Raw genomic sequence first — 112745 nt, forward strand, 5'->3', positions numbered from 1 at the left:
TCCCAGTCCACCCTCTCCCCCCGGACCAAGCGGGACATCGCGGGGCTCGAACACGTCGAGAAGATCGATTCGTTCGACGGCGGGGCGGTGAAGGTGTCCGGGGTCGGCCTCAACCTGCTCGCGGTCGATCCCGCCCGCTTCCGGTCCTGGGCGCCCAGGGCGGTGGCCGCCCAGCAGGGAGTCTGGAACGCGCTGCTGCGGGGCGAGTTCGTCGCCGACAGCACGGCGGCGCGCCGCCTCGGGCTCGTCCTCGGCTCGTACTACCAGGTGGACGGCGGGCCCCGGCTGCGCGTCGCCGCCTCGGCCCCGTTCGGGCTGCCCGGGGTGGACGGCCTGGTGGGGGAGGAGACGGGGCGCCGGCTGGGACTGCTGCCCGGGGTGGCGCTGCTGGTGCACGGCCCGGAGAAGGCGGCGGGCGCGCTCGGCACCGGGGTGCGCAAGCTGCTGGGTCCGGGGGCGCAGGTGGTCGCGGTGGGTGCGCGCCGTACGGCGGGCGCCACCGGAAGCGCCACCGGGACCACCGGGAACGCCGCCGGCTCCCCGTCGCGGCCCCGGGCGGCCGGCCGGGCGACGGTCGGGCGGCCCGGTACCTACCTGGAGCTGTACCGCAGGTCGGCCGAGGTCTGTCCGGGCCTGTCGTGGACGGTGCTGGCCGCGATCGGCCAGGTGGAGAGCTCGCACGGGCGTAACAACGGCCCGTCCTCGGCGGGCGCGCAGGGACCGATGCAGTTCATGCCGGCGACGTGGAAGGCCTACGGGGTGGACGGCGACGGCGACGGCGTCGCCGACATCTGGAGTCCCTACGACGCCGTCCCCTCGGCGGCCAACTACCTGTGCGCCAACGGCGCGGGCCAGGGCGGCAAGAAGCTGGAGAAGGCCGTCTGGTTCTACAACCACTCGTGGTCGTACGTCAGGAAGGTCCTGTCGACGGCCGAGGCCTACGCCCGCGCCTATCCGTGAGGGGCCTCGGCCCCGGACGACTCCCGCGCCCGGGATCCGCAGGAGCCGCTGTCCTGGGATCCCCGGGCTTCTATCCCTGGGATCCCCGGGCTTCCTGGAACCCGTGGGAGCCGTTCGGACCCGGGCGGCGCGGCGGCGCCGGGCAGCAGGTCAGGCCGCAGGCCACCGGCTCCGGCTCGGCCAGCAGCTCGCCGACCATCGCGACGAACCGCGGGTGCGTGCCCGCCGTGGCGGCCCTGGTCAGCGGGAGGCCGAGCCTGGCCGCCAGGTCCTTGGCCTCCACGTCGAGGTCGTAGACCACCTCCATGTGGTCGGAGACGAAGCCGATCGGCACCAGGACCACCGCCGGGACGCCCTGCCCGGAGAGTTCCTCGAGGTGGTCGCAGACGTCGGGCTCCAGCCACGGGACGTGCGGCGCGCCGCTGCGGCTCTGCCAGACCAGGTCCCACTCCCGGTCGCCGCCCAGCCCGGCAACGACCAGCTCGGCCGTCCTGTTCAGCTGGGCCTCGTAGAGCCCGCCGCCGGGCCCGGCCGTCCTGGCCATGGAGGTCGGGATGCTGTGCGCGGTGAAGACCAGCCGCGCGGCGTCCCGGTGCTCGGCGGGCAGCCGGTCCAGGGCCTGGCGGGTGTGGTCCACCATGGCCGCGACGAAGCCCGGGTGGTCGTGGTAGTGCCGCAGCTTGACGATCTCCGGGGCGCCCTCCACGGCGGCCCTGGCCAGCGCGATGTCATCGATGTACTGGCGGCAGGAGGAGTAGGAGCCGTAGGCGGCGGTGACGAAGGCCGCCGCTCTGCGCACCCCGTCGGCGGCCATCCGCCGCAGTGTGTCCTCCAGGTAAGGGTGCCAGTTGCGGTTGCCCCAGTAGATCGGCAGATCGACGGTCGGCTCGACGGCCGCGATCAGGTCGCGGCACTGCCGGTTGATCGGGCTCACCCCGCCGAAGCGCTGGTAGTGGGCCTCCACCTCCAGCAGGCGCTCTCTCGGCACCCCCCGGCCCCGCACCACGTTCTCCAGAAACGGCATCACGTCGTCCGGCTTCTCCGGGCCTCCGAACGAGACCACGAGAAGCGCGTCGTAAGTCCCCATGTGCTCATCCAACCGCATGGCGGGACGTGTTCGGATCCGGGTGCCCGAGGGTGAGGGGAAGGGGCGCCGCGCGGAGATGTAGTCGTGTCAGCCAGTAGAGGTAGGTTCGGTAACGTGACCTCTTTTTCTGACATGCGTGACTATGTCGGTGTACCCCGTCTGACCTCCGTGCGCCTCTCCCCTGACGGGCGCCGTCTGGTGGGCGTGGTGCAGGCACTCAATCCGGACGGCAAGTCCTACGGAACGGCTCTGTGGGAGATCCCCCTCGACGGGCGCAGGCCGTACCGGCTCACCAGATCCCTCAAGGGTGAGGCGGGGGCCGAGTTCACCGCCGAGGGTGACGTCCTGTTCGGCTCGCGCCGGCCCGATCCGACGGTGAAGGACCCCGGCGACGAGGTGGCCGCGCTCTGGCTGCTGCCCGCCGCCGGCGGTGAGGCCCGGCAGGTCGCCGCCCGGCCCGGTGGGATCGACGGCTTCGCGACCGGCGGGCCGACCGTCGTCTTCGCCTCCGACGTGCTCCCCGGTGACGAGTCGACCGAGGCCGAACGGCGCAAGGCCCGCAAGGACGCCGGGATCAGCGCGATCCTGCACGAGGGCTACCCGGTGCGCTACTGGGACCACGACCTGGGACCCGGTGAGCCCCGGCTGTTCGCCGGGGTGGTGGGCGAGGACCGGCTGACCGACGTCAGGGACCTCACGCCGGAGCCGGGCAAGGCGCTTGTCAACGCGGCCTACGAGGTCACCCCCGACGGGTCCGCGGCCATCGCCACCTGGGCGGTCACGCTGCCGGGCGGAGAGCTCCGCTCCGATCTGGTCCTCATCGACATCGCGGACGACGGGGCCCGCCGGGTGCTGGCCACCCGGGACGGTCACGACTTCGAGGGGCCTCTGGCGGTCTCGCCCGACGGGCGCCGGGTCGCCTGCGTGCGCAGCAACCACGCCGACACCGGGACGATCCCGGAGACCACGCTCTGGATCATCGACCTGGCCACGGGCGAGGGGCGCGCCGCGGGCGGGGAGCTCTGGCCGTCGGAGATCGAATGGGCCCCCGACTCGGCCTCGCTCTACGTGGTCGCCGACCACCGGGGCCGCCGCCCGGTCTTCCACGTCCCGGCCGACGGCGCCGAGCCGGTACGGCTCACCTCCGACGACGCCGCCTACTCCGCGCTCAACGTCGCCCCCGACGGCACCCTGTACGCGCTGCGCAGCAGCGTGGACCGGGCGGCCGCTCCGGTCAGGATCGTCCTGGAGGACACGGCGGGCGCAGGGGGTACGGCCGGCGTCGTCGAGGAGCTCGCCTCCCCGGTTCCCGAGCTGGAACCGCCCGGCACGCTCACCGAGATCACCGCGACCGCCGACGACGGCGCGGAGATCCGCGGCTGGCTGGTGCTGCCCGAGGGGGCGTGCGCCGACGCCCCCGCGCCGCTGCTGCTGTGGGTCCACGGTGGGCCGCTGAGCAGCTGGAACGACTGGTCGTGGCGGTGGAACCCGTGGATCATGGCGGCGCACGGCTACGCCGTCCTGCTGCCCGACCCGTGCCTGTCCACCGGCTACGGGCCGGAGATGATCCGGCGCGGCTGGGCGAACTGGGGCCCGCGCACCCACGCGGACCTGATGACGATCACGGACGCGGCCCTGGAGGTGCCCGGGATCGACCCGGGCCGGACCGCCGCGATGGGGGGATCCTTCGGCGGGTACATGGCCAACTGGATCGCCGGGCACACCGACCGGTTCAAGGCGATCGTCACCCACGCCTCGTTGTGGAACCTCGACCAGTTCGCCGGGACCACCGACGCGTCCATGTACTGGCGGCGGGAGTTCGGCGAGCCGGGCGGCGAGCTGTACGACACGCTCTCCCCGCACCGGTCGCTGGAGAAGATCACTACGCCGATGCTGGTCATCCACGGGGACAAGGACTACCGGGTGCCGATCGGCGAGGGCCTGCGTCTCTGGTGGGACCTGCAGCGCTCCGGCGTGGAGTCGAAGTTCCTGTACTTCCCCGACGAGAACCACTGGGTGCTCAAGCCGGGCAACGCCGTCGTCTGGTACGAGACCGTCCTGGCCTTCCTGGCGCAGCACGTCCTGGGCCAGGAGTGGAAGCGGCCGGAGTCGCTGTCCTGAACGCCGCCCCGAACCCCGCGCGCCGGCGAGACCGGTCACACGGGACGATGGGGCCGTGAAACAGGTGAGAGACGGGGAGCGGCTATGAGCACTGGTTATCTGGAACTGGCCGAGCGGATCGCCCGCGAGGCCGGGGAGATGCTCCTGGCCAAGCGGCCCGCCCGGCCGGAGGTGCTGGCCACCAAGTCCAGCCCCACCGACGTGGTGACCGCGCTGGATCGGGCCGCGGAGGAGCTGATCCGGGCCAGGATCAGGGAGGCCAGGCCGGATGACGCGATCCTCGGTGAGGAGGGCGGAACCACCGGTGACGGCCGTGTGCGCTGGATCGTCGATCCCATCGACGGGACGGTCAACTTCCTGTACGGCCTGCCGGAGTGGTCGGTCAGCATCGCGGTCGAGGTCGACGGCGAGGTCGTCGCGGGCGTGGTCAACGTGGTGCCCCGCGGCGAGGTCTTCACGGCCGCCAAGGGTGAGGGCGCGTGGCTGGCCGGCGAGCGGCTGCGCTGCAACACCGGCGTGCCGCTGGAGCGGGCGCTGATCGCCACCGGTTTCGGCTACGAGCCCGGACGGCGGGCGGTGCAGGGGGAGGTGCTCGCGCACGTGGTGGCGCGCGTGCGCGACATCCGCCGGGGCGGCTCGGCGGCCTCGGACCTGTGCGCGGTCGCGGCCGGGCGGGTGGACGGGTACTACGAGCGCGGCCCGCAGGCCTGGGACTACGCGGCCGGAGGGCTCGTCGCGGCGGAGGCGGGGGCCAGGGTCGGCGGGCTGCACGGCAAGCCGGCCAACCCGGGGCTGACGCTCTGCGCGGCGCCGGGCCTGTTCGAGGAGTTGCACGACCTGCTGGCTCCGCTGAATCCCGAGCGCGACGCCTGACCGGCGGGTGACCTGACCGGCGACTGTCCTGACGGGCGGGTGCCCTGACCGGTGACAGTCCTGACGGCGGGGACACGGAAGGGCCCCTCGCTCCTCCCGGGAGGAGCGAGGGGCCCTTCGCGTTACGTCCCGTCAGCGCTGGAGCGGGACGCCGTTGTCGGTCGCGAGACGGCGGAGGTCCTCGATCTCGGCGGTGAGGGTGTCGGCGAGGTAGTCGTCGCCGGTGGACCTGGCCTCCTGGAGGTTCCTGTAGGCCTGGTCGAGGCGGTGTTCGATCGTGGTCGTGAACTCGCCCATCTCACCTTCTCTCTCTGGGGCTTACTCATGGCGGCCGAAGGGTGTTCTGAAAAGGGACTGGGAGCGTCTGTACCCACCCCGTGGCTCGCCCTAAACCTGCCTGTGTCATACATCACCGTGGGTGTGCTTATCGTGGCAGTGGCCTTACCGCAGGCTTACGCCGGGTGGGGTGACAATGGGGAACCGTTCCGGTGACTGTCCGGGACCGCAGGGGAGGTATCAGAGGCCATGCGGGTGCTTGTGGTCGAGGATGAGCGGGTGCTCGCGGACGCGATCGCGACGGGGCTCCGGCGGGAGGCCATGGCCGTGGACGTCGCCTACGACGGCGCGGGCGCGCTGGAGCGGACCGGCTACATCGACTACGACGTGATCGTCCTGGACCGCGACCTGCCCAAGGTCCACGGGGACGAGGTCTGCCGCCGCCTGGTGGCCGGGCGGACGGCCTCCCGGATCCTGATGCTGACCGCCTCGGGCGACGTCGACGACAAGGTCGAGGGCCTGGGGCTGGGCGCCGACGACTACCTCGCCAAGCCCTTCGTGTTCATCGAGCTCGTCGCGCGGGTCAGGGCGCTCGGCCGGCGTTCGGCCCCGGCGCTCCCGCCGGTGCTGGAGCGCTCGGGGGTCCGCCTGGACCCGGGCAAGCGGCTGGTGACCCGGAACGGTGAGGAGATCACGCTCACCAAGAAGGAGTTCGCGGTCCTGGAGGAGCTGATGCGCGCCGAGGGCGCGGTCGTCAGCCAGGAGGACCTGCTGGACAAGGCCTGGGACGAGAACATCGACCCGTTCACCAACGTGGTGCGGGTGACCATGATGACGCTGAGGAAGAAACTGGGCGAGCCGCCGGTGATCGAGACGGTGCCCGGGGTCGGATACAAGCTGTGAGCGCACCCGAGGAACGACCCGCCCCCGTCCCGCCCGGGGAGCGCCCCGCGTTCGCCCCGCCGGACGAGCGGCGGCACACGGCGCCGACCCACCCCATGATCAGTCCGCACTCGGAGCGGCGGGAGGAGCTCGGCTCGCATCCGGACGCGGGTGAGGGCCCGTACGAGGCCGGGAACACCGGCGGTACGGCCGCGCGGCCCCCGCGCCCCGCACCGTCCGCGACCTCCGCGCAACCCCCGCCGCCGAGCGGCTCGCCGGTGTGGGACGGGCCGCCCCCGGCGGGCGCTCTTCCGCTGCGGCCGTCCCTTCTCGACCAGGTGAGGCAGGTCACCGACCGGCTCAGCATCCGCTGGCGGCTCACGCTCACCTACGCGGCCCTGTTCTTCATGGCGGGCGCGCTGCTGCTGTTCGTGATGTACGTGATGGTCGCCTGGGCGGTCGACGAGGCGTGGCCGACGTTCCCGTTCGACCTGCGGGACGCGCCCGCCGGGTACGTCCAGGAGATCGAGGCGGCCTGGCAGTATCACCAGCAGGCGGCCATCCAGAAGGCGCGCAGCTCCATGCTCAAGCGTTCCCTGCTGGCCTTGGTCGGTGTCGGCATCCTTGCGATCATCATCGGCTACGTCGTCGCCGACCGCGCGCTCAAACCGGTCCAGAAGATGACCGCCACCGCGCGCAAGCTCTCCGACTCGACCCTCGCCCACGAGCGGATCGACCTCAAGGGCCCCGACGACGAGCTCAAGGAACTGGCCGACACCTTCGACGCCATGCTCACCAGGCTCGACACCGCCTTCGACACACAACGCAGGTTCGTGGCCAACGCCTCGCACGAGCTGCGCACCCCGCTGACGATCAACCGGACGGTCCTGGAGATCGCGCTGGGCGACCCCGAGGCGTCGGAGGACCTCAAGACACTGGGCCGCACCCTCCTGGAGGTCAACGCCCGCAACGAGCGGCTCATCGAGGGACTGCTCCTGCTCGCCCGGAGCGAGCGTGCGCTGAGCGTGCGCAAGCCCGTGGACGTCAAGGACGTGGCCGAGACCGCCGTCGAGCAGCTCGCGCCGCGCGCCGAGGAGGCCGGGGTCACGGTCACCGCCGACATCCGCAGCGCCGAGACCGTGGGCGACCCGGTGCTGCTGGAGCGCTGCGTCTCCAACCTCGTCGAGAACGCGATCAAGTACAACCTTCCCGAATCAGGGCGTGTCTGGGTGCGGGCGGGAATGGTGGAGGGCGCCTTGATTGTTCAGGTGGCCAACACGGGACCGCACGTGCCCGCGTACGAGGTGAGCAGCCTGTTCGAACCGTTCCGCCGGCTCAACGCCGACCGGGTCGACTCGGCCAAGGGGGCGGGTCTCGGGCTCTCCATCGTCCGCGCGGTCGTGCGCGCTCACGGTGGCAACGTGACCGCGCTCCCCCGGGAGGGGGGCGGTCTCGTGGTGACCGTGAGACTCCAGCAACGTTGATCCGGCGGGGAGCGTCTCGTTCAGGTCGTACATGTGGTTGGATGTGCCGTCGAACACGGTGGTGCATGTCGCCAGGGCTGTGTGTTTCGCCATATTTGGCTAACCATGCCCGAGCGCGGCGGGTCCCTCACGTGTCGGGAGGTTCGGTGACCATTCCGGCGGGGTACCGAAGCAGGAATCTCTCTGCCGGATCGGGCACAAGACGGGCCTCTCGTACGTTGACACACGCGCGAGCGAGCGCAGACAGATAGATGAGGGGGATGGAGCAGACCGATGGCTACCGATTACGACAGCCCACGCAAGACTGACGACGACCTCAGCGAGGACAGTCTTCAGGAACTGCAGGCGCGCCGTACCGACAAGTCCTCGGGCAGCATCGACATCGACGAGACCGACCTCGCCGAGTCGCTGGAGCTGCCGGGCGCGGACCTGTCGAACGAGGAGCTCTCGCTCCGGGTGATTCCTCGCCAGGCCGACGAGTTCACCTGCGCGCGTTGCTTCCTGGTGCATCACCGCAGCCAGCTCGCCGTCGAGAAGAACGGCCAGCAGATCTGCCGGGAGTGCGCGGCCTGACGACCGTTCCGACGGCCTGTCCGATGTGTGTCCTTCCACCGACGGGTAGGGCCGGAGGACAGCCTTGAGGAGGTTCCGCGACATGACGTCAGAGAACAGGCAGACCGGTGCCACGCCGGACGACTCCCCGGCCGCGGGGTCGGCCGGCGTCCCGGAGGGCACCCCGGCCGCTATCTCGGGTGACGCCTCGGACGGCGACCCCACCCCGGTGACGGGTCGTGAGGCCGCCGCCCAGGAGGTGACTCCCCGGACGGCCGCCCAGGAGACGACCTCCGGCCCCGCCGCCCGGGAGACGGCCCCCGAGACCGCCGGTCCGGGAGACGGGGACGAAGTCGCCGAGCTCGTCGGGAGGCTCGCCGAGCCCGGCGAGATGGACGGCGCCGAGCGGCGACGGCTGCTCGGCCGCCTGACGAAGGCGCTGGCCGCCGGGGCGAAGAAGGCCAAGGAGTCCGGGACGGGCAGGGGACGCTGGCTCGCCGACGTCTTCATGGCCGTGGCGCCCCGCATCCCGGTCCGGGATCTGGCGACCCTCTCCGCCCACCACCACGGGCTCACCGGCGAGGCGCTGGCCGACGACCTCGCCCGCACCGCGGCCAAGGCCACCATGACGGTCGGCGCGATCGGCGGAGCCCTCGCGGCGGCCGAGTTCGCCGCCCCGCCCCTGCTGCTGTCGGCCCCCGCCCAGCTGGTCGCCGAGACCCTCGTCGTCTCCGCGATCGAGGTCAAGCTCATCGCCGAGCTCCACGAGGTGTACGGAGTGGAGGTCCCCGGGACCGGCGCCCAGCGTGCCATCGCCTTCGTGACCGCCTGGTCCAAGCAGCGCGGGGTGGATCCCGCGGCCCCCGGATCGGTCACCGTCGCGCTCGGCACCGCCGCCAAGACCGCCCTGCGCAACCGCCTCATGCGCACCCTCGGGCGGCACCTCACCACGCTCGGCCCGTTCCTGACCGGAGCCGTGGCCGGTGGCACGCTCAACCGCGCGGCCACCAGGAAACTCGCCGACGTCGTCCGGGACGATCTCCGGCAGCAACGTTCCCTCCCCCCTGCTACCGCCGGAAAGTCATAAAAACGGCTTAATGGGGTAGTTGATTGGATAAGTCAACTATTGGAGGGTTTTGTGCCGGGCACCAGCTCGTTCCTGATCGTCGCCAACCGTCTGCCCGTCGACCGGGTCGGGGAGGACATGTGGCGGCGCAGCCCCGGCGGCCTGGTCACCGCTATCGCTCCCGTCCTGCAGCGCCGCGAGGGCGCCTGGATCGGCTGGCACGGCGCCCCCGACGAGCGCCTCGACCCCTTCGAGCACGACGGCATGCACCTCATCCCCGTGCCGCTGTCGGAGCAGGAGGTCGAGCTCTACTACGAAGGCTTCTCCAACGCCACGCTCTGGCCGCTCTACCACGACGTCGTCGCCACGCCCGTCTACTCGCGCGCCCTGTGGGACGCCTACCGCCTGGTCAACGAGCGTTTCGCCCGCGCCGCCGCCGAGGCCGCCGCGCCGGACGCGGTCGTGTGGGTGCAGGATTACCAGCTGCAGCTGGTCCCCGCGATGCTGCGCAGGCTCCGACCCGACGTGCGCATCGGTTTCTTCCTGCACATCCCGTTCCCGCCCGGCGAGCTGTTCCAGCAGCTGCCCTGGCGCCGGGAGCTGCTGGAGGGACTGCTCGGCGCGGACCTCGTCGGCTTCCAGCGTCCCGGCGGGGCGGCCAACTTCATCCGCCTGTGCCGCAAGACGCTCGGCCTCCAGTACCAGAAACACGAGATCTACGTCGAGGACCGGGTGGTGCGGGCCGAGGCGTTCCCCATCTCGGTGGACTTCGGAGAGCTCGACGTCCTGGTCCGCGAGCCGCACATCGTCGCCAGGGCGCAGGAGATCCGCCGGGACCTGGGCAACCCCGAGCACGTGCTGCTCGGCGTGGACCGGCTCGACTACACCAAGGGCATCGGTCAGCGCCTGAAGGCGTTCGGGGAACTGCTCGCCGACGGCTCGATCAAGCCGGGGGAGGCGGTCTTCGTGCAGATCGCCACGCCCAGCCGGGAGCGGGTCGAGGAGTACATCCGGCTGCGCGACTCCATCGAGCTGCAGGTCGGCCGGATCAACGGAGAGCAGGGCGAGCTGGGCCAGCAGCCGGTGCAGTACCTGCACCAGTCCTACGACCGCGACGAGCTGGCCGCCCTCTACCTCGCGGCGGACGTGATGGTGGTGACCCCGCTGCGCGACGGGATGAACCTGGTGGCCAAGGAGTACATCTCCTGCCGTCACGACCTGCGCGGAGCGCTGGTGCTCAGCGAGTTCGCCGGGGCGGCCGAGGAGCTGAAGCAGGCGTTCATGGTCAACCCCTACGACGTCGACGGCCTCAAGCGCACGATGCTGACCGCGATGCGGGCCACCCCGCACGACCTGTCCCGCCGGATGCGCTCGCTGCGCCGCCGGGTCGCCACCTACGACGTGGACCGCTGGGCGCAGGACTTCCTCGCCGCACTGGAGGCCTGACCATCGGACGGTAACGGCCCGCCGCACCGGTTCCGCGCGGCGGGCCGTTACCGTCACCGACCATCGCAGACGTGCTGTCACAGGCCGTCACAGCCGCCGGGAGGGTCGTCAGGAGGCGATCTCCCTGGCCGCCTCCTTCATGGCCCTCCAGGCGTCGTAGCGCTTCCTGGCGGTGCGGGTCATCACGATCTGCGCCACCTGCATGCCCACGCCCATCACCACGGCGTAGGCGATCGCCTCGCCGAGACCGATCTCCAGCGAGTCGTGGTCCGCCGGGGGCTTCTTGCCGGTCGCCTTCTCCCAGGCGAACCCCAGGATCTTCTTGACCGCCCAGGCCGTGACGAGTCCCACCAGGCCACCGATGGCCTTCCAGGCCATGTCCTGCTTCTCCTTCTCGGAAGCCACGGGTGTTCCTCCCTCGATGATTCCCCTCGGGTAACGAACACTAGTCTGCTTCAGCGGTGGATCATGCGAAGCCATACCATTGGGTGGCATGACGAATCAGCGACCGCGCCATGCGCCCATGCCCGAGAAACCGACTCTCGACGGCCTGGAGACCGTATGGGTAGGCCGCTGGGAGGCCGAGGGCGTCTACCGGTTCGACCGCTCGCGCACGCGGGAGGAGATCTACTCGATCGACACCCCGCCGCCGACCGTCTCCGGGTCCCTCCACGTCGGCCACGTCTTCTCCTACACGCACACCGACACGATCGCCCGCTTCCAGCGGATGCGCGGCCGCGAGGTCTTCTACCCCATGGGCTGGGACGACAACGGCCTGCCCACCGAGCGCCGGGTGCAGAACCACTTCGGCGTGCGCTGCGACCCCTCCGTCCCCTACGACCCCTCGTTCCGGCCTCCCGACAAGCCGGGCAGACAGCAGATCCCCATCTCCCGGCGGAACTTCATCGAGCTGTGCGAGCGGCTCACGGTCGAGGACGAGAAGGCGTTCGAGGAGCTGTGGCGGCGGCTGGGCCTGTCGGTCGACTGGACCATGACCTACGCCACGATCGACGGCGGGGCGCGGGCCGCCTCCCAGCGGGCGTTCCTGCGCAACCTCGCGCGGGGCGAGGCGTACCTCGCCGAGGCGCCCACGCTCTGGGACGTCACCTTCCGCACCGCCGTCGCCCAGGCCGAGCTGGAGGACCGCGAGTGGCCGGGGGCGTTCCACCGGATCGCCTTCACCCGGTCCGAGGGGGAGCGGCTCTGGATCGAGACGACCCGTCCCGAGCTGCTGCCCGCGTGCGTGGCGCTGGTCGCCCACCCCGACGACGAACGCTACCGGCCGCTGTTCGGCACCACGGCCCGCACGCCGCTGTTCGGCGTCGAGGTCCCGATCCTGGCCCACCACCTGGCCGAGCCGGACAAGGGGTCCGGCATCGCGATGGTCTGCACCTTCGGCGACCTCACCGACGTCGTCTGGTGGCGCGAGCTCGACCTGCCCACCCGGGCGGTGGTCGGCTGGGACGGGCGGATCCTGGCCGAGCCCCCGGCCGGCGTGCCCGCGGAGACGTACGGCGAGCTGGCCGGCAGGACCGTCCACGGCGCCCGCGAGCGGGTCGTGGAGCTGCTGCGCGCGTCCGGGGAGATGCCGGGCGAGCCGGAGCCGGTCAAGCGGGCGGTGAAGTTCTACGAGAAGGGCGACAGGCCCCTGGAGATCGTCACCACCCGCCAGTGGTACATCCGCAACGGCGGGCGCGACCGGGCCCTGCGCGAGGCGCTGCTCGGCCGGGGCGCGGAGCTGACGTGGTACCCGCCGCACATGAAGGTCCGCTACGACAACTGGGTGGAGGGCCTGGCGGGCGACTGGCTGATCTCCCGGCAGCGCTTCTTCGGCGTGCCCATCCCGGTGTGGTACCCGCTGGACGCCGGCGGCGAGCCCGACCGCTCCGCGCCGATCCTGCCCGACGAGTCGGCGCTGCCGATCGACCCGTCCAGCGACGTGCCGCCCGGCTACACCGAGGAGCAGCGCGGCAAGCCGGAGGGGTTCGCCGGCGACCCGGACATCATGGACACGTGGGCGACCTCCTCGCTGACGCCGCAGATCGTCGGCGGCTGGGAACGGGACGAGGACCTGTTCCGGCGGGTGTTCCCGATGGACCTGCGCCCGCAGGCCCATGAGATCATCCGTACCTGGTTGTTCTCCACCGTGGTCCGGGCCCACCTGGAGCAGGGCACGCTGCCCTGGCGCAACGCGGCCATCTCGGGGTGGATCCTCGACCCGGACCGCAAGAAGATGTCCAAGTCCAAGGGCAACGTCGTCACGCCGATGGCCCTGCTGGAGGAGTACGGCTCCGACGCGGTCCGCTACTGGGCGGCCAGCGGTCGTCCGGGCACCGACACGGCCTTCGACACCGGCCAGATCAAGATCGGTCGCCGTCTGGCGATCAAGATCCTGAACGCCTCGAAGTTCGTCCTCGGTCTCGGCGCCCCTCAGGAACCCGCCCCCGGGGACGTCCTCGACCGGCCGGAGACGCCCGCCGAGGTCACCGAGCCGCTCGACCTGTCGATGCTGGCCCGGCTGGCGGAGGTGGTCGGGGAGGCCACCGAGGCGTTCGAGGCCTACGACTACACCCGGGCGCTGGAGCGGACCGAGCGGTTCTTCTGGGAGTTCTGCGACGACTACCTGGAGCTGGTCAAGGCCAGGGCGTACGGTGACGCCGGAGACTCCGGCGGCGTGGGCGCCCGCTCGGCCCGCGCCGCGCTGCGCGAGGCGCTGGACGTGATGCTCCGGCTGTTCGCCCCGTTCCTGCCGTTCGTCACCGAGGAGGTCTGGTCCTGGTGGCGCGAGGGCTCGGTGCACCGGGCGGCCTGGCCCGCGCCGGACGGCCGGGGCGGCGATCCGGAGCTGCTGCCCGCCGTGGCGGAGGTCCTCGGCCGGGTCCGCAGGGCGAAGTCCGACGCCAGGCTGTCGATGCGCGCCGAGGTCTCCCGGCTGACGGTCACCGGCGCCGGGGCCGACCTCGTCCGGCGCGCGCAGGACGATCTGTGCGGTGCCGGGGCGGTCGAGGAGTTCGTCCTGGAGCCCGGTGAGGACGACCTCAGCGTGGAGGTCGTCCTCACCTGAGCCCGCCGCCGGGTGCCTGCCGGCGATCCGTGAACGGCAATCTGGCCTTCCCGCCCAGGTTGCCGCCGTGCCGCGCGCCGTACGATCGGGAGGTAGCCGGCGAGGAGAGGACGGAACATGCCCCCAGGATGCGGCAACTGTGACTGCTATCTGGAGGACCGGGTGATCACCCGGCCGCCGGAAGAGCGCTGATCCGGGTCTGGCGACGAGGGGATCGGCCCGGGCGGCCGGTCCCCTCCGCCGTCCGGGTCCTTTTCTCCGTCCGGGTCCCTTTCGCCGTTTCGGCACTCCGGCGCACCTTCGTCGTCCCGGTACTCCGGCCCCCTGTTTTCCTCGTGCGGGGAGGATAACCGTGCGCGTTTCCGGCCGGGGCGTGACAGTCTGGAGCGCGTGATCTCGGATGGGAAGCGTCTGACGCAGCTGGTGCCACGCACTCTGCTCCGCCTGGCCGTGTGGAGCCTGTGTCTGATCATCACCGGCTGGGCCGTGTCCTACGTCGCGCAGGGCGTGGCCGCGCTGCGGATCGTGGCGCTGCCGGTGGCCATCGCGTTCCTGTTCACCGCCCTGCTGTTCCCGATCACCCGCAGGCTCCGGGCGGCGGGCATACGGCCGATCTACGCGACGTGGATCACCATGCTGATCGCCTTCGCGGTGCTGGGCGGCACCGGGTGGATCATCGGGGTGCGGGCCAACGACGAGTTCCCCCGGCTGGTCAGCCAGGTTCAGGAGACCGCCAGGGAGGTGCAGACCTGGCTCCAGGACGGCCCGCTGCACCTGCAGCCCACCCAGATCAACCAGTGGATCGACGACCTCGCCGCGCAGATCACCCAGCAGCAGACCGTTCTCACCGGCGCCACCGTGGCGCTGGAGGTGCTCGCCTCGATCGTGCTGCTGCTGTTCGTCACGTTCTTCCTGCTCAAGGACGGCGACCGGATCTGGGCCTGGTTCCTCAAGGCGTTCGGTTCCGCCACGCCCCGGGTGGACCGGGCCGGCCGGGCCGCCTGGGTGACGCTCTCGCACTACGTGCAGGGAACCGTGGCGGTGGCGGCGGTGCACGGTGTGATCATGGGCATCGTGCTCGCCGGGATGGGCGTGCCGCTCTGGGCGCCCCTCGCGGTGCTGATCTTCCTGGCGAGCTTCATCCCCATCGTCGGCATCTTCTTCGCCGGGGGAGTCGCCACGCTGGTCACCCTCGGCGCCCAGGGGCCGATCTACGCCCTGATCTTCATCGGCGTCCTGGTGGTCGAGCAGCAGCTGGAGAACCACGTGCTGCAACCGCTGATCGTCGGCCGGGCACTGAGCTTCCACCCCCTGGCGATCATCCTGGTGCTGGCGGTGGGCGGCATCGTGGGCGGCATCGCCGGGGCGGCGGTGGCGGTCCCGGTCGCGGCGGTCATCTACCGGGCGGTGCCCGAGCTCCTGCGCGACCCGCCGGTCGCCCTCCCACCGGGAACGCAACCCCTGCCGGCCGGAGACTCCGGGGCGCCACCGCTGACGCCCGTGCCGCCGACGGACCTCGTGCCGCAGGCGGATCCCGCGGAGTCCGGAAGGCCCACGAGGCCCACGAGGCCCGGGGAGGCCCCGGAACGCGCGGATCCCGCGGAGCTCGCGGAGCTCGCGGAGCTCGGCGCGCCGAGCTCCGCCGCTCCGGCGGCCCCGGGCGCCTCCGGCCCGGTGGAGGCGGCTCCGGCCACGCCGCCCGGGACCCCCGAACCCCGGTGAGTGAAGAATCGTCCCAGCACAGCCGGTAACGTTCTGCCCCGTGACCCGTTCCACCATCACCACGCCGCCACCCGGGGCGACGCTCCCGGAGCCGCTTCCCGGCGCACCCGCACCCGGCACCGCGCTCGGCTCGCACTACAGCCGCTGCTTCGGTTGCGGGGAGAAACACCCCACCGGCCTGCATCTGTCCGCCGTCACCCCCGACGGGGTCTCGGTGACCGCCGAGTTCGTCGTGGGGGAGGCGCACCAGGGCGCGCCGGGCCTGGCGCACGGCGGTGTGCTGGCCGCGGCGATGGACGAGGTCATCGGCATGTCCGTCTGGCTGTTCCAGCGTCCCTACGTCACCGGGCGGCTGGAGACCGACTACCTGGCGCCGGTCCCGGTGGGCGTCACCCTGTACCTCCGCGCCTGGTGCACCGGGATGTCCGGCCGGAAGGCATATCTTGAAGCGGAGGGGCGGATCGGCTCCCCGGACGGCCCGGTCGCCGTGCGGGCCGCCGCGCTCTTCATCGAGGTCGGCATGGAGCACTTCACCGAGCACGGTGACGCCCGGGCCATCGCCGAGGAACACCACGAGTACGAGGTGAATCCGTGACGCGCAACGTCGAGGTGCTGATCCACCGGCTCGACGCCGGGCTGCCGGTGCCGTCCTACGCGCACCCGGGGGACGCGGGCGCCGACCTGTACGCCGCGGCGGACGTCGAACTGCTCCCCGGGGAGCGGGCGATCGTGGGCACCGGGGTGGCGATCGCCCTGCCGGACGGGTACGCCGCCTTCGTCCACCCCCGGTCCGGTCTGGCCGCCAGACACGGTGTGACGATGGTCAACGCGCCCGGCACCGTCGACGCGGGATACCGGGGGGAGATCAAGGTGACCCTGATCAACACCGACACCAAGGAGGCCGTACGGCTGCGCAGGGGCGACCGCATCGCGCAGCTCGTCATCCAGAAGGTGGAGAAGGCGGCGTTCTACGAGGTGGACCGGTTGCCCGGGTCGGCGCGCGGCGCCGGCGGATTCGGGTCCACCGGTCGCTGAGCGGGCCGCCCGCGCCGGTCGGCGGCAACGGGGCCGTCGAGCGGTCAGTAATCGTCAAGGAGCGTGAGGAAGATGTTCGGACGTCGCCGCAAGGAGAACCGGCGCGCGGAGAGTCCCGACCCCGCGGAGGAGGCCGAGCAGGTCCCGGCGCGTGAGTCCGGCCCGTGGGATGCCGACGAGCCGCACTCCGCGCGTGAGCGGGTCGATCTCGGCGGGCTGCGCCTGCCGGTCGATCCCGGCTTCGAGATCCAGCTCACCGTGGAAGGCGACCGCATCTCGGGTGCGGTCATCCTCTCGCAGGAGAGCGCCCTGCAGGTGCAGGCGCTCGCCGCGCCCAAGCGGAACGGCATCTGGGACGAGGTCCGTGCCGAGGTGGCCGGGGCGGTGAAGAACGCCGGCGGCACGTGCGAGGAGCGGCAGGGCCCGTTCGGCGCCGAGCTGGACGCGCGGATCCCGGGTGAGGACGGAACCCCCCAGCCGATCCGCTACCTGGGGATCGACGGGCCGCGCTGGCTCCTGCGGGCGGCGATCAGCGGGCGCGCCGCCCTGGACGCCGAGGTGGCCGCGACGCTGGAGAACGTCATCCGCGACATCGTGGTGGTCCGCGGCGACGGGCCGATGGCGCCGCACGAGCCGATCGAGCTCCGGCTGCCCGCCGAGGCGCGGCAGGCGATGGGACAGCAGGAGCCGGGCCGGCCCGACCTCAAGCCCTTCGAGCGCGGTCCGGAGATAGCCGAGACCCGCTGACGTGTCGGATCGCGTACGCTGATTCGACACGTTCGCAAAGGAGAGGTCGTGAGTTCGCAGGAACCGCATAGAAAGCGCGGATTGCGGGGCTTCTTTCAGCGGCTGGCGACGAGCCAGGCCGAGCTGGAGGCCGACGAACTGCAGCAGAACCTCGATCGGCACGGTGCCACGCCCATCGCCTCGTGCGGTGGGCGTCGCCGCTTCTGCGTCACCGGTACACTGCGGACGGTGACCCTGCGACCCCGGGGCGGTGCCCCGGCGCTCGAGGCGGAGCTCTACGACGGCTCCGACGTGATCGACCTGATCTGGCTGGGCCGCCGGAGGATCGCCGGCATCGAGCCGGGCCGGATGGTGCTGGCCGAAGGGCTGGTCAGCCTTCAGGACGGTCGCAAGGTGATGTTCAATCCACGGTACGAGCTGCGCCCGGCGAACGGGACGTGAGCGATCGATGGGCCCGGAACCGGCGAGCTGGAAGACGATGAACGAGAAGACGACCATCTCCGAGCAGGCGGCCGCGCACGACACGGTGGAGGCCGCGATCCGGTCGCAGCTCGCCAAGGCGTTCGGCGGGATCCGCGGCGTCATCGAGGCGGCCGTGCCCACGGCCGCCTTCACCGTGATGTGGATCGTCACGGCTCAGCTCCAGCTCTCGCTGATCGTCAGCGCCTCGGCGGCGGTGCTGCTGCTGGTGGTCAGGCTGGTGCAGCGCTCGACGCCGCAGTACGTCCTCAACAGCCTGATCGGCATCGGCATCGGCTGGTTCTTCGCCACCCGCACCGGTGAGGCCAAGGACGTCTACCTGCCCGGCATCCTCTACAACGCGGGTTACTCCGTGGTGATGCTGATCTCGGTCGTCACCCGCTGGCCGGTGGTCGGCTTCCTGATCGGCTCGGTCACCGGCGACCCCACCGCCTGGCGCGACGACCCGGCCGTGGTGAGGCTCTGCTCCAAGCTCACCTGGCTGCTGATGATCCCGTGCGTGGTCCGGGTGGCGGTGCAGGCCCCCGTCTACCTGATCGGCGGGAACGACGCCGTGGCCGAGCTGGGCATCCTGAAGATCGTCATGGGCTGGCCGCTGCAGATCGCCGCCCTCGGCGCCATGATCTGGCTGCTGACCCGGGGCCGCACCCCGGTCCAGCCCGCCTCCTGACTGACCACTCCGTTCCCCGGCGCCGCCGTACGGTGAGCGGCGCCGGAAGCGTCCGCGGCCGTTACCTCGGGTGGGGGGAGAGGAGCTGGGCCAGCTCGTCCTCGACCTCCTGGCTGGCCACGAACATCAGCTCGTCGCCGGCCTCCAGCGGGTCGTCGGCGGTGGGGACCAGCACCCGGCCCTCGCGCAGGATCGCGACCAGGGCGGTGTCGGTCGGCCACGGCACCGAGCCGGCGCGCTGGCCGACCACCGGGGCGTTCTCCGGGAGGGTGAGCTCGACCAGGTTGGCCTGGCCCTGGCGGAAGGTCATCAGCCGGACCAGATCGCCGACGCTCACCGCCTCCTCGACCAGCGCGCTCAGCAGGCGCGGGGTCGAGACGGCGACGTCCACCCCCCACGACTCGTTGAACAGCCACTCGTTCTTGGGGTGGTTGATCCGGGCGACCACGCGCGGCACGCCGTACTCCGTCTTGGCCAGCAGCGAGACCACGAGGTTGACCTTGTCGTCGCCGCTGGCCGCCACGACCACCTGGCAGTCGGTCAGGCCGGCCTCGTCCAGCGAGGAGATCTCACAGGCGTCGGCGAGCAGCCACTCCGCCCGGGGCACCGAATCGATCTTGATGGCCTTGGGGTCGATGTCGATCAGCAGGACCTCGTGGCCGTTCTCCAGGAGCTCTGCGGCGATGGACCGGCCGACCGCTCCCGCGCCCGCGATGGTGACACGCATCAGTGCTCCTCCTCCGGGGCGCCGGACAGCACCTTGTTGATGCGGTCCATCTCGCTCGCCGCGGCCATGACGTGCAGGATGTCGCCCTCCTGCACCATGGAGTCGTTGCGGGGCAGCAGGGTCTCGCCCATCCGGTTGACGAAGGCCAGCCGGGTGCCCGCCGCCTCCTCCAGCTCCCTGGTCCTGGTGCCGATCCAGCCGGGGTGGTAGGCCACCTCGGCCAGCACGACCGTCCCGGTCGGGTCGCGCCAGAGCGGTTCGGCGCCCTCGGGCAGCACCCGCCGCAGGATCTGGTCGGCGGTCCAGCGGACCGTGGCCACCGTGGGGATGCCCAGGCGCTGGTAGACCTCCGCTCGCCGGGAGTCGTAGATGCGGGCCACGACGTTGTCGACGCCGAACGTCTCGCGGGCGACCCGGGCGGAGATGATGTTGGAGTTGTCGCCGCTGCTCACCGCCACGTAGGCGCCGGCGGACTCGATCCCCGCCTCCTCCAGGACGTCGCGGTCGAAGCCGACCCCGGTCACCCGGCGGCCCCGGAACCCGGCGCGCAGGCGCCGGAACGCCTGCGGATCCCGATCGATGATCGCGACCGAGTGGCCGCCGTCCTCCAGGATGTGCGCCAGGGTCGAACCCACCCGGCCACACCCCATGATCACGATATGCATGCTCCCCCGCCGGTCGAGTCGAGGCGGATCTCGTCTTCCCGATGTGCTTACTGGTCTTCCCGATGTGCTTGCTGACGCCGCTCCCGCGGATCTCCACCCTGTCACGGGCGGGCCTCCGCCGGTCACGGCACTAGCCAGTATGGCGCTGTTCTGGAGCGTCGGGTCAGTGGGGCAGGGGGTGGGCCGCTAGCATCGGCAGACGTGCCGAAAGCCACGGACCTTACCAAACGCCTGTTCATCGGGCGTGCGTTGCGCAGTACGCAGCTGCACGAGCAGCTGCTTCCCAAGCGCATCGCGTTGCCCGTGTTCGCCAGCGACGCGCTCTCCTCCGTGGCCTACGCCCCGCAGGAGATCCTCGTCATCCTCTCGCTGGCCGGGCTCTCGTTCTACAACTTCAGTCCATGGGTCGCGGCCGCCGTCGTCGTGGTGATGCTCACGGTCGTCGCGTCCTACCGGCAGAACGTGCACGCCTACCCCAGCGGGGGCGGCGACTACGAGGTCGCCAACGTCAACCTGGGCCGCAACGCCGGCCTCACGGTGGCCAGCGCGCTCATGGTGGACTACGTGCTCACCGTCGCCGTCTCCGTGGCCAACGGCGTCGACTACGTCGGCGCCACGATCCCGTTCGTCGCCGAGCACAAGCCGCTGGTCGCGATCGCCATCGTCGGCGTGCTGACACTGGTGAACCTGCGGGGCATCCGCGAGTCCGGGGTGGCCTTCGCCGTCCCCGTCTACGCCTTCATGGCCGCGGTCCTCGGCCTCATCGTCTGCGGGTTCTTCCGGCTCTACGTCCTGGGCCACGAGCTGCGCGCGCCCACCGCCGGCTACGAGATCATCGCCGAGCAGACCAACCTGACCTCCTTCGCCGCGGCCTTCCTGGTCCTGCGCGCCTTCTCCTCCGGTTGCGCCGCGCTGACCGGCGTCGAGGCCATCAGCAACGGCGTGCCCGCCTTCCGCAAGCCCAGGAGCAAGAACGCCGCCAAGACGCTGCTGATGATGGGCCTGATCGCGGTGACGATGTTCAGCGGCATCATCACCCTGGGCCTGGCCTCGGGCGTCAAGCTCGCCGAGCCCGCGTACGCGGCCCGCGACGTGCTCATCGACGGCCATCCCGCCGGGGTCGACTACCACCAGCAGCCGATCATCGCGCAGGTCGCCGAGGCGGTCTTCGGCAGCGGGTCGGTCCTGTTCTACGCCGTCGCCGCCATCACCGCGCTGATCCTGTTCCTGGCCGCCAACACGGCCTACAACGGCTTCCCGGTACTCGGCTCGATCCTCGCCCAGGACCGCTACCTCCCCCGCCAGCTGCACACCCGGGGCGACCGGCTGGCCTTCTCCAACGGCATCGTCATCCTGGCGGCCGGGGCCGCCCTGCTGGTGTGGGGCTTCCAGGCCGACGTCAGCCGCCTGCTCAACCTCTACATCGTCGGCGTGTTCGTGTCCTTCACGCTGAGCCAGATCGGCATGGTCCGGCACTGGACCCGGCACCTGAGGACCGAGACCGACCTAGGGGTCCGGCTGCGGATGCAGCGCTCGCGGGTCATCAACTTCTTCGGCGGTGTGATGACCGGCCTGGTGCTTCTGGTCGTGCTGGTCACCAAGTTCACCCACGGCGCGTGGATCGTCTGCGTGGCCATGCCGCTGCTGTTCCTGATGATGAAGGGCATCCACCGCCACTACGAGAACGTCTCCCGCGAGCTCTCGGCGGACGACCCCCAGGGGGACGAGTCGATGTTGCCGGCCCGCAACCACGCCGTCGTCCTGGTCTCCAAGATTCACAAGCCGACCCTGCGCGCCCTGGCCTACGCCCGCGCGACCCGGCCCTCCACCCTGGAGGCGGTCACCGTGGGCGTGGAGGGCGAGGAGGCCCGGGCGCTGCAGGAGGAGTGGGAACGGCGGGGCATCCCGGTGCCGCTGAAGACGCTCGACTCCCCCTACCGGGAGATCACCCGTCCCATCCTGGAGTACGTCAAGTCGCTGCGCCGCCGCTCGCCGCGCGACGTGGTGAGCGTCTACATCCCCGAGTACGTCGTCGGACGCTGGTGGGAGCACATCCTGCACAACCAGAGCGCGCTGCGCCTGAAGGGCCGCCTGCTGTTCCAGCCCGGCGTGATGGTGATCAGCGTGCCCTGGCAGCTGCACTCCTCCGACCGCCTGAAGAGCCGCCCCGAGCCCTTCGCCCCCGGCGCGGCCCGCCGTCCCCGGCACGAGACGGCCAGGCGCGAGACGGCTCGGCATGAGACGGCCCGGGACGGCGACGGCAAGGCATAACCTTTCTAGACGGCTCTGCGGCAGCAGGGAGGCTCGCACAGGCGACACGACGACACGACGGGACGACGGGGACGATGGCGATTGAACTGACGGTGGGACCGGTCGCGCACGGCGGCTGGTGCGTCGCCCGCCACGAGGGCCGGGTGGTGTTCGTCCGGCACGCCCTCCCCGGTGAGCGCGTCCTCGCCGAGGTCACCGAGGAGACCACGCGTTTCCTGCGGGCCGACGCGGTGGAGATCGTCGAGGCGTCCCCCGACCGGGTCGTCCCGCCCTGCCCCTTCGCCGGTCCCGGCCGCTGTGGCGGCTGCGACTGGCAGCACGCCTCCCTGGAGGCGCAGCGGCGGCTGAAGACCGAGGTGGTCGCCGAGCAGCTGCGGCGCCTGGGCGGGATCGAGTGGAAGGGACAGGTCGAGGAGGTCCCCGGCGCCCCCGACGGCCTGGGCTGGCGCACCCGCGTGCAGTTCGCCGTGGAGCGGGACGGCGCGCTGGGCCTGCGCCGCCACCGCTCCCACGACATCGAGCCGGTGGACGCCTGCCTGATCGCCCACCCCGAGGTGGAGAACGTCGGCGCGGAGATCATGAACTGGCGCGGCGCCTCCTCCGTCGAGGTCATCGCCTCCTCCACCGGGGACCAGGCCGTCGTGGTCTCCCCCAAGCCCCGCCGTACGGTGGCCATCCCCGACCTCGACGACAGCGTGGCCGTCTTCGTGAACGAGGGACGTGGCCGCACCCGCACGGTGCACGGCCACCACCACGTCACCGAGCGCGTCGGCGGCCGGGACTTCCGCGTCACCGGGAGCGGCTTCTGGCAGATCCACCCCGGTGCCGCCGCCACCCTGCTGGAGGCGGCCATGGAGTTCGCCGATCCGAAGCCGGGGGAGTGGGCCCTGGACCTCTACTGCGGCGTCGGCCTGTTCGCCGCGGCCCTGGCGGAGGCGGTCGGTCCCGAGGGCGCCGTGTTCGGCGTGGAGTCCGAGCCCGCCGCCGTCCGCGACGCCGAACGCAACCTGCGCGACTTGCCCCAGGCCCGGATCGCCCGGGGTTTCGTGGAGGACGCACTCGACCGCTACGGAGTCGAACGCGCGGACCTGGTCGTCGTCGACCCGCCCCGCACGGGCCTCGGCCGCGAGGTCGTGGACCGGGTCGCCGGGCTGGAGGCGTCCCGCATCGTCTACGTCTCCTGCGATCCCGCCACCCTGGCCCGCGACCTGTCCTGGTTCGCCGAGCGCCGTTACCGGCTGGCCGGGCTGCGGGCCTTCGACGCCTTCCCGATGACCCACCACGTGGAGTCCGTGGCCCTGCTGGTCAGCGAGTCGATCTAGGCTCTGACCCGGAGCCGCGCAGCACATCACCCCGGGGGACCCCCGGGTGGTCCTCCTCCGGTTCCGCGCACGGGATGCGCACGACGGTGGAAGCGTCCCGGAAGGCCGCGGGAGAGTCCTGTCACAGCGGGGGTGAGCTCAGCAGGCGCAGCACGTCGAGTGACGGGGTGGCGCCCCGTGTGGAGAGCCAGGCCAGGTCGTGACGGGTGGCGAAGTCCACGAGTTTGCGGGCGTCGGCGGGGGACAGATCGCCGGGGCTGACCAGGACGGGGGTGAGGGCGACCAGGCCCGAGGCGGTGGGCGCACCCAGGGCCTCGGCGACCTGCGGCTCGGCGGCCCGGACCGCCGCGGCGACGGGGCGCAGGCGGCTCTGGCCGGCGTGGGCGGGCCGGATCGGGACGAGGAGGTTGACGGCGGAGATCCGGACCCCGGCCTCCCGGGTGGTCCGCACCATCATCTGGTCACGCGGGGACAGGCCCGTCCCGGTCGCGGGGAGGGTGAAGCTCACCGTGAGGGGGCGCCCGGCGCCCCGGAACTCCCGCTGCAACGCCGTGATCGCCTCGGCGCGCCGCACGATGGCCGCGTGGTCGGCCGAGTCCTGGACCTCGAAGTCGACATGGGTCGCGCCGTGGACGCTCACCGCCTGGCGGTAGGCGGAGGCGAGGGAGCCCGGCGAGGCGCAGGCGGAGGCGAGCTCCCTGCCCATCGGGCCGCCGAAGACCAGCCCGGCCTCGCCGCCCATCGCGCGCAGGAGGTCCAGCCGGGCCGTGACCGGGACGGTGCCCGGGTCCTGGACACCGCCCCACCCGGGGGTGCAGCCGTTCCGGCCGGCGGTGAGATGGCCGAGGACGAACCAGCGGGCGTCCCCGGGCCGGACGGTCCGGGGCAGGTCGAAGAGCGGCTCGCGGACCGCGTCGACGAACGTCACGAAGCCGGACGGTCCACCGGGAGCCGGGGAGAGCGGGGACGCCGGGGAGTCGGAGGCGGCGCCCGGCGGGCTCACCGGAACGCCGGAGCCGGAGGCGGACCGGGCCTCGGCCGCGGGTTCGCCGGAGACGACGGACCTGCGCCCGGCCGGGGAGCCGCCGCCGGACGCGGGCTCTGCGCCCCCGGAGTGCGCGGCCTGGGCGGGCGTGGCCCACTCGTCGGTCTCGGTCGGCAACATCCAGACCGCGGCACCGGTCACCGCGGCCAGGGCGACCGAGGCGAGCGCGGTGAAGGAGCGGGGGAGAGTGCCCGGCTCGCGGGCATGGCGAGCGGCGGGACGGTCTGTCGCCAGGGGCATGTGCCTCCACCTTCTCGACGACACCGGCTTCTTGGACGACCTTTGGGACGACACCGGACGATCGCTTAAGGTGCTCGTTCAATTACCCAGAGCACCGGGAGTTCGAACGTTAGCAAGCGGTCGCGCCGCGCCGTGAGCTTTCTGCGGATGGCGTCCGGAGTGCCCGGATAATAGGGGCCATGAAGTTGAGGATCTTCACCGAGCCGCAGCAGGGCGGCACCTACGACGAGCTGCTGGCGGTCGCGCGGACCTCGGAGCGGCTGGGGTTCGACGCCTTCTTCCGTTCCGACCACTACATGCGGATCGGGCCGGGCGACCACGGCTCCGGATCGACCGACGCCTGGCTGACTCTCGCGGGCCTGGCCCGGGAGACCTCCACGATCAGGCTCGGCACGCTGGTCACCCCGGCGACCTTCCGGCTGCCCGGGGTGCTGGCCATCAGCGTGGCCCAGGTGGACCAGATGAGCGGCGGCCGGGTCGAGCTGGGCCTGGGCACCGGCTGGTTCGATGCCGAGCACACGGCGTACGGGGTGCCGTTCCCGCCGGTCAGCGAGCGTTTCTCCCGGTTCGAGGAGCAGCTGGAGATCCTCACCGGCCTCTGGACCACTCCCGTGGGCAAGACCTTCTCCTTCGAGGGCTCCCACTACCGGCTCGCCGACTCCCCCGCCCTGCCCAAGCCCGTGCAGAGCCCCCGGCCGCCGATCATCATCGGCGGGTTCGGGGCGCGGCGGACGCCGAGGCTGGCCGCCCGCTTCGCCGACGAGTACAACCTGCCGTTCCGCACCCTTGAGGACACGGCCGTCGGCTTCGACCGGGTCCGGGAGGCGTGCGAGGCGCAGGGCCGGTCCTCGATCGTGTTCTCGGTCGCGCAGACCGTCTGCGTCGGCTCCGACGACGCCGAACTCGCGCGCCGGGCCGGGGCCATCGGGCAGGATGTGGCCGACCTGCGGGCCGGAGGGCTGGCGGGCACACCCGCCGAGGTGGTCGAGAAGATCGGGAAGTTCGCCGAGCTGGGCGCCGAGCGGGTCTACCTGCAGGTGATGGACCTGGGCGATCTGGACCACCTGGAGCTCATCGCCGCCGAGGTCCTGCCGCACGTGTAGCGCGATCGCATGATCACACTCGGGATAATCGCTGGTCGGGCGGGTCCGGCTAAGTCATACTTTCCCGGGTGTTGCTCACCATCTCCACGACCGCAAGGCCCGCCACCGACCTCGGATTCCTGCTGCACAAGCATCCGGACCGGGTCCAGGAGTTCGGCCAGTCATACGGCGTGGCCCGAGTCTTCTACCCGGAGGCGAGCGAGGAGCGCTGCACGGCGGCGCTCATGCTCGACGTCGACCCGGTCCGGCTGGTGCGTTCACGCGGTCGTTCCACATCCGACTACGCCCTGGGGCAGTACGTCAACGACCGGCCCTACGCCGCCTCGTCGCTGCTGGCCGGGGCGCTGGCGGACGTCTTCCGCACGGCCCGCGCGGGCCGCTGCAACGCCCGCCCGGAGCTGGCGGCCGGGCCGATCCCTCTGGAGGTCACGCTTCCCGCGCTGCCCTGCCGGGGCGGACCTGAGCTGGCGCACCGGCTGTTCGAGCCGCTGGGCTGGGAGGCCGACGCGCGGGCCGTACCGCTGGACGAGGGGTTCCCCGAGTGGGGGGACTCCCGTTACGTACGGCTGGCGCTGCGCGGCGAGGTCCGGCTGGCCGACGCGCTCAACCAGCTCTACGTGCTGCTGCCCGTCCTGGACGACGCCAAGCACTACTGGATCGCCCCCGACGAGGTGGACAAGCTCATCCGCGCGGGGGAGTCGTGGCTGGCCGCGCACCCCGAGAGGAGCCTGATCACCCGCCGCTACCTCGGCCGTCGCTGGGCTCTGGCCCGCGCGGCCTTCGCCCGTCTCGCCGAGCTCGGCGACGACGTGGAGGAGGCCCTGGAGCCGCCCATCGAGGAGGAGCCGGCCGTTTCTCCGGAGGAGTTCCCCGAGCCGCTCCCGGAAGAGGCCCCCGCCGACCTGCCTCCCGTCCTCGGCCCCGGCCTCGGAACCCCCACCGCCCCGGCCGGGGGTGATGGTTCTGCGGCGCCGGGGGAGACGTTTTCCGCGCCCGAGGCGGAGGGCGGGACCGAGGCCGGGGCCGAGGGGGCCGGGCGGCGGCCGCTGAACGTGACGCGGCGGGAGGCGGTGGTCGGCGTGCTCCGGGAGCTGGGCGCGCGCACGGTCATCGACCTGGGCTGCGGGACCGGTCAGCTGGTCGGGGCGCTGCTGGCGGACTCCGCCTTCACCAGGGTCGCGGGGACGGACGTGTCGGCGCAGGCGCTGACCGTCGCCGCCAGGAAGCTCAGGCTCGACCGCATGCCCGAGCGGCAGCGGGAACGGCTGGAGCTGTTCCAGGGCGCGCTGACCTACGCCGACGACCGGTTCGCCGGATACGACGCGGCCGTGCTCATGGAGGTCGTCGAGCACGTCGACCCCCCGCGCCTGCCGGCGCTGGAGCGGGTGGTCTTCGGCACGGCCCGTCCCCGGCACGCCGTCGTGACCACGCCCAACGCGGAGTACAACGTGCGCTACGAGTTCCTGACGGGCATGCGCCACCCCGACCACCGCTTCGAGTGGACCCGGGCCGAGTTCGCGGCCTGGGCGGCGAAGGTGTGCGGGGAGTACCGCTACACCGTCGCCTTCCGCCCGGTCGGGGACGACGACCCCGAGGTGGGCCCGCCCACGCAGATGGCCGTCTTCACGCTGGAGGGAGCGGAATGACCGAGATCGCGGTTCCGGCGATGTCGCTGGTCGTGCTCGTCGGGGTGTCCGGGAGCGGGAAGTCGACCTTCGCGCGCAAGCACTTCGCGCCGACCCAGGTCATCTCCTCGGACTTCTGCCGCGGCCTGGTCGCCGACGACGAGAACGACCAGGCGGCCACGTCGGACGCCTTCGACGTGCTCCACTACATCGTGCGCACCCGGCTCAAGCGGGGCCTGCTCACGGTCGTGGACGCCACCAACGTCCAGTGGGAGGCGCGCAGGCAGCTGATCGACCTCGGCAAGTCCCAGGACGTGCTGGTCGACGCGATCGTCCTCGACGTCCCCGAGGAGGTCGCGGTCGAGCGCAACGAGACGCGGCCCGACCGGGACTTCGGGGCGCACGTGGTACGGCGCCAGCGCAAGGAGCTGAAGCGCTCCCTGGGGAAGATCTCCCGGGACGGCTTCCGCCGGGTCCACGTACTGCGCGGCGTGGAGGAGATCGAGGCCGCCACGGTCGTCACCGAGAAGGCATGGACCGACCGGCGCGAGCTGACCGGGCCGTTCGACATCATCGGCGACGTGCACGGCTGCCGTGCCGAGCTGGAGACGCTCCTGCGCGAGCTGGGCTGGGAGATCGAGCCCGGCGGCACCGGCGCGTCCCACCCGGAGGGCCGCACGGCGGTGTTCGTCGGCGACCTCGTGGACCGCGGGCCGGACACGCCGGGCGTGCTCCGGCTGGTCATGGGCATGGCCGCGGCCGGGACCGCGCTGTGCGTGTCGGGCAACCACGAGCAGAAGCTCGCCCGCGCGCTCAACGGACGCAAGGTGCGCGTCGCCCACGGCCTGCAGGAGTCGCTGGACCAGCTCGCCGCCGAGCCCGAGGAGTTCCGCAGCGCCGCGCTGGCGTTCATGGACGGCCTGATCAGCCACTACCAGCTCGACGGAGGCCGGCTCGTGGTCGCGCACGCCGGGCTGAAGGAGGCCTACCACGGCCGCGCCTCCGGCCGGGTGCGCTCCTTCGCGCTGTACGGCGACACCACCGGCGAGACCGACGAGTACGGCCTGCCGGTCCGCTACCCCTGGGCACGTGAGTACCGGGGCCGGGCGATGGTCGTCTACGGGCACACGCCGGTCCCCGAGGCCGAGTGGATCAACAACACGATCTGCCTCGACACCGGCGTGGTGTTCGGCGGGAAGCTGACCGCGCTGCGCTACCCGAGCCGGGAGATCGTCTCGGTGCCCGCGCAGCGGGTCTGGTACGAGCCGGCCAGGCCGCTGTCCGCGCCCGGCTACCGCGACCCCGGCATGTTGTCCATCACCGACGTCCAGGGCACCAAGCACATCGAGGTGCGCCACGGCGGCGGCCGGATCAAGGTCAGGGAGGAGAACGCCGCCGCCGCGCTGGAGATCATGAGCCGGTTCGCGGTGGACCCGCGCTGGCTGGTCTACCTGCCGCCGACCATGGCCCCGCCGGAGACCTCCCGGCTGGACGGCTACCTGGAGCACCCGGCCGAGGCGTTCGACGAGTTCGCGGCGGCCGGGGTGGGCCGGGTGGTGTGCGAGGAGAAGCACATGGGCTCGCGGGCGGTGGCCGTACTGGCCAGGGACCCCGAGGCCGCGCAGGCGCGGTTCGGGGTCGGGGACGGGAGCACGGGCGCGGTCTACACCCGCACCGGGCGGCCGTTCTTCGACGACCCGGCGGTCGCCGGCGGGCTCGTCGACCGGCTCCGGCGGGCGTGCGCGCCGCTCATGGACGAGCTGGGCACGGACTGGCTGGTGCTGGACTGCGAGCTGCTGCCCTGGTCGGCCAAGGCGGAGGGGCTGATCCGCAGCCAGTACGCGTCGGTGGGCGCCGCGGCCCGCACCGCCCTGCCGGAGGCCCTCGCGGTGCTGGAAGCGGCGGCCGGGCGTGGCCTGGATGTGGGCGGTCTGCTGGACCACACCCGACGCCGTCTGGACAACGCTGCCCGGTTCCGGGACGCCTATGCGCGTTACTGCTGGCCGGTCTCCGGCCTGGACGGCCTGCGGGTGGCGCCGTTCCAGATCCTCGCGTGCGAGGGCCGGGCGACCGCGGCGACCGAGCCGCACCCCTGGCACCTGGACCTGCTGGCCCGCCTGGACGACCCGCTGATCGCGCCCACCCGGCACGTCTACGTCGACCTGGACTCGGAGGAGTCGAGGCGGGCGGCGACCGCCTGGTGGGAGGAGCTGACGGCCGGGGGCGGGGAGGGCATGGTGGTCAAGCCGGTCACCGTGCCCGCCGAGCCCGAGGTGACGCCGGGCCGTACCGGAGAGGCCGGACCGGACGGTGAGCCCGAGGGCGGGACGGGGTCGCCCCGGGCGAAGGCGCGCGTGGACCGGGTGCAGCCCGGCGTCAAGGTGCGCGGGCGGGAGTACCTGCGGATCATCTACGGCCCCGACTACACCGAGAGCCTCGACGTCCTGCGCAACCGCTTCCTCGGCCGCAAGCGCTCCCTGGCCCTGCGCGAGCACGCGCTCGGGCTGGAGGCGCTGTCCCGGCTGGCCGAGGGGGAGCCGCTCTGGCGGGTGCACGAGCCGGTCTTCGCCGTCCTGGCCCTGGAGTCGGAGCCGGTGGACCCCCGGCTCTGAGCGTGCGGGCCCGCACGGACATCCCACGTCCGTGCGGGCCGCCGTACCGGGGACGGTCCGGTACGGCCGACCGTGGCGTTGTGGAGGACACGTTCCCCCGGTACGGCCCCGGGCCGCACTCCGCCGGTTGATTTGCGGCTTTTGACGGCAATGTGAAGGATGCGGCGATGATCACCCCCAGCCGCTTCCGGCGTCGTTCCTTCGCCCTCTTCCTCGCCGCCGGGCGGGTGCTCGGCACGTACGTTCCGGGGATGGGATGGGCGCTCACCGCGATCACTCTGCTCAGCCACCGCCAGGCGGTCACGCCCGATCGCCTGCTGGGCCGGACGGGGGCCACGCTGTTCGTGATCGCGGGTCTGGCTGAGGCCGTCGAGGGGCCGCTGAGGTCGCTCGCCGAGGTGCTCGCCGAAGGGGTGAGCCCGCTCCCGGTCCTGGTGCTGGGCACGGCGGGCGCGCTCGCCGCCGCCGTGCCGCTGGTACGGGTCCGTGCCCGGGCGGGAACGGAGGAGCCGACGGCGGTGGTCCGGGATGCGTGAAATCCGTCCGTGAGGGGAGGGAAGCGTTCATGCCTCCGACGAGAGCCGAGCTTGAGGCGGCCAAGGACCTGACCATCGAGGACGTCCTGGGACCCGGACTGGACGTGCTGTTCTGCGGGATCAACCCGGGCCTGTACTCCGCCGCCACCGGGCACCACTTCGCCCGGCCGGGCAACCGCTTCTGGCCCGCCCTGCACCGTTCGGGGTTCACGCCCCGCCTGCTGTCCCCCGCGGAGCAGGACCTGCTGCCCTCCTTCGGACTGGGCATCACCAACGTGGTGCCCCGTGCCACGGCGCAGGCCGCCGAGCTGTCCGACGAGGAGTTCCGGGAGGGCGGGGTACGGCTGGCGCGGCTGGTCGCCGAGGTCCGGCCCCGGATCCTGGCGGTGGCGGGGGTGACGGCCTACCGGACGGCGTTCGGGCGGCCCAAGGCGGCCGTCGGGCCCCAGGAGGACCGGGTCGGGGAGACGGCGGTCTGGGTCCTGCCCAACCCCAGCGGGCTGAACGCCCACTGGACGCTGGACCGGATCGCCGGGGAGCTGCGGCGGCTCCGGGAGTCCCTGGGACGGCCACCGCTTCCCTGATCCGTTGCGGCGCGTCCCGGCCCGTTCCCCGGTACGGCTCACCGGCGCCGCGCCGTACCGGGGACCCGGCGGACGACGCGGCTTCTAGGAAGCGCCGGGACGGCTGGGCCGGCGGGCGTGGCTCCGGTGGTGGACCACCCGCAGCAGCATCATCGCCAGCCAGGCGAGGAAGAGGAACTTCAGCACCCCGAAGCCGGCGACGGCCACCCCGACGACCAGCAGCACCAGCAGCAACGGAGCGGCGGGCGGCGGTCCGCCCCCGCGGGCCGCCGGGTGCCGGCACCAGGCGCCGTGCCGCTCCGCGTGCCGGGCGGAATCCGGGCCGGAGGGCGGGCCGTACAGATCGGGGAGGTTCTCCTGCGTCCGGGCCAGGTCGCCCCCGGTGCGGGCGGACAGGGCCAGGCCGAGGCGCTCGTCGAGCTCCTCGTAGGTCAGGCGGCCTTGGGCGTAGTGCTCGCGCAGCACCGCCATCGCCGCTTCGCGCTCCGCGTCTCCGACGCGGAGGTCGTCCCGGGGGATCATGCATGCTCCTCGTCATCGTGGAATCGGTACTCACGGAACCGGTACTCACGGAACCGGTACTCGCGGAGCCGGTACGGAACACCCTCGGCGGGCCCGCCTCGGGGGCGGGCCCGCCGTCCTCTACTCGTCGGCGGGGTCGCCTTCGGCGAGGATCTGGTAGAGCTTGCGGCGCGTCTCGATCAGCTGCTGCCGCGCCTGCCGGATCTGCGCCTCGCTGCCGGTCTGCAGGATCTGCAGCATGGCGAACCCGGACTGGCGGGCCAGGTCCATCAGCTCCCAGGTGCCCTCGTCGACGTCGGGCGTCATCTCCTCCCAGGGCGCGCGCACCTCGGCGGAGTGCTCGGCGACGTAGGTCCGGCCCGCCTCGGTGAGCCGGAAGGTCTTGCGGCCGTCGCTCTCCTCGGACAGGACCAGGCCCTCGTCGGTGAGCTGCTGCAGCGCCGGGTAGACCGCGCCGGGGCTGGGCTTCCATCCGCCCTGACTCCGTTCGGCGATCTCCTGGATGATCTGGTAGCCGTTGCGCGGCTCCTCGGAGAGCAGCGCCAGGATGGCGGCGCGGACGTCGCCCCGCTTGGCCTTGCGGCCCCGGCCGAACGGGGGCCGCCCGCCCCAGGGGCCGCCGCGGCCCGGCCCGCCCGGGCCGTGCCCCCAGTCCCAGGGGAAGCCGCCCCACGGGGGGCCGCCGCGGTGACCGCGGTGACCCCGGTGACGGTGATCGTGCGGTCCGCCCTCGTGCGGGCCGGGCGGGCCCTGATGTCCATGGGCCCCCGCGTGGTGCCGGCCCGCGCTCATGGCACGCCATGCCTCCCGGGCGGCGCGCTTCATCTCCCGGCGGATCTCGCGCGGGTCCGCGTCCGACCACCGGCCGCCCATCGCGTGTGTGTACGTCATGTCGTTCTCCAATGCTCATCGCGATCGCCGTTCGATCGTTCTCGACTCTTCAAAGATATATCGAGAGCGTTCTTATGACAACCCCCATACGTGGAGCGTGCCTTCCTCGGGAAAGTCGCTTACCGTAACATTGCGGTCGCGCAGGGATGATGCAGAGGCTGTTCGGCCGAAGAAGTGAGATAGATCACTCAATTCTCGCCGGATTTCGGAACAACCACCGAGACCTACACGTTACAAAGGACATAGACGGGATTCGTTCCGCGCCGGAAGGGCTGGGGGGTGCTTTCGGCACGGAACGGTCCCGTCTGTCGTTTCTCCGGCCAGAGCTCCTTGTTGCAGGGAAATTTCCCTTACCGGATGGCCGTCGCGGGAAATCTCCACGGGCCGATGGTGCGAGCGGGCCGCGACGCATCGCCGCCCGGCGGCTCTCCGGGGGACGTGAAGGCGGCCGACCGGTAACCCGCCGGTGCTCCACCGGTGACTCATCGGTGATCCCCGGTCTCGTGCCGGACGCCCGTCGCCGGGGGCCGTGCCGTACGGCGGGGACGCCCGGCAGGACGCGTGGACGGGGCGGCAGGACGCGATCCATCGTGTGGCGCGGCAGGATGGGGCCATCCTCTCCGGGGCGGCTTTGCCGTACAGTCGATCATGTGATCGTGATGGTGGTGGTTGAGCGTTGATGGGGCACACGCACGCGCTGACGGGGGCGATCGCCTGGCTCGGGGTGGCGCCGACACTGGCCGCGCTGCCGCTGCTGACCGAGTCCTCCCGGCTGGTCGAGACCGGGATCATGGTGAACGCGCTGAACCCGGCCGAGTTCGTCGCGGGCGCGCTGATCTGCGCCGGGGCCGCGATGCTGCCGGACCTGGACCACCCCAGCGCGACGATCGCGCAGACCTTCGGCCCGATCACCTGGGCGCTGAGCAAGGCGGTCAACTGGCTGGCCGGCGGGCACCGGCACGCCACGCACTCGCTGCTGTTCGCGGTCGGGGCCGGGTTCGGCGCCCACTATCTGGCCACCACGGTCCCGATCGGCCGGGACATCCTGGTCGTGCTGCTGATCGGCCTGGCCCTGCGGGCGATCGGCATCGGGATCCCGGGCAAGAAGTTCGCCTCGGCGATGGTGAACATCGCCATGACGGCCGGGCTGTACGCGGTGTTCCGCTCCGACAACGTCGGCTACGCCTGGCTGGGGCTGGCCGTCGCGATCGGGTGCCTGGTGCACGTGGTGGGGGACTGCTGCACCGAGAAGGGCTGCCCGGTCCTGTGGCCGATGAGGCAGCGCTGGCTGCTGCCGTGGAAGATCGGCATCAAGACGGGCCGCGCCTTCGAGCAGAAGTTTCTCGCGCCGGTACTTTCCGTCGCCGTTCTGGGCCTGTTGTACTGGCGCCTCGCTCCGATCTGAGCATACTCATGAGTAACTTGATGTCGAGATATCGGCGGGATATCTTGATATCGAGACAACCGCTGCAACCTGCGAGGGGTCACCGGTTAGGCATGCCTAACTGACGTGGGCACTCTCACGGTGCGGCAGGATTCAGTTGCGCCCCTGGACGAGGCGCGCAGACGACATGGTGATGAGGGAGGCGAATCGTGTCCGCGAACAGCTTCGGCAGCCGTGACACGCTCCGCGTCGGTGACGCGGCTTACGAGATCTACCGGCTGGATGCCGTCGAGGGGTCGGGGCGCCTCCCGTACAGCCTGAAGATCCTGCTGGAGAACCTGCTCCGCACCGAGGACGGCGCGAACATCACGGCCGACCACATCCGGGCGCTGGGCCAGTGGGACCCGTCCGCGGCCCCGAGCGTGGAGATCCAGTTCACCCCGGCCCGCGTGATCATGCAGGACTTCACCGGCGTCCCCTGCGTCGTGGACCTGGCCACCATGCGTGAGGCCGTCCGCGACCTCGGGGGCGACCCCGCCAGGATCAACCCGCTCGCTCCGGCCGAGATGGTCATCGACCACTCCGTCATCGTCGACTTCTTCGGCGGCCCGGACTCCTTCCAGCGCAACGTCGAGCGGGAGTACGAGCGCAACCGCGAGCGCTACCAGTTCCTGCGCTGGGGCCAGACCGCCTTCGACGAGTTCAAGGTCGTGCCGCCGGGCACCGGCATCGTGCACCAGGTGAACATCGAGCACCTCGCCCGCGTGGTCATGATCCGCGACGGCAAGGCGTACCCGGACACCTGCGTCGGCACCGACTCCCACACCACGATGGAGAACGGCATCGGCGTGCTGGGCTGGGGCGTCGGCGGCATCGAGGCCGAGGCCGCGATGCTCGGCCAGCCGATCTCCATGCTGATCCCGCGGGTGGTCGGCTTCAAGCTGACCGGCAAGCTGCCCGCCGGGGCCACCGCCACCGACCTGGTGCTCACCATCACCGAGATGCTGCGCAAGCACGGCGTCGTCGGCAAGTTCGTCGAGTTCTACGGCGAGGGCGTCTCCAGCGTGCCGCTGGCCAACCGCGCCACCATCGGCAACATGAGCCCCGAGTTCGGCTCGACCTGCGCGATCTTCCCGATCGACGGCGAGACCATCGCCTACCTGAAGCTCACCGGCCGCTCCGACGAGCAGGTCGCCCTGGTCGAGGCCTACGCCAAGGCCCAGGGTCTCTGGCTCGACCCGTCGGCCGAGGAGCCGGTCTTCTCCGAGTACATCGAGCTGGACCTGGGCACCGTGGTCCCGTCGATCGCCGGCCCCAAGCGCCCGCAGGACCGCATCGCCCTGTCGGACGCCAAGCGGGCGTGGCGCGCCGCGGTCAAGGACTACGCCCCGAGCATCCAGGGCCCGGCCGACGAGGCGTCCGCCGAGTCGTTCCCCGCCTCGGACTCCCCGGCGATCGCCCACGACGGCAACGGCGACAAGCCGCACGCGGCCGACCTGGCCGGCACCCGCCCGCACAAGCGCGTCCCGGTCACGCTGGCCGACGGCACCAGCTTCGAGATCGACCACGGCGTGGTGACCATCGCGGCCATCACCAGTTGCACCAACACCTCCAACCCGTACGTCATGATGGGCGCCGCCCTGCTGGCCAAGAAGGCGGTGGAGAAGGGCCTGACCCGCAAGCCGTGGGTCAAGACCTCCCTCGCCCCCGGTTCCCAGGTCGTCACCGGCTATTTCGAGCGCTCGGGGCTCCAGCCGTACCTCGACAAGATCGGGTTCAACCTGGTCGGCTACGGCTGCACCACCTGCATCGGCAACTCCGGCCCGCTGGACGAGGAGATCTCCGCCGCGATCCAGGAGAACGACCTCGCGGTCACCGCGGTGCTGTCCGGCAACCGCAACTTCGAGGGCCGGATCAACCCCGACGTGAAGATGAACTACCTGGCCTCGCCGCCGCTGGTGGTCGCCTACGCGCTCGCGGGCACCATGGACATCGACCTGGACAGCGAACCGCTCGGCGAGGGCGCCGACGGCCCGGTCTACCTGCGTGACATCTGGCCGTCGCCGGAGGAGGTCTCCGAGGTCGTCAACGGCTCGATCGACCAGGAGATGTTCCTGCGCGACTACGCCGACGTGTTCAAGGGCGACGAGACCTGGCAGTCTCTGCCGGTCCCGACCGGCGACACCTTCGAGTGGGACCCGGCCTCGACCTACGTGCGCAAGGCCCCCTACTTCGACGGCATGCCCGCCCAGCCGGAGCCGGTCAAGGACATCTCCGGCGCCCGGGTGCTGGCCAAGCTCGGCGACTCGGTCACCACCGACCACATCTCCCCGGCCGGCTCCATCAAGCCGGGCACCCCGGCGGCCGAGTACCTGCGCGAGAACGGGGTCGAGGTCAAGGACTTCAACTCCTACGGCTCGCGCCGCGGCAACCACGAGGTGATGATCCGCGGCACCTTCGCCAACATCCGGCTGAAGAACCTGCTCCTCGACGGTGTGGAGGGCGGCTACACCCGCGACTTCACCCAGGAGGGCGGCCCGCAGAGCTTCATCTACGACGCCTCGGCCAACTACCAGGCCGCGGGCATCCCGCTGGTCGTCCTGGCCGGCAAGGAGTACGGCTCCGGCTCCTCGCGCGACTGGGCGGCCAAGGGCACCGCGCTGCTCGGCGTCCGCGCCGTCATCGCCGAGTCCTACGAGCGCATCCACCGCTCCAACCTGATCGGCATGGGCGTGCTGCCGCTGCAGTTCCCGGAGGGCGAGACCGCGTCCTCGCTGGGCCTGACCGGCGAGGAGACCTTCGACATCACCGGTGTCGAGGAGCTCAACAAGGGCGGCATCCCGCGCACCGTGACGGTCAAGGCGGGTGACAAGGAGTTCCAGGCGGTCGTGCGCATCGACACCCCCGGTGAGGCGGACTACTACCGCCACGGCGGCATCATGCAGTACGTCCTGCGCTCCCTGCTCGCCAGGTAGCGGGCGACCGGGCGGGGCCGCGCGGCCCCGCCCGCATCCGGAGGAGGACCTCGGGCGGCCGCCCGGCGGGGAAACGCCCCCGCCGGGCGGCCGTCGTCGCTCCGGCGTTCCGTCGTCGTTCCGCCGTCGTTCCGGGCCCCTCCGGAGTCGTTCCGGGCCCCTCCGGAGCCGCTCCGGAGGCCGGGTCTACGGTCACACGTATGAGTGACGAGCTGCTGACATTGGGGCTGGCGGGAACGGCGGTACTGGCGGGGGCGATCGTCCAGGGGGCGGTCGGGTTCGGGCTGGGGCTGGTGGCGGCTCCGGTGATCACGATGCTGGCGCCCTCCGTCATGCCCGGCGCGATCCAGATGGTGAACGTCACCCTGCCCCTGTTCACCCTCCTGGCGGAGTGGCGCAGGGTGGACTGGAGAGGGCTCGGCTTCGCGGTGCTGGGCCGGCTGCCGGGCAGCCTCGTGGGCGGGCTGGTGGTCGTCTACGTCTCCACCCGGGCCCTGGGCGTCCTGGTGGGCGTGATGGTGCTGGTCGCGGTGGCCGTCACCGTGCGGGCGGCGGCCGTGCCGCGCAATCCCGCGACCCTGACCGGGGCGGGCTTCATCTCGGGGATCACCGGCACCGCGACCGGGATCGGCGGGCCGCCGATCGCCCTGGTCTACCAGAACGCCAAGGGGCCGCAGATCCGCGCCACCCTGGCGATGTTCTTCTTCCTCAGCGCCGCGCAGTCGCTGGTGATCCTCGCCGTCCTGGGACGGCTGCCGATGCGGTCGGTGACCTTCGGGGCGGCGCTCATCCCCTTCCTGATCGTGGGCTTCCTGGCCTCCGGGCCTCTGCGCCGCTATCTGGACGGCGGGCGGGTGAGGGCGGGGATCCTCACGGTGGCCGCGCTCTCGGCCCTGGGACTGATCGCGCAGAGCGCCCTGGGTTAAGGCTGCGTTTCTGGATTGTTACCGGCCACAACAAATTTTGCTCATTCGAGGGCTAGCGTTCCTGGCCAACGGGGAATACGTTGCCGCAAACAACATTCAACGGCACGGTGCACCGCAACCCGGAGCAGCCGTACCGCTGACTCGGCATGCCGCACCTCAGACCCCCCACTTCACGAAGTTCTCGAAGAAAGGACCCGTGCACCATGCGCAAGGGGATCCTCAGCCTGACCGCCGCCGCAGCGGCCATGACCCTCGGTCTCGCCGCCTGCGGAAGCGATGGCGGCGACACCGGCGCCCAGGCCACCCCGGCCCCCGGCGAGAGCAAGCCCGCCGCCGCCGGAAAGATCGGCGTCATCCTGCCGGACAGCAAGTCCTCCGCCCGCTGGGAGACCGCCGACCGCAAGTACCTGGAGGAGGCGTTCAAGGCCGCGGGCGTGGCCTACGACATCCAGAACGCACAGGGTGACAAGACCCAGTTCCAGACCATCGCCGACCAGATGATCACCAATGGGGCCACCGTCCTGATGATCGTCAACCTGGACAGCGGCACCGGCAAGGCCGTTCTCGACAAGGCCAAGGCGCAGGGCGTGGCCACCATCGACTACGACCGCCTGACCCTGGGCGGCGGCGCCGCCTACTACGTGAGCTTCGACAACACCAAGGTCGGCACCCTGCAGGGTGAGGGCCTGGTCAAGTGCCTCACGGACAAGAAGGCCGACAAGCCGATCGTGGCCTACCTCAACGGCTCGCCGACCGACAACAACGCCACGCTGTTCAGGAACGGCTACGACAGCGTGCTCAAGCCCAAGTTCGACTCGGGCGAGTACGTCAAGGGCCCGGAGCAGTCGGTGGAGAACTGGGACAACACGAAGGCCGGAACGACCTTCGAGCAGATGCTGACCGAGAAGCCGGACATCGCCGGCGTGCTGGCCGCCAACGACGGTCTCGGCAACGCCGCCATCACCGTGCTGAAGAAGAACAAGCTCAACGGCAAGGTCCCGGTCACCGGCCAGGACGCCACCGTGCAGGGCCTGCAGAACATCCTCGCCGGCGACCAGTGCATGACGGTCTACAAGGCGATCAAGAAGGAGGCCGAGGCGGCCTCCGCGCTCGCGATCGGGCTGGCCAAGGGCGAGAAGCCCGCGGCGACCGGCACGGTCAAGGACACCGAGAGCGGTCAGGACGTGCCCGCCGTCCTGCTCGACCCGCAGGCCATCTACTTCGAGAACGTCAAGGACGTCGTCGCCGACGGCTTCGTGACCAAGGAAGAGCTGTGCACCGGCGACTTCGCCGCCAAGTGCACCGAGGCCGGAATCCAGTAACGCGCCGTGAGGGTACGGCCGGCCGCTGCGGCGCCGGCCGTACCCTCCCCGCATCCGAGGAGCAGCTATGACCCCCGTACTGGAACTCCGCGGGATCGACAAGAGCTTCGGTCCCGTCCAGGTCCTGCATGACGTCGCCCTGACCGTCCGCGCCGGAGAGGTGACCGCCCTGGTCGGCGACAACGGCGCCGGCAAGTCGACCCTCGTCAAGTGCGTCGGCGGCATCCACCCGATCGACTCCGGCGAGTACCTCTTCGAGGGCAAGCCCGTCCAGGTCCACAGCCCGCGTGACGCGGCGGCGCTGGGCATCGAGATCGTCTACCAGGATCTCGCGCTCTGCGACAACCTCGACATCGTCCAGAACATGTTCCTCGGACGAGAGAACAAACGGGGCATCGTCCTCGACGAGGACACGATGGAGGAGATGGCGGCCAGGACCCTGGCCAGCCTGTCGGTCAAGACCGTCAAGTCCATCCGCCAGCACGTCTCCAGCCTCTCCGGCGGTCAGCGGCAGACCGTCGCCATCGCCAAGGCCGTGCTCTGGAACAGCAAGGTCGTCATCCTCGACGAGCCGACCGCGGCGCTCGGCGTCGCCCAGACCGCCCAGGTGCTGGAACTGGTCCGCCGCCTGGCCGACCAGGGCCTCGCCGTGGTCCTCATCTCGCACAACATGAACGACGTGTTCGCCGTGTCCGATCGGATCGCCGCGCTCTACCTCGGCCGGATGGCGGCCCAGGTGAAGACCTCCGACGTCACGCACTCGCAGGTCGTCGAACTGATCACCTCCGGCCGGAGCGGGGACCTCGGCCTGACCAACGGAGTTCCGGCATGACCGCCACCATCGAGCAGAAGCCCGAGGCCCCCTCGATCACTTCCAACGTCCGCGGCTACGCCGAGCGGGTCCGGGGCGGCGACATGGGCGCGCTGCCCGCGGTGCTCGGCCTGATCGTGCTCTGCACGGTCTTCGCGATCATGCGTCCCTCCTTCTTCACCGCGGTCAACTTCGCCAACCTGTTCACCCAGGGCGCGGCGGTCACCGTGATCGCCATGGGCCTGGTGTTCGTGCTCCTCCTCGGAGAGATCGACCTGTCGGCGGGCTTCGCCAGCGGCGTCTGCGCGGCGGTGCTCGCGATCCTGCTCGCCGAGCAGGGCCAGCCGTGGTACGTGGCGGTGCTCGCCGCGATCGCCACCGGTACGGTGATCGGCACGGTCCTCGGCGTCCTCGTGGCCAAGCTCGGCATCCCGTCCTTCGTGGTGACGCTGGCGGCCTTCCTCGGCTTCCAGGGCCTGGTCCTGGTGCTGGTCGAGGGCGGCACGAACATCTCCGTCCGGGACGAGACGATCCTGGCGATCTCCAACAACAACCTCTCGCCCGTGCTGAGCTGGGGGCTGCTGGCCGCCGGCGTCGGAGGCTACGCCGCGATCCAGCTGCTGCGGGCACGCAAGCGGACCAAGCGCGGCCTGATCGCCGACCCGATGTCGCTGATCGCGATCCGGGTGGGTGCGCTGGCCGTGCTCGGCGGGCTCGCCGTCTACGCCCTCAACCTGGAGCGCAGCCGCAACGCCGCGCTGGTCTCGCTCAAGGGCGTGCCGGCCGTCGTGCCGATCATCATCGTGCTCCTGGTGATCTGGACGTTCGTGCTGCGCCGCACGGCCTTCGGCCGCCACCTGTACGCGGTCGGCGGCAACGCCGAGGCCGCGCGCCGGGCGGGCATCAACGTGGACCGGATGAAGATCAGCGCCTTCGTGATCTGCTCCTCGATGGCCGCCATCGGCGGCATCATCGCGGCCTCCCGCGCCAGTTCGGTCGACCCGAACACCGGCGGCAGCAACGTGCTGCTCTACGCCGTGGGCGCGGCCGTGATCGGCGGGACCAGCCTCTTCGGAGGCAAGGGCCGGGTGCTGGACGCGGTCCTGGGCGGCGCGGTGGTCGCGGTCATCGAGAACGGCATGGGCCTGATGGGCTACGGATCGGACATCAAGTTCATCGTCACCGGCTCGGTGCTGCTGCTGGCGGCGAGCGTGGACGCGCTGTCCCGTAAGCGGGCCGCCGCCACTGGGCTAAGGTGACCGGTGATCCTAACCCCCTGAAGGAACACCACGTGATGCGGGCCGGCCCCTCCCAAGAGGAGATCAGGCGCCACAACCTCGGCGCGCTGCTCCGCCATGTCCATCTGAGCGGGCCCACCTCGCGAGCGGAGCTCACCAACCGGATGGGGCTCAACCGCAGCACCATCATGGCGCTCACCGCCGACCTCACCGCCGCGGGCCTGGTCAGGGAGGAGCTCCCGCGGGAGACCCGCCGGGCCGGGCGCCCCTCCCTGGTGGTCCGCCCGGAGTCGGCCCGGGTCTACGTGTTCGCCTTCGACGTGGGGGTCGACCGGCTGGTCGCCGCCCGCGTCGGCCTGGGCGGCACGATCCTCGACCGGCGTGAGACGGTACGGCGGCGCGGCCCCTTCTCCCTGGAGGAGGTGGTCGGCCCGCTGGCCGCCTTCGCCCGGCAGATGCACCGCAAGACCCGGCCCGACACGGTCTGCGTCGGGGTCGCCGCGGCCTTCTCCGGAGGAGTCGACCGGGGTGACGGCGTCGTGCGCTTCGGGCCGAACATGGGCTCGGTGGACGTGCCGTTCGGCGAGGAGATGGGGCGCCGGCTCGGCCTCGGGCTGCCCGTGGCGGTCGGCAACGACGCCAACCTCGGGGCGCTGGCCGAGCACACCCGGGGCGTGGGCGTCGGCTGCCGGGATCTGATCTACCTCCACGGCGACGTGGGCATCGGCGGCGGTGTGATCGTCAACGGCACCCTGCTCGGCGGACACCGCGGCTTCGGCGGCGAGGTCGGGCACATGGTCGTCAACCCCAGGGGCCGTCCCTGCGGCTGCGGCTCACTCGGCTGCCTGGAGGCGGAGGTGGGGGAGCGCGCCCTGCTGGAGGCCGCCGGGCGTTTCGGGGCGTTCGCCCTCCAGCCCTGGGACGGGGCGCAGCTCCGGGACAGTGCTCCGTCCCGGGACGCCCTGCCCCGGGAGGCGCCGTCTCAGGAGTCCTTGTCCCGGGAGTCCTTGTCCCGGGAGTCCTTGTCCCGGGAGGCCCTGTCCCGGGATGGCGCGCCGTCCACGGGCGCCGTTCCGCCGGGCGACGCCGTCCCGTCCCGTGACGGTTCTCCGGTCCCGGCCGACTCGTCGTCCCCGGCCGGTTCCCCGCTCGCGGCCGAGGTCCTGCCCTCAACCGTCTCCCACGCGCTGATCGGCCGGGACGCCGTCCGCGCCGTGGTCGACGCCGCCGACCGCGGCGACGTCGTCGCCCAGGCGGCGCTCAGCCGGGTCGGAGACTGGCTCGGTCTCGGGGTCGCCAACCTCGTCAACATCTTCAATCCCGAGATGGTCATCTTCGGAGGGATGCTGCGCGAGGTCTATCTCGGTGCCGCCGCCCAGGTCCGCAGCCGTCTCGCGACTGACGCGCTCCCCCCGGCCAGGGAGCATCTGCGCCTGCGCACCTCGGCCCTCGGCGATGACGCCACTCTCGTCGGCGCCGCCGAACTCGCCTTCACGAAGGTCCTCGCCGACCCCCTCGAAGTCCTCGCCCGCGCGGGCTCCTGAACGGCGGAGCGAGCGGCGGAGAGGCCGCCGGCTCTCTCGGGCGGAGAGCGCCGACGGCCGTCCACGCTATTTGATCAGGCTCGCGACCATGTTCCGCAGTTCGATGTGACCGGCCTTGAGCTCGGCGATGTCGCCCTCGGCCCGCCCCATCGAGCGCTCCAGGTTCCCGACGGACCGCTTGACCGAGGTGATCTCCTCCCGGAGCTCGGCGTGCCCGGCACGCATCTCGGCACGGAGCTCTTCCTGGCCTGCGCGGAGTTCTTCGGTGGTGGCGCGGAGCTCTTCCTGGCCCCTGCGGAGCTCTTCCTGGCCCTTGCGAAGGTCAAGGGTGGTGGCGCGGAGCTCCTCCTGGCCCTTGCGGAGCTCTTCGGTGGTGGCGCGGAGTTCCTGCTGGCCTGCGCGGAGTTCTTCGGTGGTGGCGCGGAGCTCTTCCTGGCCCCTGCGGAGCTCTTCCTGGCCCTTGCGAAGGTCAAGGGTGGTGGCGCGGAGCTCCTCCTGGCCCTTGCGGAGCTCTTCGGTCGTGGCCTGCAGGTCGCTCGTTATCGTCCGCAGATCGCCGAGGACGGCCAGGGTCGCCGTGGTGAGCGCTCGCTGTTCTGTCATGTCCGCACGCAGCCCCATGAAGTCGCCCTCTACGCCTCGGACCCGGTATTCGATCTGGGTGCTCAACTGCCTGTTCTCCTCACCATTGAACTACAGGGGGACGCCGGACCTGGAAGGGGTGGTGGGAGGGCCAGGCGGCAAGTGAAGGTTACGCACGGTTCTGCATGATCGCTATGCGTGATTCGGGGTGGGGTGATAAATGCCATACCGGATGGGAGAAACGGCCACCCGCCGCGCGGCAGGAGCTGCGACGGGTGTCTCCGGGCGGGCCTGCGGGTCAGGAGACCTTGGACCTGGCGGCGGTCCAGGTGTTGCAGGAGGCGGGAGACCCGGAGGCGAATCCGCGCTGCATCCAGAGCGCCTGGCTGCGTCCCAGGCCGTGGTCGTTCGTCGGCCACGCCTTGTGGCCGTTCTCGGCGGTCCACTCGATCATGGCGTTCCAGTGCTCCCGCGTGACCTTCAGATCGGTGGCGGCTCCGCGCAGGAAGGCCGAGGCCAGGCAGTCGGCCTGGAGTTCGAGGCGGCGGGAGAACGCGAGCCTGCCCGGGGACGTGGCCCGCCAGGTGGCCTGGGCGTAGTAGGGCAGGATCCCGGCGAGATGCTGGACGTGGTGCGCGTACTCGTGGGCCATGAACTGCGCGTGGTTCGGCCCGTAGGGGTTCTTCAGGACCTTGCGGGTCACGCCGATGTACATCGTGCGGTCGGTGGAGCAGTAGTAGCCGCCCGCGCCGGCGGGCCAGCGGCCGCAGGGGCTGCCCACCCGGGAGGTGACGAAGCGCAGCTTCGGCGGGGAGAAGGGCAGCCCCGCCCGGCGGAACTGGATCGTCCACGCCCGCCCGAGGCAACGGTTGACGCGGCTCATGAAGCTCCGGTAGGAGCTCGCGCTGCCCGCGCGGATCGTCCCGGCCGGGCACCGGAGCACGGGCATCGCACCGGTGCGGTAGAGCGGGTTGTCCGTCGCGGCCGCTCTGCCCTGGACCACCGACTGTCCCGGCTGCGCCTGCGCCGTCCCGACGGGGACCACGGCGCTCGCCCCCGCCTTGCCCCCGTCTGCCGCCGGGGAGAAGGCTACAGAAACGGAGAGAAGTGACGACAGTAGACCAGAGGGAAGCGCGTTCATGATGTGCAAAGGTTATGGCAAGTGTGTACAAATCGTGAGGGTTCCCCTTCCGTGGAAGGCAGTGCGCAGGGAGCGAACTAGACTCGCTTTGACGATGGCTGGACAGAGGGGATGATTCCGTGAGCGAGCGGACCGCACGGCCGGGCGATCTTCTGGAGTCGGTCAAGGGACCACGGGACCTCAAACTGCTGCGAGCGGACGAGCTGCCCCTCCTGGCGGCCGAGATCAGGGATCTGCTCATCGCCTCCACCGCCCGCACCGGTGGGCATCTCGGTCCCAACCTGGGCGTGGTCGAGCTGACCATCGCCCTGCACCGCGTCTTCGACTCGCCGCGTGATCGCATCCTGTGGGACACGGGTCACCAGGCCTACGTCCACAAGATGCTCACCGGGCGTGCGGGGATGTTCGACACCCTCCGCCAGGAAGGCGGTCTGTCGGGTTATCCGAGCCAGGCCGAGTCCGAGCACGACATCATCGAGAACTCCCACGCCTCCACCGCGCTGTCGTACGCCGACGGCCTGGCCAAGGCCTACAAGCTGCGCGGCGAGGCCGACCGCTCGGTGGTCGCGGTGATCGGCGACGGGGCCCTCACCGGTGGCATGGCCTGGGAGGCGCTGAACAACATCGCCGGGCACAAGGACCTGCCGCTGATCATCGTGGTCAACGACAACGGCCGCTCCTACTCGCCGACCATCGGCGGCCTGGCCAACCACCTGGCCTCGCTGCGCACCAGCCGGCGCTACGAGGACGTGCTCGACTTCGTCAAGGACAACCTGACGAGGGTGCCCGTGGTCGGCGCCCCGGTCTACGACGCGCTGCACGGCGTCAAGAAGGGCATCAAGGACGTCCTCGCGCCGCAGGTCATGTTCGAGGACCTCGGCCTGAAGTACATCGGGCTGGTCGACGGCCACGACGAGCAGGCCGTGGAGTCCGCCCTGCGCCAGGCGCGCGACTTCCGCCGCCCGGTCATAGTGCACGTGCTCACCAAGAAGGGCTTCGGCTACTCGCCCGCCGAGAACCACGGGGAGGACTGCTTCCACTCGCCCGGCGTCTTCGACCCGGCGACCGGCGAGGAGAAGCCCAAGCCGCACGGCTGGACCAACGTGTTCAGCCAGGAGATCGTACGGCTCGGCGCCGAGCGGCCGGACATCGTCGCGATCACCGCCGCGATGCTCGGCCCGACCGGCTTGATCCCGTTCTCGGAGGCGTTCCCCGACCGCCTCTACGACGTCGGCATCGCCGAGCAGCACGCCCTGACCAGCGCGGCGGGCCTGGCGCTGGGCGGTCTCCACCCGGTCGTGGCGGTCTACGCGACCTTCCTCAACCGGGCGTTCGACCAGCTGCTGATGGACGTCGCGCTGCACCGGCTGCCGGTCACGGTCGTGCTCGACCGGGCGGGCGTCACCGGGGACGACGGCGCGAGCCACAACGGCATGTGGGACCTGTCGATCCTGCAGGTCGTGCCGGGTCTGGGCATCGCGGTCCCGCGTGACGAGCCGCGCCTGCGCGAGTTGCTCGCCGAGGCCGTGGCGGTCGACGACGGCCCCACCGTCGTGCGCTTCCCCAAGGGCCCGGTCGGCCCCGAGATCGAGGCCGTCGGCAAGCTCGGCGAGATGGACGTGTTGCGCGCCGGCGACCCCGACGTGCTGCTCGTCTCCGTCGGCCCGATGGCCGGGCTGTGCCTGGAGGCCGCCGGTCTGCTCGACGCCCAGGGCATCTCCGCCACCGTGGTGGACCCGCGCTGGGTCAAGCCGCTGGACGAGGCGTTGGTGGGGGCCGCCCGCGTGCACAAGCTGGTCGTGGTGGTCGAGGACAACGGCCGGGTCGGCGGCGTCGGCGACGCGGTGGCCCGCATGCTGCGCGACGCCGACGTGGACGTCCCGGTCCGCACCTACGGCATCCCGCAGCGCTTCCTGGATCACGCCAAGCGGGCGAAGATCCTCGGCGACATCGGCCTGACCGCCCAGGACATCGCCCGCGAGATCACCGAGGCCGTCGCGAAGCGCTCTCCGGTGCTGGAGAACCACCCGGCCCGCTGATCCCGACGGAACCGGATCCGCCGGGCCCGCCGGGGGCGCCGCCGGTACCGGGCTCACCGCGATCAGCGGACTCACCGGGCGTGCCGGATCCGCCGGCGGCGTCGGGAGCCCCGGAGGCGACCGACGCCGCCCGCGCCGTCCTGGCCACGCGGGCCCGGCGGCCGATGACGGCCAGGCCGGCGACCAGCAGCGCGGCGCACGCGGCCAGGGGAACCGTCAGGTGCTGGTTCTCCCGCATGAACTCCGCCGCCAGGGAGCCCAGCGTCAGGTAGGTCGTGACCCAGACCGCCCCGCCCGCCAGCGCCCAGCGGATGAAGCTCCGGTACGGCATGCCGAGCGTCCCGGCGAGGATCGGGATCAGCGAGTTCACCACCGGCAGGAAGTGGGCGGCGGCCAGGGCGGGACCACCGCCGTCACCCGTGGCGATCCGCTCGGCGCGAGCCCAGCGATGCTCGCCGACCCAGCGACCGGCCCTGCTGTGGCGGACCCGCGAGCCGTACCGATGGCCCAGCAGCCAGCCGCCGCTGGATCCGAGGCAGCAGCCGAGCGTTCCGGCCGCCGCGACCAGCGCGATCTCGGCCGGGCTCGTCAGGGCGGTGCCGGCCACGATGATCGACGCGTCCGCGGGGACCACCAGCCCGGTCAGCAGGGTGTTGTCCAGCGTCAGTACGGCCATCAGCACCCCGCCCACCAGATAGGGGTCCAGTTGGGCCAGTATGTCCAGGATCATGTCTTCATCCTCCCCGCCGGGGCCGACCGTGAGATCCGGACTTTCCCTTAGAGGAACCCTTAAATCTGGCCGCCGTACGGAGTTCCGGCCGCCGTACGACCGGGCGGGACTCAGCGGTTGAGGGAGATCGCGTTCTTGGCCCGCCCGGCCGGGCTCGTCGGCCAGGATGCAGGCGCCCACCAGGGACAGGCTGGTGTTCTGCCCGGACATCGGCGAGGGGCGGGCTGTCCTGAGGGCCCTCCGGCCGGGCCTGCATGAACCGCCGATCAGGGGGAAGCACCCGGGAATCCACCGGAGCGGGGAGGCGCCATGAACATGTTCCGTGTGAAATCGGTCGAGCAGTCGATCACCGACACCGAGGCGCCCGAACATCGGCTGAAGAAGGACCTCACGGCCCTCGACCTGACCGTCTTCGGCATCGGCGTCATCGTGGGTACCGGGATCTTCGTGCTCACCGGCCGCGTCGCCAGGGAGGCGGCCGGACCGGCGGTCGCCCTGTCCTTCGTCGTCGCCGCGATCGTGTGCGCGCTGGCGGCCCTCTGCTACGCCGAGTTCGCCTCCACCGTGCCGGTGGCCGGTTCGGCCTACACCTTCTCCTTCGCCACGATGGGCGAGTTCCCCGCCTGGATCATCGGCTGGGACCTGATCCTGGAGATGATGCTCGGCGCCGCGGTCGTCGCGGTCGGCTGGTCGGGCTACCTGACCTCGCTGCTGTCGTCCCTCGGCATCCCCCTCCCGGCCACGCTGGCCGGGGAGGATCCGGTCTTCAACCTGCCTGCCGCCGTCATCGTGCTGGGCCTGACCGCGGTACTGATCGCCGGGATCAAACTCTCGTCGCGGCTCAACCTGGCCGTGGTCGCGATCAAAGTGACGGTGATCCTGCTGGTCATCGTGGCGGGGCTGTTCTTCGTCAAGGGCGAGAACTACACCCCGTTCATCCCGCCGGCCAAGCCGACACCCGCCGTCGAGGGGCTGTCCGCACCGCTGATCCAGGTGCTGTTCGGCATCACCCCGGTGGCCTTCGGCGTCGTCGGGATCTTCAGCGCCGCCGCCATCGTGTTCTTCGCCTACATCGGGTTCGACGTGGTCGCCACCGCCGCGGAGGAGACGCGGCGGCCGCAGCGGGACCTGCCGATCGGCATCATCGCCTCCCTCGTCGTCTGCGCGGTCCTGTACGTGGCGGTCTCCCTGGTCGTCGTCGGCATGCAGCCGTACAGCCGGCTCAGCGAGGCCGCGCCGCTCGCCGACGCGTTCACGGCGGTCGGCCAGACCTGGGCCGCGACGCTGATCAGCATCGGCGCGCTGGCGGGCCTGACCACGGTCGTGATGATCCTGATGCTGGGACAGTCGCGGGTGATGTTCGCGATGTGCCGGGACGGGCTGCTCCCGCGCGGGCTGGCCAGGGTGCACCCGAGGTACGGCACGCCGTACCGGATCACGATCATGCTCGGCGCGCTGGTCGCGGTCCTGGCCGGGCTGGTCCCGCTCGCCGAGATCGCCGAACTGGTGAACATCGGCACGCTCTTCGCGTTCGTCGTCGTCTCGATCGCGGTGGTCGTCCTCCGCCGCACCCGTCCCGACCTGCCGCGTTCCTTCCGTACCCCGCTGGTTCCGGTGGTGCCGATCCTGTCGGTGCTGGCCTGCATCTACCTGATGCTCAACCTGCCGGTGGAGACCTGGATCCGGTTCGTGGCGTGGATGCTCCTCGGCGTCGTCATCTACATCGGGTACGGCTACCGCCACAGCCGCCTGGCCCGGCAGCCGCTGAAGATGAGGTGACGCGCGCCGATCGACGCGTGATCGGGGCGGGACCCCCGACGGATGGCGGATGATCTCAGGGGGCGGCGGCCGTGACGATGGTGATATGGACCTCGAACTCGATGCGTTCGTCCCGTTGATCCCACGGCCCGGCTGCGACGACGCGGTCACCGGGCGCGAGAACCCCGCCGAGCCGTCCGATGCCGCGACCCGCCCGATGGAAGGTCGCCGCAGGAAGGCCGCTCCGGCATGACTGTCACCCCCTTTGATCTCTTCGCGCGCTCCGTCCACCTGCACCGAGGCGGAGAGATCTCCCGCCGGGAGGAGACGGCGGACGCCGGCCGGGACGGCTGGCGGCTGACGGTCCTCCACGCGAAGACCGGCGACGACGTCCACGCCGACCACTGGGAGGTCCACCCCGAGGCCGAGAAGATCGTGTCCTGCCTCATCGGGAAGATACGTCTCCACCTCCGTCCGGAGCGGCCGGGGGAGGCCGAGGAGGAGATCAGGCTGACGGCCGGAACCGCCGCCGTCGTCCCGCGCGGGCGATGGCACCGGATCGAGCCGGACATCCCCAGCAACATCATGACCGTCACCCGGCCGTGCGGCAGCCGGCTGGAGAAGCTCCGTCCCGCCTGTCCGCGAGTTCCCTGAACTGCTGATACAGAAGTAAACAAGTGTGATGAAAGGTGTATTCAAGAAAACGGCAAGGGGGACCTTTTACCGTATTTCTCGTAAGCGGGTCACCGAGTCGGAGACCCGGAGAAACACATCAGAGCCGTCGATGACGGCTAAAAGGGGAAACCAGTATGTCGAAGATCAGCATCGATGACATCCCGTTCGAGGGCGCGGAGCTCACCGAGGCCGAGCTGGGCGAGGTCGCCGGTGGCCGGATGAGTGTGTCCTGGAAGATCGGCGGCAAGCCGGCCGAGTGGGTCATCAGCTGACCTCGTACTGACACCACGGGGTGATATGCGGCGGAGCGGATCCTCCCGCTCCGCCGCTTCCTTTGCGACGGGAACGAGCATGATCCTGATACTGAGCGACCGGCGGGACGACGCGGTCGCGCTGGTCCTGCCGAAGCTGGAGCGCCGCGGAGCCCGGGTGACCTGGTGGGACCCGGGAGAGTTCCCCGCCCGCAGCAGGCTCACGGCCGCCTTCGCCGACGGCGGCCACCGGATCGTGCTCGACACCGGCGCCGAGCGGCTGGACCTGGCGGAGGTGCGGGCGGTGTGGCGGCGGCGGCCGAACGCGCCCTGCCCGGCGGAGACCGTGACCGACCCCTCCCATCGGCGCCACGCGGTCTGGCAGGCGGAGTTCCTGCTCGACGGAGCGTGGGAGCTCGCCCCCGCGCGCTGGCTGCCCTCACGCAGGGAGGCCGAGCGCCGGGCGCACAACAAGATCATTCACATGGCGCGGGCGGCGGCGCTCGGATTCCGGGTGCCGGAGACCGTCTACACCAACGACCCCGCCGAGCTGGTGCCCGCCTACGAGCGCGCGGGTGGCGGCCTGATCGCCAAGCAGATCAACTCCGACGAGTTCACCCTGGACGGCGCCGATCACCGCGCGTACACCACCGTCCTGAACCGCCGCCACCTCACCTCGCGCCACCGCGTCCAGCACGAGCCGGTCATCCTCCAGCCCTACGTCCCCAAGGCCGTGGAGCTGCGCGTGATCGTGGTGGGCGAACGGGTCTTCGCCGCCGAGATCGACACCCGGGCCTCGCGCACGGCCAGGGACGACTGGCGGCACTACGACGACGACCGGGTGCGCTACGCCGCGCACGATCTCCCGGACGGGCTGGAACGCGCGTGCGTGGAGCTGACCGCCTCGCTGGGCCTGACGTACGGCGCCATCGATCTCATCCTCACCCCGGACGGGGAGTACACCTTCCTGGAGATCAATCCCAACGGAGCCTGGGGTTTCGTGGAACAACGCGCGGGACTGCCCGTCAGCGACGCGATCGCCGACTGGCTCGTGGCGGCGGACCGTACAGCGGGCGACACAGCGGACCACACAGCGGGCAACGCGGCGGACCACACAGCGGACGGAAAGACAGATCATGAGTGACTTCGGAACCGCACTCGAATCCGGGGTACGGCTGCTGCGCGGCCTGCCCCGGCGGCGGGCGCACGTGGCCGAGGCCAGGCGGGCGGCCGCCGCGTGGGCGGCCGATCACCCCGGTCTCCACGCCCAGCTCGTCGTCGACGAGCGGCCCGGTACCCCGGTGGTCGACTTCGACCTCCTGCTCTCCGACCCCGAGGGCGGCACCGTCGCCCTCACCGCGCAGGCCGACGACGGCGTGCCCTGGCTGATCGACCACTCCACGCACTGGGCGGCCGGACAGCTGGTCACCGTGGACGAGGTGCACCTGTCGGTGGCGCAGGCCCTGACCATGATCCGCTCGCTGTCGCGCCGCGACACGACGCCGCACGACGAGATCGTCGACCAGTGCCTGATCCTCAACGAGATCGCGGGCGACGACGGGCCGATCCCCGGCGAGGAGCTCCAGGCCGCCGCGGACGACTTCCGCAGGGGGCGGGGCCTGCACGACCGGGCGAGCACGCTGGCCTGGCTCGCCGAGATGGGCATGACCCCCGCGCAGTTCGAGGAGTACATCGGCGGCATCGCCCGCCGCCGGAGCTTCCGCCGCCGCAAGGAGGCCGAGCTCGGCCCGGCCCGGCTGGCCGCCCGTCCCGGCGACTTCGACCGGGTCCGCGCCGTCTGGATCACCGGGCCGGAACGGGCCGTCGCCGCCGGCGCCGCCACGCTGGCGGCGGTCCACGGCGAGGGGACCGCCGCCCTCGCGGAGCTGGACGGCGAGGCCGAGACGGTGATCGCCGAACGCTTCGCCGCCGACCTGCCGGAACCGCTGTGTGAGGCCGCGCCGGGAGCCGTCGCCGGACCCGTGGCCCACGGCGGGAGCTTCCTGGCCGGGGTGGTCCTGGACCGTACGGCCGCGCGTGAGGACGAGCGCACGCTGGCCGCCGCCGGGCGGGTGGCGTTCACCGAGTGGCTGGCCGAGCGCCGCAGCCGGGCCGCGGTCGAATGGCACTGGTCGTGAGCCGCGGTATCTTCCGGGAGGAATCGCTCCGCCGTCACCAGGCCGGGGCGCGGCGGGACCGTACCCGGCTGACGGTCCGTACCGGAACGTTGGTCGCACTGTGGGCGGTGGTCGCCCTGCTGGTCGCGGCGGGAGTCGTCTTCGTCGCGGCGCTGCACGCGCGGATCGGGGGCGCGGCGTGAAACGCGTTCCCGTCGTGCTCCAGAACACCGCCACCGAGTGCGGGGCGGCGTGCCTGGCGATGGTCCTGTCCCACCACGGCCACCGCGCCTCCCTGCAGGAGATCACCGACCGGCTGCAGATCGGCAGGGACGGTCTCAGCGCGAAGGCGCTGCTGGAGGGCGCCCGGGAGTGCGGGCTGAAGGCGCGCGCCTTCTCCCTGAGCCCCGCCGACCTCGCCCGCGTGCCGATGCCCGCGGTGGTCCACTGGGAGTTCAACCACTTCGTGGTGGTCGAGCGCTGGTCCCCGGACCGCGTCGACATCGTCGATCCCGCCCGGGGCCGCCGCCGGCTCACGGCCGAGGAGTTCGACGAGGGCTTCACCGGCGTGCTGCTCGCCTTCGAGCCCGGACCCGGTTTCCAGCCGGGGCGCTCCAGCGCCGGTACGGCCTGGCGCCGCCAGTTCCTGCGCACGCTGCTGGTGCGCAGGAAGGGCCTGCTCGCCCAGGTGGTGCTGGCCTCGCTCCTGCTCCAGCTGCTCGGCCTGGCGCTGCCGCTGTTCTCCGAGGCGCTGGTGGACCGGGTGCTGCCGGGGGGCGACGGCGGGCTGCTGGCCATGATCGGCCTGGGGCTGGTCCTGGCGGCGGTGACCCAGTTCGCGGTCGGTTGTCTCCGCTCGGTCCTGCTGGTCTCCGTCCGCGCGGGCGCCGACGCCGAGCTGACCGGGGGAGTGGTCTCCCACCTGGTGGCGCTGCCGTACCGCTACTTCACCCAGCGCGGCAAGGGCGACCTGGTCGCGCGCGCCGGGAGCGTGGCGGTCCTGCGGGAGATGCTCACCGGGCAGGTGCTGTCGGCGCTGCTCGACGGGCCGCTCGCGCTGGGTTACCTGATCCTGGTGTTCGCCTGGGATCCCGTCGTGGGCGCCTGCCTGCTCGGGTTCGCGGCGCTGCAGGTTCTGCTGCTCCTGGTCACCGCCCGCCGGGTCGGCAGGCTCACCCAGGAGGAGCTCAGCGCCTTCTCCGCCACCCAGAGCCAGCTCGTCCAGGCCATCGGCGGCATCGAGACGCTGAAGGCGTCGGGAGCCGAGCACCGCGCGGTCGAGCAGTGGTCCAAGCACTTCACCGACCAGCTGAACGCCGACGTCCGGGGCGGCCTCACCCAGGGCCTGCTGGACGCCGCGCTCGGCGCCCTGCGCCTGTTCGCCCCGCTCGCGCTGCTGTGGGTCGGGGCGTGGCGGGTGCTCGACGGGGAGCTGACCCTGGGCGCCCTGCTGGCCCTGAACGCCCTGGCCATCGCCGCGCTCACGCCCATCGCCGCGCTGATGACCAGCCTGCAGGGACTCCAGCAGGCCGGGGCGCACTTCGACCGGCTCTCCGACATCCTCGCCTCCGAGCCCGAGCCCGCCGCCGGCATCGAGGTGGTCAGGCTGCGCGGCTCGATCGAGCTGCACGGCGCCGGCTTCCGGCACGACCCCCGCGGGCCGTGGACGCTGCGCGGCATCTCCGTGAAGATCCGCGCGGGGCAGAAGGTCGCCCTGGTCGGCCCGTCAGGGGCGGGCAAGAGCACGCTCGCCCGGCTCCTGCTGGCCCTGTACACCCCCACCGAGGGGCAGATCAGCTACGACGGCGTGCCGCTGCCGCAGCTCAACCTCCGCTCCCTGCGCCACCAGTTCGGCGTGGTCAACCAGGACCCCTCGCTGTTCACCGGCTCGATCCGGGAGAACATCGCGCTCAACGACCCCGACGCCCCGCTGGAGCGGATCATCGAGGCGGCCGAGCTGGCCTGCCTGCACGAGGAGATCTGCGCGATGCCCATGGGGTACGAGACCATGCTCGTGGAGGGCGGGGGCCTGTCCGGAGGACAGCGGCAGCGGCTCGCGCTCGCCCGCGCGCTCCTGGCCCGCCCGAAGATCCTGCTGCTCGACGAGGCCACCAGCCACCTCGACAGCACCACCGAGGCGCGGATCGAGTCCAACCTCGGCTGGCTCACCCAGACGCGCATCGTGATCGCCCACCGGCTGAGCACCGTCAAGGACGCCGACCTCATCCTCGTGGTCGACGAGGGGCGGATCGTGGAGCGGGGCACCCACGAGGGGCTGATCGCCCGGGGCGGCCGGTACGCGAAGCTGGTGGCGGCGCAGACCTCCGACCCGGTCTCCGCCGGGAACTGATCGGCGCCGTCGAGGGCGCCAACCGTGGTCGGAGAGTCCGCCGTGGTCGGAGAGTCCGCCGCCGGCGGGCGCGGTCAGGAACGCTCCGGCTCGTAGTGCATCCCGGTGATCCCGCACTCGAACGGGTGCGTGCCGACGAGGCGGAACCGCTTGTAGGCGCCGGCGCCGGGGAACACCGGCAGCCCGGTGCCGATCGCGGTCGGATTGACGAACAGGTGGAGCTCGTCGATCAGGTCCGCGGCGATCAGGCTGGAGACGAGCGTGCTGCCCCCGTAGACGATGATGTCCCCGCCCGGCTGGGCCTTGAGCCGGTTCACGACCTCGGTCAGGTCGCCGCCGGCGACGGTGGCGTTCTCCCAGGGCGACTCGGTGAGGCTGTTGGAGATCACGACCTTGGGCGTGTTGTTCATCCAGTCGATGGACTCCTGGGACTCGCCCTCGGGCCCGGACGCCCAGGTCGGGATGAACCCCTCGGCGAGCTTGCGGCCCAGGACGATGCAGTCGACCGACTTCGAGAGCGCGTCGATGTAGGTCTCGAGGTCGGGGGTCCACGGGAACTTCATCCAGTCCATCTCGCTGTTCGGACCGGCCATGTAGCCGTCGACGGTGGTCTGGACCTGGAGCTTGAGCTTGCGCATGGGGATGACGTCCTTCCGTTCCGCTTCCGCGGTGCTCTCTTTCGATGACTCCACAATGGCGGAGGGCCCTTACGATCTTCTTCTGATGATCTTAAGGGTGTCCGCCGCCGGCCCGTAAGAACCGGGCCGAGGACCCTCCGCCCGGACGCTCCGACGCCTGCGCCCCTGCCCGGGAGGGGCAGGGGCGCAGGCGTCGTGGGTGTTCCGCGGTGTTCCGCGGTGCTGTGAGGCGCTGTGAGGCGCTGTGAGGTGCTACGCGGGGACGGAGGCCACTCCCGGCTCCAGGAAACGCGGCCGGGCGATGCCGGCGCGGTCCAGGTACGGCGTGATGCCGCCCAGGTGGAACGGCCAGCCCGCACCCAGGATCATGCACAGGTCGATGTCCTGGGCCGCGGCGACCACGCCCTCCTCCAGCATGATCCGGATCTCCTGCTCCAGGGCCCGCAGCACGCGCTCGCGCACCTGCTCGGCCGTGGACGGGGAGGTCCCGCCGGAGAAGATCGCCACCGCCTCGGGGTCGAGGGAGAAGTCCGCGCCGTAGACGCCGGGCTTGCCCGCCGCGACCAGCTCGGCCATGTTCTCCGAGACGCCGAAGCGGTCGGGGAAGGCGGCGTGCAGCGTCTCGGAGACGTGCAGGCCGACGGCCGGGCCGACCAGCTGGAGCAGCGCGAACGGGGTCATCGGCAGGCCCAGGTCGTCGAGCGCGTGGTCGGCGACCTCCAGCGGGGTGCCCTCGTCCACGGCGGTGATGACCTCGCCCATGAAGCGGGTCAGCAGCCGGTTGACGACGAACGCCGGGGCGTCCTTCACCAGCACGCTGGACTTCTTCAGCGACTTGCCGACCGCGAACGCGGTGGCCAGCGTGGCGTCGTCCGTGGCGTGGCCACGGATGATCTCCAGCAGCGGCATGACCGCGACCGGGTTGAAGAAGTGGAAGCCCACCAGGCGCTCGGGGTGCCTCAGCTCCGAGCCCATCTCGGTGAGGGAGAGGGAGGAGGTGTTGGTCGCCAGCACGCAGGTCTCCGAGACCACGGCCTCGACCTCGGCGAACACCTTCTGCTTGACCTTCATGTCCTCGAAGACGGCCTCGATGACGAAGTCGGCGTCGGCGAAGGCGTCCTTGGTCAGCGAGCCGGTCACCAGGGCCTTGAGCCGGTTGGCCTGGTCACCGGAGATGCGGCCCTTGCCGTGCAGCTTGTCGACCTCGGCGTGGACGTAGGCGACGCCCTTGTCCAGGCGTGTCTGGTCCAGGTCGGTCAGGACGACGGGGACCTCCAGGCGGCGGGCGAACAGCAGCGCCATCTGCGAGGCCATCAGGCCCGCGCCGACGACGCCCACCTTGGTGACCTTGCGGGCCAGCGACTTGTCCGGCGCTCCGGCGGGCCGCTTGGCCCGGCGCTGCACCAGGTCGAAGGAGTAGAGCCCGGCGCGCAGTTCGTCGCCCATGAGGAGGTCGGCCAGGGCCTGGTCCTCGGCGTCGAATCCCTCGTCGCGGGAGGCGGTGCGGGCCAGTTCGACCAGCTCCAGCGCCCGGTAGGGGGCCGGGTTGGCGCCGCGCAGCTTCATGTCGAGCAGGAAGCGGGCGTCGGCGATCGTCTTGGACCAGTCGCCGGCGGTGTGGTCGGTACGGGAGACCGTCACCTCACCGCGCAGCACCTGGGCGGCCCAGCGCAGCGACTCCTCCAGGAAGTCGGCGCCCTCGAACATCGCGTCGGCGATGCCGAGCTTGAACGCGTCCCGCCCCTTGATCATGCGGTTCTGCGCGAGCGGGTTCTCGATGATCAGCTTGAGCGCGCTCTCCAGGCCGATGAGGCGCGGCAGCAGCTGGGTTCCGCCCCAGCCCGGGACCAGGCCGAGGAAGCACTCGGGCAGGGCCACCGCGGGCACGCCGGAGGAGATGGTCCGGTAGGTGCAGTGCAGGGCGACCTCCAGGCCGCCGCCCATCGCCGCGCCGTTGACGAACGCGAACGACGGCACGGACAGCTCGCCGAGGCGGCGGAACACGTCGTGGCCCAGCTTGCCGATGGCCAGCGCCTGCTCGCGCTCGGAGACCAGGGCGGCGCCCTTGAGGTCGGCGCCGACCGCGAAGATGAACGGCTTGCCGACGACGCCCACCGCGGCCAGGTCGGTCCGGCCCGCGACGGCGTCGATGGCCTCGTTCAGCGAGGTCAGGCCACCGGGGCCGAAGGTGGACGGCTTGGTGTGGTCGAAGCCGTTGTCCAGCGTGATCAGGGCCATGGTGCCCGCGCCGTACGGCAGCTCGACGTCGCGGACGATCGCCTTGGTGACGACCTCGTCAGCGAAGAGTTCCTTGATGCTCATGCCTTACCTCCTCGCCTGGCGGCTCGTCGGGGCATTCGCCGAGTCCCCGCGCTCATTGGTTCGCTCGCTGCGCTCGCTCACTTCGCACCTTCCCAGGCGAGGTTCTCCCAGATGACCGTTCCGCCCATGCCCATGCCGACGCACATCGTGGTGATGCCGTAGCGGACGTCGGGGCGCTCGCCGAACTCGCGGGCGAGCTGGGTCATCAGCCGCACGCCCGAGGAGGCGAGCGGGTGGCCGAAGGCGATCGCGCCGCCGTACGGGTTCACCCGGGAGTCGTCGTCGGCGATGCCGAAGTGCTCCAGGAAGGCCAGGACCTGGACGGCGAACGCCTCGTTGATCTCGAACAGGCCGATGTCGTCGATGGAGAGCCCGGCCAGGCGCAGCGCGCGCTCGGTGGACGGGATCGGGCCGACGCCCATGACCTCGGGGTCCACGCCCGCGAAGGCGTAGGAGACCAGGCGCATCTTCGGCGCGAGGCCCAGCTCCTCGGCGACGTCGGCGGCGGCCACGATGCAGCCGGTCGCGCCGTCGTTGATGCCGGAGGCGTTGCCCGCGGTGACCCGGCCGTGCGGCCGGAACGGGGTCTTCAGCGTGCCCAGGCCGTCCAGCGTGGTGCCGGGGCGGGGGGCCTCGTCGGCGGTGGCCAGGCCCCAGCCCTTCTCGGCGGAGCGCACGGCGACCGGGACCAGGTCGGGCTGGATCCTGCCGTCGGCGTAGGCCTTGGCGACCTTCTCCTGGGAGGCGAGGGCGAAGGCGTCCGCGCGCTCCTTGGTGATGGTCGGGTAGCGGTCGTGCAGGTTCTCCGCGGTCATGCCCATGACCAGGGCGGAGCCGTCCACGATCTGCTCGGCCACGAACCGCGGGTTGGGGTCGACGCCCTCGCCCATCGGGTGGCGGCCCATGTGCTCGACGCCGCCGGCGATGGCCACGTCGTAGGCGCCGAAGGCGATGCCGCCCGCGACGGAGGTCACCGCGGTCATGGCGCCGGCGCACATGCGGTCGATGGCGTAACCGGGGACGCTCTTGGGCAGTCCGGCCAGGACGGCGGCGGAGCGGCCGATGGTCAGCCCCTGGTCGCCGATCTGGGTCGTGGCCGCGATGGCCACCTCGTCGACGCGCTCCGGCGGCAGGTTCGGATTACGCCGAATCAGCTCGCGGATGACGCGGATCACCAGGTCGTCGGCGCGCGTCTCGGCGTACAGGCCCTTGGGGCCCGACTTGCCGAAGGGCGTGCGCACTCCGTCGACGAATACGACGTCACGAGACGAAGGCACGGGGTTCGCTCCTCGTTGCTGGGTAGCTTCCGCACACATGCTACTGGTCAGTAACAACACTCGGTGCGAGTGGGCTGTTCCCGGCCGGAGCGGGTCCCCCGGTGCGCCTCGCCGGTTGTGCCGCGGAGTTGCGCCGGGGGGAGGTCGCGACGAAGATCGCGTGCGAGGGGAGTCGCCGTCTGGCAGACTTGGCAATCGCTTTCCTGGAGGTCGCCGTGGTCACCCTTGAGGACGTCGCCAAGCACGCGGGCGTCTCGCTCGCCACCGCGTCGCGGGTGCTCAACGGCAGCACCCGCCAGGTGGGCGCGTCCCTGCGGGCGCGGGTCGAGCTGGCCGCCGCGCAGCTCGGCTACCGGACGAACGTGGCGGCGCAGACTCTGGCGCGCGGAGCCGCCAACGTGGTCGGGCTGGTGGTCCACGACCTGGTCGACCCCTACTTCGCCGCGCTCGCCGACGGGGCGATGCGGGTGGCCGAGAGCCGCGGGCTGATGGTCATGGTCGGCACCACGCACCGCGACACCGAGCGGGAGATCGCCTACGTCTCGACCCTGAACGCCCAGCGGGTGCGCGCCGTGCTCCTCGCCGGGTCGCGGACCGCCGACCTGCGCGCGACACGCAGGCTCCGTGAGGAGCTCGACCGCTACCGGGAGGGCGGCGGCCGGGTCGCGTGCGTCGGACAGGACCTGCTCGGCGCCGACACGGTGGCGCCCGGCAACCGGGAGGGCGCCGCCGCGCTGGCCGCCGCGCTGGCCGGGCTGGGGCACCGGCGCTTCGCCGTACTGGCCGGGCCCACCGGGCTGATCACCGCCCGCGACCGGACGGCCGGGTTCGCCGAGGCGCTCGCCGGACTCGGCCTGCCCGCGCCGCACGTCGTGCACGGGTCCTTCGACCGGGACGGCGGCTACGCGGCGGTCGGCGAGGCGGTGAAGGCGGGCGCCACCTGCGTGTTCGCGGTCAACGACGTGATGGCGGTGGGCGCGCTCGCGGCCCTGCGCGACCGGGGGATCCGGGTGCCGGACGACGTCTCGGTCGCCGGGTTCGACGACATCGCCACGCTGCGGGACCTGGTCCCCGCCCTGTCCACCGTACGGCTCCCGCTGGCCCACATGGGCGCCCGCGCGCTGGAGCTGGCCCTCGACCCCGCCGACGAGGCGAGGGTCGAGAAGATCCCCGGCGAGGTCGTCCTCCGGGAGAGCACGCGCCGCCTGGGATGAGACCCGGGTCCGTCCGCCCCGGGCCGTTGGCGATCGGTTCCGCGCGGGTCCCGGGCCCGGGGGCGAGAATCGAACCATGCGCTTCGAGGTGCTGGGCCCCGTCCGGCTGGCAGGCGAGGACGGCGAGCCCGTCGAGGTTCCCGGGCGGGGACTGCGCGCGCTGCTGGTCGCGCTCCTGACCGAGCCCGGCGCGACGGTCTCCGTGGAACGTCTGATCGACGTCCTGTACGGCGAGCGCCCCCCGCCCGGCGCCCAGCGCTCCCTGCACTCCCAGATCTCCCGGCTCCGCAGGCTCGGCGTCGCGGTCGAGCTGCTCCCGTCCGGCTACCGGATCGCGGCCCGGCCCGAGGACGTCGACGCGCACCGGTTCGAGCGGCTGGCGCGGGAGGGACGGCGCGCGCTGGCCGCGGGTGAGCACCGCAGGGCGCTCGCCCTCCTGCAGGAGGCACTGGGGCTGTGGCGCGGGCCGGCGCCCGAGCCGCTGGCCGGGCGCCTGGAGGAGCTGCGGCTCGGCGCCATGGAGGACCGGTTCGAGGCGGGCGGCGGCTCGGTCGCCGAGATGCGGGAGCTGCTGGCCGGGCACCCGCTCCGGGAACGGCTGTGCGGGCTGCTCATGCGGGCCCTGCGGGCGGAGGGGCGGCAGGCCGAGGCGCTGGCCGTCTTCGAGGAGACCCGGCGTGTGCTCGCCGAGGAACTGGGCGCCGACCCCTCACCCGGCCTGGCCGGGACGCACCTGGAGATCCTGCGCGGGACCGGACCGGCCGGGGAGCCGGCCGGGGAGCCGGCCGGGGAGCCGGTCAGGCGCGGCGTCCGGGCCCAGCTCACCAGTTTCGTGGGGCGGCGGGAGGACGTCCTGCGCATCCGCGGGCTGCTACGGGAGCGGCGGCTGGTCACCCTCACCGGCCCCGGAGGGGTGGGCAAGACCCGGCTCGCGGCCGAGACGGCCGCCGGGCTCGACGGAGAGGTGTGCTTCGCCGAGCTGGCCCACCTGGGCGACGGCCGCGACCTGCCGCGGATGCTGCTCGGGGAGCTCGGCGTCCGGGAGACCGCGCTCCGCGTGACTTACGCCCCCGAGCCGGAGGAGCGGCTGGTCGCCGCGCTGACCGGCCGTGACCTGGTGCTGGTCCTGGACAACTGCGAGCACATCGTGGAGGACACCGCCCGCCTGGCCGACCGGCTGCTCACGGCCTGTCCCGGGGTGCGGGTGCTGGCGACCGGCCGCGAACCGCTCGGGATCACCGGAGAGCTGCTGTTCCCCGTGCACCCGCTCGCGGAGGACCTCGCCCTGCGTCTGCTGCGGGACCGGGCGGCGGCCGTACGGCCCGACTTCGACGCCGGAAGCACCGCAAGCCCCGGGGAGGCCGGACGTTCCGGGGGATCCGGACGCTCTGGGCGCTTCGGGAACGGAGGGGACTCGGGGAACGCCGGAGCCTCGGGGGAGGAGGCCCTGCTGCGGATCTGCCGGGCTCTGGACGGGCTGCCCCTGGCGATCGAGCTGGCCGCGGCCCGGCTCCGCTCGATGGACGCCGCGGAGGTCGCCGACCGGCTGGACGACCGGTTCCGGCTGTTCACCGGCGGCAGCCGTACGGCGCTGCCCAGGCACCGCACGCTCCGCGCGGTCGTGGCGTGGAGCTGGGACCTGCTGGAGGAGCCGGAGCGGGTGTTCGCGCGGCGGTTCGCGGTGTTCGCCCGCGACGCCACGCTGGAGGCGGCCGAACAGGTCTGCGGGGGCGGCGCGGATCGCCTGGGCGGCCGGGACGCCCTCGACCTGCTGGCCGCGCTCGTGGACAAGTCACTGATCGAGGTCGCCGGAGGCCGCTACCGGATGCTGGAGACGATCCGGGCCTTCTGCGCCGAGCGCCTGGCCGAGTCCGGCGAGGAGGAACGGGTCCGCGCGGCCCACGCCGGGTACCTCACCGCGCTCGCCGAGCGGGCCGCCCCGGAGCTGCACGGCCGGGACCAGCTCGTCTGGCTGCGGAGGCTGGAGGCCGAGGAGGACGAGATCCGTGCCGCGCTCCATCGGGCCACCGAGGCCGGGCGGGGCGGCCGGGCGCTGCGGCTGCTCGCCCCGCTGTGGTGGTACTGGATGTTGCGCGGCATGCGGATGGAGGGCCGGGCGTTCGCGGAGAGGGTCCTCGCCGTGGTCGGCCGGACGCCGCCGCCCGGCTTGGAGGAGGAGTACGTCATGTGCGTGCTCTCCGTGGCGATCGTGAACACCTCGGACCGGAGCATGATCGATCAGGCGGAGCGGCTCGCCCGGGCCCTGCCGTCCCGGCCCCGGCATCCGATGCTGCTCGTGATCAGCTCGCTCGTCACCATCGCCCGGGGGACGTACGGGGTGGCCGGTCAGGACGTCCTGCGGGCCACCACCAGCTCCGATCCGTGGACCCGTGCGATGGCCCAGCTGATCCTCGGGTTCGTCCGGCTGAGCTCCGGCCGGGTGGCGGAGGCCGAGGAGGAGTTCGCCCGCTCTCTGGAGGGGTTCACCGGCCGGGGCGACCGGTGGGGCATGGCCCAGGCGCTGCTGTCGATCTCCGAGCCGCAGGGCTGGCGGGGCGAGCACCGCGAGGCCGTGGCGACCGTCGAGCGGGCCATGGACCTGATCGAGGAGCTCGGCTCGCCCGAGGACCGGGCCCTGCTGCTGTGCAGCCGGGCCGCCGAACGGCTGCGCACCGGTGACGCCGGGGCCGTCGCGGACGCCGCGGCCGACTGCGCGGAGGCCGCCGCGATCGCCCGCGGGCTCGACATCCCCGAGGTCTGGGTCGCGGTCCGGCTCGGCCTGGCGGGCGTGGCCCGCCGGAACGGCCGGACGGAGGAGGCCGGCGAGCTCTACGAGCTGGCCCTGGCGGGGTGCGAGCCGCACTGGGGCGGGGTGGAGCAGGCGCGGGCGCGGGCCCTGGCCGGCCTCGGGCGGGTCGCGGAGAGCCGGGGCGACCTCGGGGCCTCGCTGCGGTACCGCCGGGAGGCGTTCCGCGTCGCCGCCGGCGCCGGGGACCGGCCGTCCGCGGCGGCGGCCGTCGAGGGGCTGGCGAGCTGGGCGCTGGCCTGCGGGGACGCGGAGCGGTCGGCGTTCCTGCTGGGGGCGGCGTGCGCGCTGCGCGGGCTGGCGGTCTGTGACGTCGAGGTGCGGGAGACGGGCGGTCGCGCGCGGGCCGTACTGGGTGATCGCGGATACCGTGCGGCCTACGACGAGGGCGCGGGGATGGCCGGTGACGCGGCGCTCACCGCGGTGACCCGGTGGTTGTCAGCGCCGGGTCGGCTCGCGGTGAGCGCCCTCGCGCACCGTGGAGGGCATGACACAGAATCCTGAGATCTCTGGCCTGCCCGAAGTGCCGCTCAGGCGGACCTGCCCGTTCGACCCGCCCCCCGGCCTGGCCGAGCTGCGCGCCACCAGCCCGGTCACCCGGCGCGTCATGCCGCTCGACGGCACCGAGCTCTGGCTGGTCACCAACCATGACCTGGTCCGCCGGATGCTCGCCGACCCCCGGTGGAGCTCCTCGCTGGACGGCGGCCTCAGCCCGGAGCAGCCCCTGCACGTGGCGGAGCCGGAGCCCGGGATGTTCATCAGCATGGACGCCCCGGAGCACGGCCGCTACCGGCGCATGCTCACCGCCCACTTCACCGTCCAGCGGATGAACCGGCTCCGCCCCCGGATCGAGCAGATCGTCGCCGAGCGGCTGGACGCGATGGAGCGCCTGCCCCGCCCGGTGGACCTGGTCGCCGAGTTCGCGCTGCCGGTGCCGTCCCTGGTCATCTGCGAGCTGCTCGGTATGCCGTACGAGGACCGGGCCGAGTTCCAGGAGGCCGCCCGCGTGATCGTCGCCACGGGTGCCTCGCCCGAGGAGGCCGACGCCGCCGTGGGCCGGCTCGCCGCCCATCTGGGGAAGCTGATCGCCGCCAAGCGGGCCGAGCCGGATGACGCGCTGATCAGCGGGCTCATCCGCGAGGGGACCCTCACCGACGGGGAACTGGTCCAGATCTCGATGCTGCTGCTGGTCGCCGGGCACGAGACGACGGCCAACATGCTCGGTCTCGGGACGCTGCTGCTGTTCCACCACCCCGACCAGCTCGCCCTGGTCCGGGAGGGAGCCCCGGGCGCCGCCGACGAGCTGCTGCGGTACCTGTCGATCGTCGACCTGGTGATGTTCCGCGGGGCGAAGGAGGACCTCACACTGGGCGGACAGGAGATCAGGGCGGGGGAGTTCGCCCTGGCCTCGCTCTCGGCGGCCAACCGCGACCCGGCGCTCTGCGAGGACCCCGACAGGCTCGACGTCACCCGTCCCAAGACCGCGCACGTCGCGCTGGGTTACGGCCCGCACCAGTGCCTGGGGCAGAACCTCGCCAGGCTGGAGTTGGAGATCGCCCTGCAGGCGCTGCTGCGGCGCTTTCCCGGGCTGCGGGCGGCCGTACCGCTGGAGGAGGTCCCGGTCCGGGAGAACGCGGCCATCCACGGCCTGCACAGTCTCCCGGTGACCTGGTGAGCGCCACGGGCGGCACCAGCGGCGTCGGCAGCGCCGACCGCACCGGCGACACCGTCGCCGCCGTGAGCGTCACGGTGAACCGGGAGAGCTGCTGCGGCGCCGGTCAGTGCGTGCTGGCCGCGCCCGAGGTCTTCGCGCAGAGCGAGGAGGACGGGCTCGTGGTCCTGCTGGACCCGAGCCCGCCCGCGGAGCTGCGCGACGCCGTGCGCAGGGCGGCGTCGCACTGCCCGACCCGGAGCGTCAGCGCGCGATGAGCTCGCCGAACCGCGCCTTGATCCGGGCCAGGACCTCGTCGGGGTCGGCGGCCCACACGTCGGCGTTGAAGATCTCCACCTCGATGTCCCCGGTGTAGCCCGCGGCGGTCACGGCCTCGGTCAGGGACGTGAAGTCGATCACGCCGTCGCCCATCACGCCCCGGCCGAGCAGCGCGTTGGCCGGGATCGGGTGGAGGAAGTCGCACACCTGGTAGGAGGCGATCCGGTGGCCGGCCCGGGCGATCTGCGCCAGGACGTTCGGGTCCCACCACACGTGGAAGGTGTCCACGACCACCCCGACCTGCTCGGAGGGGTGCGGCTCCGCCAGGTCGAGCGCCTGCTCCAGAGTGGACAGCACCGCCCGGTCCGCGCAGTACATCGGGTGGAGCGGCTCCAGCGCCAGCCGCACGCCGCGCTCGCCCGCGTACGGGGCCAGCACGGCCAGCGCCTCGGCGACCCGTTCCCGGGCCCCGGCCAGGTCCCGGTCGATCCCCCGCTCGCCGCTGCCCAGCGGCTCGTCCGGCACCACGCCGGGCAGCCCGCCGACCACCATGACGAGGCAGCCGGCCTCCAGCGCGGCCGCCTCGTCGATCGCCCTGCGGTTGTCGTCGAGCGACTCCGCGCTGCCGGAGGTGAGGAAGCCGCCCCGGCAGAGGGACGAGACCCGCAGCCCGGCGTCCCGCACCAGTTTCGCGGTCTCCTCCAGGCCCTGCCGGGCGACGTCCTGCCGCCACAGGCCGATGGCCTCGACGCCGTGCCGCACGCACCCGTCGACGGCCTCGGCCACCGACCACCGCTTCGTGGTCCACTGGTTCAGCGAGAACCGGCGCGCGCTCACCGCGCTCGCCGCGCTCACAGGCCGTTCACCGCCAGCAGCGACCGCATCCGGTGGACGGCCAGCTCGGGGTCGGACAGCAGGCCGGCGGCGTCCGCCAGGCGGAACACCTCGGCCAGGTGCGGCAGGGACCGGCTCGCCTGCGCGCCGTTGACCATGGCGAAGGCGTCCTGGTGGCCGTTGAGCCAGGCCAGGAAGACGATGCCGGTCTTGTAGTTGTACGTCGGCGTCTCGAAGATCTTCCGCGAGAGCGGGACCGTCGGCGCCATGATCTCCTCGTAGCGGGCGAGGTCCCCGGCGTCGAGCGCGGCCAGGGCCGCCGCGGCGGCGGGGGCGATCGCGTCGAAGATGCCCAGCAGCGCGTGGCTGCCCGAGGCGATCAGCGACGGGTAGTTGAAGTCGTCGCCGGTGTAGAGCTTGACCCCCTCGGGCAGCGCCGCGCGCAGCCCGATCTCGTGGTCGGCGTCCAGCAGCGAGACCTTGACCCCGTCCACCGTCGGCGCGTGCTCGCGGATCAGCTCCAGGAACGACGCGGTGGCCTCGGCCACGTCCCGCGAGCCCCAGTAGCCCGCCAGCTGCGGGTCGAACATCTCACCCAGCCAGTGCAGGATCACCGGCCGGTCGACCGCGGACAGCAGCTTGCCGTAGACCGTGTGGTAGTCCTCCGGGCCGCGGGCGATCCGGGCGAGCTGGCGGCTGGCCATGACGATGACCCCGGCGCCCGCCTGCCGCACGGTCTCGATCTGCTCGGTGTAGGCGGCCACGACCTCGTCGAGGGTCCCGGCGTCCGGCGCGTGGTCGGTGCCCGCGCCGCAGGCCACCAGCGTGGCCGGGTCGCCGAACTCCGCGGCCTCGGCCGCGCTGCGGCGGATCAGCTCGCTCGTCGCCGCCCAGTCCAGGCCCATGTTGCGCTGGGCGGTGTCCATGGCGTCGGCCACGCGCAGGCCGTGCCACCACAGGTGGCGGCGGAAGCGCAGGGTCGCCTCCCAGTCGACGGCCGCGGGGGAGCCGGGGGTGTTGTCACCGAGCGGGTCGGCGACGACGTGCGCGGCGGCGTAGACGATCCGGCTCCGCGGCGGACCGGTGGGCCGCTCCCACGCCACCGGCTCGCGCAGCGTGTACTCCCCGCCGGGGAGCGCGATCCGGGTCACGGCTCCACCGCCAGGCGGCGGCCCTCGGCGGAGGAGCGCAGGCCGAGCTCGGCCAGGCGCACGCCGCGCGCGCCGGAGGCGAAGTCGTGCGGGAACGGGGCGTCCTCCAGGACGTGCCGGACGAACATCTCCCACTGGATCTTGAAGCCGTTGTCGAACTCGGAGTTGTCGGGCACCTCCTGCCAGTCGTCGCGGAAGCGCGCGGTGACCGGCAGGTCCGGGTTCCAGACGGGCTTGGGCGTGGCGGCGCGGTGCTGGAAGCGGCAGTTGCGCAGGCCCGCGACGGCGCTGCCGTGCGTCCCGTCCACCTGGAACTCCACCAGCTCGTCCCGGTTCACCCGGACGCTCCAGGAGGAGTTGATCTGCGCGATGATCCCGCCCTCCAGCTCGAAGACGCCGTAGGCGGCGTCGTCGGCGGTGGCCGTGTAGGTCTCGCCCTGCTCGTCGACCCGCTCGGGGATGTGGGTGACGGCCTGGGCGTAGACCGAGGTGACGCGGCCGAACAGGTTCTCCAGCACGTAGGCCCAGTGCGGGAACATGTCGAGCACGATGCCGCCGCCGTCCTCGGCGCGGTAGTTCCACGACGGGCGCTGGGCGGCCTGCCAGTCGCCCTCGAAGACCCAGTAGCCGAATTCGCCGCGCACCGACAGGATCCGGCCGAAGAAGCCGCCGTCGATCAGGCGCTTGAGCTTGAGCAGGCCGGGGAGGAACAGCTTGTCCTGCACGACACCGTTCTTGACGCCCTTCGCGGCGGCGGCCTCCGCCAGGGCCAGCGCGTCCTCGACGGTCTCGGCGGTCGGCTTCTCCGCGTAGATGTGCTTGCCCGCCTCGATCGCCTTCAGCACGGCCTTCACCCGGGCCTGGGTGACCTGGGCGTCGAAGTAGATCAGGTTGTCGTCGTCGGCCAGGGCCGCGTCGAGGTCGGTGGTCCAGTCGGCGATGCCGTGGTCGGCGGCGAGCCTGCCCAGCTTCGCGGCGCTCCGGCCCACGAGCACCGGCCGGAGCAGGACCCGCTCGCCGTCGGACAGGGCAACGCCGCCCTGCTCGTTGATGGCCAGGACCGACCGGACCAGGTGCTGGCGGTAGCCCATACGGCCGGTGACGCCGTTCATCACGACGCCGATGCTTCGGGGGGACATCAGTCGGAGCCTCCTTTGGAAAGCGCTTTCCCCGCTACCGTACGGCAGGCGCGACGACCAGGCAAGCGCCTGTCCCGAGGGTGGTTGTGGAACGGGCCACGTCTGCGGAGGCGACCCCGCGCCGGGGTCGTGTGGAGTGGGGTCGTAGGGAACGGAGAGATGTCCGTATCGTGAGTGCGTATACGGTTCAACCCGACGAAGGGCTGGACCCCGCCGCCGCACCGCGGAGAGAAACGTGCCGATCTTCATCGTCCGCCTGCTGGCCCGGGTCGGGCTGCTGGGAACGTGGTGGACGCCCGTCGCCGTACTCGGCCTCGTCTACCTGACGAGCTGGCCGCTGATGACGCTCGCCGAGCCGCCGGGAAGCCCGCTCGTCCAGCCGGCCAACTACTGGTGGTACTTCGTGGTCACCGCGGCGACCGTCGGCTACGGCGACTTCTCCCCGGAGACGGCGGCGGGCCACGTCGTCGGCGCGTACGTCATCGTCGGCGGCATCGCGGCGCTGACGACGGTCTTCACCAAGCTGGCGGCGGTACTGGAGCGATCGAAGGGGCGGCGGATGCAGGGTTCCGTCACAGTCGGGGCCTCGGGCCACATCGTGCTGCTCGGATACACGCCGGGCCGGACCGAGCGCATCGTGGACGAGCTGATCGCCGACGATCCGTGCGAGATCGTCCTGTGCGGGTGGGAGGACGTCCCGTCCCATCCCATGCCCGACCGCGAGGTCGCGTTCGTGCGCGGCGACCTGACCTCGGAGGAGACGCTGCGCCGGGCGGGCGTGCAGCGGGCGCACAGCGTGCTCGTCGACGCCCGCGACGACAACGAGGCGCTCGCGGTCGCGCTGACCGCCGACCACGTCGCCGAAGGCGCCCACCTGGTCGTCGCGCTGCGTGACCTCGGCCGCGCCCAGCACCTGCGCTACGTCGACGAGGCCGTGCGCTGCGTCCAGTGGCACAACCCCCACATGATCACCGAGGAGCTGAAGGACCCCGGGATCACCGAGATCTACACCGAGCTGATGACCCACGGCGGCGCCGGCACCTACTCGGCGCACCTGCCCGGGGCGCTGGGCCCGGTTCCGGTCGAGCGCTGCCAGATCGCGCTCGGCCGGGCGTACGGCGCCACCGTGCTGGCCGCCCGGGCGGACGGCGACCTGCTGGTCAACCCGGACTGGCGGGCCGTCCTCCCGCCGGGGGCCCTGCTCTACTACGTCAGCTCGCGCCGCCTCACCCCCGAGGAGATCACCAAGGCCCTGGGCGCGGCGGACTGACCGGCCGCGGGTCCGGCCGGTCCCGGGGGCGCTCCCGCGGCCGGGACCGGAGGGACCGCCGATGACGTCTCAGGCGGTCTCCGGCGCGGGTCGCGCGTCCGCCCGCCAGGAGTCGAGCCCGGCCTCAGACAGCACGGTGTCGAAGGCGAGCTCGGCGGCCCCGCGAAGGCTGCCGTCCTGCGGGAACGCGGCACGGATCAGCGGGGGCGGGTCGTGGCGGCGGAAACGCATGAGCCCTGACCGGTAGGCGGCGCGGACGGAGTCCCCGGCGAGGTCGAACACCGCCGCGGCGAGGCCGGAGAGCGTCACGATCCTCGGGTCCAGCGCGTTGACGAGGCCGCCGATGCCGCGTCCGAGGTTCTGCGCCACCCGGTCGACCGCGGCCCGGGCCGCGGGGTCGCCCGCCCCGGCCCGCCGCAGTACGGCGTCGGCGGTGCTGCGCGGGGCGGCGGGGGGCGGGTCGCCGAGGATGCGGGCCAGCGCCCGCCCGTCGACCTCCAGGTCCCAGCATCCGCGCGCGCCGCACGGGCAGGGGCGGTCCGGGTCGCCGAAGGGCAGGTGCCCGAACTCGCCGCCCGCCCCGGTGCTGCCGACGGTGGCGCGCCCGTGGTCGAGCACCACCCCGCCGATCCCCACCTCGATGGCGATGTGGAGGGCCACGTCGGCCCCGGTCGCGGCGCCCCGGCGGGCCTCGGCGACACCGGCCATCGTGGCGTCGTTGCCGATCACGACGGGGAGCGGGGCGATCCGCAGCCGCGCCGCGACGTCGACGTCCCGCCAGCCGAGAGTGGCCGACTCCACCAGGCGCCCTCCGCTGACCGTGCCCGTCACGGAGACCCCGAGCGCCCGCAGACGGGTCCCGAAGGCCGCCCGGGTCTCGTGGAGGGCCTCGGAGATGCGTGCCAGGACCTCCTCGGGGCGCTGGCCGCGGTGCCGTTCCCGCCGGGGCTCCTCCAGTTCGCCGCCCAGGTGGGCCACCGCGAGCCGCCAGGTCTCGTAGGAGACGTCCACCGCCGCCACCACCGGTCCCCGGTCGTGGCGGCGCACCGCGCGGGTGGGGCGCCCGCGCGCTCCGGTCGGTTCGGCGGCGGTCTCCTCGACCAGTCCGAGTGCCCGCAGCCGGGCGACGATCTCCGTCGCGGAGCCCCGGCTCAGGCCGAGGTCGCGGGCGAGCTCGGCGCGGGTCGTCTCCGGGTGGAGGTGGACGTGCCGGAGCACGTCGAGCATTCCCCGTACATGCAGGGCGCGTGCCCGCCCGACTTCACCGGCGCTCATGGAGGGATTGTGCCAACTTTCCCGCCGGGATTATGCTCGTGCAGCGAGCATAATGAAGGAGAAGTCATGGTGACCGCTGTCGGCCTGCTGGCCGGGGTTCTGACCACCACGTGCTGGTGGCCGCAGCTCCACCGGTCCTGGCGCACCCGCTCGACCGACGACCTGTCCTGGTCCTACCTGGTGATGCTGGCCCTCGGCGTGGGCCTGTGGGTGGTGTACGGCATCGCGATGGGGGACCCGGCGGTGACGATCGCCAACACGGTCACGTTCGCGGCCCTGGCGGTACTGATCGGGATCAAGGTGCGGAGCATCCGAGGGGTGAAGGGGTGACGGGTGTGCCGACACGAGAGGAAGGGGCGGCGAACATGCTGGGAGAGGGCGAGGGAAACGTGCCGGTGCAGGGTGAGGGAGTCGTGCTGACGCGGGGCGGGGGAGCGGCGGGCGTGCTGGAGGGCGTGCGCGCCGTCCTCCTCGACATGGACGGCACCCTGGTCGACTCGGACGCCGCGGTCGAGCGCTCCTGGCGGACCTGGGCCGTGCGGTACGGCCTGTCCGAGGACGCCGTGGTCGCCGCCGTCCACGGCTATCCCGCCCCCGCCTCGATCCGCCGCCTGCTCCCGCGACTCTCCGGAGAGGAGCTCGAGGAGGCCGCGCAGGTCCTCCTCGACCTGGAGTGCGCCGACCTCGACGGCGTCGTGGCCGCCCGGGGCGCCGGGGAACTCCTCGCCGTCCTGGCCGAGCGCGCCATCCCGTGGGCGGTCGTCACCGGCTCCGGCGCCGGGCTCGCCAAGGCCCGGCTCGCCGCCGCCGGCATCACCCCGCCGCTCCTGGTGTCCCTGGACGAGGTCGCGGTCGGCAAGCCCGACCCCGAGGGTTACCTCATGGCGGCGGCGGAACTCGGCGTCGCCCCCGCGGCCTGCCTGGCCGTCGAGGACTCCGATCCCGGGATCGCCGCGGGCCGGGCCGCGGGCATGCCGGTCGCCGCCCTGCGCGGGCTGAGCGGCGATCTTCCGATCGCCCACCTGGGAGAACTCGCCGCCCACCTGAACGCCCTCGACCCTCACAACCCGGCGCCGGCCGGCCGCCACTCATGACCGCATCTCTGTCCCGACGAGAGATTGAACAAACTGTTTAAATCAAAACGTTGACAACGGATCGTCTGATGCGTCATCGTCGGGGGCATGGCTTCCATTCCGCAGTCCTCCGGCGACCCCTTCACCGCGCCCGATCCCGGCCGGACCCGGGCCGAGAGGGAGGCCGAGGCCCTGTTCCGGATCGCCGGTCGGCACGCGGCCACCACGCAGCAGCGCCAGCGCCAGATGCATCCGGATGTTCCCGGCGCGCACGAGGCCGTGCGGATCGTCTCCTTCCTGCTCTCGGGTGCGGCCACGATCCAGGACGGTGAACCGCAGGTGGACCGGGCCGACCTGGTGGCCGCGCTCACCCTGCTCCCGCGGGTCCGCGCCGAGTTCGACGACGTGGAGGCCGGTCTGCTGGAGATGGCCCGGGGGCGCGGCATGACCTGGCAGGAGATCGCCTTCGGTCTCGGCCTGGGCAGCCCGCAGGCCGCCCGCCAGCGTTACGAACGGCTCATCGGAAGGGGGGGCGGAACCGGTGGACACGGGCGAGGGAATCCGGTAGAGATACCGGGTCCTTGCGGATCTTGATGGGAATGGTCCTTGCCCAACCGTTCTGCGCTTCTCTGGTGGATCGTCGCGATCCTGCTGGCCGCGCTGCCCCACGTGATGATCAACTCGGCCGTTCCCCATGTCGGGATCTGCGCTTTCCCGGGAGGTGAGGCGTCGTTCACGGGCCCGGCCCCGGCGATCATGGGTCTGGTGTTCTTCGCGCTCGCCGCACTGCTCCCCCTGCTCCTGATCGGCCTGGCGGCCGCCGCGCGGCGGCCGGGACCGCACCGGCACACGGTCCCGGCCGGAGTCGGAGCCGGTACGGCCTGCGCGACGGCGGTCGCCTACGGCTACTCCTCGGCGCTGGTGATCGCCGACTGCCCGGCGGATTCGCTGAGCACGGGAGCCGTGATGCTCTTCTACGGGTGCGTCGGAGGGTGCGTGGCGCTCGCGGACCGGGCCGGGCGCCCGGACGCGCTCGGCGGTGCTTTGCAGGAGCCGCCTGCGGAGTGGTCGCGCAGGCGCGCGCTGCCGGCGGCGGCGGTGGTCGCGGCCGCGCTGCCGTCCCTGGTCAACGTCGCGACGGGCGGGGTCGCCTGGATCGACGTCGGGGCGCTGCCCGCGCCGTACCGGGGGTTCCTCACCGGGACCGGTCTGGAAGCCGCCGGCATCACCGCCGACCGGCTGATCGGCCTCGGTCTGATGGCCGTGGTGGTGGCCGCCGCCGTGGGCGGGGGCCGCCGGGCCCGGCGCGCCGCCGTCTCCGTTCTGGTCACGGTCTCGGTGATCGGCGTCCTCTTCACGGAACCGCTCCTGGGAGCCATGGCCCCGGATGTCGAACAGCCCCCCGTGTCGGCGGACGCCCTGCGCCTCCAGGAGGAGTTCTCCATGGGATTCCTGGAGGGCAGCATCCGGCTGATGCCGTCCATGGGCGCGGCCGTCTCCCCGGCCTGGTTCAGCCTCGCGTACGGCATCGCCGCGGTCCTGGTGCTCCTGCACGCCCGCCGGGCCCCGGACCGGCCGCCGCGGTCCGGCACCCGTCCGGGACGGGGCGCCGGACGGTCGTGGAAGCCGGCGTGGAAGCCGGCTACGCGGCGGTCGTGAGACGGCCCTCGCGCAGGGACAGACGGGTCCCGGTGAAGCCGCTGCGGAACCTGCGGTCGTGCGAGACCACCACCAGCGCCCCTCGGTACTCCGCCAGCGCCTCCTCCAGATCCTCCACCAGCGCGAGGGACAGGTGGTTGGTGGGCTCGTCCAGGATCAGCAGGTCCGCCGGGCGGACCACCAGCCGGGCCAGCTCCAGCCGCCGCCGCTGGCCGACCGAGAGCGCCGCCTCGGGGCGGGCCAGGTCCTCCCGTGTGAACAGGCCCAGGGAGAGCAGCCGGTCGGCGTGCTCCTCGGGCGCGCCCGGCAGTCCCTCGGCGAAGGCGCCGAGCACCGTGCGCCGGGAGCAGGCGGCGGGCAGCTCCTGGCGGAGGTAGCCGATCCGCCGGGGCCGGTGGACCTCTCCCTGCTCCGGGACGAGCTCGCCGGCCAGGACCCGGAGCAGGGTCGTCTTGCCGGCGCCGTTCGGCCCGGTCACCAGCATGCGCTCCCCGGGGGCGAGGCTCAGGCTCTCGACGTGCAGCCGGTCTCCGACCCGGACGCCGTCCATCGCGGCGACGGGACCGGTGCCGGGCCCCCGGGAGAGTTCGCCGGCCGCCCCGCGGCCGGCGGAGGCGTCGGTCGTGCCGATCGCGGCGGTGAACCGGAGCGGGTCCGGCGGGCGCGGGACCGGGTTGTCCGTCAGGCGGCGCAGGCGCTCGCGGGCGTTGCGGACCTGACCGGACAGGCCCGCCTCGTGGGAGCGGCGATGCCCGGCGGTCCTGGGCCGGTCGTCGGAGCGGACGCTGGCGGCCAGTCTCCGCGCCCCCGTCTCCGCCAGCTCCGTCTGCCTGGCGATCTCGGCGAGCCAGTCCTGATACTCCTGTTCCCTGCGCCGCCGGGCGGACGCCTTGGCGGTCAGGTAACCGTCCCAGCCGTCGCCGTAGCGGGTGACCGTACGGAGATCGACATCGAGGATCGCGGTGGCGGTCCGTTCCAGGAAGGCCCGGTCGTGGGTGACGGTGACGACGACGCCCCGGTGGGCCCGGAGCCGGTCCTCCAGCCAGGACACCGACTGCTCGTCGAGGTGGTTGGTGGGCTCGTCGAGCAGGAGCAGCTCCGGCTCGGCGGCCAGGACGCACGCCAGCGCGAGCCGGGACTGCTCGCCGCCCGACAGGGTGCCGAGCGCGCGCTCCCGGCCGATGCGCGCCAGGCCGAGGGCGTGCATGGCCGCCTCGACCCGCGCGTCGGCCTCGTAGCCGCCGCGCGCCTCGTAGGCGGTGAGCAGGTCACCGTAGGCGGCGAGCTCGTCGGCGGAGGCGTCGCCGAGGGACGCCTCCGCCTCGCGCAGACGGCGCTCCAGGTCGCGCAGGTCGTGCAGCGCGTGGTCGACGACGTCCTGCACCGTGCTGTGCGGGGGCAGGGCGAGGGTCTGGCCCAGGTGCCCCACGCCGCCGGGGGCGGTGACGACGAGCTCCCCTCCGTCGGGAGCGTCCTGTCCGGCGATGAGCCGGAGCAGGGTGGACTTGCCCGCGCCGTTCTCCCCGATCACGCCGACCCGTTCGCCGGGACGGACGGTGAACGAGACGTGGTCGAGTACGGCGCGGCCGTCGTATGCCTTGCCCACGTCTCTGAACGCGAGCTGGAACGAGGGGGAAGCGGAGATGGCGGCTGACGGTGACGGGCGGTGGCGAGCCATGGAGGACTCCGGGGAAGTGGGTCTGTCCGGTGGAGACGGCCCGTCCGCGGGAAAGCCGGGAGAACACGGGGCGCGGGCGCGAGGGCGCGGCGAACCCGTGGGAACCGGAGCGGCGGAGGGCCGGGTGATGGATGACGCGACGGCGGCACGTGCCGGAACGGCGGTGCCCGCCGGGAAACGGGAGCTCAGCTCACCGTGTTACAGGGACCTCAGCCTGTTCGCGTATCCGTAGAAAGACCACATGCGTCCCACCATACCCAAGGGGTCCGGGCCGGGGCCAGCCGAATTACCCGGGGCCCCGGCGGTCAGATCTCGCCCTTGGTCTCCAGCCGGGTCAGGGCCTTGGCCACCGGGTGGGCGGTCAGCTTGATCTGCCAGTCGCGGGCGCCCAGCTCCCGCAGGCGGGCCGTGACGGTCTCGTCGTCGATGACCGGGGGCGGCTCCCACGTCAGGCGGCGTACGGCGTCCGGCTGCAGGAGGTTCTCGGTCGGCATGTGGTGCTCGTCGGCGAGCGCGGCCACCACGGCCCTGGCCGCGGCCAGCCGCCGGGCGGCCACCGGGTCGCGGTCCATCCAGCGGTTGGCCGGCGGCGGCCCGTCGCCCGGGGCGCTGGGCTGGGGCAGCTGGGTCTCCGGGAGCGTCCGGGCCCTGTTGATCGCGGCCAGCCACTCGCGCAGGTGGCGGCGGGCGCTGCGCCCGGTGAACGGGGTGATGTCGGTCAGGGCCTTGGTGGTGCGGGGCTGCTCCACGGCGGCGGCGACGATCGCCGCGTCGGGCAGCATCCGGCCCGGGGCCAGGTCGGCCTCGCGGGCGAGCGCGTCGCGGAGTGTCCACAGCTCGCGGACCACGGCCAGCCCGCGCGTCGAGCGGACCTTGTGGATGCCGGAGGTGCGCCGCCAGGGGTCGGAGCGGGGGACCGGCGACTTGGTGGCCAGCACCCAGGCGAACTCCTCCCTGGCCCACTGCAGCTTCCCGCTGTCCTCCAGCTCCTTGTACAGGGCGTTGCGGAGCTCGACCAGGACCTCGACGTCGAGCGCGGCGTAGCGCAGCCAGTCCTCCGGGAGCGGGCGGGTGGACCAGTCAGCGGCGGAGTGTCCCTTCTCCAGCCGGAACCCCAGGACGTTCTCCACCATCATGCCGAGTCCCACCCGTTCGTAGCCGAGCAGGCGCCCGGCGAGCTCGGTGTCGAACAGCTCACGGGGGCGGAAGCCCAGCTCCGCCAGGCACGGCAGATCCTGGGAGGCGGCGTGCAGCACCACCTCGGCCCCGGCCAGCGCCGCGTCCAGTTCCGACAGGTCCGGGCAGCGGATCGGGTCGATCAGCGCGCTGCCGGCGCCCTCACGGCGCAGCTGCACCAGGTAGGCCCGGCCGCTGTAGCGGTAGCCGGAGGCCCGCTCGGCGTCCACCGCGACCGGGCCGACGCCCTCGGCGAAGGCGCGTACGACGCGGGCCAGCCCCGCGGCGTCGTCGATGACGGGCGGTATCCCCTCCCGGGGTTCGAGCAGTGGAACGATGGTCGTCTCGTCGGTCACGTTCTGAAGGGCTCCGGATCGTCGCGGCGGCGCGGCGACAGTGTCGCCACACCGGGTGGCAGAGGTGGGATGCCCGCCGCGAGGCACATCAGATCACACCATGCCGAGACATGTCCGGACAGGTCCTCTTCCAGAGGCGACCAGGAGGCACGCAGCTCCAGCTCCGTGGAGACCGGATCGTCGGCCTTGTTGCCGAAGCCCTCGGAGACCGCCCTGGTGACGGTGCCTCCCGCGGCGGCGTAGCCGGCGCCGTGCGTCTCGAGCGACTCGGTGAGCCAGCTCCACGCCACGGGGCCGAGCAGCGGATCCTCGGTGATCTCCGGCTCCATGTCCGCCCGGACGTAGGCGACCAGACGGAACTGGCCGTCCCAGCCGCGCTGGCCGTCCGGGTCGAAGAGCACGATGAGGCGGCCCACCGCGAGCTCGTCGTCGTCGCGGTAGACCGACGCGCCGATGGCGGCGGAGTAGGGGGCCAGGCGCTGCGGCGCCGGGATGTCCTCCAGCTCGATCTCGGGTCTGACCTCCGCCGGGCGCAGGCTGGCCACCGCGCGCCGGAAGGCGGCGGGAGCGGGCGGTGCATCACCGAGGGTCATATCGGAAGGGTAGGCCGGAATGGAGCGCATGGGGACCACTGGGGTGTGTGGAGAAGCCATAGGGGCCGATCAAACCGACACCGTCGGCCGGACGGCCGGGACGCCCGGGAGATCGAAGATCAACGCGTGCCCGCACTCGGCGCAGGCCCACTCGGGGCACTCGCCCGGCTCGTGGCCGTCGGGGCAGGGGGGCTGCTCGAAAACCCGCTCCCCGGCGCAGGAAGCGCAGTGCTCACCGCGGTGTTCGAGCGAACTCCACATCGTGGTCATCGCCAGCCTTTCGTCGGGTCGTGGTCCGACGGTGGCACGTCGCGCCGACAATTCCGCGCATCGTGCTCGGCGTGTCCCGAAAGTGGTGCCGGAATCGATGCCGCGCGGTGATTTGGCGAACATTTGGACCAGCGGAGGACCGACCCTGGTTCATCGATGGGGAAAACTGTACCCGGAATCATGATCGCTCCGCGCCTTCCCGGCCACTCGGATCGGTCGTGAGGGGTAGATCTTCGCCGGGGGAGCCTGAGGTCTGCCGGATGAAGCCCGCAAACCTCTATGACAGGGGCTTCATCATGCTTTGAAGGTATCTGTTGCTTCTCAAGTGTCTTGTTGTCTAATGTCCGATGATTTCGTGCAGGGCACGCCGTCCGAGGGGCGTGCGGTACGGACCGGCACCCCGGCATGGCACCCTGGGAGAGTGAATCCCGAGCTTGCCGACTCCCCGTTCCTGCGCGCCTGCCGCCGCCAGCCCGTCCCCCGCACACCGGTGTGGTTCATGCGCCAGGCAGGCCGCTCGCTGCCCGAGTACCGGGCCGTGCGCGGCGGGGTGCCGATGCTCACCGCCTGCGCCACCCCCGACCTGATCGTGGAGATCACGATGCAGCCGGTCCGCCGCTACGGCGTGGACGCGGCCATCTTCTTCAGCGACATCGTGGTACCGCTCAAGGCGATCGGGATCGACCTCGACATCAAGCCCGGCGTCGGCCCGGTGGTGGCCGCCCCGATCAGGGACGCCGCCGCGCTCCGGGCGCTGCGCCCGCTCGAACCCGGCGACGTCGCCTACGTCACCGAGGCCGTCCGCACCCTGACCGGGGAGCTCGGCGCCACCCCGCTCATCGGGTTCGCGGGCGCGCCGTTCACCCTCGCCTCCTACCTCATCGAGGGCGGGCCCTCCAAGAACCACGATCACACCAAGGCCATGATGTACGGCGAGCCGGACCTGTGGCACGCGCTGATGGACCGGCTGACCGAGATCACCCTGGGCTTCCTCCGGGTCCAGATCGACGCCGGAGCCTCCGCCGTCCAGCTCTTCGACTCGTGGGTCGGGGCCGTCGCGCCCGAGGACTACCGCGAGTTCGTCCTGCCCTACACCCGCCGCATCTTCACGGGACTGGCGGGCCTGGACGTCCCGCGCATCCACTTCGGCGTCGGCACCGGCGAGCTGCTCGGCCTGCTCGGCGAGGCCGGCGCCGACGTGGTCGGCGTCGACTGGCGGGTCCCGCTCGACGAGGCCGCCCGCCGCGTCGGCCCCGGCAAGGCGCTCCAAGGCAACCTGGACCCGGCGATCCTGCTGGCCCCCTGGGAGGCCGTCGAGCGCCGCGCGGCCGACATCCTGGAACGGGGCGGGAAGGCGGAGGGCCACGTCTTCAACCTCGGCCACGGCGTGCTGCCCGCGACCGACCCCGACCAGCTGGCCCGCCTGACCGACTTCGTGCACGAGACGTCCGCCCGCTGACGCCCCCGGGCGCCCCCGCTGCCCGACGGCGTCGGCTGCGCCCGCCGGTGATCCCCGTCGCCTCCCGGCGTTCCGGCGCTGAGGCTCCCGGACGCCCCGTGCCCCTGCGGGAGTCCCGCCGGATCTACGGCGCGGTGCGCGGACCCACCGGTTCCGGTTCCTCCCCGGGCTCCCCGGCCGCGGCGGTGCCCCCGCCGCCCGGCGGCACCGCGCCGGGACGCGGCGTCCCGTCCGGCGGGAGGCCGGGCGCGGGCCGGCTCCTCCGGCGGCGGAGCAGGAAGGCCACCGCCAGTCCGACCGGCACGATCACCAGCAGCCACGGGAGCAGCACGCCGAGGACCGTCAGGCCGATCCTGACGGCCGAGACGAAGGACTCCCAGCCGGTCTCCAGGCCGCCGAGGAAGCCGCGCGGCTCCTCCGCCGGCTCGGGAACCTCGGCCGCCGGGCCGATCAGGTTCAGCGTCAGCGTCGCCATGCCGGTCAGCGCCGCCAGTTTCTTCTGCCGGGCCTGGAGCGACTCCAGCTCGGCCTGGCGGCCGGCGATCTCCCGCTCGACGTCGAGTACCTGGCCGATCGTGTCCGCCCGCTTCAGCAGCGCGCGCAGCGACTCCAGCGCGGACTTCGCCGACGTCACGCGGCTCTCGACGTCGGCGACCTCCTCGGTCACGTCCTCGGTGCTCTGCTGGATCGACTCCCGCTCACCCAGTTCCTCGCCGAGCCTGCCGAGGGCGCCGGAGTAGCCCGCGGGCGGGATCTTGAAGACCAGGGTGGAGGACGCCTCGCTGCCGTAGGAGTCCGACTTCTCCTGGGCGAGGTAGCCGCCGGCCGCGGTGACGATCTGCTTGGCCTTCTCGGCTGCGGCGCCGACGTCCTTCGCCCGGACGGTCATCTGCGCGGTGTAGACGATGGCGCGGTCGGTCGGGACCACCTCCACCGTCTTGTCCTGCCCGCCGGGCCCGCTCTGCCCGGCGGTGCGCCGCCCGCTGCTCTCCGCGGTGTCGGCGGCGCTGTCCTCGGCGTCCCGGGCGCTCTCGGGGGCCGCGACGGAGGGCGCGGCCCCGGCCGCCGGAGCGGAGTCGCTCATGGAGTCCCCGCCGCTCCCGCACGCGGAGGCGAGCACCACCGCGGTCGCGAGGGCGATCGCCAGGCGCGGGCCGTACCGGAATCTGTTCATGTCCTTCAAGACGGACCCTCCGCAGGTCCGGTTTGGCGCGGGCAGTCACGATGCCGTCACGGTCTGCCTGCCACGAGGTCACGGCGGAGGCCAGGAACGCGGGGGGACACCGGTGACGGTACGGTCAGGAGTCATGGAAGGGAACCGGAGCCATGTGGTGGTGATCGGTGCTGGGATCGCGGGACTGGCCGCCGCGTGGCACCTGCGGCAGGGCGGTGCGGACATCCGGGTGACCGTCCTCGACGGCGCCGCGCGCATCGGCGGCAAACTCCACGCGAGCGAGGTCGCGGGCATCCCGGTCGACGCCGGGGCCGAGGCGATGCTCGTGCGGCGGCCCGAGGGCAAGGACCTGGCCAAGATGGTCGGCCTCGGCGACGAGCTGCGGCACCCCGGAGACGCCCAGGCCGCCATCCTGACCCGCGGCGCGCTCCGGCCCCTGCCGAAGGGGCAGGTGATGGGGGTCCCGTCCGACCTGGCCGCGCTGGCCTCCTCGGGTGTGCTCACCCCCGGCGGTCTCGCCCGCGTGCCGATGGACCAGATCCTCCCCGCCACGCTCATCACCACGGACGTCTCGGTGGCCGCCTACGTCCGCGCCCGCATGGGCGGCGAGGTGGTCGACCGGCTGATCGAGCCGATCCTCGGCGGCGTCTACGCGGGCCGGGCGGAGGCGCTCTCCCTCGACGCCACGATGCCGAGGGTCGCCGCCGCGGCCCGCACCGAGCGTTCCCTGCTCACCGCGGCCAGGAAGATCGCCGGGGAGACGCCCAAGGACGCCGGGCCCGTCTTCGCGACCCTCCGCACCGGCATGGGAAGCCTGCCCGAGGCCGTCGCCGCCGCCTCCGGCGCGGAGATCAGGACCGGCGTGACGGTGCGGGAGATACGCCGTACCGCGGACGGTTGGCGTCTGATCGCCGGGCCCGTGCCCGATCCGGAGGTCATCGAGGCCGACGCGGTGATCCTCGCCACGCCCGGCCCCGCGACCGGCCGCCTGCTCGCCGACGAGGTTCCCAAGGCGGCCGCCGAACTGGCCCGGATCGAGTACGCCAGCATGGCCGTCGTCACCCTCGCCTACCCGCGCGCGGCCTTCCCGGCCCCGCCGCCGGGCAGCGGCTACCTGGTCCCGCCCGTCGAGGGGCGCCCGGTCAAGGCCGCCACGTTCAGCTCGATCAAGTGGCCGCACCTGGCCGAGGCGGACCCCGGCGTGATCGTGCTGCGCTGCTCGATCGGGCGGCTGGGGGAGGAGGCGCTGCTCCAGCGTGACGACGCCGAGCTGGTCGCCCTCGCCATGGCCGAGACGGCCGAGGTCGTCGGGGTGCGCGGGCTGCCCAGGGACTCGCGGGTGACCCGCTGGGGCGGAGCCCTCCCGCAGTACAACGTGGGTCACCTGGACCGGGTCGCCCGCATCCGGGCCGCCGTCGCCGCCCAGCCCGGTCTGGCCCTGTGCGGCGCGGCCTACGACGGCGTCGGCATCCCCGCCTGCGTCGCCACCGCCCGTACGGCGGCGGCCCGGATCCTGGACTACCTGGACCTCGCGGGGAGACGGGGCGATTCCCCTGCCGGGAGGACCGGGCACTCTCCCGGATAGGTTTGACTGGCAGAGAACCTGACCGGATCCGGATCCCGGACGGGACCGGACTTCTGACGAGAGGGTGAGGACGACGGACGCGAACCCGCGGCCCAAGGCGCGTGACCTGAACCAGGTGATCCGCTACACGATGTGGTCGGTCTTCAAGCTGCGCGACAACTGCCCGGGGAACCGGGAGGGCCTGGCCGACGAGGTCGAGGACCTGCTGGCGCAGCTGGCCCGCAAGGACGTCGTCACCCGCGGTGTCTACGACGTCGCGGGGTTCCGCGCCGACGCCGACTTCATGTTCTGGTGGCACGCCCCCACGGCCGAGGACCTGCAGGAGGCCTACTCCCGCTTCCGCCGCACCGACCTGGGACGGCTGACCGAGCCGGTCTGGTCGGCCATGGCGCTGCACCGCCCGGCGGAGTTCAACAAGTCGCACATCCCGGCCTTCCTGGCGGAGGAGGAGCCCCGCGGCTACGTGAGCGTCTACCCGTTCGTGCGATCCCTGGAGTGGTACCTCCTGGACGACGCCGACCGCCGCCGGATGCTCGCCGAGCACGGCATGATGGCCCGCGACTACCCCGACGTGCGGGCCAACACCGTCGCCTGCTTCGCCCTGAACGACTACGAGTGGATGCTGGCCTTCGAGGCCGACGAACTGCACCGGATCGTCGACCTCATGCGCACCCTGCGCGGGGCCGAGGCGCGGCGGCACACCCGCGAGGAGATCCCCTTCTACACCGGCATCCGCAAGCCCGTCAGGGAGCTGATCACGGCCCTGCCGTAAGCCGGAAGCGGACGTCCTGCCCGAAACGCCCGGCATCGTGCCGGATCTTTGTCATACTCGGGGGAAATCTCCTGTCTGTGTGAGGACGACGGTGACGAGGGGCGAAGAGCTGGCACGTTCCGGGCGGCGCCGGGGTGCGCGCCGGAGGAGGAAGGCCCGGACCCGGGTCATGGAGGTCTCCGTCGGGGCCGCGGCGGCTGCCGTCATCGGGCTCGTCGTCGGCGCGACGCTCCTGCGGGCGGATCCGGGGGTGGGCGCCACGGCGGAGAGCGGTCCCCGGGCGGGCGTCGTGACGGGGACGGGCCCGGCGGCTCCGGGCGGGGCGATGCTCTCGGGGGAGTCCGCGGAGCGCAGGACGCCGTCCGCGCCGCCGGGAGGGGCGCCCTCGGCGGGCGGCACCGGCCCGGGCGCGTCCGGCGGCTCCGGGGATTCCGGCGCGCCGGGCAAGCAGGACTCCGGCTCGGCGAAGGGCGTGGGGAAGGACCCCGGGAAGATTTCCAAGGGCTCCGGGGCGGAGGAGAAGGAGCGCGGCCAGCGGGAACGGGAGACCAGGGCGGAGGGGCCGTCCAGGCACACCGACGCGGAGGCCGTGGCCTACTTCCAGCGGAGCGAGGCGGCCAAGCGGGTGAAGGACATCCGTACGGTCGGTGGATATCTCCGGATATATACGGATCTGCCGGAGTCGGCGGACAACTCCCGGCAGGCCCTGGAGCTGTGCGAGACGGGACTGGAGTATCTCGAGGAGCGCGGCGTGGCGGACCCGGTGATCTTCGTTCAGGCGGAGTTCGGCGAGAACGGCAACCCCGTCCTGGCCAACGTGCTGGGCCCGGGCGACTCCAACTGCCGGGTCACCCACCCTGAGCCCGGAGGGTGACGGATCCCGGGGACCGCCCGCCCCGGGCTCGGAGGGCGGGCGCCGGGGGTCACTTCACCCGGACGCGGGTCTTGCCGCAGACCGTGCAGCGCTGAGTGATCACCCTGCCGATGGTCTCGATGATCTCCCATCGGTGCCGGAGGTGCACGGGGACTCCTCACCTGAAAGATCACGCTGCGAATGTGGCCGCGTGCTGTACGTGAGGGACTTTACTCGCGCGTGATGGGCGCGTCCCTCCCGCTGCGGTCATGTCGAGGTGCCGCCTGCGAGCGGTGCGGGGCCGGAGCGTGGGCGCCGCTCGCATCATGGCGTCAGCCGGTCTGCTCCAGCCGGAGTGAGACCGAGTTGATGCAGTAGCGGTCGTCGGTGGGGGTGGCATAGCCCTCGCCGTGGAACACGTGGCCGAGGTGGGAGTCGCATCGCGCGCAGCGGACCTCGACGCGGACCATTCCGAGCGAGCGGTCCTCGATCAGGGTGACGGCGTCCGAATCGGACGGTTCGTAGAAGCTGGGCCAGCCGCAGTGGCTGTCGAACTTGGTCTCGGAGCGGAACAGTTCGGCGCCGCAGGCGCGGCAGTGGTAGACGCCCACGGTCTTGGTGTCGACGTACTCCCCCGTGAAGGGCCGCTCGGTGCCCGCCTGGCGGAGCACCCGGAACTCCTCGGGAGAGAGCTGGGCGCGCCATTCGGCGTCGCTCTTGACCACCTTTTCCATGTCCCGCACTCTACGCGACGGTCTGGACCGGGAAAAAAATCTTGGAGCTGAAGCATCCCTTCGTGCCCGATTTAGCGTCTTTGTTGACGTGGAGGGTTTCCGCCTTCCAGATAGGGGATGAGATCATCCGTCCGGCCGCCCGGGAGAGATGGGGACGGCCGGGAAGCCGCCGGCCGGGTGGCGCGCCAGCGCCCGGCGACGGGGAGCGAGGATGGTCGCGAGGTCCGTCCCGTCGAGAGCCCGGTCCCGCCTCCGCGGTGACTCCGGGACGGACCGACCCCCGGGCGGGACCGGCTGGTAAGTGACGGGTTACGCTTCGATCACATTACTTGACTCTAGGTCCAATAATAGCGAAGCTCTGCCGTGAATCGGGGCACAGGGAGACCATCGGCACCGGGAGCAGAGCTGTGGCTATCACAGGAGCGCGCCGTCTCGCGGCGGCGGGTGCGGTGACGGCGTTCGTGGTCGGGGGCGTCAGCACGGCGGCCGGGATCGGCACGGCCACCGCCCAGGCGTCCCGGCCGGGCGGGCCCGCCGCCGCGGCCACGTGCGAAGACCTGTTGCCGTGCGAGTCCTCCTCGGGAGACTTCACGCCGGACGACCCCCCGGAGCCCGACGGCGGGGTGGACGACGACCCGTGGGCCGACGGCGACCCGGTCGACAACCCCTCCTTTGTGGGCGAGGGCCCCTCGTCGCCGGGTGAGACGTTCTCCGGAGAGCCGGACTCCCCGGACTCCGACAGCTCCTGGCCGGAACCCTCCGCCGACGAGAGCTTCGCGAGCATCCCGCTGCCGGGCAGGTCCGGCTCGGGCGAGAGCTGGTCGGCGGCTCCGGGCGAGACGGTCTCCAGCGGTCCGGCCTCCCTGCCCGCCGGCCCGTGGGGACCGGCCGACGCCGGGAAGCGGAAGGTTCCGGCCGGAGCCCCGCAGACCGGGGCCGGCGGCCTCGCCGCCGACCCCGCCGCCTGGCCCTTCGCCGTGGGGGGCGCGGCCCTGCTGGTCGGCGCGGGGCTTGCCGGTTTCGCCGTGCGGCGCCGCCGGACGGGTGAAGCGTAGCCGGTGCCCCTGAGCCCCTCCCGGATCCAGCGCCTCGCTCTCGGCGGGGCGGCCGTGGCCACCCTGGCCGGGGTCCTGCTGATCTGGGTCGGCATCAGCGGCATGATCTTCGATGGGAGCTCCGGCCCGGCGGCGGCGCGCTCGCCGGTGCCGACCAACGTCCCGCGCCGCCCGCCCGTCCTGACCGAGCCCGCCGACGTCCTGCTCCGCACGTTCGCCCGGCCGATGAACAGGTCCGTCCCCCAGGCGGTCTACATTCCCAGGATCGGCGTGGCCGCCCCGCTGATGCAGCTCGGTCTCGACTCCCGGGGCGCCATCGAGAACCCGCCCCTGGCCCCGGCCAACATCGCCGGCTGGTACCGCCACGGCCCCGCCCCGGGCCAGCGCGGTCCCGCCGTCATCACCGGGCACCTCGACACCAGCACCGGCCCCGCGGTCTTCGCCCGGCTCGACAGGGTCAGACGTGGCGACCAGATCCAGGTCATGCGCTCCGACGGCTCCGTGGCGGTCTTCGTGGTGGACAAGCGCGAGCACGTCGCCAAGAAGGACTTCCCCACGGCCCGCGTCTACGGGGACGTGGACTATCCCGGCCTCCGGCTCGTCACCTGCGACGGCGTCTTCGACCGTACGGCGCACAGCTACAAGGGCAACACGATCGTCTACGCGCACCTGGTGCGGGCCTACCACCCGCCCGGGTGAGACCGGCCCGGAAGCTCGGCGCATGGCTGCGAGAGCGCTCTCTTAGATACGACTTAAATGTTTCTTAATGGGGTATCTCTTCGGAGAGCGCTCTCACTAGGCTGCCCGCGCCGACAACCGATCGAGGAGCCGCCGATGCCCGCCCCCCGCAAGACACTCCACCGGCTCGCCGCTGTGGCCCTGGCCGTGCCCGCCCTCCTGGCCGCCGCCCCGGCCCCGGCGACGGCCGCATCGGGAACGACGACGGCGGGAACGGCGGCGCAGGCCGCGCCGCCGAGCCTGCTGCCGCTGACCGTCACGAACCGTTCCGGCCGCGGAGAGCGGACCTACGTCTACGTGCTCGGCACGGATCTCGCCACCGGCAGGCTCGGGTACGCGAACGCGAGCGGCGCGTTCACTCCGTGGCCGGCCGGGTCGATCCCGCCCAGCCCCGCCCCGGACGCCGCGATCCCCGGCCCGGACCGGGGAGCGGCCAAGACGCTCAGGCTCCCGCTCGGCATGTCCGGCCGGGTCTACGTCTCCTTCGGCGCGAAGCTCACGTTCTTCCTCACCCCCGACGGGTTCGTGCAGCCGGCCCCGTGGGCGCCGGGCGACGCCAACCGTGACATCCTGTTCGACTGGACCGAGTTCACCTACAACGGCGGCGGCCTGTGGCTCAACACCTCGATGGTGGACATGTTCAGCGTCCCGCAGGCGGTCGAGGTGACCGGTGCCGACGGCGTCCGCGAACGGACCGGGGACCTGGTGGCGAACGGCCGTGAGCGCATCTTCGACGCGCTGGGGAACCAGCCCGGAGACTGGGCCAAGCTGATCCACCGCCGTGCCGACGGGATGCGGCTGCGGGTGCTCTCCCCGCACAAGGGCATCGACACCGGCCTGTTCGGCGCCACCTACCTGGACGGCTACATCCGCTCCGCCTGGGAGACCTACCGGAGCAGGACGCTGACCGTCGTGCCGTTCGAGAACGAGCCCGGCAAGAAGTTCCTCGGCCGTACCGACGCCTCCGGCGTGATGCACTTCACCGACGGCTCGGGCGCCAGGGTGGCCTCCTTCCCCCGGCCCTCGACCAAGGACGTCTTCGGCTGCGACGGCAGGCTCCACGCGCCCAACGACTCCGTGGTCGGGCCGATCGCCCGCACGCTCTGCGCGGCGCTGCACCGGTCCACGCTCGGCTACCTGCACACCCAGCCCACCACGGATCCCGGCCAGTTCTACAAGCGGGCCGTCACCGACCACTACTCCGGGAAGCTGCACGCCCACTCGGTGGACGGCAAGGCCTACGGGTTCGCCTTCGACGACGTCGGCCACTTCGAGTCCCTCGTCCACGACGGCTCGCCGAGGTCCGCGGGGATCACGCTCACGCCGTTCTGAGGCCGCCGGCAGCCGTCGCGCCCTCGGCCGGGGAGGCTCAGGGATCCCTCGGCAGGCCGAGGGCGCGTTCGGCGATGATGTTGAGCTGGACCTCGGTGGTGCCGCCGCCGATGGTGAAGGCGCGGGTGGTGAGGATCATCCGGTTCCAGTACCGCGAGGCGGGCTCCAGCGACCAGCAGAACTCCGAGATCGCCTGGGAGTGGCGCATGCCGAGGAGCTTGCGGACGCTGGAGGCGGTCCCGGGGTCGCCGCCGGACAGCTGGGAGAGCGTGACCCGCAGGCCCAGGGCCGAGATGGCCTGCCCCTCGGCCCACATGCGCCCGGCCTGCTCCACCTCCGCGGGGCGCAGCGCCTCCGGGCCGCCGAGCCTGCCGATCAGCGTGACCATGTCGGTGTGCCGGGAGCCCGGCCCCCAGGAGTCGCCGAGGGCGACGCGCTCGTGGGAGAGGGTGTCGCGGGCGACCTTCCAGCCGCGGTCGACCTCCCCGACCACCAGGTCGTCGGGGACGAAGACGTCGTCGAGGAAGACCTCGTTGAAGATCTCGTCCCCGTTGATCTCCTTCAGCGGGCGGACGGTGACCCCGGGGGAGGACATGTCGACCAGGAAGTACGTGATGCCCTCGTGCTTGGGGGCGTCGGGATCGGTCCTGGCCAGGCAGATGCCCCAGTGCGCGTACTGGGCCAGGGAGGTCCAGATCTTCTGGCCGCTCAGCGACCAGCCGCCCTCGACCCGGACGGCCCTGGTGGACAGGGACGCGAGGTCGGACCCGGCGCCGGGCTCGCTGAACAGCTGGCACCAGACGATCCCGCCGGTGAAGGTCTCCGGCAGGAATCGCTCCTGCTGCTCCCGCGTGCCGTACCGGACGATCGACGGCACGGCCCAGGCGGCGATGCCCAGGTTGGGCCGTTTGACGCCCGCGGCGCGGAACTCCTGGTGGATGACGACCTGCTCCAGCGGGGAGGCGGCGCGGCCCCACGGCTCCGGCAGGTACGGCATGATCCAGCCCTCGGCGGCCAGCCGGGCCGGCCGGGTGAGCGGCTCCTCGGCGGCCAGCGACGCGACGGCGGCCCGGACCTCCTCCCGGAACGCCCCGGCCTCCCGCGGCAGGTCCGGCTCCATGTCCCTGCGGACCCCCTCGCAGGCCAGGCCGGTCACCCGCCCGGCCCAGTCGCCGGGCTTGCCGCCCAGCGCCCGCAGGGACAGCGCGCGGCGGTAGTAGAGATGGGCGTCGTGCTCGTAGGTGTAGCCGATCCCGCCCAGGACCTGGATGGCGTCCGCCGCGCACCGGACGGCGGCGTCCGGCGCCAGCACCCCGGCCACGGCGACCGCCAGGAGGGCGTCGTCCTCCGGCCGCCCGCCGGGGGCCGTGACGGTGGAGGAATCCCCGCCCGGAGGCGCCGCGGCCGGAGGACTCCCCGCTGAGGCGTCCCGCCCGTCGAGGGCGCGGGCGGCGTCCCACACGGCGGCGCGGGCCTGTTCGAGCGCGACCAGCATGGCGGCGCACCGGTGCTTGACGCCCTGGAACTGGCCGATCGGGCGGCCGAACTGCTCGCGGACCCTGGCGTGGTCCGCGGCGGTGCGCACCGCCCAGGCGGCCACGCCGCACGCCTCCGCGCCGAGCAGGACGGCGGCCAGGCCGGTCACCAGGGCGATGGTGACCCCGTCCAGCACCCGGTCGTCCGGTACGGCGCGCGCCGAGACCGACGCCAGCGGCCGGGTCAGGTCGATCCCCTCCAGCGGCGCGGTGGCGCAGTCCGCGCGGTCCAGGGCGGCCCACCGGCCGTCGGAGAGCGGCAGGACGAAGAGGTCCGCGCCGGGGGAGCCCAGCGCGGTCACGGAGACCCCGGCGCGCTCGTCCGGCGGGGTGGGACGGGCGGCGCGGGAGCCTGCGGGCACGACGACGGCGGCGGCCAGCTCGCCGCGGGCCAGGGCCGGGAGCAGGCCGTGCGCGGATCCGGCGCGGGAGATGACCGCGGAGGCCAGGACCGTGGGGAGGAAGGAGCCCGGCGCGCAGCGCTCGCCGAGCGCCTCCAGCGCCACGGCCAGCTCCATCAGGCCGCCGCCCTGCCCGCCGTACTCCTCGGGCAGGTGCAACCCGAACAGCCCCTGCGCGGCCAGCGCGGCGCGGAAGGGCTCGTGCTCCATGCCGCGCGGTGCGATGTGCCGCGCGGCGAAGCCGCGGACGGAGTCGGCCAGCGCCCGGTGTTCCTCAGTGATCCCGATGCCCATGGGCCGACTCTAGAACCATATTCGGTTCACCGTAAGGCCCGCGGGTCCCCGGACTTCGGCTCCGATCCCGCGGGGCCGGGTCCCGCGATCCCCAGTCCCGCGATCCCCAGTCCCGCGGGACCCGATCTCAGGCGCCCGGGCTCGGGCGGCAGGGCTCAGGTCTGGATGATCGCGGCCTTCTCGCGCGTGTACTCCAGCACCGCGTCGTGCCCGTACCCGGAGTCCTTGATCCCGCCGAACGGCAGCCCCGGCGGCATCTGCCGGAAGGTGTTCACCCAGACCGTCCCGCTCTGCAGGTCGCGGACGAACCGGTGGGCGCGGCCCAGATCGCGTGTCCACACGCCCGCCGCCAGGCCGTAGGCGGAGTCGTTGGCGATCGCCAGCGCCTCCTCGTCGGTGTCGAACGGGATCGCCACGGCCACCGGGCCGAAGATCTCCTCCTGGCAGATCCGCAGGGAGTTGTCGGAGGTGGTGAACAGCGTCGGGGCCACCCAGTAGCCGCCGGGCAGCGACGGCACCACCTCGGCCCCGGTCCGGCCGCCGAACACCATTTCGGCGCCCTCCTTCTCGGCGATCTCCAGGTAGGAGGTGACCCGTTCGTACTGCCCCGCGGAGACGATCGGCCCCATCGTGGTCGCCATGTCGAGCGGGTCGGCCAGCGTGACGTGGGAGGCGATGGCGGTGATCCGCTCGATCATCTCGTCCCAGACCGGGCGGTGGATCAGGATGCGGGACCCGGCCACGCAGACCTGTCCGGCGTTGCCGGTGTAGACCGAGTCGACCGTCACGCCCCGGGCTGCGGCGTCGAGGTCGGCGTCGGCGAAGACGATGTTCGGGGACTTGCCGCCCAGCTCGAAGGTGAGCGGCTTGAGGGCGTCGGCGCTGGCCCGGGTGATGGCCTGGCCGGTCTGGGTGGAGCCGGTGAGGCTGACCTTGTTCACCCCCCGGTGCCGGACCAGCGGGTCGCCCACGTCCTCGCCCAGGCCGCTGACGATGTTGAGCACGCCGGGCGGGAACGCCTCGACCAGGAGTTCGCCCAGGCGCAGGACGGAGGCGCTGGCCTGCTCGGCCGGCTTGACGATGACGGTGTTGCCCGCCGCGAGCGCGTAGGCGGCCTTGGCGGAGAAGGTGGAGACCGGGGAGTTCCACGGGATGATGCACACCGCCACGCCGTACGGCTCCCGCCGGGTCAGGCCCAGGCTGTCCGGCCCGAGGATCACCGTGTCGCCCTTGACCGCGTCCAGAGCCTGACCGGCGGCGATCTGCCACAGGTGGGCCATGCCGGGCAGGTCCTTCTTCAGGGTGTCGCGCAGGATGCGCCCGTTGTCGGTGGTCTCGATCCTGGCGAGTTCCTCGGCGTGCCGGGTGAAGACCTCGGCGACCTGGCGCAGGAAGCGCGCCCGGCCGAGCGCGGGCATGCCCGACCACATCGGGAACGCCTCCCGGGCCGCCGCCACGGCCGCGTCGGCGTCGGCCTTGCCTCCGGCGGGGATCCTGGCCCACACCTCCCCGGTGGCCGGGTTGACCGAGTCCAGGGTGCGGCCGTCGGCGGCGGGCACCAGCCGCCCGCCGATCAGGTTGCGGTACTCGTTCACGCTTCAACTCCCGCGTCAGCCGTACGGAAACGTGACCAAGCGTACGCTTGCTTGATGTGGGAGGGGAAGGCGGACTCCTACCGCTCCCGGCCGCTTCTGGAGAAGGCGATGTTCACCCCGGCGATGCCGCCCCAGACGAACAGGAGCAGATAGGAGGCCTCCATCGCGACCAGGGGGAGGGCGATCGTCGCCGCCACGCCCAGCACGATGGAGACGATCGCCAGGGCGAGCCGCTGCCCGGCGGCCACCGTGGGGTTGACGGCAGGGGTCAGCTTGCGGGACTGGGCCTCGATGCGCTGGTCGACCCGGCGGTCGATCTCCAGGTCCACTTTCTCCAGGAAGCTCTCGACCAGGGAGTCCTCGAACTCGGGACCGAGGTCGCGACGGGCTGCGACCGTTGCGCGCAGCTCGTCACCGGGGGAGGAGGATGACGTCATGGTCGAGATATATCGCTTCTACCCGGTTTCTGTCCACCGATCCGGATCTTTCGTCAGTGAGGTTCCCGGACGTATCTGGTGAACAGGAAGCCCTGCTCCTCGATGACGTGCGCGAGCCGGAGGCGGGAGAGCGCCCCGGGACCGTCGAGGATCCGCGAGGAGGTCCCGCCGACCAGCATCGGGCTGACCGTCAGGCAGAGCTCGTCGACCAGCCCGGCCGCCGCGAGCTGCCCGTTGAGCGTGGCCCCGCCCTCGCACAGCACCCGTCCCAGCCCCCGATCGGCCAGCTGCCTGACCGCCGCCGCCAGGTCCACCCGGTCGTCCCCGGCCACGATCACATCGGCGTGCCGGGCGACCTCCGCCCGCCGCTCCGCGGGCGCGGCCCCGCAGGTGACGACGATCGTGCGCGCGTCCGGCTCCGCCTCGGTGAACAGCGGGGAGGACAGGTCCAGCTCCAGGCCCCGGGTGACCACGGCCACCGGCGGGGCGGCCGGACGGCCCTCGCGCAGCCCCCGCCACGACTCCCGGGGCCGCGCCGGGCCGTACCCCTCGGCGCGGACGGTCGCCGCCCCCGCCACGACCACGTCGGCCAGGCCCCGGAGCACCCCGAAGATCCGCTTGTCGCCCCTGCCGGACAATCCGCCCGACAGGCCGTCCAGCCAGGTCCCGCCGTCGGCGCTGGCCACCATGTTGACCCGCAGGCACGGGCCCTCGGGGTAGGTGTACAGGCGGGCGAGGTCGGGATCGGGGGCGGGCTCGCCGGCGGTCACCGGATGGATGAGGCGCATGCTCCAACCCTGTCACAACGCCGGTTCCACCGGATCCGGCATCCCTCCCATAACGGATTCGACGTCCAACGGTGACTTCAGCCGACTCCCGTTACATGATTCGCCATAAGAGATCAAGGAGGACCGTGTGGGGCTGATCACGATCGTGACGTGGTTGATCACCGCGATGGTCGGCGTCTACCTGCTCTATCTGTGGTTGTCCGGCGGCGGCCTGCGGCAACAGGCGGCGAAGGTCACCCGTTTCCCCACCGCGCTGATCTTCGCGCACCCGATCCTGGCGGTCTCCGCGCTGGGATCCTGGATCGCCTACGTGCTCACCCTGGAGAAGGTCTTCGCCTGGCTCTCGTTCGGCGTGCTGGCGGTGGCGGCGCTGCTGGGCTTCGTCATGTTCACCCGCTGGCTGGGCGGCGGGCGCCACGCCCGCGGCGCCGAGAGGGGCTTCCCGATGGTCGCCGTGCTGCTGCACGGCCTGGCCGGGGTGACGACGTTCGTGCTGGTCCTGCTGACCGCGGCCGTCGCCACCGACGCCTAGCCGTATCGCCCCGCTCAAGCATGCGGAGGCCGCGAGGGTGGTAGACCGCCTGGTGGGGGCCGTCCCGGAGACGGGGCGAGAAGGGGGCAGCACATGACCACGATGGTGTTCATCCACGGGCGCGGGCAGGAGGGCCGGGACCCGGACGCCCTGCTGGGCGAGTGGCGCGCCGCCCTGGCGGCGGGACTGGTCGCGGCCGGATTTCCCGACACGGGCCGGACCGCGGCGGTCCTGCCGTACTACGGCAACGTGCTCCACCGGGTCACCGGCGAGACGGCGAAGCTCGGACAGCCGATCGAACTGGAGACCATGATCGGGAGCGATCCCGAGGAGGCCCCGTTCCACCCGTACCTCACCCGGGAGGCGGGGGAGATCGAACGGCGGCTGGTCCTGGAGATGGCCGTCGCGGGCGGCGCCCCGCCGCAGGACGAACTCGAAGGGCTCGACGACGTCCTGTCGTGGCGGCCCGCCCGCAACGCGCTCACCTGGCTGTCCCGCAGCACCCGGGTGGACCGGGAGATCATCAAGGCGTTCCTGCAGGATGTGGCGGTCTACCTGAGTCACGGCAGGCAAGCGGTTCTGGACGAGGTCCGGGCGGGGACGCCCGCCTCCGGCGAGATCGTGATCGTGTCCCACAGCCTCGGCACCGTGGTCGCCAGGGACCTGCTGGAGGACGCCGGTCTCCGGCACAGGGTGGTGCTGTGGGTGACGGCCGGCTCCCCCCTGGGACTGCCCACCATCCAGCGCAACCTCCTGTCGAAGGGCGCCCGCAACCCGGGGGTGGACTGGGTGACGGCCTACGACGTCAACGACGTCGTCGCGCTCGGCCATCCGCTGGCGAGGGACTGGGGCACCCCGCTGCGGGAGGTCGAGGTCGACAACGGCCCGGAACCGCACGCCGTCGAGAGGTACCTGCTCCACGCGAGCGTCGCCGGGCCGATCGGCCTCGCCCTGCGCCCGGCGGGTTAGTCCCGGGAGCAGCAGAGGACCTGCATGGAGCGGGCAGTCACCGCGATCACGGACTCCGGCGGCCAGAACTCGTCGGGGAAGGGGTCCTCCCGGGGGATGTCGTCGGCGGTGTCCAGCACCGTCCGCCACGTCGCGCCGTACCGCGCCTCGGGCAGGACGAAGGTCATGTCCTCGTGGTGGGCGTTGATCAGCAACAGGAACGAGTCGTCCACGATCCGCTCACCGCGCGGGCCCGGTTCGGTGATGGCCTGGCCGTTCAGGAAGACGGCCAGCGACTTGGCGTACCCGGTGTGCCAGTCGGCCGCCGACATCTCCCCGCCCGACGGGGTGAGCCAGACGATGTCCCGGGTGCCGTCGTCGGACCTGCGCCCGTGGAAGAACCGGCGCCGCTGGAAGACCGGGTGCTGGCGCCGGAGCGCCGACAGGGTCCTGACGAACTCCAGCAGCTCCTTCTCGGTGCGCACCAGCGACCAGTCGATCCAGGAGACCTCGTTGTCCTGGCAGTAGGCGTTGTTGTTGCCGCCCTGGGTCCGGCCGAACTCGTCGCCCGCCGGGAACATCGGCACGCCCTGGGAGAGGAACAGGGTGGTCAGGAAGTTGCGCCGCTGCCGGCGGCGGAGCCGTACGATGCCGGGATCCTCCACCGGGCCCTCGGCACCGCAGTTCCACGAGCGGTTGTCGTCGGTGCCGTCCCGGTTGTTCTCGCCGTTGGCCTCGTTGTGCTTGCGGTCGTAGGAGACCAGGTCGTTCAGGGTGAACCCGTCGTGGCAGGTGACGAAGTTGATCGAGGCGACCGGGCGGCGCCCGGAGGTGGCGTACAGGTCGGCCGAGCCGGTCAGCCGGGAGGCGAACTCCGGCAGCGCCGAGCCGCTGCCCCGCCAGAAGTCGCGGACCGTGTCGCGGTACTTGCCGTTCCACTCGGTCCACAGCGGCGGGAAGTTGCCGACCTGGTAGCCGCCGGGGCCCACGTCCCACGGCTCGGCGATCAGCTTCACCTGGGAGATCACCGGGTCCTGCTGGATCAGGTCGAAGAACGCGCTCAGCCGGTCGACGTCGTGCAGCTCGCGGGCGAGCGCGGAGGCCAGGTCGAAGCGGAAGCCGTCCACGTGCATCTCCAGCACCCAGTAGCGCAGCGAGTCCATGATGAGCTGGAGCGCGTGCGGGGAGCGCACGTTGAGGGAGTTGCCGCAGCCGGTGTAGTCGAGGTAGTAACGCCGGTCGCCGTCGTGCAGCCGGTAGTAGGCGGCGTTGTCGATGCCCCGGAAGCCCAGCGTGGGACCCATGTGGTCGCCCTCGGCGGTGTGGTTGTAGACCACATCGAGGATGACCTCGATGTTCGCCTCGTGCAGGGCCTTGACCATGGCCTTGAACTCCAGCACCTGCCCGCCGCGCTGCCCGCTGGAGGAGTAGGCGTTGTGCGGGGCCAGGTAGGCGATGGTGTTGTAGCCCCAGTAGTTCGTCAGCCCCCGGGCGACCATGGCGTGCTCGGGCACGAACTGGTGCACCGGCATCAGCTCCACCGCCGTCACGCCCAGGCCCAGCAGATGCTCGATGACCGCCGGGTGGCCCAGCCCGGCGTAGGTGCCGCGCTGCTCCTCGGGCACCGCGGGGTGGCGCATGGTGAGCCCGCGCACGTGCGCCTCGTAGATCACGGTCTGGTGGTACGGCGTGCGCGGCGCCCGGTCGGCGCCCCAGTCGAAGAACGGATTGATCACCACGTTCTTCGGCATGAACGGCGCGCTGTCGCCCCTGTTGCGCGCGCCCGGATCGGTGAACCGGTAGGAGAACAGCGACTCGTCCCAGACCAGGTCGCCCTCGATCGCCTTGGCGTAGGGGTCGAGGAGCAGCTTGGCGGGGTTGCAGCGGTGCCCGTGGGAGGGGTCGTAGGGACCGTACACGCGGTAGCCGTACCGCTGGCCCGGCATGATCCCGGGAAGGTAGCCGTGCCAGACGAACCCGTCCACCTCGGGCAGGTCGATCCGTTCCTCCCGGCCGTCCTCACTGAACAGGCAGAGTTCGACCCGCTCGGCGACCTCGGAGAACACGGAGAAACTGGTGCCCACACCGTCCCAGGTCCCACCCAGCGGATACGGCTCTCCCGGCCAGACTTCGCGCATGGAAACCTATTCTCCTCCCGTCCGGGGCCGTCGCAGGGTGTTGACCTTCTTGTCACCTTTACCGGGCCCGGGAAACGTGGCGCGCGCGTCCGGCCGGGCATTCCGCCCCACGCCGCCGGGAGAGGACCCCGGTCCGCGCGGCCGTTCCCGACCCGCCGGACGGCGTTCCGGGTGCGGCCGCGCGCGCCCCGGACGGGACACGCGCGGCCGCACCGGGCGGCGGGTCAGCTCAGCAGCTCGGCGTTGAGGCTGATCGTGGTGCCGGTCAGGGCCTTGCTCACCGGGCAGTTGGCCTTGGCGGTCTCGGCCGTGGTCTGGAACTGCTCGGCGGTGATGCCCGGAACCTGGGCGCGGACAGAGATGACGATCCCGGTGATGCCCTCGCCCGGCTGGAAGGTCACCTCAGCCTTGGTCTCCACGGACTGCGGCGGGGTGCCCGCCTGGGCCAGCGCGTGGGACAGGGCCATCGAGAAGCAGGAGGAGTGGGCGGCGGCGATGAGCTCCTCGGGGGAGGTCTTGCCGTTGGCCTCCTCGGCCCGGGCGGGCCAGGACACGTCGAACGTGCCAATTCCGGAGGAGTCCAGCGAAACCGTGCCGGAACCGTCGAGCAGCGCGCCCTTCCACTGAGTCGTCGCGATGCGCGTCGTCGCCATGGCGGTATCCCTTCGATCGTTCAGGTGTTCATTGGTGGACAGGTGTTCATGAGCGAACATACGCCGTCGCGGGAACGGGATGTTCGGCGGGCCGATCCGAGCCGGCGGTCGCAGGTGCTCGGCGGTCGCGAGCCGGCGGTCACAGGTCCTCGACGATCCCTCGGGCGTAGTCGTCGTCGCTCTCGGCGCGGACCCGTTCGATCCCCGCCCGCGCGCGCGGGTCGCCCCGCTCGGCCAGGCCCCGGGCCGCCTCGGCCACCGTGCCCAGATCCGGGTCGGAGAGCCGGGCGGCCAGCGCGTCGCGGATCTGCGGGGTGTCCTCCTCCAGCCCGGCCAGGCTCATGGTCGCCCAGTCGCGGACGTCGTCGTCGGGGTCCTCGGTCATCGAGATGAGCAGCGCCAGCCCCTCGGCGTGGCCGGGCGGGAGAACCGCGGCCAGCGCCGCCGGGTCCGCCTCGGTACGGGTCCACCCCTCGGCCGTGATGATCCCCAGCACCTCAGGCAGGGCGCGCGGGTCGGCGTGGTGGCCGAGCGCGCCGAGCAGCGAGCGCAGCACCCGCTCGTCGCCCTCGGTGACCGCCATCCGCCGCAGGACGGGCAGGGACGCCTCCAGGAAGGGTTTGTCTCCCTCACGGAAGCCGAACTGGGCCAGGACGTCGACGGCGAACTCCCGCCGGCGCGGATCCTCGGCCGAGCACATCCGGACGGCGGCGTCGAAGGCCGCGTAGTCGCCGCGCTCGCTCAGCGCGCCCACCACGGTCCACCAGGTCTCGGCCTCCTCGTCGGAGTCCCGGTACGGCAGCGCCCGCTCGGCCAGCTCCTCGAAGGGCGGCAACTGCCCGGTCGCCGCCTCCAGAAGGGTGGCCACCGCCGCGTGGCCCCGCTGGCACTCGACCTCGGTCAGGGGCCTGCCCCCGGCGTCCAGAACCGTCAGGGTCACCAGGTCGGTGCCGTCCGCGGCGCGGGTGCGGCTCACCACGACGGGGGTGTCCTCCGTCACCCGGTCGGAGACCTGCTCCAGCAGCGCGCTCTCCAGCTGGGTGCCGAGCCAGTCGTAGGCGATCGCCAGCGGCGTGTCGCCCTCGGCGTCCGGCCGCGCCGGGTCGGCCCCGGCGTCCAGCAGGGCCCGCACGGCACCCGGCGTCCCGCGCCGGGCGGCCAGGGTCAGCGCCGTCTCACCGTGGTCGTTGACGTCGTCGGCGGGCGCTCCGGCCGCCAGGAGCGCGTGCAGCGCGCCGAGGCTCCCCTTGGCGGCGGCCCAGAGCACGGGGCTCCACCCGTGGCTCTCCCGCCCGGCCGGGTCGGCCCCGGCGGCCAGCAGCGCCTCGACCACCCCGGTGTGGTCCCGGGACGCCGCCGCGCACAGCGGCAGCCCTTCGTCCTGCCCGTCGCTGAGCCGGTCGGGGTCGGCCCCGGCGGCCAGGAGCGCCCGTACGATCTCCACCCGGCCGTTCACGGCCGCCCGGTAGAGCGCGGTCCCGTCCGACTCGTGCGCCGGATCCGCGGGCGTGCCCTTCCGGATCAGGGCCTCGACCCGCTCGACGTCGTTCTCGGCGACCGCTTCCAGGAGCTCCTCGTATGACATGCGTCCCGATCATAACGAGCGGGTTCCTCCTTACGGGGGATCCTCTCCGGAGGAGACTCGCGATATGTTGTGAGTTGTGGATGATCTGGGTGGAATGCGGGCGTCGGACGCCGAGCGCGAGGCCGTCGTCGAGCAGTTGCGTGTCGCCTCCGTCGAGGGCCGCCTGACCCTGGGCGAGCTGACCGAGCGCACCGAGGCGGCCTACCTCGCCGTGACCCGGGCCGAGCTCGCGGTCGTCACCTCCGACCTGCCGCAGGCCGGGCAGACGCCGGTTCCCGCGCCCGCGTACGGACCCGCCGGGCAGCAGGAGGGCCGCAGGCGGCGCTGGTTCGTGGCCGTCATGGGAGACTCCAAGCGGCGCGGCAAGTGGCGGATCGACCGGGGTCTCGGCGCGGTGGCCGTGATGGGCGACGTCGTCCTCGACCTGCGGGAGGCCGAGGTCCGCGACAACGTGGTGGACATCGCCGCCACCGCCGTCATGGGCGACGTGAAGATCATCGTTCCGGACGGGGTGGACGTCGACCTCGAAGGCGTCGCGATCATGGGGGACAAGAAGGTCCAGGTGATCGAGGCGCCTCCGGGCACGAACGTGCCGGTCGTGCGGGTCAAGGCCTTCGCCCTCATGGGCGACATCAAGGTGGTCGGCGACTCCCGGGCCCAGCCGGTCAAGAAGTCGTGGGCCGCCTGGCGGGAGCAGTGGAACGAGCTGCGCGGCGAGCTCCGGGAGCTCCGCGGAGACTTCCGCGGCGACCTGCGGGAACTCCGGGACGACTCCCGCGACGGGCGGTACGGGCACGGGGACCGCTGGGGGCACTGACGGGGTCACCGGCCGGATATTTCCCCGGCGCGTGCAACGTCCGGCGGAGGCTGATCGGTAGAGACAGATGACTATCGCCGAACAGTAAGGACCTCCGCATGCGTGATCGGGCCGATTTCGAACGCTACGTCGAGCAGCGTTCGGCCCGCCTGCTGCGCACCGCGTATCTCCTCTGCCGCGACTGGGGCACGGCGGAGGATCTGCTGCAGACGGCACTGGCCAAGGCGTGGTTCGCCTGGCGGCGGGTCGGGGAGGACCCCGACCCGTACGTGTACCGGATCCTGGCCAACACCCACGCCACCTGGTGGCGGAGGAGGTGGCGGGGCGAGGTGCCGACCGGGGACCTCCCCGAGCGGGCCGGCCGGGACCCCTCGGCCGAACTCGGAGTGCGGGACGAGGTGCGCGCCGTGCTGGCGGCGCTGCCCGCCCGGCAGCGGGCCGTACTGGTCCTGCGCTACTTCGCCGACCTGCCCGACGCGGAGATCGCCGAGATCCTCGGCTGTTCGGTGGCCACCGTGCGCAGCCAGGCCGCCAGAGCGCTGGCCAAGCTGCGTGTCGACCCCGCGGCCAGGGCCGCCATCACCTCGGGGAGCTGAGATGACGATCACTGAATCCGACCTGAGAGAGTTGTTCGAGCACGACAGCGAGACCGGTCCCGGCAGGGCCGTGACCCTGGCCGGTGTGGACCGGCGGATCCGCCGGACCAGGCGCCGCCGCGCCGGACTGGCCGCGGGTGTGGCGGCGGCGGGACTGGCCGCGGGGGTGTTCGTGCTCCCCTCCGGGGGCGCGAGCGTGACCCCGGAGGAGGTCTGGACCGGCGTCATGGCCCAGCCGGAGAAGCGGTACGGCGCCCGTCAGGTCTTCGAGACCCCCCTCGACGAGTCGTTCTCCGCCATGGGGGAGCGGGTCGCCTTCGACGTGCCCCGCCTGCCACCCGGGAACGCGTGGGTCGAGGTCTCCTGCCCGCGGGGCGCCCGCGTGCTCGTCTGGGAGAACGGGAAATACCTCCACGACCGCTGGTGCGAAGAGGCCAGGCTCACCCCGGAAGGACCGGCCCCGGAAGAACTGTCCGGCTCCTCTGCCTTTTTCGGGCTGGGGCAGCCCGGCACCGGCCGGCTGGAGGTCGCGGTGGTCCCCGCGGAGGCCGTCGAGCGGCTGGGCCGCCCGCTCACCGGCGAACGGGACGCGCAGAAGGTGGTCGAGGCCGCGGAGGACGGCCGCGCCGACCTCCGGATCCGGATCATCACGATGCGGGTGGAACCGTGCGACAGCGAACCGGACTGCCAGTTCGCGGATGAGCCCGCGCCCACCGTCCCCCCGCGACTACCGATGCCGGAGGACTGAGAGACCCGCTGCGCCGGATGCCGGGGCCCGCTGCGCCGGATGCCGGGCGGCGCGCCACCCGGCGGGAGCGGCGGGCGGATTCAGGCGCTGGCCTGCCGGTCCTCCGCCCCCAGGGCCTGCTCGTACCGTTCGAGCAGGACGGAGGCGACCTCCGGGGCGGCGCCGAGCACGTCCGCGACGATCTCCGCGCCCGCGGCCAGGGTGCGCTCGCGCGTCCGGTCGGCGAAGTAGCCGGGGGCCAGCAGGTAGGGCGAGACCACCACGCGGGGGGCTCCGGCCTCCAGCAGCCGCCGTACCTCCTGCTCGGGGGTGGGCTCGGCGGCGGAGGCGTAGGCCGCGCTCACCGACCACCAGCCGCGCCGTCCCGCCCAGTCCGCGGCGATGGCGGCGACGGTGGCGTTGGCCCGGCGGACGCTGGACCCGGCCGAGAACAGGACCACGGCGGTCCCCGGGTCCCCGACCGGCACGCCCGCCTCGGTCAGGCGCCGCTCCAGGGCGGCGGTCAGCAGGGGGTGCGGGCCGAGCGTCGTGCCCCGGCGCACGCGCAGCCGCGGCTGCCGGGCCGTGACCTCGGCCAGCGCGCCGGGGATGTCCACCCGGCTGTGATAGGCCTCGGTGAGCAGCAGGGGCAGCACCGCCGCCTCGGCCAGCCCCGACAGCGCCCCGGCGAGCGTCGGCGCGGAGTGGTCGAGGTAGGCGGCCCGCACGGGGATGTCCGGCCGTGCCCGCCGTACCTCGTCCAGCAGCTCCTCCACCGTCGTGGCGGCGCGCGGGTCCCGCGACCCGTGCGCCACCGCGACCAGCGGGATCACCCGTCCGGCGCCGGAGACGCGCCCGGTCGTACCACGCGTCATACGTGGATGCCGCACTCGGTCTTGCCCATACCGGCCCACCGGCCGCTGCGGGGGTCCTCGCCGGGAGCGACCTGGCGGGTGCAGGGAGCGCAGCCGATCGAGGGGTAGCCGTCGTAGTGCAGCGGGTTGATCAGCACGCCGTTGTCGGCCATGTAGTTGTCGACGTCGTCCTGCGTCCACCGGGCGATGGGGTTGATCTTGACCATCTGCCGCTTGGCGTCCCACTCCACGACCTTGATCCCGGCGCGGGTGGCCGACTCGTCGCGGCGGATGCCGGAGACCCAGGCCAGGTACGGCTCCAGCGCGCGGTTGAGCGGCTCGACCTTGCGCAGGTAGCAGCAGAGGTCGGGGTTGCGCCCGAACAGCCGCGGACCCAGGTCGCGCTCCTGCTCGGCCACCGTCCTGGACGGCTTGACGTCGATGACGTTGACGTCGTAGACCTGCTTGACCGCGTCACGGGTGCCGATCGTCTCGGCGAAGTGGTAGCCGGTGTCGATGAAGAGCACGTCCACGCCCGGCTTGACCCGGCTGACCAGGTCGATCATGAGCGCGTCGCTCATCGACGCGGTCAGGCAGAGCCGGTCGCCGAAGGTCGCCGCCGCCCAACGGATGATCTCGATGGCCGGGGCGTCCTCCAGGAAGCGCGCGGCCGACTCGACGATGTCCTGCATGTCGAGCGCGCCGCGCTGCTGCCGTAACCCGATTTCGACATCCACCAGTGCCGTCATGATGTTCGCACCCCAATTCCGAGAAACTTCAGCTTGAAAGCGCGGGCGCACGAGCGGCAGTACCAGCCGCCGTCGCCCTCGTAGGGCTCCAGGTCCTCTTCGCCGCAGTAGGGGCAGTGGAAGGGGACCGCGCGCTCGCTCATCGTCCGGTCCCGCTCACTTCAGGTCCGCCTCGTCGGCGCGCTGGACCCACTCGGAGAAGGTCTCGCCCTCGTTCTTCTGCTTTTCGAAGTTGCGCAGCACCCGCTCGACGTAGTCGGGCAGCTCCGCGGCGGTGGCCTTCAGACCGCGGACCTTGCGGCCGAAGCCGGCGTTGACGCCCAACGAGCCGCCCAGGTGGATCTGGAAGCCCTCGACCTGCTCGCCGGCCTCGTTGACCACGAGCTGGCCCTTGAGTCCGATGTCGGCGGTCTGGATGCGGGCGCAGGAGTTCGGGCAGCCGTTGACGTTGATGGTCAGCGGGTCGGTGAACTCCGGCAGCCGGGCCTCCAGCTCGTCGATGAGGTTCGAGGCCGTGGCCTTGGTCTCGACGATCGCCAGCTTGCAGTACTCGATGCCGGTGCAGGCCATGGTCTGGCGGCGGAAGGTGGAGGGGTTCACCCGCAGGTCGTTGGCCTCCAGCTCGGCGACGACGCCGTCCACCTGGTCGGGGGCGACGTCGAGGATGACCATCTTCTGCTCGACCGTGGTGCGGATCCGGCCGGACCCGTGCCGCTCGGCGATGTCGGCGATCACGTGCAGCTTGTCGCCGTCGAGACGGCCGACCCGCGGCGCGAAGCCGACGTAGAAGTTGCCGTCCTTCTGCGGGAAGACGCCCACGTGGTCACGGCGGCCGCCGCGCGGCAGCTCGGGCGCGGGGCCGTCGGGCAGGGTGTAGCCCAGGTACTCCTTCTCCAGGACCTCGCGGAACTTCTCCGCGCCCCAGTCGTTGACCAGGAACTTGATCCGCGCCCGGTGACGCAGGCGGCGGTAGCCGTAGTCGCGGAAGATGCCGATCACGCCGCCGTAGACCTCGGAGGCCCGCTCGGGGGTGACGAAGACGCCCAGCCGCTTGGCCAGCATCGGGTTGGTCGACAGGCCGCCGCCCACCCACAGGTCGTAGCCGCGCTCGCCCTCGTCGTTGACGACGCCGACGAAGGCCACGTCGTTGATCTCGTGCACGGTGCAGTGCGCCGGGCAGCCGGAGAGCGCCGACTTGAACTTGCGCGGCAGGTTGGAGTACTCGGGGTTGCCGATGAAGTCGTCCTGGATCCGGCGGATCTCCGCGGTGGCGTCGATGACCTCGTCGGTGTCGATCCCCGCCAGCGGGCAGCCGATGATGACGCGCGGGGTGTCGCCGCAGGCCTCGGTGGTGGACAGGCCCACCGCCTCCAGCCGCTCCCAGATGTCGGGGACGGACTCGATCTCGATCCAGTGGAGCTGGATGTTCTGCCGGTCGGTGACGTCGGCGGTACCGCGGCCGTACTCGTTGGAGATGTCGGCGATGACGCGCAGCTGCTCCAGGGTGAGCTGCCCGCCGTCGATCCGGACGCGCAGCATGAAGTAGCGGTCGTCGAGCTCCTCCGGCTCCAGCACCGCGGTCTTGCCGCCGTCGATCCCGGGCTTGCGCTGCGTGTAGAGCCCGTACCAGCGCATCCGTCCGCGAAGGTCGGCCGGGTCGATGGAGTCGAACCCGGCCTTGGAGTAGATGTCGATGATCCGCTGACGGACGTTGAGCCCGTCGTCGTTCTTCTTGTTCTCCTCGTTCTTGTTCAGCGGCTCGCGGTAGCCGAGAGCCCACTGACCTTCGCCGCGGGGGCGCTTGTGGTGGCGGTTAGCCGTACGGGCCGGGGTCGTCATGTGCGCGTCCTTTAATCGGATCGTGTGGGTGATTTCCGGGCACGCACAGGCACCTCCCGCCTCGTCGTTGAGTGCGGGGGAGAGTCGTTCGGAGTGGGGTCACTCAGAAAGCCGGACGCCTGCCACGGCCCGAGCTGCGTGAAATCAGCGAGGGGCGACGGTCAACGGACGTCACAACAGATGGCGCTGCGGACACGCAGAAGGTCGACGTGGCGTCGCACGACGAGCATGGGGTCCGCTGGCATGTCCATGACGATACCTTGGCGGCCCGAGATGTCCAATATCGGGTCCACACTCTGGACGTTCGGCCCTGACTCCGAACGTTCAGCCCTGGCGGGGCCAGTCCAGCGACGACTCCCGCGGCTCCGGGGTCTCCTGGTGCTGGCAGTCGCACCACGAGCCGCCCCGGCACTCCTCGTGACGGCGGTCCTTGCACTCTTGGCAGATCATGTCTCCAATTGTGCGCCCGGTCCTCCCGCCGGGTCCCGTCACCGTGCCCCCCGGATCCGGGTCCCGCCGTCTTCACCGCTTCCCGCCGTCCTCCACCGCCTTCCGCCGTCTTCCGTCTTCGCCTCGCCCGTGTGTCCCGCCACGTACTCCCCGTGTTTCACCGCAGGTGATCGGGGCAGTGACACGAGGTCAGGTCACCGATGACCGGACTCGTGATGGCGGGCGGCAAGGAATACCGTTGGGTGGCATGACGTCCACCGATGCCTCGACGCGGAGCTCAGGACCCGGCAAGCGCAGGCCGCGCTGGGCCCACTCCAGGCTGCGGCGGCACAGCACCAGGCTGAAGGCCGGCCTGTCGTGGGTGCGGGGCACCGACACCTGGGCGTTGCTCGTCGCGACCACCAACGCGGGCATCACCTACCGCGTCACCGGCCTGGCCGGTGAGGCGGCGTTCTTCGCGCTGCTGTCGCTGCCGCCGTTCGTGCTCGGCCTGATCGGCGTGGTCGGACAGCTCACGAAGGTCTTCGGCCCGGAGACCGTGCAGGACGTCAGAACCTGGATCGACACCCAGGCGCACCTGCTGTTCACCGACAACGCCGTGGACAGCGTCGTCACCCCGCTCATCTCCGACGTGCTGAAACCGGAGAACCAGGTCTCGCTGATCTCGCTGGGCTTCCTGCTCGCGCTCTGGTCGGGCTCGCGGGCGCTGTTCGTCTACGTGGACCTGATCTCGGTGGCGTACGGCCTCGGCGAGGAGCGCGGGATCATCCGTACCCGCCTGATGTCCTTCGGCCTCTACCTGGCGGGCCTGCTGAGCGGGCTGCTCGTCATGCCCGTCCTGGTGCTGGGGCCCGCGGCGCTGCAGGGCGCGCTGCCGGCGGACTACACCATGCTGGTGGACGTCCTCTACTGGCCGGTGGTCGTCATCGGTTCCGTCTTCTTCCTCACGCTCCTGTACCACGTGAGCGTCCCGGTGCGCACCCGCTGGTGGCGGGAGATGCCCGGGGCCGTGCTGGCGCTCATCATCTGGATCGCCTGCGCCGTCGTCCTGCGCGAGGTGCTCGCCGCGTGGTTCTCCCCGGTCTCCATCTACGGCTCTCTGGCCGCGCCGATCGCGGTGCTCCTGTGGCTCTACATCACCGCGCTCGCCGTTCTCATCGGGGCCATCCTCAACGCCGAAGTCGACCGGCTCTGGCCCGCGGACGGCACCGGCCGCCTCGGCAGGGCGGACGGGTCCGCTATCGTCTAAGCGCGACTGGCGCATTGGGTGGGCTACCACCGGGGAGCGGAAATGGCGGAGGCCGCGCGCCTGGGTCTTCGCACGTTGTCAGCGAATGTCAACGTCAACGAATGTCAACGATGACAGGGAGTGAAGGCGCCGTGAGTTCTCTTTCCAGCGTCGACCCGCAGATCGCCGAGCTCGTCAAGGCCGAGGAGCGCCGGCAGGCGGACACCGTCAAGCTGATCGCCTCGGAGAACTACGTCTCCAAGGCGGTCCTCGAGGCGACGGGAACCGTCCTCACCAACAAGTACTCCGAGGGCTATCCGGGCAAGCGTTACTACGAGGGCCAGCAGGTCATCGACCAGATCGAGACCATCGCCATCGAGCGGGCCAAGTCGCTGTTCGGCGTGAACCACGCCAACGTCCAGCCCTACTCCGGCTCGCCCGCGAACCTCGCGGTCTACATGGCCTTCCTCACCCCGGGCGACACCGTGATGGGCATGGGCCTGCCCTTCGGCGGCCACCTCACCCACGGCTGGTCGGTCTCGGCCACCGGCAAGTGGTTCAACCCGGTCCGGTACGGCGTGCGCAAGGACACCGGCCGCGTCGACATGGACGAGGTCCGCGAGATCGCCCTGCGCGAGCGCCCGAAGCTGATCTTCTGCGGCGGCACCGCGATCCCGCGCACCATCGACTTCCCGGCCTTCGCCGAGATCGCCCGTGAGGTCGGCGCCGTCCTCGCCGCCGACATCGCGCACATCGCCGGCCTCGTCGCGGGCGGCGCCCACCCGTCGCCGGTCGGCCACGCCGACGTCATCTCCACCACGACGCACAAGACGCTGCGCGGTCCCCGCGGCGCCATGCTCATGGCCACCTCCGACGAGCACGCCGCCGCGCTGAACAAGGCGGTCTTCCCCGGCCTGCAGGGCGGCCCGCACAACCACACCACCGCGGCCATCGCGGTGGCGCTCAAGGAGGCCGCCACCGACGACTTCAGGGCCTACGCCCACCAGGTCGTCGCGAACGCCCGGGCGCTGGCCGAGGAGCTCGCCGCCCGCGGTTTCGACCTCGTCTCCGGCGGCACCGACAACCACCTCATCCTGATGGACCTGACCCCCAAGGGCATCGGCGGCAAGCCCGCCGCGCAGGCGCTGGACCGGGCGGGCCTGGAGACCAACTACAACACCGTGCCGTTCGACACGCGCAAGCCGTTCGACCCCTCGGGCATCCGGATCGGCACCGCCGGCGTGACCAGCCGGGGCATGGGCGAGGACGAGATGCGCCAGATCGGCGCCTGGATCGACCAGGTCGTCACCGCGCTGGCCAAGGGCGAGGACGAGGCCGAGCACGCCATCACCCGCGTCGCGGGCGAGGTGCGCGAGCTGACCTCCCGCTTCCCGGCCCCCGGCCTGTAGGCCCCCAGCCTGTGGGCCCTCGGTCTACAGGGCGAGTCCCGGCCCGCGGTTAATCGTTTGCGATCGCGGGCCGGACCTGCGTTATAGTTGGTCCGGCTTCGCCGCCCCGTCAGCGGGGCGGCCACGACATCGGGAGGTGAGGACTATGCGGGTCTTCCTGACGACCATGCCGTCCGTCAACCTCCGGGTGTCCGCCTAGCTCGTCTCCGACACGGGACACCCGGCTTCCGAAGCCTCGACAAAGGGTGTGTCCACGTTGTCCTCACCAGTTCTGTCTGGTTCCTGCGATCTCTCCGCACTCGGCTGGAACGACTCCCTCGCCGCCGAGCTCCCCGCCGGTACGGTCCCCGCCCGGGTGTCCCGGGTCGACCGCGGCGCCGCCGAGGTGCTCTACGCCGGCGGTCATCTCCAGGTCCACTACAGCGCCCGGGTGCGCCGGGCCGCCGCCGCCGACCCGGTGGCCCTGCCCTGCGTGGGCGACTGGGCAGCGCTCCGGCAGTTGCCCGAGGGGCGTTTCGAGCTGGAGGCGCTCCTGCCGCGCCGTACCGCCTTCGTCCGCGGCGGGGTGGGCCGCACCTCGCGGGGCGGGCTGTCCGACGACTCCCAGGGCCAGGTGCTCGCCGCCAACGTCGACATCGTCTTCGTGGCCGAGCCGGCCCTGCACGCCACCGACACCGCGGACCTCGGCCGGATCGAGCGGCTGCTCGCCCTGGCCTGGGAGAGCGGCGGGCAGCCGGTGGTGCTCGTCACCAAGGCCGATCTCCTCGGCGAGAGCCTGGACTTCCTGCTGGGCGAGGTCGCCACGGCCGCGCCCGGCGTCGACGTGCACGCGGTCTCCTCGCTCACCGGCGAGGGGGTGGACATCGTCCGCGGCTACCTGGGCGGCACCCGCACCGCCGTGGTGCTGGGCGCCTCGGGCGCGGGGAAGTCCACTCTGGTCAACGCCCTCGCGGAGGCGGAGGTGATGGAGACCCAGCAGGTCCGCGCCGGTGACGGCAGGGGCCGCCACACCACCGTGCACCGGGAGCTCATCCCGCTCGACGGTGGCGGCCTCGTCATCGACACGCCCGGCATCCGCCGCATCGGCCTGTACGACATGGGCGAGGGCGTGGACATGGTCTTCGCCGACATCGAGGAACTGGCCGCGCGGTGCAGGTTCGCCGACTGCGTCCACGCCACCGAGCCCGGGTGCGCGGTCATCGCCGCGATCGAGGACGGCACGCTCCCCGAACGCCGCCTGGCCAGCTGGAACAAGCTGCAGCGCGAGGCGGCGTGGATGGCCTCACGCACCGACGCGCGGCTCCGCAAGGAGATGCAGAACAAGTGGAAGGTGATCCACAAGGAGATGCGGAAGCCGGGGCGCAACCGCCCGTAGGGGAAGCCGGGGCGCGGGCGTCCGTGAGGGGAGACCGGAGGGCGCCCGCTCCCGACGGGGGGCGGGCCCGCCGGGCCTCGACACGAAACAGCGTGTGATCTCGCAGGACGTCAGCGAGATCACACGTTGCGAGGGAAGCCGGGTGGAGGTTGTATCAGGCGACGGCGCTGATGCCGGCGCTGGCGGCACGGCGCATGCGACGACGGCGCTCGGAGGCGCGCTCGTCCTCGTTCAGCCCGCCCCAAGTGCCGTACTTCTCCGGACGGGACAGCGCGTAGTCAAGGCACTCGGCGCGGACGGGGCACTGGGCGCAGATGGCCTTGGCCTTACGCTCGCGGATGTCACGCTCGGGCTGACGCTCACCATCGGGACCGAAGAAGAGCACAAGGTCCTCACCCCGGCACGCGGCGTCATCCTGCCAGCCCCAGCTGGGGCGAGGACGGGCGATCTGCCGACGTACCTGAGACATGAGAAAACCACCTTCTAGTGAGAAGTATTTCGGGTTACTACCGCATTGGACGCTTTTGACGTCCCTGGAGCCAACGCGCGGATTGGCCGCGATGTTCCCTCGAATCAGGTCAGAACGGGCGTGGCGTACAGCACAGGGGCGAGCCTGTCCAGCGCGACCAGCCGATAGGTGGTGATCGTGTCGGCGCAAGCCGTACCACATGGCGTTGGCAACGTCATGGGTTCAACCACTACCCGAAAGCGAGCGTCGCCACCGAGCACGATGACTTCGGTGACGTCGCCGTCCGACCTGGAGGACTCCGCGGCCACTCCGCCGACCGAGAGCTCTCCCGTGTGGGCACGGACGAAGTGCTCGGCGGCTTGCAATGGCTCAGGGATGCCTGCGCGTCCCCGGAAACGGTCGAGAATAACCTCGCCGGACCGGTACGCGTCGGCTGCTGCGATCGCAGCAGCCTGAGACATGCTGCCGTAGTAGAGCCCGTGTGGCAAGCACACGAGATTGGCGGCGTAGCGATCGCCGCCAACATGTGATGTTTCCCATACTCTGTCCGGCAAAACCTCTGCCAGTGAGCGAGCGAGGGGAAGTCCAATACGGGCGCAGCACGCGTTGCGCTTGGCGTGCGTACAGACCAGGAAAACCGGCTCACTCACAAGTATGCAGGACTCTGGGAGCACTCCGGCCATCAGCGCGTCCAGGTCGAGATCGTCCGCGCTCGCGACGACGCCCTCGGCGATCCAGGGCCGGGGGGCGGTGGAGTCCGCGACCATGACGTGAATACCCTGGCCGGAGGGGGGCCGGCGATCGGGGCGGCGGATGAGCTGGGGGCGGATGCCCAAGCTCGCAGCCCTTTTGATAAGGGTGTGGACGTCCTCGGGGAGCCGGCAGTCCTCCAGGTGGGACGCCCACGGGCCGGCGTGCTCGATGAGCAGCCAGAGGCGGGCGCCGACCGTCGCGCTGGCGTAGATCGGCAGCGTGCCGGTGTGGCAGCCCGAGGGGTGTGCGCACCCCTTGACCGCCCTGCCGGGAACGTTCGCCGTCGTCACACGATCCCCCTATCCAGTCTTAGGTAAGACTAACCTAACGGATAGAAGGTTCTCGATTGGAGGGTGAGAACCCTCCGCTCTGGGTAAAAACCTCTATTTCTGATAGGCGAGCGCCGCCTCCGCGGCCGGTAGCGCGGCCTCCCGGTCGGCCGGGACCAGCCCGATCCGGGTCCGCCGGTCCAGCAGGTCGGAGACGTCCAGCGCCCCCTCGTGGCGGACCGCCCAGACCAGCTCGGCCAGGGTGATCCCGGTCGGAAGCGGCTCGGCCAGCGCCGGGTCCCGCTCGGCCAGCGCGTGCACGCCCCGCGCCTCGCCGCCGTAGCGCTCCACCAGACGCGCGGGAGCCCGGACGCCCGGATGCGTGACACCGACCAGGGGCAGCCGCGCCGTACGGCTCGGACCCGCCTGCAGCCCGTGCGCCCGGACGGCGTGGTCCACCGCGTCCTCGGCCATCCGCCGGTAGGTGGTGAGCTTGCCGCCCACGACGGTGACCACCCCGTCCGCCGAGGTGAGCAGCGCGTGCCGGCGGGACAGGTCGGCGGTGCGTTCCACCACGCGTGCTCCCGCGCGCCCCCTCGCGCGCTCCTCGGCGGCCAGCAGCGGCCGGAGCCCGGCGAAGGTCCCCGCGACCTCCTCGCGGCGGACCGCCGTGCCCAGCACCGAGTTGAGCACGTCGAGCAGGAACGTCACGTCCTCCTCCGGCGCTTCGGGGACGTCCGGGACCGGCCCCTCCACCGGCTCGTCGGTCAGGCCGACGTAGATCCGCCCGTCGGCCTGGGGGAGGACCAGCGCGAAACGGTTGCTCTCCCCGGGGAGCGGGACGTGCAGCCCCGCCCGCAACCCCGGCAGGGTCTCCGGCCGCAGCACCAGGTGGGTGCCGCGCGAGGGACGCAGCCGGATGGCCGGGTCGAGCCCGGCGGCCCAGACCCCCGCCGCGTTGACCACCGCCCTCGCCCGGATCGTGAAGGTCTCCCCGGTCAGCTCGTCCCGGACGCGCGCCTGCCGGCCGCCGAGCTCCAGCGCCCGGCAGCGGGTCAGGATCCTGGCGTCGTGCGCGGCGGCCGTCCTGGCCAGCGCGACCACCAGCCGGGCGTCGTCGACCAGCCGCCCGTCCCAGGAGAGCAGGGCCCCGCGCAGCCCGCGCGGATCGAGCGGGGCGGCGAGCTCCAGGGCGCGCGAGGCGGAGACGCGGGAGGGGCCGGGCAGCAGCCGGTGCGGGGTGCGGGCCGCGACGCGCAGCCCGTCGCCGAGCCGGTAACCGGCCATCGCCGTGGCGGCCTGGGCCCGGGAGACCGCGGGCGTCAGCGGGAGCAGGTACGGCTGCGCCCGCACCAGGTGCGGGGCGGTGCGGCCGAGCAGCACGCCGCGCTCGACGGCGCTCTCGTAGGCCACCCCGATCTGCCCCTTGGCGAGGTACCGCAGGCCGCCGTGGATCATCTTGGAGCTCCACCGGGAGGTGCCGAAGGCGAGATCGCAGGCGTCGATCGCGGCCACCGACAGGCCGCGCGAGGCGGCGTCGAGCGCCGCCCCCGCGCCGGTGGCGCCCAGGCCGACCACCAGCACGTCGACGGTGCGGCCGTCGGCCAGCTCGGCGAGCTCGCGGGCGCGGCGGGCGGCGTTGAGTGAGGATCGCATCGAATCTCCTACCGGTGTGGGGGCTTTCACTCCCGGCGCTTCCGGGCGTTTCCAGACGTCTCCGGGCGCTTCCGGGCGGGCGGGGTCAGGGCGACAGGTATCTCTCCAGGAGCACGGTCAGCTCGGCGTCCAGTTCCTCCTCGGTGACCGGGCCGAGCATGGTGCGGCCGGAGATCAGAAAGGACTGGGCGGTCAGCAGCACGGCTCTGGCCATGGTCCGGGGGTCGCCGGGCCGTACGGAGCCCCGCTCCTGACCCCGCGCGATGCCCAGCTCGACCAGGGCGAGCATGGCGTCGTGACTGGAACCCCGGCGGTCCAGCAGGTACGGCAGGAGCAGCTCCGGGTCGACCTCGACGATCTTGCGCCAGAGCGGGTGCCCGCGCAGCGCCCGCACCACCCCGGCCGCGGCGGTGACCGGGTCCTCGGTGGCGAAGCGCCCGGCGACGTCCACCCACTCGCGGGTCATCAGGTCGGCGACCAGGCTGCGCACGTCGGGCCAGTGGCGGTAGACGGTCATCCGGGAGACCCCGGCCCGGCGCGCCACGTCGGTGAGCGTGGTGCGCCGCACCCCGACCGCGAGCACGACCTCGCGCGCCGCGTCGAGAACGGCGTCGCTGTGGCGCTCGCTGACCTTATTGTGACGGATGGACGTCATATGTCACAGTGTAGAGGTGGAAACTCATCGTGCGGAAGCAGTGACCCCGGCGGACATGGCGGACACGGCGGACATGGCGGACACGGCGGACACGGCGGACACGGCGGACACGGCGGCGCCGGACATCCCGGCGACCCCGGACACGCCGACGGCACCGGACTCCTCGGTGAACGCCGCGGCACCGGACACTCCGGCGGACACGGCGGCACCGGACACCCCGGCGGGCCCGGCCACGGCCGCCGGACCGATGCTCTGGTCCGGCTGGGGCGACCCCGCCAGGGCCGCCGGCCTGCCCGGACCGGTCCGCACGCTGCTCCAGGACATCCTGGGCGTGCGCGCGCCCGGGACGCCCGCGGTGGGCCTGGACGAGGTGCGGCTTCCCGCCCCGGCGCTCCCGGCTGGCGTCCTCGCCGCGCTGGAGTCCGTCGTCGGCGCCGGGAACGCGCGCTCCGGCGACGAGGCCCGCGTCCGCCACACCCGGGGCAAGTCCACCCCCGACCTGATGCGCATGCGCGCCGGGGACGGCTCCGACGCGCCCGACGCCGTACTGCTGCCCGGCTCGCACGACGAGGTGCTGGAGCTGCTGCGGATCTGCGCCGCGCACCGGGTCGCGGTGGTCCCGTTCGGCGGGGGCACCTCGGTCGTCGGCGGACTGACCCCGGCGCGTGAGGGGCACGCCGGGGTCGTCGCGCTCGACCTGGCCCGGATGAACCGGCTCGTCTCGGTGGACGCCGAGTCGATGGTCGCGGAGCTGGAGCCGGGCCTGCGCGGGCCGCAGGCCGAAGAGCTGCTGGCCGCCCACGGACTCACGCTGGGCCACTTCCCCCAGTCGTTCGAGTACGCCACGCTGGGCGGCTTCGCCGCGGCCCGCTCCAGCGGCCAGGCCTCGGCCGGGTACGGCCGCTTCGACGACATGGTGGTCGGCATGACCGTGGCCACCCCGCGCGGCACCCTCGACCTGGGCCGCGCGCCCAAGTCCGCCGCCGGGCCCGACCTGCGCCAGGTGGTCCTCGGCTCCGAGGGCGCCTTCGGGGTGATCACCTCGCTCCGGCTCCGGGTGCGCCGGGCCCCGCAAGCGCGGATCTACGAGGGCTGGCGGTTCGGCTCCTTCTCCGCCGGTACGGCCGCGCTGCGCCGCCTGGCCCAGGACGGCCCGCTCCCGACCGTGCTGCGCCTGTC

103 protein-coding genes and 1 riboswitch (2 of these 104 only partly in view) are annotated in these 112745 nt (G+C 72.2%); of the genes, 63 read left to right on the forward strand and 40 right to left on the reverse strand.

The window, feature by feature from the left end; genetic code table 11:
- Nucleotides 1-960 carry the 3' portion of a lytic transglycosylase domain-containing protein gene (locus IEZ08_RS03870; protein ID WP_068925108.1) on the forward strand. 315 nt of this gene lie to the left of the window's left edge, so only the last 960 of its 1275 coding nucleotides appear in the window; the start codon falls outside the window, past its left edge; it ends in the stop codon at nucleotides 958-960.
- Nucleotides 961-1030: 70 nt separating this feature from the next.
- Here IEZ08_RS03870 and IEZ08_RS03875 read toward each other — a convergent pair whose 3' ends face one another.
- On the reverse strand, nucleotides 1031-2047 hold the full coding sequence (locus tag IEZ08_RS03875; RefSeq protein ID WP_068925106.1) for a ferrochelatase: 1017 nt from the start codon (nucleotides 2045-2047) through the stop codon (nucleotides 1031-1033).
- 132 nt (nucleotides 2048-2179) lie between these two features.
- Here IEZ08_RS03875 and IEZ08_RS03880 point away from each other — a divergent pair, with 132 nt between their 5' ends.
- Both IEZ08_RS03880 and IEZ08_RS03885 read left to right on the forward strand, forming a co-directional pair.
- Complete coding sequence (locus IEZ08_RS03880; RefSeq protein WP_189241687.1) at nucleotides 2180-4168, forward strand: S9 family peptidase; 1989 nt, start codon at nucleotides 2180-2182, stop codon at nucleotides 4166-4168.
- 84 nt (nucleotides 4169-4252) lie between these two features.
- A complete protein-coding gene (locus IEZ08_RS03885; RefSeq protein WP_068925104.1) occupies nucleotides 4253-5041 on the forward strand; it encodes an inositol monophosphatase family protein in 789 nt (262 codons plus the stop codon).
- A gap of 132 nt (nucleotides 5042-5173) precedes the next feature.
- Here IEZ08_RS03885 and IEZ08_RS03890 read toward each other — a convergent pair whose 3' ends face one another.
- Nucleotides 5174-5338 (reverse strand): hypothetical protein, encoded by a 165-nt coding sequence (locus tag IEZ08_RS03890; RefSeq protein ID WP_176728563.1) that lies wholly within the window; start codon nucleotides 5336-5338, stop codon nucleotides 5174-5176.
- Nucleotides 5339-5566: 228 nt separating this feature from the next.
- Between IEZ08_RS03890 and IEZ08_RS03895 the strand changes: the two genes are divergently transcribed.
- The 5 genes from IEZ08_RS03895 to IEZ08_RS03915 all read left to right on the forward strand — a co-directional run bounded on the left by IEZ08_RS03895 (nucleotide 5567) and on the right by IEZ08_RS03915 (nucleotide 10747).
- Nucleotides 5567-6220, forward strand: a complete 654-nt coding sequence (locus IEZ08_RS03895; RefSeq protein WP_068925102.1) for a response regulator transcription factor — start codon at nucleotides 5567-5569, stop codon at nucleotides 6218-6220.
- Complete coding sequence (locus IEZ08_RS03900) at nucleotides 6217-7683, forward strand: sensor histidine kinase (protein WP_229802901.1); 1467 nt, start codon at nucleotides 6217-6219, stop codon at nucleotides 7681-7683. The genes IEZ08_RS03895 and IEZ08_RS03900 overlap by 4 nt, the downstream gene beginning before the upstream one ends.
- Nucleotides 7684-7956: 273 nt before the next feature.
- Nucleotides 7957-8256: a DUF4193 domain-containing protein gene (locus IEZ08_RS03905; protein WP_030914836.1), complete on the forward strand. Its 300-nt coding sequence runs from the start codon at nucleotides 7957-7959 to the stop codon at nucleotides 8254-8256.
- A gap of 82 nt (nucleotides 8257-8338) precedes the next feature.
- On the forward strand, nucleotides 8339-9322 hold the full coding sequence (locus IEZ08_RS03910) for a hypothetical protein (RefSeq protein WP_229802902.1): 984 nt from the start codon (nucleotides 8339-8341) through the stop codon (nucleotides 9320-9322).
- Nucleotides 9323-9373: 51 nt separating this feature from the next.
- Entirely contained in the window at nucleotides 9374-10747 is a 1374-nt protein-coding gene (locus IEZ08_RS03915; protein WP_068925100.1) for an alpha,alpha-trehalose-phosphate synthase (UDP-forming), read from the forward strand.
- A gap of 108 nt (nucleotides 10748-10855) precedes the next feature.
- Here the strand turns inward: IEZ08_RS03915 and IEZ08_RS03920 are convergent, their stop codons facing one another.
- Nucleotides 10856-11152 (reverse strand): DUF4235 domain-containing protein, encoded by a 297-nt coding sequence (locus tag IEZ08_RS03920; protein ID WP_084780439.1) that lies wholly within the window; start codon nucleotides 11150-11152, stop codon nucleotides 10856-10858.
- An 88-nt stretch (nucleotides 11153-11240) separates the two neighbouring features.
- On the opposite strand from IEZ08_RS03920, the gene valS reads away from it, so the two are divergent.
- The 7 genes from valS (at nucleotide 11241) to IEZ08_RS03955 (ending at nucleotide 18465) form a co-directional block, all read left to right on the forward strand.
- Complete coding sequence (gene valS / locus IEZ08_RS03925) at nucleotides 11241-13811, forward strand: valine--tRNA ligase (RefSeq protein ID WP_068925098.1); 2571 nt, start codon at nucleotides 11241-11243, stop codon at nucleotides 13809-13811.
- Between the two features lie 423 nt (nucleotides 13812-14234).
- Nucleotides 14235-15533, forward strand: a complete 1299-nt coding sequence (locus IEZ08_RS03930) for an AI-2E family transporter (RefSeq protein WP_229802903.1) — start codon at nucleotides 14235-14237, stop codon at nucleotides 15531-15533.
- 40 nt (nucleotides 15534-15573) lie between these two features.
- Nucleotides 15574-16128, forward strand: coding sequence for a PaaI family thioesterase (locus tag IEZ08_RS03935; protein ID WP_068925096.1), 555 nt, complete (start codon nucleotides 15574-15576; stop codon nucleotides 16126-16128).
- Entirely contained in the window at nucleotides 16125-16568 is a 444-nt protein-coding gene (dut, locus tag IEZ08_RS03940; RefSeq protein WP_068925094.1) for a dUTP diphosphatase, read from the forward strand. Before IEZ08_RS03935 ends, dut begins: the two co-directional genes overlap by 4 nt.
- A 72-nt stretch (nucleotides 16569-16640) precedes the next feature.
- Nucleotides 16641-17315 (forward strand): DUF3710 domain-containing protein, encoded by a 675-nt coding sequence (locus IEZ08_RS03945; protein ID WP_068925092.1) that lies wholly within the window; start codon nucleotides 16641-16643, stop codon nucleotides 17313-17315.
- 48 nt (nucleotides 17316-17363) lie between these two features.
- Entirely contained in the window at nucleotides 17364-17756 is a 393-nt protein-coding gene (locus IEZ08_RS03950) for an OB-fold nucleic acid binding domain-containing protein (RefSeq protein ID WP_068925091.1), read from the forward strand.
- Nucleotides 17757-17793: 37 nt separating this feature from the next.
- Nucleotides 17794-18465, forward strand: a complete 672-nt coding sequence (locus IEZ08_RS03955) for a DUF3159 domain-containing protein (protein ID WP_068928986.1) — start codon at nucleotides 17794-17796, stop codon at nucleotides 18463-18465.
- A gap of 61 nt (nucleotides 18466-18526) precedes the next feature.
- On the opposite strand, the gene IEZ08_RS03960 is transcribed toward IEZ08_RS03955, so the two are convergent.
- On the reverse strand, nucleotides 18527-19192 hold the full coding sequence (locus IEZ08_RS03960; RefSeq protein WP_068925089.1) for a potassium channel family protein: 666 nt from the start codon (nucleotides 19190-19192) through the stop codon (nucleotides 18527-18529).
- Nucleotides 19192-19857 carry a potassium channel family protein gene (locus IEZ08_RS03965; RefSeq protein ID WP_084780435.1) on the reverse strand — a complete coding sequence of 222 codons (666 nt, stop codon included), beginning with the start codon at nucleotides 19855-19857 and terminating at the stop codon, nucleotides 19192-19194. Before IEZ08_RS03965 ends, IEZ08_RS03960 begins: the two co-directional genes overlap by 1 nt.
- Nucleotides 19858-20058: 201 nt before the next feature.
- On the opposite strand from IEZ08_RS03965, the gene IEZ08_RS03970 reads away from it, so the two are divergent.
- Together IEZ08_RS03970 and IEZ08_RS03975 are read left to right on the forward strand one after the other, a co-directional pair.
- On the forward strand, nucleotides 20059-22128 hold the full coding sequence (locus tag IEZ08_RS03970; RefSeq protein WP_189241689.1) for an APC family permease: 2070 nt from the start codon (nucleotides 20059-20061) through the stop codon (nucleotides 22126-22128).
- Between the two features lie 74 nt (nucleotides 22129-22202).
- Complete coding sequence (locus IEZ08_RS03975; RefSeq protein WP_189241690.1) at nucleotides 22203-23450, forward strand: class I SAM-dependent RNA methyltransferase; 1248 nt, start codon at nucleotides 22203-22205, stop codon at nucleotides 23448-23450.
- 121 nt (nucleotides 23451-23571) lie between these two features.
- On the opposite strand, the gene IEZ08_RS03980 is transcribed toward IEZ08_RS03975, so the two are convergent.
- Entirely contained in the window at nucleotides 23572-24735 is a 1164-nt protein-coding gene (locus IEZ08_RS03980; protein ID WP_189241691.1) for a glycoside hydrolase family 18 protein, read from the reverse strand.
- 179 nt (nucleotides 24736-24914) lie between these two features.
- Between IEZ08_RS03980 and IEZ08_RS03985 the strand changes: the two genes are divergently transcribed.
- From IEZ08_RS03985 to mug, 5 genes are all read left to right on the forward strand, one after another.
- Entirely contained in the window at nucleotides 24915-25838 is a 924-nt protein-coding gene (locus IEZ08_RS03985; RefSeq protein ID WP_068924929.1) for an LLM class F420-dependent oxidoreductase, read from the forward strand.
- Between the two features lie 68 nt (nucleotides 25839-25906).
- Entirely contained in the window at nucleotides 25907-27484 is a 1578-nt protein-coding gene (locus tag IEZ08_RS03990) for a 3' terminal RNA ribose 2'-O-methyltransferase Hen1 (RefSeq protein ID WP_189241692.1), read from the forward strand.
- Nucleotides 27481-30075, forward strand: coding sequence for a polynucleotide kinase-phosphatase (locus IEZ08_RS03995; RefSeq protein WP_068924925.1), 2595 nt, complete (start codon nucleotides 27481-27483; stop codon nucleotides 30073-30075). The genes IEZ08_RS03990 and IEZ08_RS03995 overlap by 4 nt, the downstream gene beginning before the upstream one ends.
- A gap of 167 nt (nucleotides 30076-30242) precedes the next feature.
- Entirely contained in the window at nucleotides 30243-30611 is a 369-nt protein-coding gene (locus IEZ08_RS04000; RefSeq protein ID WP_189241693.1) for a hypothetical protein, read from the forward strand.
- Nucleotides 30612-30640: 29 nt separating this feature from the next.
- Nucleotides 30641-31195, forward strand: coding sequence for a G/U mismatch-specific DNA glycosylase (mug, locus tag IEZ08_RS04005; RefSeq protein ID WP_189241694.1), 555 nt, complete (start codon nucleotides 30641-30643; stop codon nucleotides 31193-31195).
- Nucleotides 31196-31279: 84 nt separating this feature from the next.
- Here the strand turns inward: mug and IEZ08_RS04010 are convergent, their stop codons facing one another.
- Together IEZ08_RS04010 and IEZ08_RS04015 are read right to left on the reverse strand one after the other, a co-directional pair.
- Nucleotides 31280-31717 carry a DUF1707 SHOCT-like domain-containing protein gene (locus IEZ08_RS04010; RefSeq protein WP_189241695.1) on the reverse strand — a complete coding sequence of 146 codons (438 nt, stop codon included), beginning with the start codon at nucleotides 31715-31717 and terminating at the stop codon, nucleotides 31280-31282.
- Between the two features lie 120 nt (nucleotides 31718-31837).
- Entirely contained in the window at nucleotides 31838-32608 is a 771-nt protein-coding gene (locus IEZ08_RS04015; RefSeq protein WP_068928979.1) for a PadR family transcriptional regulator, read from the reverse strand.
- A gap of 679 nt (nucleotides 32609-33287) precedes the next feature.
- Here IEZ08_RS04015 and IEZ08_RS04020 point away from each other — a divergent pair.
- From IEZ08_RS04020 to IEZ08_RS39310, 7 genes are all read left to right on the forward strand, one after another.
- Nucleotides 33288-34013, forward strand: coding sequence for a metal-dependent hydrolase (locus tag IEZ08_RS04020; protein WP_229802904.1), 726 nt, complete (start codon nucleotides 33288-33290; stop codon nucleotides 34011-34013).
- 188 nt (nucleotides 34014-34201) lie between these two features.
- Nucleotides 34202-36967, forward strand: coding sequence for an aconitate hydratase AcnA (acnA, locus tag IEZ08_RS04025; RefSeq protein WP_068924915.1), 2766 nt, complete (start codon nucleotides 34202-34204; stop codon nucleotides 36965-36967).
- 200 nt (nucleotides 36968-37167) lie between these two features.
- On the forward strand, nucleotides 37168-37893 hold the full coding sequence (locus IEZ08_RS04030; RefSeq protein ID WP_068924913.1) for a sulfite exporter TauE/SafE family protein: 726 nt from the start codon (nucleotides 37168-37170) through the stop codon (nucleotides 37891-37893).
- 203 nt (nucleotides 37894-38096) lie between these two features.
- Nucleotides 38097-39215: a sugar ABC transporter substrate-binding protein gene (locus IEZ08_RS04035; protein ID WP_068924911.1), complete on the forward strand. Its 1119-nt coding sequence runs from the start codon at nucleotides 38097-38099 to the stop codon at nucleotides 39213-39215.
- A gap of 67 nt (nucleotides 39216-39282) precedes the next feature.
- Nucleotides 39283-40047 carry an ATP-binding cassette domain-containing protein gene (locus IEZ08_RS04040; protein ID WP_068924909.1) on the forward strand — a complete coding sequence of 255 codons (765 nt, stop codon included), beginning with the start codon at nucleotides 39283-39285 and terminating at the stop codon, nucleotides 40045-40047.
- Nucleotides 40044-41285, forward strand: a complete 1242-nt coding sequence (locus IEZ08_RS04045) for a sugar ABC transporter permease (RefSeq protein ID WP_068924907.1) — start codon at nucleotides 40044-40046, stop codon at nucleotides 41283-41285. The genes IEZ08_RS04040 and IEZ08_RS04045 overlap by 4 nt, the downstream gene beginning before the upstream one ends.
- Before the next feature lie 32 nt (nucleotides 41286-41317).
- Nucleotides 41318-42808, forward strand: a complete 1491-nt coding sequence (locus IEZ08_RS39310) for an ROK family transcriptional regulator (protein ID WP_425312310.1) — start codon at nucleotides 41318-41320, stop codon at nucleotides 42806-42808.
- Between the two features lie 66 nt (nucleotides 42809-42874).
- Here the strand turns inward: IEZ08_RS39310 and IEZ08_RS04060 are convergent, their stop codons facing one another.
- On the reverse strand, nucleotides 42875-43477 hold the full coding sequence (locus IEZ08_RS04060) for a hypothetical protein (protein ID WP_189241696.1): 603 nt from the start codon (nucleotides 43475-43477) through the stop codon (nucleotides 42875-42877).
- 211 nt (nucleotides 43478-43688) lie between these two features.
- A complete protein-coding gene (locus IEZ08_RS04065) occupies nucleotides 43689-44435 on the reverse strand; it encodes a neutral zinc metallopeptidase (protein ID WP_068924903.1) in 747 nt (248 codons plus the stop codon).
- Nucleotides 44436-44650: 215 nt separating this feature from the next.
- Between IEZ08_RS04065 and dxs the strand changes: the two genes are divergently transcribed.
- Nucleotides 44651-46570 carry a 1-deoxy-D-xylulose-5-phosphate synthase gene (gene dxs / locus IEZ08_RS04070; protein WP_068924901.1) on the forward strand — a complete coding sequence of 640 codons (1920 nt, stop codon included), beginning with the start codon at nucleotides 44651-44653 and terminating at the stop codon, nucleotides 46568-46570.
- Here dxs and IEZ08_RS40170 read toward each other — a convergent pair.
- Complete coding sequence (locus IEZ08_RS40170; RefSeq protein WP_068924899.1) at nucleotides 46515-47300, reverse strand: DedA family protein; 786 nt, start codon at nucleotides 47298-47300, stop codon at nucleotides 46515-46517. The genes dxs and IEZ08_RS40170 overlap by 56 nt on opposite strands.
- A 309-nt stretch (nucleotides 47301-47609) precedes the next feature.
- Here IEZ08_RS40170 and IEZ08_RS04080 point away from each other — a divergent pair, with 309 nt between their 5' ends.
- From IEZ08_RS04080 to IEZ08_RS04115, 8 genes are all read left to right on the forward strand, one after another.
- Entirely contained in the window at nucleotides 47610-49079 is a 1470-nt protein-coding gene (locus IEZ08_RS04080) for an amino acid permease (RefSeq protein WP_068924896.1), read from the forward strand.
- Nucleotides 49080-49164: 85 nt separating this feature from the next.
- On the forward strand, nucleotides 49165-49311 hold the full coding sequence (locus tag IEZ08_RS04085) for a hypothetical protein (protein ID WP_176728556.1): 147 nt from the start codon (nucleotides 49165-49167) through the stop codon (nucleotides 49309-49311).
- A complete protein-coding gene (locus IEZ08_RS04090; RefSeq protein ID WP_189241697.1) occupies nucleotides 49308-49712 on the forward strand; it encodes a cupin domain-containing protein in 405 nt (134 codons plus the stop codon). Before IEZ08_RS04085 ends, IEZ08_RS04090 begins: the two co-directional genes overlap by 4 nt.
- 155 nt (nucleotides 49713-49867) lie before the next feature.
- Nucleotides 49868-50005, forward strand: coding sequence for a putative ATP-grasp target RiPP (locus tag IEZ08_RS04095; protein WP_084780416.1), 138 nt, complete (start codon nucleotides 49868-49870; stop codon nucleotides 50003-50005).
- Between the two features lie 79 nt (nucleotides 50006-50084).
- Nucleotides 50085-51128: an MvdC/MvdD family ATP grasp protein gene (locus IEZ08_RS04100; protein WP_068924892.1), complete on the forward strand. Its 1044-nt coding sequence runs from the start codon at nucleotides 50085-50087 to the stop codon at nucleotides 51126-51128.
- Nucleotides 51121-52122 (forward strand): TIGR04500 family putative peptide maturation system protein, encoded by a 1002-nt coding sequence (locus tag IEZ08_RS04105; protein WP_068924889.1) that lies wholly within the window; start codon nucleotides 51121-51123, stop codon nucleotides 52120-52122. The genes IEZ08_RS04100 and IEZ08_RS04105 overlap by 8 nt, the downstream gene beginning before the upstream one ends.
- A complete protein-coding gene (locus tag IEZ08_RS04110; RefSeq protein WP_141704153.1) occupies nucleotides 52119-52304 on the forward strand; it encodes a hypothetical protein in 186 nt (61 codons plus the stop codon). Before IEZ08_RS04105 ends, IEZ08_RS04110 begins: the two co-directional genes overlap by 4 nt.
- Entirely contained in the window at nucleotides 52301-54451 is a 2151-nt protein-coding gene (locus IEZ08_RS04115; protein ID WP_068924885.1) for a peptidase domain-containing ABC transporter, read from the forward strand. Before IEZ08_RS04110 ends, IEZ08_RS04115 begins: the two co-directional genes overlap by 4 nt.
- 74 nt (nucleotides 54452-54525) lie before the next feature.
- Here IEZ08_RS04115 and IEZ08_RS04120 read toward each other — a convergent pair whose 3' ends face one another.
- The 3 genes from IEZ08_RS04120 to IEZ08_RS04130 form a co-directional block, all read right to left on the reverse strand.
- The gene (locus IEZ08_RS04120; protein ID WP_068924883.1) at nucleotides 54526-55089 is read right to left on the reverse strand and encodes a dihydrofolate reductase family protein; all 564 of its coding nucleotides are present in this window, start codon (nucleotides 55087-55089) and stop codon (nucleotides 54526-54528) included.
- Between the two features lie 252 nt (nucleotides 55090-55341).
- Nucleotides 55342-57411, reverse strand: coding sequence for a 3-hydroxyacyl-CoA dehydrogenase NAD-binding domain-containing protein (locus IEZ08_RS04125; protein ID WP_189241698.1), 2070 nt, complete (start codon nucleotides 57409-57411; stop codon nucleotides 55342-55344).
- 77 nt (nucleotides 57412-57488) lie between these two features.
- Nucleotides 57489-58688: a thiolase family protein gene (locus tag IEZ08_RS04130; protein WP_068924879.1), complete on the reverse strand. Its 1200-nt coding sequence runs from the start codon at nucleotides 58686-58688 to the stop codon at nucleotides 57489-57491.
- Between the two features lie 203 nt (nucleotides 58689-58891).
- On the opposite strand from IEZ08_RS04130, the gene IEZ08_RS04135 reads away from it, so the two are divergent.
- The 4 genes from IEZ08_RS04135 to IEZ08_RS04150 all read left to right on the forward strand — a co-directional run bounded on the left by IEZ08_RS04135 (nucleotide 58892) and on the right by IEZ08_RS04150 (nucleotide 64637).
- On the forward strand, nucleotides 58892-59902 hold the full coding sequence (locus tag IEZ08_RS04135; protein WP_068928978.1) for a LacI family DNA-binding transcriptional regulator: 1011 nt from the start codon (nucleotides 58892-58894) through the stop codon (nucleotides 59900-59902).
- A gap of 76 nt (nucleotides 59903-59978) precedes the next feature.
- A complete protein-coding gene (locus tag IEZ08_RS04140) occupies nucleotides 59979-63212 on the forward strand; it encodes an AfsR/SARP family transcriptional regulator (protein ID WP_068924877.1) in 3234 nt (1077 codons plus the stop codon).
- Nucleotides 63196-64383 carry a cytochrome P450 gene (locus tag IEZ08_RS04145; protein ID WP_068928977.1) on the forward strand — a complete coding sequence of 396 codons (1188 nt, stop codon included), beginning with the start codon at nucleotides 63196-63198 and terminating at the stop codon, nucleotides 64381-64383. The genes IEZ08_RS04140 and IEZ08_RS04145 overlap by 17 nt, the downstream gene beginning before the upstream one ends.
- Entirely contained in the window at nucleotides 64380-64637 is a 258-nt protein-coding gene (locus IEZ08_RS04150; protein WP_307815311.1) for a ferredoxin, read from the forward strand. The genes IEZ08_RS04145 and IEZ08_RS04150 overlap by 4 nt, the downstream gene beginning before the upstream one ends.
- On the opposite strand, the gene IEZ08_RS04155 is transcribed toward IEZ08_RS04150, so the two are convergent.
- Genes IEZ08_RS04155 through IEZ08_RS04165 form a run of 3 tightly spaced genes read right to left on the reverse strand, consistent with a single transcriptional unit; the run spans nucleotide 64624 to nucleotide 67762 of the window.
- Nucleotides 64624-65493 carry a sugar phosphate isomerase/epimerase family protein gene (locus IEZ08_RS04155; RefSeq protein WP_084780414.1) on the reverse strand — a complete coding sequence of 290 codons (870 nt, stop codon included), beginning with the start codon at nucleotides 65491-65493 and terminating at the stop codon, nucleotides 64624-64626. The two genes, IEZ08_RS04150 and IEZ08_RS04155, sit on opposite strands and share 14 nt — an antisense overlap.
- Nucleotides 65490-66614: a dihydrodipicolinate synthase family protein gene (locus IEZ08_RS04160; protein ID WP_373294327.1), complete on the reverse strand. Its 1125-nt coding sequence runs from the start codon at nucleotides 66612-66614 to the stop codon at nucleotides 65490-65492. The genes IEZ08_RS04155 and IEZ08_RS04160 overlap by 4 nt, the downstream gene beginning before the upstream one ends.
- A 5-nt stretch (nucleotides 66615-66619) precedes the next feature.
- Entirely contained in the window at nucleotides 66620-67762 is a 1143-nt protein-coding gene (locus tag IEZ08_RS04165; RefSeq protein ID WP_068924873.1) for a Gfo/Idh/MocA family protein, read from the reverse strand.
- 235 nt (nucleotides 67763-67997) lie between these two features.
- Between IEZ08_RS04165 and IEZ08_RS04170 the strand changes: the two genes are divergently transcribed.
- Nucleotides 67998-69032 (forward strand): ion channel, encoded by a 1035-nt coding sequence (locus IEZ08_RS04170; protein WP_068924870.1) that lies wholly within the window; start codon nucleotides 67998-68000, stop codon nucleotides 69030-69032.
- Nucleotides 69033-69101: 69 nt separating this feature from the next.
- Here the strand turns inward: IEZ08_RS04170 and IEZ08_RS04175 are convergent, their stop codons facing one another.
- Nucleotides 69102-70307 (reverse strand): ROK family transcriptional regulator, encoded by a 1206-nt coding sequence (locus IEZ08_RS04175; RefSeq protein ID WP_189241699.1) that lies wholly within the window; start codon nucleotides 70305-70307, stop codon nucleotides 69102-69104.
- Between the two features lie 66 nt (nucleotides 70308-70373).
- On the opposite strand from IEZ08_RS04175, the gene IEZ08_RS04180 reads away from it, so the two are divergent.
- The 4 genes from IEZ08_RS04180 to IEZ08_RS04195 all read left to right on the forward strand — a co-directional run bounded on the left by IEZ08_RS04180 (nucleotide 70374) and on the right by IEZ08_RS04195 (nucleotide 73039).
- The gene (locus IEZ08_RS04180; protein WP_189241700.1) at nucleotides 70374-70637 is read left to right on the forward strand and encodes a SemiSWEET family sugar transporter; all 264 of its coding nucleotides are present in this window, start codon (nucleotides 70374-70376) and stop codon (nucleotides 70635-70637) included.
- A gap of 5 nt (nucleotides 70638-70642) precedes the next feature.
- The gene (locus tag IEZ08_RS04185; protein WP_203863248.1) at nucleotides 70643-71401 is read left to right on the forward strand and encodes an HAD-IA family hydrolase; all 759 of its coding nucleotides are present in this window, start codon (nucleotides 70643-70645) and stop codon (nucleotides 71399-71401) included.
- Between the two features lie 87 nt (nucleotides 71402-71488).
- Nucleotides 71489-71974: a DNA-binding protein gene (locus IEZ08_RS04190; protein WP_189241701.1), complete on the forward strand. Its 486-nt coding sequence runs from the start codon at nucleotides 71489-71491 to the stop codon at nucleotides 71972-71974.
- Between the two features lie 12 nt (nucleotides 71975-71986).
- Complete coding sequence (locus IEZ08_RS04195; protein WP_189241702.1) at nucleotides 71987-73039, forward strand: hypothetical protein; 1053 nt, start codon at nucleotides 71987-71989, stop codon at nucleotides 73037-73039.
- Here the strand turns inward: IEZ08_RS04195 and abc-f are convergent.
- From abc-f to IEZ08_RS04215, 4 genes are all read right to left on the reverse strand, one after another.
- Nucleotides 73023-74717, reverse strand: a complete 1695-nt coding sequence (abc-f, locus tag IEZ08_RS04200; RefSeq protein ID WP_189241703.1) for a ribosomal protection-like ABC-F family protein — start codon at nucleotides 74715-74717, stop codon at nucleotides 73023-73025. The two genes, IEZ08_RS04195 and abc-f, sit on opposite strands and share 17 nt — an antisense overlap.
- Nucleotides 74718-75022: 305 nt before the next feature.
- Entirely contained in the window at nucleotides 75023-76249 is a 1227-nt protein-coding gene (locus IEZ08_RS04205) for an HRDC domain-containing protein (protein WP_189241704.1), read from the reverse strand.
- Entirely contained in the window at nucleotides 76246-76842 is a 597-nt protein-coding gene (locus IEZ08_RS04210) for a DUF3000 domain-containing protein (RefSeq protein ID WP_068924857.1), read from the reverse strand. The genes IEZ08_RS04205 and IEZ08_RS04210 overlap by 4 nt, the downstream gene beginning before the upstream one ends.
- Before the next feature lie 69 nt (nucleotides 76843-76911).
- Nucleotides 76912-77112 carry a hypothetical protein gene (locus tag IEZ08_RS04215; RefSeq protein ID WP_141704152.1) on the reverse strand — a complete coding sequence of 67 codons (201 nt, stop codon included), beginning with the start codon at nucleotides 77110-77112 and terminating at the stop codon, nucleotides 76912-76914.
- Between the two features lie 421 nt (nucleotides 77113-77533).
- Between IEZ08_RS04215 and hemE the strand changes: the two genes are divergently transcribed.
- Nucleotides 77534-78571, forward strand: coding sequence for a uroporphyrinogen decarboxylase (hemE, locus tag IEZ08_RS04220; RefSeq protein WP_068924855.1), 1038 nt, complete (start codon nucleotides 77534-77536; stop codon nucleotides 78569-78571).
- Nucleotides 78572-78695: 124 nt separating this feature from the next.
- Here the strand turns inward: hemE and IEZ08_RS04225 are convergent, their stop codons facing one another.
- Nucleotides 78696-79745 (reverse strand): DUF4349 domain-containing protein, encoded by a 1050-nt coding sequence (locus IEZ08_RS04225; protein WP_068924853.1) that lies wholly within the window; start codon nucleotides 79743-79745, stop codon nucleotides 78696-78698.
- 133 nt (nucleotides 79746-79878) lie between these two features.
- Here IEZ08_RS04225 and hemG point away from each other — a divergent pair, with 133 nt between their 5' ends.
- The 3 genes from hemG to IEZ08_RS04240 all read left to right on the forward strand — a co-directional run bounded on the left by hemG (nucleotide 79879) and on the right by IEZ08_RS04240 (nucleotide 82976).
- Entirely contained in the window at nucleotides 79879-81330 is a 1452-nt protein-coding gene (hemG, locus tag IEZ08_RS04230; protein ID WP_068924851.1) for a protoporphyrinogen oxidase, read from the forward strand.
- A 64-nt stretch (nucleotides 81331-81394) separates the two neighbouring features.
- Nucleotides 81395-82102: a hydrogen peroxide-dependent heme synthase gene (gene hemQ / locus IEZ08_RS04235; RefSeq protein WP_068924849.1), complete on the forward strand. Its 708-nt coding sequence runs from the start codon at nucleotides 81395-81397 to the stop codon at nucleotides 82100-82102.
- 169 nt (nucleotides 82103-82271) lie between these two features.
- Nucleotides 82272-82976, forward strand: a complete 705-nt coding sequence (locus IEZ08_RS04240; protein WP_068924847.1) for a hypothetical protein — start codon at nucleotides 82272-82274, stop codon at nucleotides 82974-82976.
- Nucleotides 82977-83287: 311 nt separating this feature from the next.
- Here IEZ08_RS04240 and msrB read toward each other — a convergent pair whose 3' ends face one another.
- A complete protein-coding gene (gene msrB, locus IEZ08_RS04245; protein WP_068924845.1) occupies nucleotides 83288-83689 on the reverse strand; it encodes a peptide-methionine (R)-S-oxide reductase MsrB in 402 nt (133 codons plus the stop codon).
- 407 nt (nucleotides 83690-84096) lie between these two features.
- On the opposite strand from msrB, the gene IEZ08_RS04250 reads away from it, so the two are divergent.
- The 3 genes from IEZ08_RS04250 to IEZ08_RS04260 all read left to right on the forward strand — a co-directional run bounded on the left by IEZ08_RS04250 (nucleotide 84097) and on the right by IEZ08_RS04260 (nucleotide 86814).
- Nucleotides 84097-84744 carry a hypothetical protein gene (locus tag IEZ08_RS04250; RefSeq protein WP_141704150.1) on the forward strand — a complete coding sequence of 216 codons (648 nt, stop codon included), beginning with the start codon at nucleotides 84097-84099 and terminating at the stop codon, nucleotides 84742-84744.
- A 3-nt stretch (nucleotides 84745-84747) separates the two neighbouring features.
- The gene (locus IEZ08_RS04255) at nucleotides 84748-85443 is read left to right on the forward strand and encodes a class F sortase (protein WP_084780404.1); all 696 of its coding nucleotides are present in this window, start codon (nucleotides 84748-84750) and stop codon (nucleotides 85441-85443) included.
- 135 nt (nucleotides 85444-85578) lie between these two features.
- Nucleotides 85579-86814: a beta-1,3-glucanase family protein gene (locus IEZ08_RS04260; RefSeq protein WP_068924841.1), complete on the forward strand. Its 1236-nt coding sequence runs from the start codon at nucleotides 85579-85581 to the stop codon at nucleotides 86812-86814.
- A gap of 37 nt (nucleotides 86815-86851) precedes the next feature.
- Here IEZ08_RS04260 and IEZ08_RS04265 read toward each other — a convergent pair whose 3' ends face one another.
- The 4 genes from IEZ08_RS04265 to IEZ08_RS04280 form a co-directional block, all read right to left on the reverse strand.
- On the reverse strand, nucleotides 86852-89044 hold the full coding sequence (locus IEZ08_RS04265; protein ID WP_068924839.1) for an acyl-CoA dehydrogenase family protein: 2193 nt from the start codon (nucleotides 89042-89044) through the stop codon (nucleotides 86852-86854).
- Nucleotides 89045-89199: 155 nt separating this feature from the next.
- The gene (locus tag IEZ08_RS04270; RefSeq protein WP_068924837.1) at nucleotides 89200-90639 is read right to left on the reverse strand and encodes an aldehyde dehydrogenase family protein; all 1440 of its coding nucleotides are present in this window, start codon (nucleotides 90637-90639) and stop codon (nucleotides 89200-89202) included.
- A gap of 77 nt (nucleotides 90640-90716) precedes the next feature.
- Entirely contained in the window at nucleotides 90717-91076 is a 360-nt protein-coding gene (locus tag IEZ08_RS04275; protein WP_068924835.1) for a hypothetical protein, read from the reverse strand.
- A 53-nt stretch (nucleotides 91077-91129) separates the two neighbouring features.
- Nucleotides 91130-91864 (reverse strand): pyrimidine reductase family protein, encoded by a 735-nt coding sequence (locus IEZ08_RS04280; protein ID WP_189241705.1) that lies wholly within the window; start codon nucleotides 91862-91864, stop codon nucleotides 91130-91132.
- 127 nt (nucleotides 91865-91991) lie between these two features.
- Between IEZ08_RS04280 and IEZ08_RS04285 the strand changes: the two genes are divergently transcribed.
- Nucleotides 91992-92396: a hypothetical protein gene (locus IEZ08_RS04285; protein ID WP_068924831.1), complete on the forward strand. Its 405-nt coding sequence runs from the start codon at nucleotides 91992-91994 to the stop codon at nucleotides 92394-92396.
- A 93-nt stretch (nucleotides 92397-92489) separates the two neighbouring features.
- The gene (locus IEZ08_RS04290) at nucleotides 92490-93365 is read left to right on the forward strand and encodes a lipase family protein (protein WP_189241706.1); all 876 of its coding nucleotides are present in this window, start codon (nucleotides 92490-92492) and stop codon (nucleotides 93363-93365) included.
- On the opposite strand, the gene glgX is transcribed toward IEZ08_RS04290, so the two are convergent.
- The 3 genes from glgX to IEZ08_RS04305 form a co-directional block, all read right to left on the reverse strand.
- Nucleotides 93362-95482 (reverse strand): glycogen debranching protein GlgX, encoded by a 2121-nt coding sequence (gene glgX, locus IEZ08_RS04295; protein WP_068924828.1) that lies wholly within the window; start codon nucleotides 95480-95482, stop codon nucleotides 93362-93364. The genes IEZ08_RS04290 and glgX overlap by 4 nt on opposite strands.
- Nucleotides 95483-95706: 224 nt before the next feature.
- On the reverse strand, nucleotides 95707-96135 hold the full coding sequence (locus IEZ08_RS04300) for an OsmC family protein (RefSeq protein ID WP_068924826.1): 429 nt from the start codon (nucleotides 96133-96135) through the stop codon (nucleotides 95707-95709).
- 139 nt (nucleotides 96136-96274) lie between these two features.
- Complete coding sequence (locus IEZ08_RS04305) at nucleotides 96275-97720, reverse strand: ankyrin repeat domain-containing protein (RefSeq protein ID WP_189241707.1); 1446 nt, start codon at nucleotides 97718-97720, stop codon at nucleotides 96275-96277.
- A gap of 76 nt (nucleotides 97721-97796) precedes the next feature.
- Between IEZ08_RS04305 and IEZ08_RS04310 the strand changes: the two genes are divergently transcribed.
- The 3 genes from IEZ08_RS04310 to IEZ08_RS04320 all read left to right on the forward strand — a co-directional run bounded on the left by IEZ08_RS04310 (nucleotide 97797) and on the right by IEZ08_RS04320 (nucleotide 99881).
- Nucleotides 97797-98537 (forward strand): DUF1707 SHOCT-like domain-containing protein, encoded by a 741-nt coding sequence (locus IEZ08_RS04310; protein ID WP_068924822.1) that lies wholly within the window; start codon nucleotides 97797-97799, stop codon nucleotides 98535-98537.
- 98 nt (nucleotides 98538-98635) lie between these two features.
- Nucleotides 98636-99133, forward strand: a complete 498-nt coding sequence (locus IEZ08_RS04315; protein WP_068924820.1) for a SigE family RNA polymerase sigma factor — start codon at nucleotides 98636-98638, stop codon at nucleotides 99131-99133.
- Between the two features lies 1 nt (nucleotide 99134).
- The gene (locus tag IEZ08_RS04320) at nucleotides 99135-99881 is read left to right on the forward strand and encodes a hypothetical protein (protein ID WP_068924818.1); all 747 of its coding nucleotides are present in this window, start codon (nucleotides 99135-99137) and stop codon (nucleotides 99879-99881) included.
- 80 nt (nucleotides 99882-99961) lie between these two features.
- Here the strand turns inward: IEZ08_RS04320 and IEZ08_RS04325 are convergent, their stop codons facing one another.
- The 5 genes from IEZ08_RS04325 to IEZ08_RS40175 all read right to left on the reverse strand — a co-directional run bounded on the left by IEZ08_RS04325 (nucleotide 99962) and on the right by IEZ08_RS40175 (nucleotide 103752).
- Complete coding sequence (locus IEZ08_RS04325; RefSeq protein WP_141704149.1) at nucleotides 99962-100735, reverse strand: sirohydrochlorin chelatase; 774 nt, start codon at nucleotides 100733-100735, stop codon at nucleotides 99962-99964.
- Complete coding sequence (locus tag IEZ08_RS04330) at nucleotides 100732-101406, reverse strand: phosphoadenylyl-sulfate reductase (protein WP_141704431.1); 675 nt, start codon at nucleotides 101404-101406, stop codon at nucleotides 100732-100734. The genes IEZ08_RS04325 and IEZ08_RS04330 overlap by 4 nt, the downstream gene beginning before the upstream one ends.
- A 213-nt stretch (nucleotides 101407-101619) precedes the next feature.
- Entirely contained in the window at nucleotides 101620-103302 is a 1683-nt protein-coding gene (locus IEZ08_RS04335; RefSeq protein WP_068924809.1) for a nitrite/sulfite reductase, read from the reverse strand.
- 161 nt (nucleotides 103303-103463) lie between these two features.
- The gene (locus IEZ08_RS40585; RefSeq protein WP_373294325.1) at nucleotides 103464-103553 is read right to left on the reverse strand and encodes a putative leader peptide; all 90 of its coding nucleotides are present in this window, start codon (nucleotides 103551-103553) and stop codon (nucleotides 103464-103466) included.
- 73 nt (nucleotides 103554-103626) lie between these two features.
- Nucleotides 103627-103752 carry a hypothetical protein gene (locus tag IEZ08_RS40175; protein ID WP_268249314.1) on the reverse strand — a complete coding sequence of 42 codons (126 nt, stop codon included), beginning with the start codon at nucleotides 103750-103752 and terminating at the stop codon, nucleotides 103627-103629.
- 247 nt (nucleotides 103753-103999) lie between these two features.
- Here IEZ08_RS40175 and IEZ08_RS04340 point away from each other — a divergent pair, with 247 nt between their 5' ends.
- The 3 genes from IEZ08_RS04340 (at nucleotide 104000) to rsgA (ending at nucleotide 107764) form a co-directional block, all read left to right on the forward strand.
- The gene (locus IEZ08_RS04340) at nucleotides 104000-105001 is read left to right on the forward strand and encodes a YihY/virulence factor BrkB family protein (RefSeq protein WP_084780401.1); all 1002 of its coding nucleotides are present in this window, start codon (nucleotides 104000-104002) and stop codon (nucleotides 104999-105001) included.
- A riboswitch (ZMP/ZTP riboswitch) is annotated at nucleotides 104994-105074 on the forward strand. Its footprint overlaps the gene before it by 8 nt.
- A 58-nt stretch (nucleotides 105075-105132) precedes the next feature.
- On the forward strand, nucleotides 105133-106389 hold the full coding sequence (gene glyA, locus IEZ08_RS04345) for a serine hydroxymethyltransferase (protein WP_203863249.1): 1257 nt from the start codon (nucleotides 105133-105135) through the stop codon (nucleotides 106387-106389).
- A gap of 247 nt (nucleotides 106390-106636) precedes the next feature.
- Nucleotides 106637-107764, forward strand: coding sequence for a ribosome small subunit-dependent GTPase A (gene rsgA, locus IEZ08_RS04350; protein ID WP_229802905.1), 1128 nt, complete (start codon nucleotides 106637-106639; stop codon nucleotides 107762-107764).
- Nucleotides 107765-107918: 154 nt separating this feature from the next.
- On the opposite strand, the gene IEZ08_RS04355 is transcribed toward rsgA, so the two are convergent.
- The 4 genes from IEZ08_RS04355 to IEZ08_RS04370 all read right to left on the reverse strand — a co-directional run bounded on the left by IEZ08_RS04355 (nucleotide 107919) and on the right by IEZ08_RS04370 (nucleotide 111566).
- Complete coding sequence (locus IEZ08_RS04355; RefSeq protein ID WP_084780399.1) at nucleotides 107919-108233, reverse strand: WhiB family transcriptional regulator; 315 nt, start codon at nucleotides 108231-108233, stop codon at nucleotides 107919-107921.
- A 104-nt stretch (nucleotides 108234-108337) separates the two neighbouring features.
- The gene (locus IEZ08_RS04360; protein ID WP_068924805.1) at nucleotides 108338-109276 is read right to left on the reverse strand and encodes a ferredoxin family protein; all 939 of its coding nucleotides are present in this window, start codon (nucleotides 109274-109276) and stop codon (nucleotides 108338-108340) included.
- Nucleotides 109277-109369: 93 nt separating this feature from the next.
- Complete coding sequence (locus tag IEZ08_RS04365; protein ID WP_068924803.1) at nucleotides 109370-110911, reverse strand: glycerol-3-phosphate dehydrogenase/oxidase; 1542 nt, start codon at nucleotides 110909-110911, stop codon at nucleotides 109370-109372.
- Between the two features lie 85 nt (nucleotides 110912-110996).
- A complete protein-coding gene (locus IEZ08_RS04370) occupies nucleotides 110997-111566 on the reverse strand; it encodes a TetR/AcrR family transcriptional regulator (protein WP_068924801.1) in 570 nt (189 codons plus the stop codon).
- Nucleotides 111567-111813: 247 nt separating this feature from the next.
- Here IEZ08_RS04370 and IEZ08_RS04375 point away from each other — a divergent pair, with 247 nt between their 5' ends.
- Nucleotides 111814-112745 carry the 5' portion of an FAD-binding oxidoreductase gene (locus IEZ08_RS04375; protein ID WP_068928969.1) on the forward strand. Its footprint extends 646 nt past the window's final position, so the window shows 932 of its 1578 coding nt (coding positions 1-932); its start codon is at nucleotides 111814-111816; its stop codon lies off the right edge, out of view.

The sequence above is a fragment of the Planobispora rosea genome (genome assembly GCF_014648175.1).
GTDB lineage: Bacteria > Actinomycetota > Actinomycetes > Streptosporangiales > Streptosporangiaceae > Planobispora > Planobispora rosea.

Excerpts from the sequence above, each read along its gene's own strand:
- IEZ08_RS04165 (WP_068924873.1), bottom strand. The coding sequence starts at position 67,762 with ATGTCCCCCCGAAGCATCGGCGTCGTGATGAACGGCGTCACCGGCCGT.
- IEZ08_RS04210 (WP_068924857.1), bottom strand. The coding sequence starts at position 76,842 with ATGACCCTCGGTGATGCACCGCCCGCTCCCGCCGCCTTCCGGCGCGCG.
- IEZ08_RS04305 (WP_189241707.1), bottom strand. The coding sequence starts at position 97,720 with ATGTCATACGAGGAGCTCCTGGAAGCGGTCGCCGAGAACGACGTCGAG.
- IEZ08_RS04140 (WP_068924877.1), top strand. The coding sequence starts at position 59,979 with ATGCGCTTCGAGGTGCTGGGCCCCGTCCGGCTGGCAGGCGAGGACGGC.
- IEZ08_RS04040 (WP_068924909.1), top strand. The coding sequence starts at position 39,283 with ATGACCCCCGTACTGGAACTCCGCGGGATCGACAAGAGCTTCGGTCCC.
- IEZ08_RS04120 (WP_068924883.1), bottom strand. The coding sequence starts at position 55,089 with ATGCGCAAGCTCAAGCTCCAGGTCCAGACCACCGTCGACGGCTACATG.
- IEZ08_RS04045 (WP_068924907.1), top strand. The coding sequence starts at position 40,044 with ATGACCGCCACCATCGAGCAGAAGCCCGAGGCCCCCTCGATCACTTCC.
- IEZ08_RS04335 (WP_068924809.1), bottom strand. The coding sequence starts at position 103,302 with ATGACGACCCCGGCCCGTACGGCTAACCGCCACCACAAGCGCCCCCGC.
- mug (WP_189241694.1), top strand. The coding sequence starts at position 30,641 with ATGCCTCCGACGAGAGCCGAGCTTGAGGCGGCCAAGGACCTGACCATC.
- msrB (WP_068924845.1), bottom strand. The coding sequence starts at position 83,689 with ATGGAAAAGGTGGTCAAGAGCGACGCCGAATGGCGCGCCCAGCTCTCT.
- IEZ08_RS04320 (WP_068924818.1), top strand. The coding sequence starts at position 99,135 with ATGACGATCACTGAATCCGACCTGAGAGAGTTGTTCGAGCACGACAGC.
- IEZ08_RS04265 (WP_068924839.1), bottom strand. The coding sequence starts at position 89,044 with ATGGGCATCGGGATCACTGAGGAACACCGGGCGCTGGCCGACTCCGTC.
- IEZ08_RS04240 (WP_068924847.1), top strand. The coding sequence starts at position 82,272 with ATGGAGGTCTCCGTCGGGGCCGCGGCGGCTGCCGTCATCGGGCTCGTC.
- IEZ08_RS40170 (WP_068924899.1), bottom strand. The coding sequence starts at position 47,300 with ATGATCCTGGACATACTGGCCCAACTGGACCCCTATCTGGTGGGCGGG.
- IEZ08_RS03960 (WP_068925089.1), bottom strand. The coding sequence starts at position 19,192 with ATGCGTGTCACCATCGCGGGCGCGGGAGCGGTCGGCCGGTCCATCGCC.
- IEZ08_RS03955 (WP_068928986.1), top strand. The coding sequence starts at position 17,794 with ATGAACGAGAAGACGACCATCTCCGAGCAGGCGGCCGCGCACGACACG.
- IEZ08_RS03890 (WP_176728563.1), bottom strand. The coding sequence starts at position 5,338 with ATGGGCGAGTTCACGACCACGATCGAACACCGCCTCGACCAGGCCTAC.
- IEZ08_RS03995 (WP_068924925.1), top strand. The coding sequence starts at position 27,481 with ATGACCGAGATCGCGGTTCCGGCGATGTCGCTGGTCGTGCTCGTCGGG.
- IEZ08_RS03880 (WP_189241687.1), top strand. The coding sequence starts at position 2,180 with ATGCGTGACTATGTCGGTGTACCCCGTCTGACCTCCGTGCGCCTCTCC.
- IEZ08_RS04100 (WP_068924892.1), top strand. The coding sequence starts at position 50,085 with ATGATCCTGATACTGAGCGACCGGCGGGACGACGCGGTCGCGCTGGTC.
- IEZ08_RS40585 (WP_373294325.1), bottom strand. The coding sequence starts at position 103,553 with ATGGACATGCCAGCGGACCCCATGCTCGTCGTGCGACGCCACGTCGAC.
- IEZ08_RS04330 (WP_141704431.1), bottom strand. The coding sequence starts at position 101,406 with ATGCAGGACATCGTCGAGTCGGCCGCGCGCTTCCTGGAGGACGCCCCG.
- IEZ08_RS04010 (WP_189241695.1), bottom strand. The coding sequence starts at position 31,717 with ATGATCCCCCGGGACGACCTCCGCGTCGGAGACGCGGAGCGCGAAGCG.
- valS (WP_068925098.1), top strand. The coding sequence starts at position 11,241 with ATGACGAATCAGCGACCGCGCCATGCGCCCATGCCCGAGAAACCGACT.
- IEZ08_RS04290 (WP_189241706.1), top strand. The coding sequence starts at position 92,490 with ATGACCACGATGGTGTTCATCCACGGGCGCGGGCAGGAGGGCCGGGAC.
- IEZ08_RS04180 (WP_189241700.1), top strand. The coding sequence starts at position 70,374 with ATGGTGACCGCTGTCGGCCTGCTGGCCGGGGTTCTGACCACCACGTGC.
- IEZ08_RS04035 (WP_068924911.1), top strand. The coding sequence starts at position 38,097 with ATGCGCAAGGGGATCCTCAGCCTGACCGCCGCCGCAGCGGCCATGACC.
- IEZ08_RS04275 (WP_068924835.1), bottom strand. The coding sequence starts at position 91,076 with ATGACGTCATCCTCCTCCCCCGGTGACGAGCTGCGCGCAACGGTCGCA.
- IEZ08_RS04105 (WP_068924889.1), top strand. The coding sequence starts at position 51,121 with ATGAGTGACTTCGGAACCGCACTCGAATCCGGGGTACGGCTGCTGCGC.
- IEZ08_RS04215 (WP_141704152.1), bottom strand. The coding sequence starts at position 77,112 with ATGACCACGATGTGGAGTTCGCTCGAACACCGCGGTGAGCACTGCGCT.
- IEZ08_RS04015 (WP_068928979.1), bottom strand. The coding sequence starts at position 32,608 with ATGACGTACACACACGCGATGGGCGGCCGGTGGTCGGACGCGGACCCG.
- IEZ08_RS04080 (WP_068924896.1), top strand. The coding sequence starts at position 47,610 with ATGAACATGTTCCGTGTGAAATCGGTCGAGCAGTCGATCACCGACACC.
- abc-f (WP_189241703.1), bottom strand. The coding sequence starts at position 74,717 with ATGGCTCGCCACCGCCCGTCACCGTCAGCCGCCATCTCCGCTTCCCCC.
- IEZ08_RS04355 (WP_084780399.1), bottom strand. The coding sequence starts at position 108,233 with ATGTCTCAGGTACGTCGGCAGATCGCCCGTCCTCGCCCCAGCTGGGGC.
- glgX (WP_068924828.1), bottom strand. The coding sequence starts at position 95,482 with ATGCGCGAAGTCTGGCCGGGAGAGCCGTATCCGCTGGGTGGGACCTGG.
- IEZ08_RS04325 (WP_141704149.1), bottom strand. The coding sequence starts at position 100,735 with ATGACGCGTGGTACGACCGGGCGCGTCTCCGGCGCCGGACGGGTGATC.
- IEZ08_RS03980 (WP_189241691.1), bottom strand. The coding sequence starts at position 24,735 with ATGCCCCTGGCGACAGACCGTCCCGCCGCTCGCCATGCCCGCGAGCCG.
- IEZ08_RS04125 (WP_189241698.1), bottom strand. The coding sequence starts at position 57,411 with ATGAGCATCAAGGAACTCTTCGCTGACGAGGTCGTCACCAAGGCGATC.
- IEZ08_RS04315 (WP_068924820.1), top strand. The coding sequence starts at position 98,636 with ATGCGTGATCGGGCCGATTTCGAACGCTACGTCGAGCAGCGTTCGGCC.
- IEZ08_RS04085 (WP_176728556.1), top strand. The coding sequence starts at position 49,165 with ATGGACCTCGAACTCGATGCGTTCGTCCCGTTGATCCCACGGCCCGGC.
- hemG (WP_068924851.1), top strand. The coding sequence starts at position 79,879 with ATGGAAGGGAACCGGAGCCATGTGGTGGTGATCGGTGCTGGGATCGCG.
- IEZ08_RS03965 (WP_084780435.1), bottom strand. The coding sequence starts at position 19,857 with ATGCATATCGTGATCATGGGGTGTGGCCGGGTGGGTTCGACCCTGGCG.
- IEZ08_RS03975 (WP_189241690.1), top strand. The coding sequence starts at position 22,203 with ATGGCGATTGAACTGACGGTGGGACCGGTCGCGCACGGCGGCTGGTGC.
- IEZ08_RS04280 (WP_189241705.1), bottom strand. The coding sequence starts at position 91,864 with ATGCGCCTCATCCATCCGGTGACCGCCGGCGAGCCCGCCCCCGATCCC.
- IEZ08_RS04030 (WP_068924913.1), top strand. The coding sequence starts at position 37,168 with ATGAGTGACGAGCTGCTGACATTGGGGCTGGCGGGAACGGCGGTACTG.
- IEZ08_RS04225 (WP_068924853.1), bottom strand. The coding sequence starts at position 79,745 with ATGAACAGATTCCGGTACGGCCCGCGCCTGGCGATCGCCCTCGCGACC.
- IEZ08_RS04370 (WP_068924801.1), bottom strand. The coding sequence starts at position 111,566 with ATGACGTCCATCCGTCACAATAAGGTCAGCGAGCGCCACAGCGACGCC.
- IEZ08_RS04365 (WP_068924803.1), bottom strand. The coding sequence starts at position 110,911 with ATGCGATCCTCACTCAACGCCGCCCGCCGCGCCCGCGAGCTCGCCGAG.
- IEZ08_RS03945 (WP_068925092.1), top strand. The coding sequence starts at position 16,641 with ATGTTCGGACGTCGCCGCAAGGAGAACCGGCGCGCGGAGAGTCCCGAC.
- IEZ08_RS04175 (WP_189241699.1), bottom strand. The coding sequence starts at position 70,307 with ATGAGCGCCGGTGAAGTCGGGCGGGCACGCGCCCTGCATGTACGGGGA.
- IEZ08_RS04300 (WP_068924826.1), bottom strand. The coding sequence starts at position 96,135 with ATGGCGACGACGCGCATCGCGACGACTCAGTGGAAGGGCGCGCTGCTC.
- IEZ08_RS03895 (WP_068925102.1), top strand. The coding sequence starts at position 5,567 with ATGCGGGTGCTTGTGGTCGAGGATGAGCGGGTGCTCGCGGACGCGATC.
- IEZ08_RS04095 (WP_084780416.1), top strand. The coding sequence starts at position 49,868 with ATGTCGAAGATCAGCATCGATGACATCCCGTTCGAGGGCGCGGAGCTC.
- IEZ08_RS03885 (WP_068925104.1), top strand. The coding sequence starts at position 4,253 with ATGAGCACTGGTTATCTGGAACTGGCCGAGCGGATCGCCCGCGAGGCC.
- IEZ08_RS03985 (WP_068924929.1), top strand. The coding sequence starts at position 24,915 with ATGAAGTTGAGGATCTTCACCGAGCCGCAGCAGGGCGGCACCTACGAC.
- IEZ08_RS03905 (WP_030914836.1), top strand. The coding sequence starts at position 7,957 with ATGGCTACCGATTACGACAGCCCACGCAAGACTGACGACGACCTCAGC.
- IEZ08_RS03910 (WP_229802902.1), top strand. The coding sequence starts at position 8,339 with ATGACGTCAGAGAACAGGCAGACCGGTGCCACGCCGGACGACTCCCCG.
- IEZ08_RS04000 (WP_189241693.1), top strand. The coding sequence starts at position 30,243 with ATGATCACCCCCAGCCGCTTCCGGCGTCGTTCCTTCGCCCTCTTCCTC.
- IEZ08_RS04260 (WP_068924841.1), top strand. The coding sequence starts at position 85,579 with ATGCCCGCCCCCCGCAAGACACTCCACCGGCTCGCCGCTGTGGCCCTG.
- IEZ08_RS04090 (WP_189241697.1), top strand. The coding sequence starts at position 49,308 with ATGACTGTCACCCCCTTTGATCTCTTCGCGCGCTCCGTCCACCTGCAC.
- IEZ08_RS40175 (WP_268249314.1), bottom strand. The coding sequence starts at position 103,752 with ATGATCTGCCAAGAGTGCAAGGACCGCCGTCACGAGGAGTGCCGGGGC.
- IEZ08_RS04020 (WP_229802904.1), top strand. The coding sequence starts at position 33,288 with ATGGGGCACACGCACGCGCTGACGGGGGCGATCGCCTGGCTCGGGGTG.
- IEZ08_RS04340 (WP_084780401.1), top strand. The coding sequence starts at position 104,000 with ATGACGTCCACCGATGCCTCGACGCGGAGCTCAGGACCCGGCAAGCGC.
- IEZ08_RS04145 (WP_068928977.1), top strand. The coding sequence starts at position 63,196 with ATGACACAGAATCCTGAGATCTCTGGCCTGCCCGAAGTGCCGCTCAGG.
- IEZ08_RS04190 (WP_189241701.1), top strand. The coding sequence starts at position 71,489 with ATGGCTTCCATTCCGCAGTCCTCCGGCGACCCCTTCACCGCGCCCGAT.
- IEZ08_RS03875 (WP_068925106.1), bottom strand. The coding sequence starts at position 2,047 with ATGGGGACTTACGACGCGCTTCTCGTGGTCTCGTTCGGAGGCCCGGAG.